Genomic DNA, 111953 nt, shown 5'->3' with positions numbered 1-111953 from the left:
CTGTGATCTGTCCTAACGCACAGACCCGACGCGGATTGGCGCACGGCGCCGTCCCGGGCACCCGGTCTGCGGAAGGGCAACTGACGGAAGGTCAGATCGCAAGCAAACGTTTGTCCGGCCCAGGCCGGAATTCCGAGTCAAGGACTGAAAAACAGGTGGCCTCAGCATGAAACAGACCGATTTTGATCTGCGTTCCCTTGCCGTGCGCGCCGCCCAGGCGGCGGGGTTCACCGAATCGCAGGCGGAGCTGTTCGGCCGCGCCGCAGTGCGTCACGTGACGCAGGGGCGCGACTGTGCAAGCTTGCTGGAGGCGCTTCACAACCCGACGGACAGTCCGATCCTGCGGCTGCCACTGGTTCTGGAGGACACGCTCAGCGCCTGTCGCGTGCTTGGCGGCTCGGCGGAACTGACTCTCAACCCGGCGGATACAGAGCTTGTGCAGAGTTATGTGGAACTGTTGCCCGGGCCGATCTCGAGCTGCAAAGTGACCATCCGCAATGGGTTGCCCCGATTGCAGGTCACCACCAGTGTCACGCAGGACGCAAGCCCGGAGCGGCCTCAGGAGGTCGCCGTGCCGGAGACTCTGCTGGAGCAGTTGAGAACCCTCGCGGCACCGCCCAAGCCCCGGCCGTCCTTTGCCGAACGTGCCGGGCAGGTTGCACAAAAAGCCAATGCCTCGCAGGAGCCTGCGCGCTGAAAGGCTGCGTCACGCAAACGGGTCATCGGGGTATCCGACCGACATCAGGGCAAGCCCCTGCGGCGGCGCCACCGGGCCACAGGCCGCTCGGTCCTGCGCCCGCAGCACGGTGCCGACCCGGTCGGGCGCCCAGGCCCCGGTGCCCACGCGTTCCAGCGTGCCGACAAAGCTGCGCACCTGATTGTGCAGGAAGGACCGCGCGCGCACGCGGAACTGGATCTCGGGGCCTGCATCGGTGTCGACCCTGTCGATATCAAGCGCATCCAGCGTCTTGACCGGTGATTTTGCCTGACAGGTGACCGACCGGAACGTGGTGAAATCGTGCAGGCCGACAAGCTGCTCCGCCCCCGCCCGCATGGCGTCCAGGTCGAGGGCGTACTTGACCTGCCATACGAGACCGGCCTCCATCGTCACCGGCGCGCGACGGCACAGGATGCGGTAGAGATAGCGCCGTTCGCGCGCCGAGAACCGGGCGTGCCAATCCGCGCCGACGCGCTGTGCCGCAACGACGGCCACCGGCGCCGGCTTCAGATGGTAGTTCAGCGCCTCGGAGAGGCGAAACGGATCCCACTCCCGCGTCAGGTCGCAGTGGCAGACCTGACCGCGCGCATGTACCCCGGCATCCGTCCGCCCGGCCGCCGCGATGGTATGCGGACCGGGTTCAAGGTGGGCGAGGGCCGTCTCGACGGCGGCCTGTACGGACGGATGGTCGGCCTGCCGCTGCCAGCCCGAAAACGGACCACCATCATATTCGATTCTAAGCGCATATCTGGGCATATCGCCTCCTATAACGCCGCTCTGGCCCAGACAATCCCCTCCCCGGCACTGGCACCCGGCCGCCCCCGTGTCTATCTTGTGCCCTGAGCAGACATCCGCAGGAGCCGCCACGTGGTCATAGGAACCATCGCCGACACGCTGACTCGCAGCGTCGAGAATGTGACCGACACCGTAACTGGCGCGTTCTTCGATCCGGTCATCCGCATCGGTGTGACCGGGCTTGCGCGTTCGGGCAAGACCGTGTTCCTGACCTCGCTGATCGCCAATCTGCTGGACAGGGGGCGGATGCCCGGGTTGCTGGCCGCTGCGGATGGCCGCATCCAGGCGGCCTACCTGCAACCCCAGCCCGACGACACGATTCCGCGGTTCGAGTACGAAGACCACCTTGCCGCGCTGACGGCACGCGTGCCGCATTGGCCCGACAGCACCCGCAACATCAGCGAGCTGCGCCTGTCGCTCAGGGTCCGGCCCTCGGGGCTGCTGGCGGGCATCCAGGGGCCGCGCACCGTGCATCTGGACATCATCGACTACCCCGGCGAATGGCTGCTCGACCTCGCGCTGATGGACAAGAGCTATTCCGAGTGGTCGCAGGACACCCTGTCACGCCTTGGCAACCGGGCCAGCGCCGCGGACTTTCTGGCGCTCGCCGGGTCCGAGGACAGCATGCAGGTGCTGGACGAAACCCGCGCCCGGCGGCTGGCCCAGAGTTTCACCGCCTATCTCGATGCCGCACGGCAGGACGGGTTCTCTGACCTTACCCCGGGTCGCTTCCTGCTCCCGGGGGAACTCTCGGGCTCTCCGGTGCTGACTTTCGCGCCCTTGCCGGTTCGCGAGGGTGCCCCGCGCAAATCGCTGTGGCGCGAGATGGACCGCCGGTACGAGGCCTATAAATCGCAAGTGGTCCGCCCGTTCTTTCGCACCCATTTTGCCCGGCTGGACCGGCAGATCGTGCTGGTGGATGCCCTTGGCGCCATTCACAAGGGGCCGGCGGCGATCGAGGATCTGCGCCGCACTCTGGCCGACCTGCTGCTGGCGTTCCGGCCCGGGCGCAATGCCTTTCTCAGCCAGCTGCTGCGCGGCAAGCGGGTGGAAAAGATCCTGTTTGCCGCAACCAAGGCTGACCATCTTCACCACTCGCAGCATGGCCGCCTGACCGCCATCATGGAGGCGCTGATCCGGGACGCCCGCGACCGGGCGCGTTTTGCCGGCACCGACACGCAGGCGATGTCGCTCGCTTCGTTGCGCGCCACGGTCGAAGAGACGATGCAGCATCAGGGCCGGACGCTGGACTGCGTGCGCGGGACGTTGCTGGATACCGGGCGCGAGGCCGCGTTTTATCCCGGCGACCTGCCGGAGGATCCGATGCAGTTGCTGGGCCCTGCCCGGGCCGGTGCGGACACATGGCTGGATCAGGATTACCGGATCATGGACTTTGCCCCGGCGCCGCTGTCGCTGAAACCCGGGGTCGGGCCGCCGCACATCCGGCTGGACCGCGCCGCGCAATTCCTGATCGGAGACCGGTTGTGAAATTCTTCCTCCGCCCCGGGCGCGCACTGGATGCCGGTCGGCTTGGCGCAATCCTCACCGCTGGCGGCATCGACAAGCCGTGGAAGCCGTACCTGCACAGCGGCGCCGAGGATATCGCCTTTGTCGGGCGGATGATCGACCGGGGCTGGATCACCGTCGCCACCCGGGCCGACACGGACGAACCGCTGGGCTTTCTGGCGCTCGACGACAGCTATGTACATGCCCTGTTCGTCGCGGGCTCGCATCGCAGCCGGGGGGTGGGCGGCGCGCTTGTCGCAATGGCGAAGACCCGGCGCGACAGCCTGACGCTCTGGACTTTTCAGGCCAATACGGGCGCGCAGCGTTTCTATCTGCGTGAAGGGTTTTCCGAGAGTGGCCGCACCGACGGGCGCGGCAACGACGAACGCCTGCCCGATGTCCAGTTCCGCTGGCAAAAACCCGTGGCGCCCCTCACGGACCTCTCCGCCACCTCCGCAGAAAAGGCTTAGCCATGAGCACTCCCAAAGGCCCGGTCCTGATCCCGCTGGACGACAACGGCGCACCGCGTCCCGGCCCCGCCGACGCGCCGCCGGTGCCCGATGCCGACACCTCGCTGCCCAGTGGTCAGGCGATGGCGACGGCGGCCGCCATCGCCGCGCGCCCCGGTTCGCGGCTGGCCCGGTGGTTCTGGAGCCTGCTCGCCGCTGTCATCGGTACGGTGGTGTCCATCGCGGCCTGGGGGTTCGTCGCGGACCTTGTCGCCCGGGTGCCGCTGCTGGGCCTTGCCGTCGCGGTGCTGTTCGGGCTGTTCCTCGCGGTCGTGGCGATGATCGCGGTCAAGGAACTCGCGGTCTTTTCCCGCCTCAAGCGGATCGACCACCTGCACCGCGCCGCCGCCGCCGCACTGGCGGCCGAGGATCTTGCCGCCGCCCGCCGGGTGATTGACGAGCTGACAGGCCTGTACAAGGGGCGCGAGGATACCCGCTGGGGGCGCGAGCGTCTGGCCGAACGGCAGGGCGACATGTTCGACGCCTCGGCGCTTTTGGCGCTGGCCGAACAGGAGCTGCTGACGCCGCTGGATCTGGCCGCCCGCCGCGAGGTCGAGGCCGCGGCCCGACAGGTCGCCACCGTCACCGCGCTGGTGCCGCTGGCCTTTGCCGATGTCGCCGCCGCGCTGAGCCAGAACCTGCGGATGATCCGCCGCATCGCCGAAATCTACGGCGGACGCTCGGGCACGCTGGGCAGTTGGCGGCTGACCCGGGCCGTGATGTCGCATCTGGTGGCCACCGGCGCGGTGGCGGTGGGGGACGACATGCTCGAACCGATCCTCGGCGGTGGCATTCTGGCCAAACTGTCGCGCCGCTTTGGCGAAGGTCTGGTGAACGGCGCCCTGACCGCGCGTGTCGGCGTCGCCGCGATGGAGGTCTGCCGACCCTTGCCCTTTGGCCGGAAGGCCCGGCCATCGGTGCGCAGCATCATCCGCACCGCGCTGACCGGACTGTTCACCGCGGACAAGAGTTAGCCGCCGCCCTGGCGGCGGGGCCCGGAGGCCATGCCGCGCTGCCCACTGGACGCTGAGCAACAGCAGGCTTATAAGGCCGCCCATGATGCACACCTTCGCAATCATCATTCGAATTATTTGCCCGGCGCCGTAACGTTGCGATGCGCCGGGATCAGGCGTCTGGACTGCCGCGCCGCCCCTCACCCAGAAATTCCGCTGTATTCCGAGGACGCCCGAAATGTGCGCCGACACCCCCGAAACCGCTGACTACAAAGACACTCTGAACCTGCCGAAAACCGATTTCCCGATGCGTGCGGGTCTGCCCAAGCGCGAACCCGAGTGGCTGAGCCGCTGGGAACAGATCGGCGTCTACGAAAAGCTTCGCGCCAAGGCGGCCGACGCTGCGGGCACCGCCAAGAGCCGCAAGCCCTTTACGCTGCACGACGGCCCGCCCTATGCCAACGGCAACCTGCACATCGGCCATGCCCTGAACAAGATTCTCAAGGACATGGTGGTGCGCTCGCAGCAGATGATGGGCCGCGACGCCCGCTACATCCCCGGCTGGGACTGCCACGGTCTGCCCATCGAGTGGAAGATCGAGGAACAGTACCGCGCCAAAGGCATGGACAAGGACAAGGTCGATGTCGTCGACTTCCGGCAGGAATGCCGCAAGTTCGCCGAAGGCTGGATCGACGTGCAGCGCGACGAGTTCAAGCGGCTGGGCATCACCGGCACCTGGGACAACCCCTACCTCACCATGAACTTCCGCGCCGAACGGATCATCGCCGAGGAATTCCAGAAGTTCCTGATGAACGGCACGCTCTACCAGGGTTCCAAACCGGTGATGTGGTCGCCCATCGAGGAAACCGCGCTGGCCGAGGCCGAAGTCGAGTACCACGACAAGGAAAGCTTCACCATCTGGGTGAAGTTCCGCGTGGCGAGCTTTGATCTGCCCGACGTCGAACTCTCGGACGAAGAGGCGACCGATGCCGACCGCGAAGCTGTGGCCGAAGCCGTCGCTACATCGGCTCAGGATTTTGTCGGCGCACATGTGGTGATCTGGACCACAACCCCCTGGACCATCCCCTCGAACAAGGCTGTCGTCTATGGCGCAGGCTTTGCGTATGGTCTCTACGAGGTCACCGGCACCCCCGACGAAAGCTGGGTCTCTGTCGGCGAGCGCTATATCCTGGCTGACAAGCTGGCGGCACAGACCTTCGGCAAGGCGCGGCTGGAAGACGACCAGTGGCGGCGTGTCCGTGACGTGACCCCGGCGCAACTGGCCGGAATGACACTGACCCATCCGCTGCACGGCGCGGACGGCGCGGACGGCGAATGGGACGATCTGCGCGATTTTCGTGCCGCCGACTTTGTCACCGACGAGGAAGGCACCGGGTTCGTGCACTGCGCGCCGAGCCACGGGATGGAGGAATACGAACTTTACCGCGATCTCGGCATGCTCGAGCAGGTCATCACCTACAATGTGATGGACGACGGCTCCTTCCGCCAGGACCTGCCGTTCTTTGGCGGCACCCGCATCCTCAAGCCCAACGGCAAGGAGGGTGACGCCAATACCGCGGTGATCAACAAGCTTGCCGCCGTCGGCGGACTGATGGCGCGCGGCAAGATCAAGCACAGCTATCCGCACAGCTGGCGTTCCAAGGCGCCGGTGATCTTTCGCAACACGCCGCAATGGTTCGCCGCCATCGACCGCGTCGTCGGTGACGGTCAGGACACCTATGGCAGGACGATCCGCGAACGGGCGCTGACCTCGATCGACCAGCTGGTGAAATGGACGCCGCAGACCGGGCGCAACCGGCTGTATTCGATGATCGAGGCGCGCCCCGACTGGGTGCTGTCGCGCCAGCGCGCCTGGGGGGTGCCGCTGACCTGCTTTACCCGCAAGGGCGCCCTTCCGACGGCCGCGAATTTCCTGCTGCGCGATCCGGCAGTCAACGGCCGCATCCTGTCCGCGTTCGAGGCGGAAGGCGCCGATGCCTGGTACAAACCCGGCGCCAAGGAGCGGTTCCTGGGCAATGACTATGACCCCGACGAGTGGGATCAGGTGTTCGACATCCTCGACGTCTGGTTCGACTCCGGCTCGACCCATGCCTTCGTGCTGCGCGACCGCGAAGACGGCTCGGAGGACGGGCTGGCGGATCTGTACCTCGAGGGCACCGACCAGCACCGGGGCTGGTTCCATTCGTCGATGCTGCAAAGCTGCGGCACCCAGGGCCGCGCGCCCTATCGCGGTGTGCTGACCCATGGCTTCACGCTCGACGAAAAGGGCAACAAGATGTCCAAGTCGCTGGGCAACACTGTCGCCCCCGACAAGGTCGTGCAGCAGTACGGCGCCGATATCCTGCGGCTCTGGGTGGCTCAGGCGGACTATACCGCCGACCTGCGCATCGGCCCGGAAATCCTCAAGGGCACGGCGGACGGCTACCGGCGGCTGCGCAACACCATGCGCTTTCTGCTCGGCGCTTTGTCATCCTTCGAGGAAAGCGACCGTGTCGCGCCGTCCGAGATGCCGGAACTGGAACGCTGGGTGCTGCATCGCCTGGCCGAACTGGATCACAAGGTGCGCACCGGCTATGCCGCCTATGACTTCCAGGGCGTGTTCCAGGCGCTGTTCAACTTTGCCACGGTCGAATTGTCGGCCTTCTATTTCGACGTGCGCAAGGATGCGCTGTACTGCGACGGCAACACCGCGCGCCGCCGCGCCGCGCGCACCGTGATGGACATCCTGTTCCACCGTCTGACCACCTGGCTCGCGCCGGTGCTGGTCTTCACGATGGAGGAGGTCTGGCTGGAACGGTATCCCGGCGCCGAGTCGTCGGTGCATCTGGTCGACATTCCCGATACCCCGGCGGACTGGCTGGACGAACCGCTGGGCGCCAAGTGGGCGCAGGTGCGGCGCGCCCGCCGTGCCGTCACCGCGGCACTTGAAGTGCAGCGCACCGACAAGGTGATCGGCGCCTCGCTCGAAGCCGCACCGGTGGTGCATGTCGAGGATGGCAATACCCTCGCCGCGCTGAAATCGGTGGCCTTCGAAGATGTCTGCATCACCTCGGCCATCACCCTGACATCCGATCCCAGCCCGGACGAGGCGTTCCGCCTGCCCGACGTGCCCGGCATCGGCGTGGTGTTCGAGACGGCTGAAGGCGACAAATGCGAGCGCTGCTGGAAGATCCTGCCGGATGTCGGCAGCCACCGCCACCAAGGCACCTGCGCACGCTGCGACGCGGCTCTGGACTGAGCCCACTTTCCCGGTCCCTTCGAATGCCTTACCTTTGGTAAACACCGCATTTGAAAGGACCGGGATGTTTTCATCAAGCTTGCGCATTTCACGGCGCCGATTCTGCCTGACGCTCTGCGCCGCCACTGTGGCGGGGTGCACCGGCGCCCGCGTCGCCTATCCTGTCGGCACCACGCTGTACCTGGTGCGCCACGGCGACCGCACCGGCAGCGACGAGACCCTGAACTCAAGGGGTCAGGCCCGGGCCGCGGCGCTGGTCTCAGCCCTCGACGGGCTGCCGATTGATGCGATCTACAGCCCCGGTCTGCAGCGGAACCTTGACACCGCCGCGCCGCTCGCCGGTGCGCGCGGCCTGCCGGTGACCCGCCTGCCGGCCGACGCCATGATCGGCGCGACGCTCATCCGCAACGCAAGGGGGCGCCACGTGGTCTGGGTCGGCAACAAGGATAACCTGACAAGCATCTGGGAGGCTCTGTCGCTCCCTGGACCGGTCGGGCTGGAGTACGGCGACCTGAGCATCGTGACCCCGGGAGCCCAGGGGGCGGCCCGGGTCGAGCGTCGGCGGTTCGGCCCCTGATCCGCATCCGGCGTTCCGGCATCAGGTCCGCGTCCCGCCTGCCGTAGTGGCAGGCTGGACAGAGCACGCAATTGTTGCGCATCCTCAACCCATGCCCAACTGGACTGTTTCCTCGCCCCTCGGGCCACTGACCCTGACCGAGACCGAAGGCGCGATCACCGCGCTGGTCTGGGGCAGCGGCGGCGGTGATGACACACCGCTGTTGCGCGGAGCGGCACGCCAGCTGGAGGCCTACTTTGACGGCACGCTGGCGGCCTTCGACCTGCCGCTGTACGTGCCCGGCAGCGCATTCCAGCAAGCCGTCTGCGCCGCGATGAGCGCCATTCCCCTGGGTGAGACCCGCACCTACGGTGACATTGCCGCAGATTTGCGCGCGCCCGCTCAGGCGGTGGGACAAGCCTGCGGCAGCAACCCGATCCCGATCCTCATTCCCTGTCACCGGGTTCTTGGCGCCAGCAGTCTCGGCGGTTTTTCCGGCGTCGGCGGTGTCGAAACCAAAGTCTGGCTGCTGCGGCACGAAGGCGCGGCGGGCCTGCTGATCTGACTGTGGTCGGCCGTTGCGGGCACGGTGGGCGCTCAGGCCCCGGGGTTCAACCGCCCCCGCCGCGGGCCGTCACCGACCGGGTGTCTCAGTCACGCCGGGGATCGCGCGGATAGGTGCCCAGAATTTCCAGCATGTCGGTGAAATATCCCAACTCGTCCAGCGCGCGCTTGACGGCCGGATCCTCGGGATGGCCTTCGATGTCGGAATAGAACTGGGTTGCGGTGAACGAGCCACCGACCATGTAGGATTCCAGCTTGGTCATGTTGATGCCATTGGTGGCAAAGCCGCCCATCGCCTTGTACAGCGCCGCGGGGATGTTGCGCACCTGAAAGACAAAACTGGTCATCATGCCGTGGCTGCCGCGCGGCTCCAGGTTCGCTTCGCGTGACATGATCAGAAAGCGGGTGGTGTTGTTGCCCTGGTCTTCGATATGGCGCGCAAGGACTTCGAGACCGTAGATTTCGCCGGCAAGCTCCGATGCCAGCGCGGCAACGCTGGCATCCCCCATTTTGGCCACATCCTTTGCCGAACCGGCAGTGTCGGCGCCGGTGATCCGCGAAATATTGTGTTCGCTCAGGAAATTGCGGCACTGGCCCAGCAGCACCGTATGGCTCATCGCCTGCTTGACCTGTGAAATCTGCGTGCCCGGCAGCGCCAGGAGGTTGATGTGAACCCGCACAAAGGCTTCGTCGAGGATGTGCAGGCCCGACTGCGGCAGCAGCGAATGGATGTCCGCCACCCGTCCGTAGGTTGAATTCTCGACGGGCAGCATCGCCAGTTCGGCCTCGCCCGTGCGCACCGCCTCGATCGCATCCTCGAAGGTGCGGCAGGCCAGGGCATCCATGTCCGGGCGCGCTTCGCGGCAAGCCTGGTGGGAATAGGCGCCAAGTTCTCCCTGAAAGGCGATCCGACCGGTCATTGCTGCCTCGCTTGTGCTCTTCTGCCCTCATGGGCGTTTGGTCGCGGCTTCTACACCTTGCCAGCCATGAGGGGAAGCCGTAGATATCTGCCCGACGGACACCCGACAGACAAAAGACGGACACGCGATCAATGCTTGATACAATGACCTTTACCAAAGTGCTTGGCGGCTTCTGCGGCGCGCTTCTGATCTTTCTTCTGGGCAAATGGGCCGCTGAGGGCCTGTATCACGTTGGCGGTGGCCATGGCGACGAAGCCCAGGCCTATGCGATCGAAGTCGCCGATGCCGGTGACTCGGCCGGTGGTGCCGAAGAGGTCGACTTTGCCACGCTCATGGCTTCGGCAGACCTGGCCAAGGGCGAAAAGGTTTTCGGCAAGTGCCGCGCCTGCCACAAGCTCGAGGACGGCGCGAATGCCACCGGCCCCTTCCTGTACGGCGTTGTGGGCCGTGCGATCGACGCAGTGGATGGCTTTGCCTATTCCGGCGCACTCGAGCAGGTCGGCGATGCCTGGACCCCCGAGAACCTGTCGCATTTCCTTGAAAACCCGCGCGCTGCGGCACCGGGCACCGCGATGAGCTTTGCCGGCCTGTCCAGCGCCGAGGACCGGGCGAACCTGATCGCCTATCTGGACGCGACCGACGACTGATCGTCCCCATCAGACACTGCATTTCAGGCCGCTGCCATTTGGTACGCGGCCTTTTTGCTGCCCGGTCGCGAAAGTGGCGGTCGATTCGGGGCGGATTACACAATCGTAACTTGAATGTGGGCAAGCCGGCCCCTTAGCTTAGTTAGATCGGAAAGATCTCATTATCCGAGCTGAAGGGATGCCCATGAAGACGACACACGCCCGGGTCTTGACGGCCAAGACCCCCGCCCTCCGCCGCCTCACCCTGACCGCGCTGCTGGCGCTTGGCCTTGCCTTTGCGGCCCACAGTTCCCGCGCGCAGGACAACGTGATCAAGGCGCATGGTGTGTCGACCTTCGGCGACCTGAAGTATCCGGCGAATTTCAAGCACTGGGATTACGTCAACCCGGATGCCCCCAAGGGCGGCGAATTCTCGACCTGGGCCTTTGGCACCTTTGACAGTCTCACCCCCTACATCCTCAAGGGCAATGCCGCGTCGCTGTCGACGGTGTTCTACGACAGCCTTCTGACCGGCAATCTGGACGAACCCGACAGCAGCTATGGTCTGGTGGCGGAATCGCTGGAATACCCGGAAAATCGCGAATGGGTGATCTTTCACATGCGCCCCGAGGCAACGTTCCGGGACGGCAGCCCCGTCACCGCACAGGACGTGGTGTTTTCCTACAACGTGCTGGTCGAGAAGGGGCGCCCCAGCTTCAAGGTGTCGCTCAAGGATTTCCAGACGGTCGAGGCGCTGGATGATCACACCGTCAAGTTCACCTTCAACCCCGAGGGTCCGCTGCGCGAGCTTCTGATGACCGCAGGCGGGCTGCCGATTTTTTCGCAGGCGTATTACGAGAACGTCGATTTCACCGAATCGAGCCTCGAGCCGCCGATGGGGTCGGGCCAGTACGAGCTGCTCAGTGTCGATCCCGGCCGGTCGGTTGCCTACAAGCGTCGCGATGACTACTGGGCCAAGGACCTGCCGGTGAATGTCGGTCAGAACAATTTCGACGTGATCAAGGTCGAATATTTTGCCGACTACACCACGGCATTCGAGGCGTTCAAGGCCGGCGCCTACACCTTTCGCGAGGAATTCCAGTCCAAGATCTGGGCGACCGGCTATGACTTTCCCGCTGTGAAGAATGGCACCGTCAAGATCGAAGAGCTGGACGATGGCCGCCCGGCCGGCACCCAGGGGTTCTGGTTCAACCTGCGGCGCGAAAAATTCCAGGACATCCGCGTGCGTGAGGCAATCGGACTGGCCTTCAATTTCGAGTGGTCCAATGAATCGCTGTTCTACGGCGCCTATGAGCGCACCGACAGCTTCTGGGAAAACTCGGACACGCTTCAGGCGACCGGCATGCCCTCGGACGCGGAACTGGCCCTTCTGGAACCGCTGCGCGCCGATCTGCCCGAGTCGGTGTTCACCGAGGAAGCTTACGTGCCCGCCACCTCGAGCCCGAATGATCTTGCCGACCGGCGTGCGTTGCGCACGGCAGGCAAGTTGCTGGAAGAGGCCGGCTGGATCGTCGGCAATGACGGCATCCGCTACAAGGATGGCCAGAAGCTGAGTGTCTCGGTGCTGAACGACAGCCCCAGCTTTGACCGCATCATCAACCCGATGATCGAAAACCTGAAACGTCTGGGGATCGAGGCGGATGCCACACGCGTCGATGCCGCCGAAAGTCAGGAACGCGAAAAGACCTTTGACTATGACATCGTGACCCAGCGGTTCTCCATGTCCTCGACCCCCGGGGACGAGCTGCGACAGATCTTCAGTTCGGATTCTGCCGAGGTGCCCGGTTCCGCCAACATCGCGGGTCTGGCCAACCCGGCCGTGGATGTACTTGTGGACAAGATCGCCACCGCCACCAGTCGTGAGGATCTGGACACCGCTGTACATGCGCTCGACCGGGTGCTGCGGGCGATGCATGTCTGGATTCCGCAGTGGTACAAGGGCGTGCACACCATTGCCTATTTCGATCAGTACGACCGCCCCTATACCGACACGCCGCCGCCGTTTGGCATGGGCGAGGCGTCAATCTGGTGGTACAACGCCGAAAAAGCAAAGGCGCTGCGGGATGCGGGCGCTCTTTAGGCAGGCAGGGCGGCACGGACCATGGGCGCATATATCCTCAGACGGCTGTTGCTGATCATTCCGACGTTGTTCGGAATCATGGTCATCAACTTTGCCCTGGTGCAGTTCGTGCCCGGCGGCCCGATCGAACAGATCCTTGCCCAGATCCAGGGCGAAGGCGATGTGTTCTCCGGTATCGCGGGCGGCGGCGGAGAGGTCGCGGCGGGTGGCGGCGGCAGCGACGACTATGTCGGCGGGCGTGGATTGCCGCCGGAGTTCATTGCCGAACTCGAGCGCGAATTCGGTTTTGACAAACCACCGCTGGAACGCTTCCTCAATATGATGTGGAACTATCTGCACTTCGATTTCGGCACCAGCTACTTCCGTTCGATCTCGGTCATCGACCTCGTACTGGAAAAGATGCCGGTGTCGATCTCTCTGGGGCTTTGGTCCACCGTCATCGCCTATATTGTCAGCATCCCGCTGGGCATCCGCAAGGCGGTCAAGGACGGCTCGGCCTTTGACACCTGGACCTCCGGCGCCATCATCGTCGCCTATGCGATCCCGGGTTTCCTGTTTGCCATCCTGCTGCTGGTGTTGTTTGCCGGCGGATCCTACTGGCAGATCTTTCCGCTGCGCGGCCTGACCTCGGACAACTGGAACAACCTCAGCGTCGGCGGCAAGATCCTGGATTATTTCTGGCACATCGCCCTGCCGGTGCTGGCTTCGACCATCTCGGCCTTTGCCACGCTGACGCTGCTGACCAAGAATTCCTTTCTCGACGAGATCAAGAAGCAGTATGTGATGACCGCCCGCGCCAAGGGGCTGACCGAAAGCCGCGTGCTGTACGGCCATATCTTCCGCAACGCGATGCTGATCGTCATCGCCGGGTTTCCGGCGGTGTTCATTGGCGTGTTCTTCTCCGGCTCTCTCATCATCGAGACGATCTTTTCGCTCGACGGACTTGGCCGCCTCGGGTTCGAGGCAGCGGTGGCACGCGATTATCCGGTGATCTTTGGGACGCTGTTCATATTCGGCATCATCGGGCTGGTGGTGGGCATCCTGTCCGACCTCATGTACGTGCTGGTCGACCCCCGCATCGACTTTGAGAAAAGAGAGGGCTAGGCCATGCCCGCGATCATCCCCGAACCGATGCCCGGCAAACCGGTCGCCCCGCAGCCCCCCAAAGGCCGCTTTGCCCTGTCACCGCTGAACCAGCGTCGCTGGCGGAACTTCAAGAAAAACCGCCGCGCGCTGTGGTCGCTGTGGATCTTCGGGGTGTTGTTTACCCTGTCGCTGTTTGCCGAGTTCATTGCCAACGACAAGCCGATCCTGGTCAATTACCGCGGCGCCTATTACACCCCGATCTTCAACTTCTACGCCGAGACCGACTTTGGCGGCGATTTCCGGACCGAGGCCGCTTATCGCGACCCCGAAGTGCGCTGCCTGATCCGCACCGGCGGGCTCGAGGCCTGCTTTGACACCCCGGACGAGCTGATCAATCAGGTCAACAGCGGCATGGTGCTCGACGGCGACTTTCACCAGGGCTGGATGCTCTGGCCGGTGATCCCCTATTCGTTCCAGACCCCGGTCGACCGTCCCGGCGCCGCCCCGCTGCCACCCTCGGCGCAGAACTGGCTGGGCACCGATGACACCAAACGCGATGTCGTGGCGCGGGTGATCTACGGCTTCCGGCTGTCGATCCTGTTCACCCTGATCGTGACCGTCTGCGCCTCGGCCATCGGCATCGTCGCGGGCGCGCTTCAGGGGTTCTTTGGCGGCTGGCTCGACCTGATCTTTCAACGGGTGATCGAGATCTGGTCCTCGACCCCGTCGCTCTACATCATCATCATCCTGTTCGCGATTCTGGGCCGCAGCTTCTGGCTGCTGGTGTTTCTCACCGTGCTGTTCGGCTGGACCTCGCTGGTCGGTGTCGTGCGCGCGGAATTCCTGCGCGCCCGCAACCTTGAATACGTGCGCGCCGCCCGGGCGCTGGGGGTGTCGAACACCCGCATCATGTTCCGCCACATGCTGCCCAACGCCATGGTGGCGACTGTCACCATGCTGCCCTTCATCGTCACCGGCACGATCAGCACACTGGCAGGTCTCGACTTTCTCGGCTTCGGCCTGCCATCGTCAGCACCCTCGCTGGGCGAACTGACCTTGCAGGCAAAGCAGAACCTTCAGGCGCCCTGGCTCGCCTTTACCGCCTTCACCGTATTCGCGGTGATGCTGTCGCTGCTGGTCTTCATCTTTGAAGGTGTGCGTGACGCGTTTGACCCCAGAAAGACCTTTTCATGAGCGCCACACTTGAGGTCAGCAACCTCACGGTCTCCTTCCGTCAGGACGGTGCCGAAACCCAGGCCGTCCGGGGCGTCAGCTTTCGTGTGAACAAGGGCGAAACCGTCGCGCTTGTCGGGGAATCCGGCTCGGGCAAATCCGTCACGGCGCTGTCCACCGTATCGCTGCTGGGCGATTCCGCGCGGGTCACAGGGTCGGTCCGATACGACGGCCAGGAGATGATCGGCGCCTCGGACGCGCTGCTGCGCAAGGTGCGCGGCAACGACATCAGCTTTATCTTTCAAGAGCCGATGACTTCGCTCAACCCGCTGCACACGCTGGAAAAGCAGCTCAGCGAAAGCCTCGCCCTGCACCAGGGACTGACCGGCAAGGCCGCGCGTGCGCGCATCCTCGAATTGCTGACCCAGGTCGGCATTCGTGACCCTGAATCGCGCCTCGGCGCCTATCCGCACCAGCTGTCCGGCGGACAACGCCAGCGGGTGATGATCGCCATGGCGCTGGCCAACGGGCCGGAGCTGCTGATTGCGGACGAACCGACGACGGCACTGGATGTGACCATTCAGGCGCAGATCCTCGAACTGCTGGCCGACCTCAAGCAGAGCCACGACATGAGCCTGCTGTTCATCACCCATGATCTTGGCATCGTGCGTCGTATCGCCGACCGGGTCTGCGTGATGAAAAACGGCGAAATCGTCGAATCCGGTCCGACGGACGAGATCTTTGCCAACCCGCAGCACCCCTACACCCAGATGCTGCTGAGCGCTGAATCCACCGGCCTGCCGGACCCCGTGCCCGCCGACGCCGAAGTGATCGCCCGCACCGACCATCTCAAGGTCTGGTTCCCGATCCAGAAGGGTCTGATGAAACGGACGGTCGGCCACGTGAAGGCGGTGAACGACGCCACGCTGTCGGTCCGCGCCGGGGAAACCATCGGCATCGTCGGCGAGTCGGGCTCCGGCAAGACCACGCTGGCGCTGGCGCTCATGCGGCTTATCCCTTCCGAAGGCGGCATCAGCTACCGGGGCGAGGATGTGCGCAAATGGTCCACCAAAGAGCTGCGCCGCCTGCGGTCCGAAATTCAGATCGTGTTTCAGGACCCGTTCGGATCCCTCTCGCCCCGGATGACCTGCGAACAGATCATCGCCGAAGGCCTGGGCGTGCATGGCGCCCCGGATGGCCGCCCACACCGAGAGCTGGTGGCCGAAGTCATGGACGAAGTCGGTCTCGACCCGGCGACGATGCACCGCTACCCGCATGAATTTTCCGGCGGACAGCGTCAGCGCATCGCCATAGCGCGGGCCATGGTGCTGCGTCCGCGCCTGGTGGTGCTGGACGAACCGACCTCGGCGCTGGACATGACGGTGCAGGTGCAGATCGTGAACCTGCTGCGCGACCTGCAACGCAAGCACAACCTTGCCTATCTGTTCATCAGCCACGATCTCAAGGTGATCCGCGCCATGTCGCATCAGGTGATCGTGATGAAACAGGGGGATGTGGTGGAACACGGCACCGCCGAGCAGATCTATGATACGCCGGAATCCGGCTACACCCGGACGCTGATCGCCGCCGCGATGACCCCGGCAGGCTAGGTCAGGCCAATTCCGCCCTTGTCCGGAAAGGAAATCGCGCGCCCCGGTCTCCCGCAGCGCGCGTCAGGCTTGATCACACATGTTTTTTTACCGTGCGGCCCAAAGCCGGGGTCTGACGACCCGAGGCTCCGAGGGCATCCAACGGGCCCGGCGCATGGTCCGGTCCGGGCGCAGATCCAGCCGCAGGGCCACTTCGGAGCGATACTGGATCGGGTCAGTCATTGGGGTAGCCGCCATAGCGCTGCCGCATGTCGTCCGCGCTCCAGCGATAGCCGCCCTTCGGGGTGTTCGCGCCGCGCTGATAAGTCGCCCGAAGATAGGTCCGTGCAAGTAGAGCCAACATTTCGCTTCTCCTGATTTGCGTTTCTGATGATCCTATATTGCGCCATGGGCGGATAAATGCGACTCAGGAAATCTGCGGACATGTAAGGGAGAGTTACACAATGAACTGGGCAACCCTGCCGCCACTGTCCGCCCTGCGCGCCTTTGCCGCCTATGCCGAAACCGGGTCGGTCACCCGGGCGGGGCAGTTGCTGAACGTCAGCCATGCCGCCATCAGCCAGCAGATGCGGAGCCTGGAAACCCACCTTGGTGTCGCCCTGCTAGACCGGTCGGCCCGCGCGCTCAGCCTCACCCCCGAGGGCCTGCAACTGGCCGACACTCTGACCGAAGGCTTCGGGCGCATCTCTCAGGTGATCGAGGCGCTGACCGGCGCCGATGCCGACCGCCCCCTGCAGGTCGCCACCACCCCCAGCTTTGCCGCGCACTGGCTGATGCCGCGTCTGGCCAGCTTTCGCGTCGCCCATCCCGGCATCGACATCATGATCAACCCCAGCCCGAAACGCACCAACCCCGCGCCCGGCGGCATAGACGTGGCGCTGCGCTTTGGCATGGGCCACTGGCCCGGGCTTGATGCCGAGCTTCTGGTGCAATCTCCGGTGGTCGTCGTCGCCGCGCCCTCGCTGATCGGCGACCTGACACCAGAGAGCCCCGAGGATCTGCTGGATTTTCCCTGGCTGCAGGAACTTGGCACCTCGGAAAGCACGCTTTGGCTGGCCGGGCGCTCCGTCACCGGTCTGCGCACCAAGGGGGTGATTCATGTGCCCGGCAACCTGGTGCTCGACGGTGCCCGCAACGGCCAGGGCATCGCCATCAGCACCCGCGTTTCCGTCGAAGAGGATCTGCGCGCAGGCCGCTTGCGGCTGCTGTTCGAGGAAACCGAAGAAAACGGCTATCACATCGTCACGGCGCCGGGTGTGATGCGCCCGCCGCTGCGCGATTTCGTGACCTGGCTGCGACGCGAAGCCCGCACTGGCTAAGCCGCGGCAGGCAACTTTTTGGCGGACGTTTGCGGCCCGATAACGGGTGAGCGCAAAAAAAGCACCGGCGAACTACGTCGCCGGTGCCTGTCTGTGTCCTGAAACCTGGATTGCGTGGTCCGGGCCGGCAGGCCGGATCAGCTCGGCCCGATCATGAAGCAGGTCACCTGACGCGCCTGCAACCGGCGGCAGGCCAGGTCGGCCATCTCGCGGCTCAGCCCCATGAAGTTTGCATCAAACCCGCCCTTGCGGTTGACGACTTTGCGCAGGGATCCGTCCAGTGTCGACATCTCGGCCAGGGCCGTCTGCAACAGCACCTTTTCGGCGGCATACTTGCTGGGATAACGCCCGACATTGACGCCCCAGTGACGCCCCCCCGAGGTCGAGATCCGCTCGACCACTTCGGCTTCCACCTTGGGCGCCTGCACGGCTCCGGCGCTGGCGAGAACCAGTTCCGCGGGCCGCCGCACCGGCTTGATCGAAGCGGCGGGCGCAACCGCTGCAACCTGCACCGCTTCGGGCTGCGCCACAGGCACCGTCGGCGCGGTGACCGGCGCGCTCGAGACGTTCTGTACCGCCTCCAGTATCGACTCGATATCGGTACGCACTTCCGCCACCAGCAGCCCCGGGACAGGAGCGTTGGCGGCGCGTGCCACCGGGCGCAGGCTTTGGGTGACGGCGGAGGAGGCGATGCGAATCGATTTTCCCCGGGTCCCGGGCATGGGATCCGAGGTTTGCGCAACCATCACGTCGACATCGCCGCGCCCCTCGTAGGGCGGCTTTCCGGGGGCTCGAAAGGCGACGCGGCTTGGCGCCTTCTTGAAACCGAGGTCCAGCAATTCCGCCACCTGCGCATTGCGGGACGCCGTGGACCGGCCGCCGAATACCGTGGCGATAATCCGTTCGCCGCCGCGTTCGGCCGAGGCGGTAAGATTGAAGCCCGCAGCACTGGTGTAGCCCGTCTTGATGCCGTCCGCCCCGGCATAGCTTTGCAGCAGTCGGCGGTTGGTATGCGAGACGGTCGTGACCCCGGCATCTGCGGTCTGACGCGAGAACAGATTGTAGTATTCCGGGTAGTCATAGATCACGTGACGGCCCAGGATCGACATGTCATGTGCCGTCGAAAGATGGCCCTCTTCGGTCAGGCCATGGGCGTTCTTGAAGGTCGTGCGCATCATGCCCAGTTGCTTAGCCGTGCGGTTCATCCGGCGGGCAAAAGCCGCTTCGGATCCCGAGATCGCCTCGCCTATTGCGGTAGCGGCATCATTCGCGGACTTCACCGCCGCAGCGCGGATCAGGTAGCGCAGCTTGATCTTCTGCCCGGGCCGCAACCCCAGTTTCGAAGGCGGCTCCGACGCGGCGTGGCGCGAGATGGTGACATCGGTGTCCATGCTGATTTCGCCGTGTTCGACCGCCTGGAAGGCAATATACAGCGTCATCATCTTGGTCAGCGACGCCGGATGCAACCGGGCTTCGGCGTTCTCGGAATGCATCACCTCGCCAGTGCGCGCGTCCATGACAAACGCCGCGTATGGCGCGGCCCAAGCGCTGAACGGCACCAAAAGTACCAACCAGAGAAAGGTGATGAAATACAGGCCAATTCGGCCCGGCTGCCTACGCCGTCCCGTCACGATATGTCGCCTTCTGCTGCCTCGAGCTCCCGATGTTTCGGTGAGCTTTTTTATAGTTGATTACAGAAAAGGTAGCACATCAATTGCCGCGGATAAACCCTTCATTCAGTTAATGAATCCAGATTTAGTGCCGGGCGGTCAACCACATCTAGCGCCCGACTCGGCATCTGACGCTAGACCAGCGATTGTGGCAGCATTATGGCGCTGACTCAGCCGATTTCGCACACAAGATTCGCCAGTCCGCCCAGATCGTCCAGAACCCGGAATCGGGCGGATTCGGGGGCATCCGCGTGCTCCAGGCCCCAGGCCAGTTCCTGCGGGACAAAGACCCCCCAGCCGCCTGCCTCGATGGCAGGGACAACATCGGATTTCATGGAATTTCCGACCATCATCGCCCCGGCGGTGCCCCCGGGCGTGGCTCCGAAGATGCGGGCATAGGTCTGCGCCGTCTTGTCGGACACGATTTCGACCGCGTCGAACAGATCGCCAAGCCCTGACTGCGCCAGCTTGCGCTCCTGGTGCAGCAGGTCACCCTTGGTGATCAGAACGATGTGGTGGCTTTCCGCCATGGCCCGCACCGTATCCTCGGCATGCGGCAACAACTCTAGCGGGTGCGCCAGCAACTCTTGCCCGGCGTTCAGCAGCTCGGAGATGACGCTGGCAGGCACCTTTCCCCCGGTCACTTCGATCGCCGTCTCGATCATCGACAGGACAAACCCCTTCACGCCGAATCCGTAGTGGCCGATATTGCGCCGTTCGGAATCGAGCAGCCGCGCGTCCAGTGTCTCGCAGTCGGCGTGGTCGGCCAGAAGCTCCGCAAAGCGCGCCTGCGTAAGCTTGAAAAACCGCTCGTTGTGCCAAAGCGTGTCATCCGCGTCGAAACCGATTGTTTGCAGATTCCGGGTCATAGTTTCCCTGCCTTGCCTCTCGGCCCTTTTCTATGAGCCACGAGAGGTTATATAGGAGAACCTATGCTGACACCGCAAACCAGATCGAGCGTCATGACCCACGGACCGTCCTTTGCAGATTTCTTCATGAGCAAAGACGCGAAGCCCCCGCCGGGTGACGCGCATGATGTGGACGTGGTTGTCGAGGCCAAGCCCAAGACCAAGCGCCCGCCGCTGTACAAGGTGCTGCTGCTGAATGACGATTACACGCCGATGGAATTTGTCGTGCACGTGCTGGAACGGTTCTTTGGCATGACCCACGCCCAGGCCTTTGAAATCATGCTGACGGTGCACAAGAAGGGCGTCGCCGTCGTGGGGGTCTTCAGCCACGAGATCGCCGAAACCAAGGTTGGCCAGGTGATGGATTTTGCCCGCCGCCATCAACATCCGCTGCAATGCACGATGGAAAAGGAATAACGCGCCTGCGCGCGACATAATTGCCATGGCCACATCCCGACTGACCACTTGCCTCGACGACGGCAGCCTTTCCCTGCCGTCCGAAGGCACCATCGCGCTGTTCGGCGCGACTGCCGATCATGACCTGTCGGCCCTGCCGGTCGACCGCTGTCAGGTGATCCAGACCTTTCGCCCCGACCATGATGCGCTCGCCGCGCGCGGGTTCGACTGCGTGACCGAACCCGCCGGTCCCTATGCCATGTCGATCGTCTTCCTGCCGCGCGTCCGCACGCAGGGTCAGGCGATGGTCGCAGCCGCCTGCGCCGCCACGCCGGGCGGCACACTCTATGTCGACGGGCTCAAGACCGACGGGATCGAACCGATGCTCAAGGCCTGCCGCACCCGGGCCGACGTCCGCGGCCAGGTCTCGAAGGCGCATGGCAAGGCGCTCTGGTTCCCCGCCTCGGAGGCCTTTGCAGACTGGACCAGCCCCGGACCCGGACGCATCACGGACGGCTACCTCACCGCGCCCGGCGTGTTCTCGGCTGATGGCATCGACCCGGCCTCGGCCGCGCTCGCCGACGCCCTGCCCGCCAAGCTGGGCCAGAGCGTCGCTGACTTCGGCGCCGGCTGGGGGTATCTTTCGGCGCGGATTCTCCAACGCCCCGAGATCGCCGTGCTGCATGTGGTCGAGGCGGATCACACCGCGCTCAGCTGTGCCCGCGCCAACCTCGAGGACCCGCGCGCGAAATTCTACTGGGCCGATGTGCCGGGCTGGACCTCGCCGGAACGGCTCGACACGGTGGTGATGAACCCGCCGTTCCACACGACGCGCAATGCCGATCCGGCGCTGGGTCAGGCGTTTATCGCCGCTGCGGCCCGGGCGCTCAAACCCGCCGGACATCTGTGGATGGTGGCCAACAGGCACCTGCCCTACGAAACCACGCTGGCGGAACTCTTTGGGGAGGTCAGCGAAGTGGGCGGCGACGGGCGCTTCAAACTGTTCCATGCCCAACGCCCCTCTCGCCCCCGGCGCTGAACTGGGTTAGGTTCCCGCCAGCACAACAGCGCAAGGCCGCCTCTTCAATGTCATTCTCGATCGAAGGCAAGACCGCCATCGTTACCGGCGCCGCGAACGGTGTCGGCCTCGCCATTGCCCGGCATTTTGCCCAGCGCGGTGCCAACGTGATGTTCGCCGACATGGACGAAACCCGCCTGTGCAAAGAGGTCGGCGAGATCCGCGAGGACGGCAACATGCGCTACTTTGCCGGCGACCTGCGCGAGCGACTGACCCTTGCCAACCTCCTGTCGGCCACATTGGATGCCTATGACCGGGTCGACATCCTGGTGAACGGCAGCCGCCAGATGACCGCCACCGACCCGCTGGATGTCGAGGACACCTCGGTCGACGCCCTGCTTGGCCAGAACCTGATGACGGCACTGCGCCTCAGCCAGGTGGTGGCGCGCCGGATGATCAAACAGGCCGGAGATCAGCCCGAAGGCCAGATCGGCGCCATCGTCAACCTCAGCTCGATTGCCGCGCGGCGCACACATCCCGACCTGCTGGCCTATTCCGTCTCCTGTGCAGCACTGGACCAGATGACCCGCTCGCTGGCGGTGTCGCTGGCTCCGCACCGGATCCGGGTCAATGCGCTGGCCTTTGGTTCGGTCATGTCCGCCAGCCTCAAGGCGGCGCTGAAGGACCATGGCGAATACCGCGAAGACATTGAAAGTCACACGCCATTGGGCCGCATCGCCTCGCCGGGTGAGCTGGCCGAGGCGGTGCAGTTCCTCGCCTCCGAGGGTGCCAACTTCATGACCGGGCAGATCATGACGATCGACGGCGGCCGCACCCTTCTTGATCCGGTTGCCGCACCGGCTCACTGACACGACGGACCTCAGCCCGGTGCATGCGGTGCCCGAAGCCGATCGACATCGCTGCAAAACGTCTGCCCGCGGACGGCTGATGCGGCGCACTTGTCCCAGATCAAGGAGTCCCGCGTCCGAGCCGGATATGGACTTCTTCAAATCCATAGCGAAACGCCCTAAACCGGCGTCACCAAGACAGGACAGTGCCATGACCGAAGACTTCGCCTCTCAAAAGATCCGCGCCGCCGACTGGTTCCGGACATTGCGCGACCAGATCGTCGCCGCTTTTGAAGGGCTTGAAACCAGCCACTCTGACGGCCCGCTTTCGGACAGCGCCCCCGGCACGTTTGAAGTCACCGAAACCCGGCGCGGCTCGGACGACGGCTCGGACGCGGGCGGCGGATTGATGAGCGTGATGCGGGGCGGGAGGGTGTTCGAAAAGGTCGGCGTCAATGTTTCGACCGTGTACGGCACGCTTGCTCCGCGCGCGCAGGCCGCAATGGCCGCGCGCAAGGGCATTCCCGGCATGTCGGATGACCCGAGGTTCTGGGCCAGCGGCATCTCGCTGGTGGCCCACATGCAGAACCCGCATGCCCCGGCGGTGCACATGAACACCCGGATGTTCTGGACGCCGCATGCCTGGTGGTTCGGCGGCGGATCCGATCTGAACCCCTGCATCGAATATGCCGAGGACACCGCCCACTTCCATGCCACCCAGCAGGCGCATCTTGATCCGCACGGACCCTCCCATTACCCGAAGCTCAAGGCTTGGGCCGATGAATATTTCTACATCCCGCACCGCAATCGTGCCCGGGGTGTGGGGGGTATCTTCATGGACGATCACTGCACCGGCAACTGGGAAGCGGACTTTGCCCTGACGCAGGACATCGGCCGGGCGTTCCTGCCCGCCTATCTGCCGCTGGTGGAAAGGCGCCGCACCACCCCTTGGGACAGCACGGACAAGGACACGCAACTGGTTCATCGCGGCCTCTATGCCGAATACAACCTTGTCTATGACCGGGGCACCAAGTTCGGTCTCGAAACCGGGCATGACGCCAATGCCGTGTTGATGAGCCTTCCGCCGCTGGCCAAATGGGTCTGACCCACCCCTGACCTTGCCGCCCGGCCAGCACGGCGCCTGCCTCCGGCGGGGATATTTGACCCCGGAGACGCCTGAAACACAGGGATGTCACGCCGGGGTCAGAATCTCCTCGGGGGCGGGGACGGCAGGCCGGACGGGGGCGGACTGCCGCCTATGCAGCCGTCTGCGCGTTATGCAGCCTCAAACGCCTCAGAGCGTCCCGTCAATCCACGTCCCGGGCGGGATCCCGTCCAGAGTCCATGTTCCGACCGACCAGCGCACCAGCCGCAGACAGGGAAGCCCCACATGCGCCGTCATGCGCCGGACCTGCCGGTTGCGGCCCTCTGATATCGTGATCTCCAGCCAGCAATCCGGCACCGATTTGCGAAACCGCACCGGCGGCTGGCGCGGCCACAGATCCGGAGGCGCGATCCGGGCCACCCGCGCAGGCCGGGTCGGCCCGTCTTTCAGCGTGACCCCGCGCCGCAGATCCTCGAGCTGCGGGTCCGAAGCCACGCCTTCGACCTGGACCAGATACGTCTTTTCCAGTTTGAACCTCGGGTTGGCGATCCGTGCCTGCAACGGTCCGTCGTCGGTGAGCACCAACAATCCCTCGCTGTCGCGGTCCAGTCGTCCCGCCGGGTACACCCCCGGCACCGCGACATAATCTGACAGGGTCGCGCGCGCACTGCCCGCGGTCCCCTTGTCGGTGAACTGCGACAGAACCCCAAAGGGCTTGTTGAGCAGGATCACCCGGCCGTTTCGCGGCTGCCCGGTCTTACGCATCGCGGCGGCGCTCGGCGAAAAAATCGCGCAGCAGCGTTTCGGACGCCCCGGCGCCGATGCCGTCGTAGACCTCGGGCACATGATGACACTGCGGATGGCTGAACACCCGCGCGCCCTGCGCCACCCCTCCGGATTTCGGATCCCCCGCGCCATAATACAAACGACGTATCCGCGCGGCCGAGATCGCCGCGGCGCACATCGCGCAGGGCTCCAGCGTCACATAAAGGTCGTGGTCCGCCAGTCTCTCGACCCCCAGCGCCACACAGGCGGCGCGAATCGCCACGATCTCGGCATGTGCCGTCGGGTCGTTGCCCGCGCGCGTCGCGTTGCCACCGCAGGCCACGACCTGACCCGACGGATCGACGATCACCGCCCCCACCGGCACCTCGCCGCGCGCCCCTGCGGCCCGCGCCTCGGTCAGCGCGGCTTCCATATGGCTGGTAAACGTCATAACCCGCTCCTTGCGCCGCAGCGCTCTTTCCCAAGCGCGCAATATAGGCTAGCGCAGGAGAATGAGCAAAGACACAGCCCCCAAAGCCACCCCGCCCGGAGACCGCATCGCCAAGGTGCTGGCCCGAGCCGGTGTGGCCAGCCGCCGCGAAGCCGAGCGGATGATCGAACTGGGCCGCATCGCGGTCAATGGCAGCGTGATAACCCGTGCCGCGCTGAACGTGACCGACAAGGACCGGATCACCGTTGACGGCAAGCCGCTGAACGCCCCCGAGGCGCCGCGCCTGTGGCTGTATCACAAGCCCACAGGCCGCGTGACCACCACCAAGGACGAACAGGGTCGGCTCACCATCTATGACGATCTGCCCGAAGACATGCCGCGTGTGATGTCGGTGGGTCGGCTCGACCTCAATTCCGAAGGTCTCTTGCTGCTGACCAATGACGGCGGCATCAAACGCAAGCTGGAACTGCCCAGCACCGGCTGGTTGCGCAAATACCGCGTGCGGGTCAACGGGCGGCCCAGCGACGAGTCGCTGAAGCCGCTGCGCGACGGGCTGGTGATCGACAGGCAGCGCTATCTGCCGATGATCGTCAGCATCGACCGCCAGCAGGGGGCCAACGCCTGGCTCACCGTGGGCCTGCGCGAGGGCAAGAACCGCGAGATCCGCCGCGCAATGGAAGACATCGGGCTGAGCGTGAACCGGCTGATCCGCACCTCTTACGGACCGTTCCAGCTGGGCCAGCTGAAACCGGGGGCCGTCGAAGAAGTGCGGCGCAAGATCCTGCGTGACCAGCTGGGCCTTGACGCGGCGGAACCGGACGCCCCGGCAAAACCCGCGCCCCAGCGTCGGCGCAGGTCCGGCCCCCGCCCCGGCGGAGACTGAGGCGGCTGTTGGCAGCAACTGGCGGCCAACAATTCACCCGGAATGTGACACCCGCCGCAGGACAGCGCGACCGGGGCTGTACGCGCCCGGTCGGGAGATGACCCGGCAGCGCTTGCCGCCAGGTGCGGTTATCGGCTGCGAACCGGCGGCCGCAATATGTAACGCGTTGATTTAAATTGACAACGCTTCACGGACCACAGTGGACGTACCGTGAAATCATCGCGAATCTGCCCTCTTTCTGCCCGGATTGCCCGTCAGTTCTGAGCGCATGATGATAACGTTTCTCGCTCTCACCGTGATGGTCGGCTCCACCCTGATGGTGCTGTCAAATCTGCGACTTGTGGCCCAGGACACGTTCCAGGTGCTGCGCGATGCTGTCGGCCGCGGATTGCGGTCCGGACACCTTGGGCAAAAGCTTGCCTTCGGCGCGCTCTGGGCGCTCATCTTTGCGCTGGCCTCGCTCTGACGGGAAGGGAAGAACCGTGTACATCCACTCCACAGACGCGCGCCAACCGGACAGCCCCGCACAGGGATTGACGTTGCTGTATCTGGCCGCCTGCCCGCTTTTCCTGTGGTATCTTGATGGTGCCGTGATCTCGATGGTGTCGGCGTCGGTCCTGCTGGGCCTGTTCGCGCTGGCGCTGTGGCTCGTTGCCGAAGGCAGCCGCCTGCATGCCGCCTATGATGCGGCCGAAGTTGCGGTTCACCCGCGACTGCCGCGCAAACTGGCGGGCTCGGCGCTGGTCGGGGTTCTTGTCGCGATCCTGGCCGCCACCCAATTTTCCGAGACATTGCCGGTGCTGGCGTGCGGCGCGATTGCGACCGGGTTGTGCGTTGCCGCCTTCGGCGCCGATCCGATGCAGGACAAGGGCAGCAACGATCCGATGGTGCTGCAGCGGCAGCGGACCCGCGACGTGTCGCTGAGCGCCATGCGCCTGCTCGCCGACCTGGATCAGAAGATCGACAGCCTTGACGACAGCGAGTTGCGACATTGCACCACCGCCGTGCGCCACGTCGTGGAACGGTGCCTGCGGGCCCTGGCCCGGGACCCGCAGGGACTGGGACCGCTGTGCAAACCGCTGATGAAGTTCCTGGACATGGCCCTGCGGGAAGCTGATCGCCTGCAGGTATCATGGTCGGACGAGAGCCGGAGTTTTGCCCGCCAGAGATATATCCTGAAGCTTGCCGCAATGATCGAGATTTTCGAAACCCGCGCCCGTCGGCAACGCGTTGCCGCAGGTCAGGACAGCTTCGAGCTTGAGGCTGACCTGCTGCTGGACAGAATGAAGCGCGCCATCACGGACTGACGATATTTTGGCGGTGCACACGGGACTGTTTGGCCTTTCCCCCTAGCAAGCGTCGGTCGATTCACCTAAGTTCGGACTGAGTTGCAACACCCAGGGGGTGACATGTCCGGCACCGGCCTTCAGAAAGTGACCTATGTCCTTCTGATCGTGCTCCTTTTCGGGGTATCGTCAGGCTTCCTCGGGGGGCTTTGAGGCATGGCGCAACGTTTTGGCGGCAAATACAGCCCGGATAGCACCGGCGCGCCGGAAGAGGGCAGACCGGCCTTTGACGGCGCACGGGTCGATCCGGTCGGCGCACGCAGCAACCTGCTGTTTCTGCCGCCGGTGCTGCTGGCCTTTACATCGCTGACCGCGGGTGCCGCCGGATTGGCGGCCGGCCTCTCGGGGGCGGCGGTGTTGACGCTGGGCGCCTGGTTGCTGCGGGACGGCCTGCGCGCCGAGGCTGAATTCAACACCCGCCGGGTGGCCCGGCGACCGGCGATTCCGCGCAAGATCCTGGCCGCGGCCTGTGCCGGTCTTGGTGCCGCGCTGGCCGCCTTCAAGACCGACCCCGGCCTGGTGGCGCCGTTGATTTACGGTGTCGCCGCCGGGGCGCTGCACGTCGGTGCCTTTGGCATCGACCCGCTGAAGAACAAGGGCATGGAAGGCATCGACACCTTCCAGCAGGACCGCGTTGCGCGGGTGGTGGACGAGGCCGAGAAATACCTGGCCGCGATGACCGATGCCGTGAAGCGCGCCGGCGACCGCCAGATCGAAGCCCGGGTCGAACGCTTTCAGGTCCGGGCAAAGGAATTGCTGCGCACCGTCGAGGAAGACCCGCGCGACCTGACCGCCGCGCGCAAATTTCTGGGCGTTTATCTGATGGGCGCGCGGGACGCGACCATCAAGTTCGCAGATGTCTATGCCCGCACCCGCGACGCCCAGGCACGCACCGACTACATGATGCTGCTCACCGATCTCGAAGAGAGTTTCGGCGCCAAGACAAAGAAACTGCTGCTGGACACGAACAGCGATCTCAACGTCGAGATCGAGGTCCTGCGCGACCGTCTGCAACGCGAAGGGGTGCGCCTTTCCTGAAGGCCCCCGTTCCAGAAATGAGGAAATTCCATGTCTGAGAATGTCCGCGCCAAGGCGCAGGAAACGCTGGCTCTGGTCGACGAAGTCAATGCCGTGGTTCTGCCGGAACCGAAGGACGCAGATGCCATCGTTCCGCTTGCCGAAGCCGACGCCCATGCCAGCGAGGAAATCCGCTCGCGCATGGATGAAATCGACATGACCGACACCCAGTCCATCGTGTCATTCGGCTCGGCGGCGCAGGCGGAACTGCAAGAGATCAGCCAGGCCATGCTGGCGGATGTCCGTAACAAGGACGTTGGTCCGGCCGGCGATTCCCTGCGCTCGATTGTCAGCACGATCCGCGGTTTTTCTGTCTCGGAACTGGACGTGCGCCGGGAACGCAGCTGGTGGGAGAAGCTGCTGGGCCGCGCCGCACCCTTTGCCAAGTTCACGGCGCAGTTCGAAAAGGTGCAGACACAGATCGACCGCGTGACCGAGGACCTGCAGAAACACGAGCACACCCTTCTCAAGGACATCAAGTCTCTGGATCTGCTCTACGAAAAGACCCTCGATTTCTATGACGAACTGGCGCTTTACATCGCCGCGGGCACGGAAAAGCTGCGCGGGCTGGACGAGGTCGACATCCCCGCCAAGGACGCCGCGGTCAAGGCCGCCCCCGAGGCCGATCAGGTCATGGTGGCACAGGAACTGCGCGACCTGCGTGCCGCCCGCGACGATCTGGAGCGCCGGGTGCATGACCTGAAACTCACACGGCAGGTGACGATGCAGTCGCTGCCCTCGATCCGGCTGGTGCAGGAAAACGACAAGAGTCTGGTGACCAAGATCAATTCGACCCTGGTGAACACCGTCCCGCTCTGGGAAACACAGCTGGCTCAGGCGGTCACCATCCAACGCTCGGCCGAAGCCGCCGGTGCGGTGCGCGAGGCCAACGACCTTACCAACGAACTGCTGACCGCGAACGCCAAGAACCTGCGCGATTCCAACAAGGTGATCCGGCAGGAGATGGAGCGCGGCGTGTTCGACATCGAAGCCGTCAAGCAGGCCAATGCCGACCTGATCGGCACGATCAACGAAAGCCTGGCCATTGCCGACGAAGGCAAGGCCCGCCGGGCCAGGGCCGAAGACGAGTTGCAGAAGATGGAAAAGGAGTTGCGTGATACGCTGGCATCGGCCAAGGCGCGGCGCGACGGTGTGGGCGATACCGCCGGCACCTCTGTTCCGAAGGCCTGACATGATCCGTCGCGGCATCACCGCTGCCTTTGCGCTGCTGGCTCTTGTGGCCTGCGAGCCCCTGCCTCCCGCTCCGCCCGAGGTGAAGCCGCAGGCACGCCCAGTTGCCCCGGCACTGCGCCCGATGGTCAAGCCCGTGTCGCGCAAGCTGCCGTCTGCCGCCAGCGCAGCCCTGGCCAGCTATTATGTCCGGGTGGAAACCGACCTGAAAGCACAGGGGTTGCTGCGCACGGACGGCGGCGGACCGGACACGCCCTTTACCGACACCATGCTGGCGCGGAATTTCGAACAGATCGCGCTGGCCGAGGAATATGAACGCGGTCAGGGCTTCCGCCCGTCGTCAGGCCGTCTGGGGCGGATCAAGAAATGGACCCAGCCGGTGCGGGTCACCGCCGAGTTCGGGCCTTCTGTCACCGATGCCGAACGCAGCAAGGACAGCGCCTTTCTGTCGCGCTATGTCAGTCGGCTGGCGCGGGTGACCGGCCATCCGATCACGACGTCCGACAGCAATCCCAACTTTCACGTCCTGTTCATGAGCGAGGATGACAGCGCTCTTGTGGTCCCGCGCATTCTGGAACTGGTGCCGGACATCAACCCGACATCGCTGCGCATCTTTGACAACATGCCGCGCGCCATCCATTGTCTGGTCATCGCCTTTTCCGAAGAGAACGGCGGCTACAGCTATGGCAAGGCGATCGCTCTGGTGCGCGCCGAACACCCCGACCTGCTGATGCGGTCGTGCATCCACGAAGAGGTGGCGCAGGGTCTGGGACTGGCGAATGACAGCCCGCAGGCGCGTCCGTCGATCTTCAACGATGACGACGAATTTGCCCTGCTGACCACACATGACGAGATCCTACTTCGGATGCTCTACGACTCGCGCCTGAAGCCCGGCATGTCCGCCGAAGAAGCGCGCCCCATCATCCAGGAGCTTGCGGCCCTCAACGTTGGCGGGCCCAGCTGACCCCAATCACCGACAGGAGGCCATGACATGGGCATTTTCGACTTTCTCAGCGGACAGTTCATCGACGTCATCCATTGGACCGACGACAGCCGCGACACCATGGTCTGGCGCTTTGAACGCGAAGGGCACGAAATCAAGTATGGTGCCAAGCTGACGGTGCGCGAGGGCCAGGCCGCGGTCTTTGTGCACGAGGGGCAGCTGGCGGATGTGTTCACGCCCGGGCTTTATATGCTCGAAACCAACAACATGCCGATCATGACCTCGCTGCAGCACTGGGACCACGGCTTCAAGAGCCCGTTCAAGTCCGAGGTCTATTTCGTCAACACCACCCGGTTCAACGATCTCAAATGGGGCACGAAAAATCCGATCATCGCCCGTGACCCCGAATTCGGCCCGGTGCGCCTGCGCGCCTTTGGCACCTATTCGATCCGCGTGACCGATGCCGCAAGGTTCCTGATCGAAATCGTCGGCACCGACGGCGAATTCACCATGGACGAGATCAGCTTTCAGATCCGCAACATCATCGTGCAGGAAGTCAGCCGCGTTCTGGCGTCGTCCGGGATTCCGGTGCTGGACATGGCCGCCAACACCGCCGATCTGAGCAAGCTGGTGGCCGGCGAAGTCTCGACCACGATCATGGCCTATGGCCTGACGATGCCCGAGATGTATATCGAAAACATTTCCCTGCCCCCTGCGGTCGAACAGGCGCTGGACAAGCGCACCTCGATGGGGCTCGCCGGGGATCTGGGCAAGTTCACGCAATACTCGGCCGCAGAGGCGATGACCGCTGCCGCAAACAACCCCGCCGGGGGGGGCATGGCCGCGGGCCTTGGTGCCGGCATGGGAATGGCGATGGCACAGCAGATGGCCAGTCAGGGCCCCTGGGGGGCAGCCCCGGCGGCGCAGGCACAGGCCCCGGTCGCACCGCCGCCCCCGCCCGTCGAACATGTCTGGCACATTGCCGAAAACGGCCAGACCAGAGGGCCGTTCTCGCGCGCCGCACTGGGCCGGATGGCGACAAGTGGCGAACTCAGCCGCGACAGCTATGTCTGGACTGCCGGCCAGGACGGCTGGTTGCGGGCCGAGGATGTGACGGAACTGGCGCAACTGTTCACTGTCCTGCCGCCACCGCCGCCGGGCGCCTGAGTCCCGCCTTCATCTGCCGCTAGATTTTCCTGCCGGAAGTTCAAACGTTCATGTCCGACATTCCGCCCCCCGCGCCAGCCCCTGCACAGGAGCACCGCTTTCCCTGCGACAACTGCGGTTCGGAGATGCGATTCGACCCCGGACGGGGCCTGCTGATCTGTGACCATTGCGGCAATACCGAACAGGTCACCGGCACCGCAGGCCCCTGGGACGGCGGCATCAAGGAACTGGATTTCCGGCGCGCGCTCGACAACCTTCTGCCGCTCCAGGAACTTGAAGAGACCCGCGTCACCACCTGCCCCAACTGCGGCGCACAGGTGGAATTCGACCCGGACGTGCACGCCACCGAATGTCCGTTCTGCGCCACGCCTGTGGTGGCCGACACCGGCACGCACCGTCACATCAAACCGCGCGGCGTGCTGCCGTTCGAGCTAGATGAACCCAGGGCGCGGCAGGCGATGACCGACTGGCTTGGCGGTTTGTGGTTCGCCCCCAACGGCCTCACCGATTATGCCCGCAAGGGTCGGCGCATGCAGGGGATCTATGTCCCCTACTGGACCTATGACGCGGACACCAAGTCCAGTTACCGGGGCGAGCGTGGCACGGTCTACTACGAGACCCGAACAGTGATGCGCGACGGCAAGCGGCAGACACAACAGGTGCAAAAGGTCCGCTGGCGCCCGGCATCGGGTCGCGTGGCCCGGTTCTTCGACGACGTGCTGGTGCTGGCGTCGACCTCGCTGCCCAAACGCTTTACCGATGCGCTGCAACCCTGGGATCTGACCCGGATGGAGCCCTACCGCCCCGAATTCCTCGCCGGGTTCCGGGCCGAGGGCTATACCGTCGATCTGGATGTCGGTTTTACCGAAGCACGCGGGCTGATGGACCAGCAGATCGCCCGCGATGTGAAGTTCGACATCGGCGGCGACCGCCAGCGCATCCACAGCGTGGATACCGATGTCAGCGCCATCACCTTCAAACATGTGCTGCTGCCGGTCTGGCTGGCCGCCTACAAGTACCGTGGCAAGAGTTACCGCTTTGTGGTCAACGGCCAGACCGGCCGAGTGCAGGGCGAACGGCCCTGGTCGACCTGGAAGATCGCTCTCGCGGTGATCGTGGGTCTGATTGTAGCTGCCGGTGTCGGCTATGTCGTCGCAATGAACCAATAGGAGCGCGCCGGGATATGCTGATACACTTTGCCGACGGCCCTGGTGCGCCGAGCCGGACCTATAGATGCTTTTTTGCCCCGGGAACCGCCCGCACATGCGCTGCGGGGGCTTGCCCCCGCCACGCCCACAAGGCAAGTTAGCGCAAACATTTTGAGGAGATCGCCATGATCCTGTGCTGCGGAGAAGCCCTGATCGACATGCTGCCGCGCGAAACCAGCGCAGGAGAGCCCGCCTTTGCGCCGTTGTCCGGCGGCGCGGTGTTCAACACCGCCATCGCGCTTGGCCGCCTGGGTGCGCCATCGGGATATTTCGGCGGCCTCTCGTCCGACCTCTTCGGCGCCCAGCTCTGCGCCGCGCTGGATGCCTCCAAGGTCGACTATTCCCTGTCGCCGCGCAGCGACCGCCCCACAACGCTGGCCTTCGTGACCCTTACCAACGGCCACGCGAAATACGCCTTTTATGACGAGATGACGGCCGGGCGGATGCTGGCGCCCACGGATCTGCCGGATCTGCCCGCGACGGTCACCGCCCTGTTCTTTGGCGGCATCAGCCTGGTGTCGGAACCTGCCGCAGACACCTATGCCGCGTTCTGCCAGCGCGAGGCGGGGCGCCGGGTGATCATGATGGATCCGAACATCCGCCCCAATTTCATCACGGACGAGCCGGGCTACCGCAAGCGGCTGGACGCCATGCTGCCCTGCGCCGACATCATCAAGGTTTCGGACGAAGACATGGAGTGGCTCGGCACCACCCCGGAGGAGCTGATCTCCAGAGGCACCGCTCTGGTGCTGGTGACCCGCGGCGCCGAAGGCGTGGATGCCACCAGCGCCGCCGGAACCCTGCGCGTGCCCGCGAACAAGGCCACGGTCGTCGACACCGTCGGCGCCGGTGACACCTTCAACGCCGGACTTCTGGCCGGGCTGTCCCGTGATGGCCTGCTGACGCGCGACAGCCTGCGCAGCGCGTCACTGGACAGCCTCCGGCCCGCGGTCGCATTGGGCGCACAGGCCGCCGCCATCACCGTCAGCCGCGCCGGCGCCAACCCGCCCTGGCTGCACGAACTGTGAGGGCACTGCTGCAACGGGTCAGCCGGGCGTCGGTGGCCGTCGATGGCGCCGTTCTCGGCGACATCGGCCCCGGACTGCTGATCCTCGTCTGCGCGATGCAGGGCGATACCGAGGCCACGGCCGACCGACTGGCCGCAAGGATCGCCAAGCTGCGCATCTTTACCGATGACGCGGGAAAGATGAACAGGTCGGTACTGGACACCGGCGGTGCCGCTCTGGTGATCAGTCAGTTCACTCTGGCTGCGGACACATCGCGCGGCAACCGTCCCGGCTTTTCCACCGCGGCAGCGCCGGACGCGGGCAGGCACCTGTATGAACATTTCGCCGGGCAGATTCAGGCGCAGGGCATCGCCACGGCGACCGGACGCTTTGGTGCCGACATGGCCGTCAGCCTGGTGAATGACGGCCCGGTGACCATCTGGCTGGACACCGCGGACTGACGCCTCGGCGGTTAAAAGAGCGCGCCGATCTGCACCGCTGACCGCACCCCGTCGATGATGCGCAGATTGCTGACCTCGGCGGCCCGGGCCGGCAGGTCGACCATGCCGGCACAGCCCAGCACGATGCTCTGCACACCATCCTCGCGCGCGGCCTCCGCGACCTCGTCCAGAACCCGCAACGCCGAAGCCTCTGGATCCCGCTCAAGATCGAGCACCGCGACCCCGCTGGCCCGCACCCGCCCCAGGTGCCCGGCCAGACCGTAGCGGCGGATGTTGCCCTCGAGCACCGGGACGGAAACCGCCAGCGTCGTGACCACGGAAAACCGCTCTCCGGCGAGCACCGCCATGTGGTAGGCCGCCTGCCCGATGCCGATCACCGGGCAGCCGGCAATGGCACGCGCTTCGTCCAGCCCGGTGTCGTCAAAACAGCCGATGATCACCGCCTGCGGGCCCAGTTCGGCGGCCTTGGCCACCAGCTCCAGCAACGGCGGCACCGATGCCTCGCCATCCTCCGGCCCCTGAATCGCCGACGGCCCGTCGTGCGAGGTCCAGCCGACCACCTTGATCCCGCGCGCCACGTCCCGGGCTGTGCGCACCATGGCATCGGTCATCGACACGGTGCTGTTGGGATTGATGAGAACGATCATACCACCCCGCTGCCCGCATCCGAACCATGGGCGGCGCGACGCCGGGTCGCAATCCAGGTGATGCCCAGGAATACCGCGATCATCGCCAGCGAAAACAGCGTGGTCAGCGTGCCCAGCGCATACAGCACAGGCGAGGTCACGTTGGTGGTCATGCCGTAGATCTCCAGCGGCAGCGTGTTGTAACTGCCCGCCGTCAGCAGGGTGCGGGCGAATTCGTCATAGCTGAGGGTGAAGCCGAACAGCGCAACCCCGATCAGCGATGGAGCGATGATCGGCAGCACCACATGGCGCAGCGTCTGCCAGGGGCTGGCGCCCAGATCGCGCGCCGCCTCCTCATAGCTTTTGTCAAAGCGGTTGAACACGGCGAACATGATCAGCAGACCAAAGGGCAAGGTCCAGGTCAGCTGCGCCCCGAACCCGGATGTCGCCCAGTGCACGGTCAGCCCGGCCTGCGAAAACATCAGCCCGACACCCAGCGAAATCAGGATCGACGGAATCACCAGCGAGGTGATGATGAGATAGAACAGCACCGTCGCGCCGGGGAACTTCTTGCGAAACGCCAGCCCGCCCATCACCGACACCACAACGGTCGTCACCATCACCATCAGCCCCAGGGCGAAACTCCGCCGGAAGCTGCCCCATATGTCGCCCACCGCCTGTTGCTCGAACAGGTCGCGGAACCAGTACAGCGAGGTGCCCCGCATCGGAAATGTCAGCCCGCCGCCCGGTCCCTGAAAGGACAGGATGCCGATGGTGATCGTGGGTCCGTACAGGAACAGCAGGAACAGCGCAAAAAACACGGACAGCACGTAAAAGGATCTGGGCCGCGGCTCCATCCTACAATTCCTTCCGGATATCGACAAAGCGCAGCAGGATCGCGATCACGATCAGCACAGTGGCCAGCAGGACCATGGCCGTTGCCGCCGCAGAGGGATATTGCAACAGCGCGATGTCGTTTGAAATCAGCCGTCCGACGTTGGCCGACTGGCTGCCGGACATGAATCGCACGGTGATGAAATCACCCATCACCAAGGTTATCACAAAAATCGACCCGATCATGATCCCCGGCTTGCAGAGCGGCACGATCACGTTCCACAGGATCTGCAGGCCATTTGCTCCGGCATCCCGCGCCGCCTCGATCAGCGCGCGGTCGATGCGCATCATGGTGTTGAAGATCGGCACCACCATGAACAGCGTGTAGAGGTGCACAAAGGCCAGGATCACGGCAAAGTCGGAAAACAGCAGCCAGTCCAGCGGCGCGTCGATCACGCCCCAGGACATCAGCGCCGAATTGGCAATCCCGTTGCGCCCCAGAAACGGGATCCAGCTGATCATCCGGATGATGTTCGAGGTCCAGAACGGGATCGTGCACAACAGGAACAGGGCAATCTGCCAGGTCAGGCTGCGCACATGGAACGCCAGAAAGTAGGCGACTGCAAAGCCGATCAGAAAGGTGAAGGCCCAGGTGATCAGCGCGTATTTGAAGGTGTTCACAAACACCCGGTACGTCACCGATGAGCCGAACAGAAACTCGTAGTTGTCGAACTCAAAGGCCGGAATGATGGAAAATTCGGTCGCCTGCCAGAAACTGACCACCGCAATCATCACGATCGGCGCCACCAGAAACACCAGCAACACCAGCGCCATCGGCGCCGCCTGAAGCCAGGCCAGTATGCCCGCATGTCGTCGCTGTATCCGCATCCTTCAGATCCCGCATCTTCTCTGGGTCAAATATGCCGGGGGTGTGGGGGCTGGCCCCCGCTCCGGCGACACCGGCCGGGCGCCACCGCCCGGCCCGCAGAACTCACATCACGCCGCGATGAATTCATTCCACTTGCGCACCATGTACTGGTTCTCGTCCATGACCGAGTTCCAGCAGGCCACTGCGCCCATCCGTTCTTCGAAGGATCCGCCGTCCCGCGTCTCGCCTGCCTGTGCCAGCGGATCGCCGAACGGCGAGGTGATGACGTCCGTGGCTTCCTTGCCCTCGAACCAGTAGCCCCATTCGTTCTCGGACATGTAATCCTTCGAGGTCGACGGCACCGCCGAATAGTACCCCTGCCGCATCAGGAATCCGCCGACCCAGCCGTCGAGGTACCAGTTGATGTATTCATAGGCCGCATCACGTTCCAGACCGGTCAGGGCCGCTGACAACCCGATGCCGCCGCCCCAGGACCGGTAGCCCTCTTCCAGCGGCTGGTAGACGCAGGGAATACCCTTGGATTTCACGGCGGTGATGGCGGGTGACCACATCGACTGGATCACCACCTCGCCGCTCGCCATCAGGTTGACCGATTCGTCGAACGACTTCCAGAAGGCGCGGAACTGACCGTTCTTCTTGGCTTCGGTAAAGATGCCAAGGGTCATGTCGATCTCTTCCTTCGTCATGTTGCCCTTGTCGCCGTAGGTGTGTTCACCCATCGATTCGATGACCATCGCCATGTCCATGATCCCGATCGACGAGATGTCGAGAATCGACGCCTTTCCCTTGAACTCGGGGTTCAGCAACTCGGCCCACTTGGAAATCGGCCGCCCGATCAGGTCGGGACGGATGCCCAGTGTGTCGGCGTTGTAGATGGTCGGGATCAGCGTCATCCAGCCCGACTCTTCCTGCACGAAGTCGGTGCCGTCCGGGCCGGAGGTGAACCCGACGGTGTGCGGCGCCGTGCCCTGGGCGATGACGCTTTCGGGGGTGAGCTTGCCATCGCGGAAAATGCCGACGATCTTGTCGTAATTCTTGATCTTGCTGGTATCCATCGCCTGCAGGTTGCCGGCCGGCCAGACCTTCTTGCAGATAAAATACTCGATATCCGCGATGTCAAAGCTGTTGGGCTGGGTTGCGGCGCGCTGGGTCACCGAATCCGTGTCCAGTGCCGTCATTTCCAGCGTGAAGCCCAGGTCTTCCTTCACCTTCTGCGCCACCTCGTTGAGGTTGGACACGCCGGTGCCGAACTGGCGCAGGGTCACATCCTTGATGTTCTGCGCCCAGATCATCGGCGCGCCGAGGGTAGATCCGGCGGCAAAGGCCGCACCGCCCTTGAGCACTCCACGGCGGGAAATCGATTTCAGTGTCATAAGTCTCTCTCCTTGTCAGACTTGCGCCGCGTCACGCGGTCAGTTTGTGCAGATTGCGCGCATCCCAGACCAGGCCGACCGGGTCCCCGGGGCTGCGCGGGCTGGAAAAGAATTCGGTATCGGGCACCAGGGCCGTGACCTCCTGATCACCTGCGATCCGGGCCAGCACGGAAACGTGCGTGCCCTGATATTCGATGCCGGTGACACTGGCGGCGATGCCGCTGCCCGGCGCGCCGACGCCGACGGCATCGGTGCGAATGGCAAAATGTCCCTCTGGCAGGGCGACAACGTTGTGCCCGCCCATGAACTGCGCCACGAACCGGGTCCTTGGGGCGTTGAACACGTCCCGCGCCGGACCGGCCTGTTCGATCACCGCGTTGTTCATCACCACGATCTCGTCCGCCAGGGCCAGCGCCTCGTCTTGGCCGTGGGTCACATGAATGAAACTGATGCCCAATTCGCGCTGCAGCTTGCGCAGCTCGCCCCGCATGCGGATTCGCAGAAACGGGTCCAGCGCCGACAGCGGCTCGTCCAGCAACAGCACCTGCGGCCGGGTGATCAGCGCGCGGGCCAGCGCCACCCGCTGTTGCTGCCCGCCTGAAAGCTGATCCGGCAGTCGCTGGGCCATCGCGGACAGGTCGACCAGTTCCAGCATCTCATGCGCCTTGTTCCGCCGCTCTCCGACGTCCACACCCTTCATCTTGAGCGAAAAGGCGACATTGTCGGTCACACTCAGGTGTGGGAACAGGGCATAGCTCTGGAACATCATCGCGGTGCCGCGTCTGGCCGGCGGCAGGTGCGAGATGTCCCGCCCGGCCAGATTGATTGCGCCGTCGCTGACCGACTCGTGACCGGCAATCATCCGCAGGGTCGAGGATTTTCCGCAGCCCGAGGGCCCCAACAGGCAGGTGTAGCTGGCGGGTCGGAAATGATGGTTGATGGCATCGACCGCAATCGTGTTGCCATAACGTTTGGTGACGGAGACCAATTCAAGGTCCTGGATCGGCTGGTTCATGTTACCCCCGTGGCTTGACGACGATCTAGCCTGCGGGGGCGCGATGCTTGCAAACAGTCACGGCCGCTGCCGGGCAGCGATGCAGCGGATTGCTCAAAACTCAGTCAGGTTGCCGAGGCTCTGCCCGCTTTTCGGACACAATATTGTATACAATAGTTCCACGCGAGGTCGCGCGCCGTCCCCTGCTTGCTGTGGGCGAAGCGCTCTGGCATTCCTGAACCCAGAGATTTGACCATGAACAGCCCTGACACCACACCCCTGCGCAGTCTTGCCCGCCTTGCCGCCAGCGACAGGGTGGCCGAGGCGCTGTCGCTGGCAATCCACGAACACCGGCTGACACCGGGCACCAAGCTGGGCGAGGACGACATCGGCGAGGTCTATGGCGTCTCGCGCACCATCGTGCGGGCGGCCTTGCAGCGTCTGGCGCATATCCAGCTGGTCGAGATCCACCGCAACCGCGGTGCCTATGTCGCCCAACCCAGCCAGCAGGAGGCACGCGAGGTGTTCGAGGCCCGCGAACTGCTGGAGCCCCGCACCGCCCACATGGCCGCCACCCGGGCGACGGCCGCGGATATCGCCACGCTGCGCCGACATATTTCCGAGGAACATGCCGCCATGGCCGGCGGCGACAGGGGGCGTGCGCTGCATCTGTCGGGCCTGTTTCACAAAGAGATTGCCCGCATCGCCGGTCAAGAGACGATCGGCGGCTTCATTGCCACGCTGATCGCCCGCTCGTCCCTGATCATCGCGCTGTACTGGCGGCGCGAATCCGCCCTGTGCGAAAGCCACGCCCATCACGCCCTGATCGAAGCGATTGCAGCAAGCGACGGCACCAGCGCCGAGGCCCTGATGCGCAGCCACCTGGTGGACCTGCACACCGCACTGGACCTGCGTCAGACCACGGCGCCGGCCCGGACCCTGAAACAGGCGCTGATCAACCCGGGAACCTGAGCCTGACGCGCAGTCCGGGGTTTGCATCCTCCAGTGTCAGCGCCGCATCGTGCACCTGCGCGATGCCCGCAACAAGGCTCAGACCCAGCCCGTTGCCCGGCGTCGAACGGCTGCGGTCCAGCCGATAGAGGCGGCGCAGCACCTGCTCGCGCTCGGATTCAGGGATTCCGGGGCCGGTATCGCGGACCGACAGCTCGACATCGGTCTCGGTCTGGGACAGGGCGACCGTGATGCTGCTGCCCGGCGGGGTGTGCCTCAGGGCGTTTTCAATCAGGTTGGCCAGCACCTGACCCAGCAGGTTGCGGTCACCGTGCACCGGACGCACCGGATGCTCGGGCAGAACACAGGTCAGGGTCTGGCCGCACTCGGCCGCCGAGGGTTCGTAGACGTCGCACAGCGTCCGGCACACGGCGGCCAGGTCGACCGGGGCGAACCGCGCCCGGGGTGATCCGCTTTCGATCTGCGCCAGTTGCAGAAGCGAATGAAACACCGACACGATGCCATCGAGTTCGGCAAGCGCCTTGTCCACCAGCACACGGTCGGCGGCGGGCAGATCCGCGCTTTGCGACAACTCGTCCAGATGCACCGCGACCCGCTGGATCGGAGTCTTGAGGTCATGGGCGATGTCTGCCGACACCTGCCGCAGGCTGGCCACCGTGTCTTCCTGGCTGCGGGCCATCTGATCGACCTTTGCGCCGATGCGCGCCAGGTCGTCGGACCAGCCGCGGGCGTCACCCACCCGCGCGCCAAGATCCCCCGAGGTCAGCCGGTCCAGGGTGCCGCCGACCACCGCCACATGCCGCGCCCCGCGCCGGGCCAGGATCAATCCCCCCGACAGCGCGATGAGGATGGTCGGCAGCAGGCTCAGGCCGAGGATGTTCAGAAAGACCCCCCGCAGGGCGTCGATCTGCGCGCGGCTTCGCGCCACGGTCAGCTGTCCGCCCCGCAGCGACGACGTCAGGGCCAGATAGCGCCCGGTGATCTCGGGCTGCCCCGGCAGATCCGACACGATGCGGTAGCCGTCCGCGTCGCGCGCCACCACCGCATTGCCGTAATGCCGCCCGTTGGGGGCAAAATAGCTCAGCACCACCCGCTCGGGGTCGGTGCTGCGCGCCTCGGCCTCGACCAGCACGGCAAGCGCAGCCGCAGAGGGGGCGGCGCGGAACCCGGCCATGTCCTGGGTGAGATCGGCGCGCATGGTCATTTCGAACGACCGCTGGGTATAGACATAACTCGCGGCCAGACTGACCAGCGAGATCACCGAAAAAAGCAGCACCAGCCCGCCGGCCAGCCGCAGCGGCATCGAGCGCAGCATCGACGTGCGGGACAGGGTCACGCCTCGATCCGGTAGCCGGCGCCGCGCACCGTCTTGATCAGCTCGGTGTCGAACGGCTTGTCGACCTTGGCGCGCAACCGGCTGATGTGGGTTTCCACCACATTCGTCATCGGGTCAAACGAGATGTCCCAGACCGATTCCAGCAGCATGGTGCGGGTCTGCACCCTGCCCTTGCGGCGCATCAGGTGTTCCAGAATGGCAAATTCGCGCGGCAGCAGGTCGATGTCGCGCCCTTCGCGCGTGACCTTGCGCGCGATCAGATCCATTTCCAGCGGACCGGCGCGCAGCACCGTTTCCTGTTCCAGCGTCTGCGGCCGCCGCGCCAGTGCGGCGACCCGGGCCGACAGCTCGCCAAAGGCGAAAGGCTTGACGAGATAGTCGTCGCCGCCCGCGTTCAGGCCGCTGATCCGGTCCTCGACACTGCCCAGCGATGTCAGGAACAGGACCGGGGTGCTGTTGCCCGCGCCGCGCAGGGTCTTGACCAGCGTCATGCCATCAATCCCGGGCAGCATCCGGTCCACGATCAACACGTCATAGCTGCCGCCCGTCGCCTGGATCAGTGCCTCCTTGCCGCTGGTCACCAGATCGACGCTCTGGCCCTCTTCGCGCAGCCCCCGGGCGATATAGGCCCCGGTGGTGGCGTCATCCTCGACGACAAGCAGTTTCATCACGTCCTCATCCGGTTTCCGGCCATGCGCGCCGTGGCCTTAAAGTCATCGCTTGGGCGGCACAGGGCAAGGGCTGCGGCGATGTTAAACTATTTGTATAGCCGGTCGCACCCGGCTGTGAGGTGCGCGCGTCATATTGGGCTCATCGCATTCAACAGCAACGGAGCGTTCAACGATGACATCCACTCCCCTTCACCGCCGCCTTGCAGGCTCCGCCGCCCTGGTTGCCGCCCTCGCCGCCTCGGGCGTCTCCATGACGGTCGCAACTCCGGCGCTGGCCGTTCCGGCCGGCGGTTACGGAGATCTGGTCGAAGCCGTCTCGCCTGCAGTGGTCTTTATCGAAGTCACGGCCAAGGCAGGCCCCGCGGATGCCCGGCCCCAGTTTCCCGAAGGCATGCCGGAAGAGCTGCGCCGCCAGTTCGAAAAGATGATGCCCCAGGGCAGCGAACAGATGCCGCGTCAGGGTCTGGGATCCGGCTTTATCATTTCCGAAGACGGCAAGATCGTCACCAACAACCATGTGGTTGACGGCGCCGATACGGTGAAAGTGACCCTCGCCGATGGCCGCACCCTGATGGCCAAGGTCCTGGGCAGCGACCCCTTGACCGATGTGGCACTGATCCAGGTGACGTCGGACGAGAAACTGCCGTTCATCACCTTCGGCGATTCAAGCTCGATGCGCCCGGGCGACGAAGTTGTCGCCGTCGGCAACCCCTTCGGTCTCGGCGGCACCGTGACCGCGGGCATCGTCTCGGCAACTTCGCGCGACATCAACTCGGGTCCGTATGACGATTTCATCCAGACCGATGCTGCGATCAACCGGGGCAACTCGGGCGGGCCGCTGTTCAACAACGAAGGTGCCGTGATCGGCATGAACACGGCGATCTTTTCACCTGACGGCGGGTCTGTCGGCATCGGCTTTGCCGTGCCATCGGATCTGATCCAGACCATCGTCGCGGATCTGTCGGACGACGGCAGCATCACCCGGGGCTGGCTGGGTGTGCAGATCAAACCGATGCCCGAGGAAATCGCGCAGGTGCTGGGTTATGATCGTCCGAAAGGTGCCGTGATCGAAATGGTGAGTCCGGACAGCCCGGCCGCCAGGGCCGGTCTGGTCAAGGGTGACATCATCCTGAGCTTCAACGGTGCCGAGATCACCGAAGTGCGCGACCTGACCCGCGCCGTGGCCGCGACAGACCCCGAAGCCACCGCGCCGGTCACGATCCTGCACAAGGGTGCGGAAAAGACGCTGGACGTCACCGTCGGCACGCTGGCCAAGCAGGACGCCTGAGGCAAATTCCGTCGGCACAGCCCCCCTGTGCCGACGGACCCCGCCCGAGAACGGGTTGGTATGATCCGGCGGCCGCGACACGTCGGGGCGTGTTCAGGACACAGGCCGCCTCACCCGGTAGACCGCCAGGTACAGTGCGGGCACAAACACCAGCGTCACCACCGTGCCGGCAATGATCCCGCCCATCATCGCATACGCCATCGGCCCCCAGAAGATCTGTCGCGAGATCGGAATCAGCGCAAGGCTTGCCGCGGCCGCCGTCAGCAGGATCGGCCGGGCCCGGCTGTCCGAGGCGGTGAACACCGCGTCCCAGGCCGACAGGCCGTGAACCGAGATCTGCACTTCGATTTCGTGGACCAGAATGATCGAATTGCGGATCAGGATGCCGATCAGCGCCAGCACCCCCAGAATGGCCACAAACCCCAGCGGCGCGCCCGAGGGCAACAGCGCCGCCACCACTCCGATCAGCCCCAGCGGCGCCGCTGCAAACACCACCAGCGCCCGGCGGAAGCTCTGCATCTGCGCCATCACCAGAAACGCCATGATCAGCATCATCAGCGGCACCACGGCGGCAATCGGCGCCTGGGAATCCGCACTGGATTCGACCGTTCCGCCGACCTCGACGCTGTAGCCGAGGGGCAATTGGGCGTTGAATTCGGCCACCTGGGCCGCCAGCGCATTGACGATGGTGGCAGGCTGGTCGGCGGTGGTTATCGCCGCCTTGATGGTGATTGTCGGGCGGCGGTTTTCCTGGCGGATCACCGGCTGTTCGGTGTCGTAGCCAAACACCGCGATCGACGAGAGCGGCACCGGCACGCCACCGGGTCCGCCCAGTTGCAGGTTGGTCAGCCCTTCGATCGAGGACCGCATGTCCCGAGAACCGCGCGCGATCAGGTCTATCAGATAGGTGCCGTCGCGCAGTTCCGTCACCGAGGTCCCGTCATAAATGCCGTTCAGCGCCGACGCGATGTCACGCGAGGTCAGCCCCAGCAACCGCACCCGATCCTGCACGATGTCGACCCGTACAACCCGCGACGGTTCGTTCCAGTCCAGCACGATGTTGTCGGTTCGGGCGTCGGTTGCCACCAGTGCGGCCATGTTCCGGGCGGTATCGCGCAACACGTCCAGATCCGGCCCGGTGACGCGGTATTGCACCGGCCGGCCCACGGGCGGTCCGATTTCCAGCAGCTTGACGAAGATATCTACACCCGGAAACGATTCTGCGGCAAAGGTCGTCAACTTTTGCCGCAGCCGGTTGCGGCCTTCGATTCCGGTTGTCTGGATCACGATCTGGCCGGTGTTCGGTCCCGGCGTCGGCACATCGAACGACAGCAGGAACCGCGGCGCCCCCCGACCGACGTAGGAGGTCCAGAACTTCACATCCTCATCATCCGTCAGCGCCTGTTCGAAACGGTCCATCGTGGCGCGGGTTTCCGCGATCGACACATTCTGCTGCAGGGTCAGATCCACCACGATTTCCGGGCGGTCCGACGACGGGAAAAACTGGTTCTCGACAAACTGCATCGCCCAGACCGACGCGCCGAACACCACCAGCGTTGCCGCGATGGTCAGCCAGCGGAACCGCATCGCGCCCCGCAGCACGGCGTGGAACATCCGCCGGATGCGCCCCGGCTCGGCATGGGCATGGGCGATGTTTTCCTTGAGCAGCGTCACCCCGATCAAGGGGGCGAACAGCACCGCCACCACCCAGGACACGATCAGCGCAACGGCAATCACCACAAACAGCGAAAAGGTGAATTCGCCCGCAGCCGAGTTGTTCAGCCCGATGGGAATGAAGCCGGCCACGGTGACCAAAGTGCCCGACAACATCGGAAACGCGATGGAGGTCCAGGCAAACGAGGCCGCCTTGGGCAGCGATTCCCCCATCTCCAGACGCGAGATCATCGTCTCGATGGCGATCATTGCGTCGTCGACCAGAAGACCCAGGGCGATGATCAGCGCGCCGAGCGAAATCCGTTGCAGGGTGAAGCCTGCATAGTTCATCACCACAAAGGTGATCGCCAGCACCAGCGGAATGGTCAGGGTCACGACCAGCCCGGCGCGCACGCCAAGACTGACAAAGCTCACGGCCAGAACGATCAGCACCGCTTCGATCAGCGCCTGGACAAAGTGGCCGACGGCCTCGTCCACCACTTCGGGCTGATCCGCGACATGATGCACGCCGATCCCCAGCGGCAAGGCCTGTTCGACCTGCTGCATGACCCCCGACAGATGTTCGCCGAACGTCACGATGTTGGCTCCAGAACGCATCCCGATGGACAGACCGACCGCCTCGCGCCCGTTATAGCGGAACAGTTCGGCCGGCGGATCCTCGTAGCCCAGGGTCACGGTGGCGACGTCGGTGAGGCGGAAGAATTCGTCGCCGACCCGCAGGTTCACATCTGACAGGCTTTGCACTGTGTCAAAGCCACCGCCGATGCGCACCAGCACCCTTTCCGGCCCGGCGTCGATCTCGCCCGACGGCAGGATGGCGTTCTGTGCAGCAAGGGTCGCGCTCACATCGGCCTGGCTGACGCCCAGCGCCGCCAGCCGGTCGGTCGAGTATTCAAGGTAGACCACCTGATCGCGGGTGCCGAAAATCTCGACCTTGCCGGCATCGTCCAGCCCCTGCACGGCGCGGCGCGCCTGTTCGACATAATCGCGCACCTCGCGCGGAGAGTAGCCGTCGGAAGTGAAGGCATAGATGTTGCCGTAGACATCTCCGAAATTGTCGTTGAACTGGAAGCCGGCAAATTCCGCGGGAAAATCGCCGCGGATGTCGGCCATCATGTTGCGGATCAGTTGCCACAGACGCGGCAGATCCCCGGCCTTGGTGGTATCCAGCAGATCGACATAGACAATCGAGACGCCGGGGCGGGTGATCGACCGGGTCTTGTTCAGTTCGTCCAGATCCTCGAGCTTCTTCTCGATCCGGTCGGTGACCTGGTGCAGCGTCTCTTCGACCGACGCACCGGGCAGGCTGGCCGAAATGATCATCGTCTTGATCGCAAAGTTCGGGTCTTCCTCGCGGCCGATGCTGACATAGGACAGCGCCCCGGCCAGCAGGCTGACGATCATCAGGAACCAGACGAACGACCGGTGCTTGAGCGCCCAGTCGGACAGGTTGAATCGGTTCATTGGTTGGCCCCCGGCAGCTGCCGCGCGGCGATGCGCGGTCCGACGGTCTGGCCGTCCTCAATGGAATTCACGCCGCGAATGACAATTTCGTCGCCGTCCGCGACCCCCTGCAGAATCACCACACGCCCGCCGGCCCGCGGCCCGGTCACGACTGTCACGCGGCTGACCTGACGGCTGTCGCCGTCGACCCGCCAGACGGCAGGCGGTTCGGCCCCGTCGATCAGCGCGGTGACCGGCAGAGTGGTGAGCGCGCCGCGCCCTGATTGCAGCGTCACATTGACCAGCGCGCCCAGCCGGAACCCCGCGTTGGCGTCGCTCGCCAGCGTCAGATGCGCCGCCCGGGTCCGGGTCGCGCGGGCCGACAGCGGGTCGATGCGGGTCAGGGTCGCCTGCGTCGTGACCTCGGGATTGGACAGCAGTCGCACGTCGAACACCGCCTCGGCCACCATCCCCGCCGCGTCCTCTTCGCTGAGGGCAATGATCACTTCCAGCTTGTCGGTTGACGACAGGCGCATCACCGCTTCGCCCGCCGACAGGATGGCACCGGGTTCGGCGCTGACAGACGTGATCACCCCCGCCATCGGCGCGCTGAGATCGGCATGGTCGCGGGCGTCGCGGGCGCGGGCCTCGGCGGCGCGGGCCTGCTCCATCGCCGCTTCTGCCGCAGCCAGGTCGTTGCGGGCGGACTGCATGGCCATCTCACTGCCAACGCCACGGCTGGCCAGTTGCTCGGCGCGTTCAAAGGCATCCTGTGCCGTCTGAAGACCGGCTTTGGCAATGGTGACGCCCGCTTCGGCCGATCGCAATTCGGCCTCGAGGTCGGATGCATCCAGCCGCGCCAGCACGTCGCCTTTCCTGACAATGTCACCGGTGTCCACGGTCCGTTCCGCCAGCGTCCCCAGCCGCAGGAACCCCAGATCAAGGTCGGAGGAGGCGGCAACGCTGCCCACCCAGCTCGAGGCCAGCCCGGACTGCGGCGCGACGCGCTCTGACACCACCGGGCGGGGCCGCTGGCCTGCCGCGACCGTGTCGCCGGGTTCATCGGCAAAGGCCGGAGTCAGTGCGGCCAGCACCAGCGTCATCGCAATCGCCACAGGGTTCATTTCGTTTCCTCCACGATGCGGACAACCCGCCCGGGATACAGCAGCTGCGTGCCCTGCCGCACCACGGTCTCGCCCGAGGCCACCCCGTCATTCAGCAGGATTTCACCGCTGGTGTAACGCCGGATCGAGATCTGACGCAGGCTGACAGTGCTGGTATCGGGATCGACCACCCAGACGGCCGGTCCATCCTTGGTCGCCGAAATCGCCGACCACGGCAGCGAGATATGTTCGCCTTCGCCGAGACCGGTGCGGCCCCGCACTGCGTCGCCATAGCTCAGCCCGGGCAGATCCGCGTCCAGCGCCACCTTGACCGCAACCGTGCCGCTGGCCGGATCCACTATCGGCGAGATTTCCGAGACCTGCCCGGTCACCGTGATTTCGGGGCGATCCACGGGAGAAAGCGTGATCACCGGATTCGGGGCGGCCTCGTCGGTGAGCACGGATTCCGGCACGTCGAACACAGCCTCATAACCCTGCCCCTGCGCCAGTTCGAAGACCGGCTGCGCCGCGCCAACCACCTGCCCCGGTTCGGCCAGCCGCCGGATCACGGTGGCATTCTGCGGCGCCAGCAGGACAGTGTCGGCCAGCGCGTCGCGCGCCTGTTCCAGCGCGGCCTCGGCCTGGGCCCGCCGCGCCACGGCAGCGGCAAGGCGGTCGGCGGCGGCATCCCGCGCCGCGCGCGTGGTCGCGCCGCGCTGGAACAGTTCGGCCTGCCGGGTGTCGTCGTCACGGGCGGTGGCAAACTCGGCGCTGGTGGCCGCGAGCTGCGCCTCGGCGCTGCGCAGCGCCTGTTCCTGCTGAACCCGGTCGATCCGGGCCAGCGTGTCACCCGCAGCCACCCGGTCACCGTCATCCACCATCATTTCGGCAATGCGGCCACCGGTCGGAAAGGACGCGCTGAGCGTTTCCGGCGCCATCAACTCTCCGGTCAGGGACAGCACCCGGACTGTGCCTGCGCTTTCCGCCCGGATCACCGTCACGGCCAGCGGCGCTTCGCCCCATGCCGGGGTCTGCGCCGCGCCCAGAAGGATGGCAAGACAGAGACTGCGGCCTGCGGTTGAGGTCTTTCGCATGGCAGCACTCCCTTTTGAGGTGACGCAGGAGGCCGCAGCCAACTGAACCGAACGGTTCACCTGCTAGCGGAATCCCGCCGGGGGATCAAGAGAAGTGTCGCAGGACATACCGGAATGACACGACGTCACGGGTCGGAGCCGCCCACCCTGCCCGGCCGATACCGAGGACGACCGGCGGAACACCAGCCGCCGGGACCCGTGCAGCCGATTGCATACGTCGGAAGCACGGTCCCGACGCCTTCGCGCGCAAGTTTCAACTGGTGCGGTTGTTCTGGCGGGAAAAGATCGGTCCGCGGAAGGATCACCTCCCGCGGACCGTGCGATCGTTATTTGTTAGCGTCCATCGCGTCGAGACGGGCCTTCAGGGCCATGTTCTCTTCGCGTGCCTTCTGCGCCATTGCGCGGACGGCGTCGAATTCCTCGCGGGTGACAAAATCACGGTCTGCCAACCACCGGTCCAGCATCGATTTCATCGCTGTCTGCGCCTCTTCCCGCGCGCCCTGCGCCACGCCCATGGCGTTGGTCATCAGTTGCGAGATATCGTCAAAAACCTTGTTGCGTGTCTGCATGGGACTCTCCGCCGTTACATCTGTTGTCTATATGGGCCTGTGTCACACTGGTCACAAGTCCGCCAGCTGGTTGACTTCCCAGCACCGCCAGAGGCAATTAGCTGCAAATGAGCACCGGTATCCCCTTCCCGCCCCTATCGCCCGAACTGTTTTCGATCTCGCTGTTCGGGATGGACTTTGCCCTGCGCTGGTATGCGCTGGCCTATATTGCAGGTATTCTGATTGCCTGGCGGCTGGCGGTTGTCGCTGTCAGGCGCAGCACGCTCTGGCCTGAGTCCACGCCACCAATGGCTCCGGCACGGGTCGAGGATTTTCTGACCTGGATCATCCTCGGGGTGATTCTGGGCGGCCGCCTCGGATTCGCGCTGTTCTACGAGCCCGGCTATTACCTCAGCAATCCGTTGCAGATCCTGAAAATCTGGCAGGGCGGCATGTCGTTCCACGGCGGCATGATCGGGGTCACTCTGGCAGCACTGGTCTATTGCCTGCGCAACGCTCTGCCGCTGCTGTCCACGGCCGACCTGATGGCGCTGGCGACGCCACCGGGGCTGTTGCTGGGTCGGATGGCGAATTTTGTGAATGCCGAACTCTGGGGCCGACCGACCACGCTGCCCTGGGGCGTGATCTTTCCCGGCGATGCCGCACAGGCCTGCGGCCAGGCCGTCGGGCAACTCTGTGCCCGCCACCCCTCGCAGTTGTACGAGGCGGCGCTGGAAGGGCTGTTGCTGGGCGCGGTGTTGCTGTGGCTGGCGTTCCGCAGCGAGGCGTTGCGACGCCCGGGCCTGCTCACCGGCGTTTTCGGGCTGGGCTATGGCCTTGCACGATTCAGCGTCGAATTTGTGCGCCAGCCGGATGCGCAGTTCGTGACCCCCGGCAATCCGCTGGGACTGGCATGGCAACTGGGCGGCCAAGGCCTGACGATGGGGCAGATCCTGTCGCTGCCGATGATCCTGCTGGGTGTGGTGCTGATCATACGGGCGCGGCGCGCCCGGTGACAGCCCTGCGCGACATCCTTGTGGCGCAGATCGCCGCGCAGGGGCCGCTGACCATCGCTCAGTACATGACCGCCTGCCTGCTGCACCCGGAGCACGGCTATTACACCACCCGCGAGCCGCTTGGCGCGGCCGGGGATTTTACCACCGCCCCGGAAATCAGCCAGATGTTCGGCGAGATGATCGGCCTGGCGCTGGCGCAGTCCTGGCTGGATCAGGGCGCGCCCGGCCTGATCACACTGGCGGAACTGGGTCCGGGTCGTGGCACGCTGATGGCCGATATCCTGCGCGCCACCGCAGGGGTTCCCGGATTTCACAGCGCCGCGCGGCTGCATCTGGTCGAGGTGTCCCCCGTCCTGCGCGCCCGGCAGGCCGCGGCTCTGGGCGCGTTTGATCCCGTCTGGCACGACAGTGTCGAAGCTCTGCCGGAAGACGCACCGCTATTTCTGGTTGCCAACGAGTTTTTCGATGCCCTGCCGGTGCGCCAGTTTCTGCGCGACGGTCGGGGCTGGCGCGAACGGGTCGTCGGCCTGCGGGACGGCGCACTGGCCTTTGGCCAGACCGACGCCCTGCCGGATTCAGCGCTCGCGCATCGACTGGCCGACACCCGGGATGGCGATCTGGTCGAAACCTGCGCCCCGGCCGCAACGATTGCGGCGGCCCTCGGCGCCCGCATCGCGTCACACGGCGGACTGGCGCTTGTTGCGGATTACGGCGATTGGCGCAGTCTCGGGGACACGTTTCAGGCGGTGCAGGGGCACGCCACCGCCGACCCACTTGCGGCCCCCGGTCTCGCCGACCTGACCGCCCACGTGGATTTCGAGGCACTGGCCCGTGCCGCCCCCTGCGCGCACACCCGGATGGCGCCTCAGGGCGAACTGCTGGAACGGCTGGGAATCACGGCGCGGGCGCAGGCTCTGGCCACAAAGTTGGGTGGAGAGGCGCTCAACAGCCATGTCGCGGCACATCGCCGGTTGACCCACCCCGATGAAATGGGGACGTTGTTCAAGATGCTTGGCCTCTTCCCCCACAGTGCACCGACACCCCCCGGATTTTTGAATGACACTTGAAATCATCACCGCAGACAGTCTGGCCCCGCTGCGCCACGGCTTTTTCACCCGCAGAGGCGGCGCGTCGTCCGGCGTCTTTGCCGGGCTGAACTGCGGCACCGGGTCGTCAGACCAGACCGAAATCGTGGCCATCAACCGCACCCGCGTCGCCGAAGCGATGGATGTGGCGACCAGCCATCTGGTCGGCGTGCACCAGGTCCATTCGGCGGATGTTGTCGAGATCAGCCAACCGAGCGAGGACAGACCCCGGGCCGACGCCATGGTGACCAGAACCACCGGCATCGCGCTGGGGGTGCTGACCGCCGACTGCCAGCCCGTGCTGTTCGCGGATGCGCATAACGGCGTCATCGGTGCTGCTCATGCGGGCTGGCGCGGGGCGCTGGACGGGGTGCTCGAGAGGACCATCGACGCGATGGAGTCTCTGGGCGCCGAGCGTGACCGGATCGCGGCGGTGATCGGCCCGTCCATCAGCCAGCGCGCCTATGAAGTCGGGCCCGAATTCTTCGACACATTCCTGTCCGAAGATCCGCAGAACGCCCGGTTCTTTGCCAATGGCACCGGAGACCGGCTGCATTTCGATCTGCCCGGTTTCGGGTTGCACCGGCTGCGCCTTGCCGGGGTCGCGGCGGAATGGACGCGGCATTGCACCTATTCCGACCCGGACCGGTTCTACTCTTACCGCCGCACCACGCATGACCAGCAAGCCGACTACGGCCGCCTGATCTCTGTCATCCGGCTCTGAACGCCGGTTGTCGGCCGCAGGTCCGCGCGACAATCCCGCCGTCCGGGGCGGAGTGTTGCGCATGACGTGTTGGTCACAGAAGATGGCGGGCGTGCCACGGGTCTTGCCCCGATTGTTCTCGGTCCATGTGAAATCCGAGGAATAACCCGGAATTGTCCCAAACCTGCCCCATTCCTGCGTGATCCTGACCTCAAGGCGGCCCCGCACTCCGGACGCGCTGCCAGAGTCAGAGCACGAGAATGAGGAACACCGCCATGCCGTTGAAACGCCGCTTTATCGCATCCGTCATCCGGACCAGCACCACACTCGGCAACACCGCTTTACCGTGGGAACGCGGCGCGCCGCGCGCCGCCATGTGTGCCCGTCGCCGGGCCGCCCCCCGACCCCAGTTGCGGCGCAATCGCGCCTGACCCCCTCCGGCCACCGGACCGCCCTGGTTATTGGATCACCGTGATTCGGCCAATTGTGGCAGTCCGGTCGCCGAAGCGACAACAATCTCACGCCGCTGAACGGATTGGTGACCAGACGGTCTCCAGTCCGTTTCGAATTTTGACAGACCCGTCTCATTGCGTCCAAAACGTGTCCAACGAAGACGCAACAGTCCTTCTGTCGTTGTTGGTGGGGGCCAACACGGATGTGACCAACCCTAAGGTGGATCACATGGCCAGCCTCCAGCACGACGCCCTGAGCGTACGCGAATCCGTTTCTCTTCCGGTCCAGAAGGACCGGTTTGCTCGCACTGACGTGCGGCCTCGGCGCAATCTTTCTCTCATGCGCAAATACGAGGCCGCCGCGTTGCTGCCCGATCTCACCGTCACCATGGCGACCCACGTCGCGCCAGCCATTCCGCTGTTCGAGGATGCCACCTGCGCGTTTGCCCGCGGCACCCTGATCCAGACCGTGCGCGGCCCGGTCGCGATCGAGGATCTGCTGCCCGGAGACTACGTCGAGACCCCGCTGGGACCGCAGCCGGTGATGTGGATCGGGTCCACAACCTATGTCCCCGGTACCGTTGACGATGCGACCAGCCTGACCAGCCTGACCCGCGTCACCGGCGACGCCTTTGGCATGGCCTGCCCGCAAAGCGATCTGCTGGTGGGTCCGGCCGCGCGCATGGTTGTGCGGCGCGAAAAGTTCAAGACGCTGATCGGGCTCGAGGCGGTACTGGCCCCGGTGCGCGACTACGCCGACGGCGACCGGATCTTTGATGTGAGCCCCGGAGGCGCGGTGCAGATGTACCATCTCATGCTGCCCCGCCACAGCACGATGCGCGTCGGCAGCGTCGAAATGGAGAGCTATCACCCCGGCAAAGGCATCGGCGCGAAAATGGGCTTCAACACGCGGCAGCTGTTCCAGTCGCTGTTCCCGAACATCGAAACTGTCGAGGATTTTGGCGATCTGGCAATGCCACGCACCACCCGCGACGTGATCGACAGCCTGACTCTGCGCTAGGGCCACCGGTGGCAGGGAATCCGTCGCAATGATTCGGGCAGTCGATCCCCCGGACCGTCGGGTTCCGGTTCGCCCGGGACCGCCCTGCCCGGCAACTTGACGCTGCTTGACGCGACGCTCAGGCGGTCACGCGGTCCGGCTCAGCCGTTCCTCCAGAACGTCGAACGGCACTCCGGGCTCATCCTTGGCGCCGCGGATCACCAGAGACGTCTTGACGCTGCCGACATTCGGCGCGGTCAGCAGCTGGCCGGTCAGAAATGACTGGAATGTGCTCAGATCCGGGGCGACACACTTCAGGATGAAATCCACCTCGCCGTTCAGCATGTGGCATTCGCGCACCAGCGGCCAGGCCCGGCACCGGTTCTCGAACGCGGAAAGATCGCTTTCGGCCTGACTTTGCAGGCCCACCATCGCAAAAACCTGCACTTCGAACCCCAGCTCGCGGGGGTCGACATCGGCATGATAGCCACGGATGAATCCCTGCTCTTCGAGGGTCCGCACCCGGCGCAGACAGGGCGGCGCGGATATGCCCACTCTCTTGGCGAGCTCCACGTTGGTCATGCGGCCGTCGGCCTGCAGTTCGGACAGAATCTTGCGGTCAATCGGATCAAGCCTGTGTGCCGGCATGCCCATACCCCTTGCCTTTTTTCGTTTGTTATCACACAACCCCGGGCCCGCGCAATTATATTTCACAATTGCGCAAGGTTCTTAACCGCCGAAAGCATCCGGTCCCGGATACTCACGGGGTCGTGTCCCGGGTTTGCGCCCACTCCGCCCTGCGCGTATATGCAAAGACTGAACAGGATACGCAACCATTCGCGAAGGGGCCAATTGATGTCCGATACACGCCATACCAAGGTTCTGATCATCGGATCGGGCCCGGCCGGCTATACTGCAGGTGTCTATGCCAGCCGTGCCATGCTCTCGCCCATTCTGGTGCAGGGGATCGAGCCGGGCGGACAGCTGACCACCACCACCGAAGTCGAGAACTGGCCGGGCGACACCGAAGTGCAGGGCCCGGACCTGATGATTCGGATGGAGTCCCACGCCCGCGCCATGGGGACCGAAATCATCGGTGACATCATCACCTCGCTCGACATGGACAGCCGCCCCTTTGTGGCGCAATCCGACAGCGGCACGGTCTACACCGCGGACGCGGTGATCCTTGCCACCGGCGCCCGGGCGAAATGGCTGGGCCTGCCGTCGGAAGAAAAGTTCAAGGGCTTTGGCGTCTCGGCCTGCGCGACCTGTGACGGCTTTTTCTACCGCGGTCAGGAAATCGTGGTGATCGGCGGCGGCAACACCGCGGTGGAAGAGGCATTGTTCCTCACCAACTTTGCGTCCAAAGTCACGCTGATCCACCGCCGGGACGAACTGCGCGCCGAAAAGATCCTGCAGAACCGGCTGTTGAAGAATCCCAAGATCGAAACCCTGTGGTTCCACGAATTGGCCGAGGTGGTCGGCACGGAATCGCCCCTGGGCGTGGAAGGCGTGCGCGCCCGCAACGTGAAGACCGGCGAGATCACCGAGATTGCCGCCAAGGGGGTGTTTGTCGCCATTGGCCACGCACCGGCAAACGAACTGGTCAAGGACAGGCTCGAAACCCACATGGGTGGCTATGTCGTGACCAAACCGGACAGCACCGCGACGTCGGTTCCGGGCATCTTTGCCGCCGGTGACCTCACCGACCACAAATACCGCCAGGCCGTGACTTCGGCTGGCATGGGGTGCATGGCCGCACTGGAAGCCGAACGCTGGCTGGCCGAGCAGGATCTGGACGCGGGCAAGGATGAAACCCTGCCACTGGGGTACGGCGCACCGGTCGACGCGCTGAACTGACCGGCACGCAGAGCGTCCGGGCGGCAGGCCGACGCAGGGTCGGCACCAAGGTCACCGGGGCCGGTTTCCAAGCCGATAACACCGTTGGCAACGGCCCCGCATCAGGGCCGTTGCCAGGGCAGCTGTCTGGCCGTCGCTACTGCATCCCGGGCAGTTTGGCATCGGTGGTGAACAGGTAATCCGGCCCCGCCCCCTGATGGCAGGCAATACAGCCCGCATCCGCGCCCTTGCCGACCAGTCCGGCCAGCGCCATGTCGTTGGGGCTGCGGTCCAGAGTCCCGTCCGGCAGATACTTTGCATAAAACCAGTTGCCGGTATCATCGTCATAGCCCGGTTCGCGCTGGAACATCACCGTGACCGCGCCCAGGTGCCCCGCCGGATCGCCAAGGACCTCGTCCACCGTGACTCCTGCCGGACCGTAGTTGCGCTTGACCACAAGCGCCCCCAGATGATCCTCGATTTCAGCGGTCAGGTAGAATGTCTCGAGCATCATGCCGTGCGGGTCGGTGCCCGCATAGGGAAAGGCCATGATCGCCCCGTCCCCGACCAGCCCCCTGTCCTGCATCGCGTTCCAGAGCAGGGCCGCATAAGCCACGTCCGGCTCCGAACCAAAGACCGCGTCCTGCGCCAGCCCCGGACCCGCCGCCAGCATTGCGGCCGCAAGTGTCGCACAGATACCTTTCTTCATGATAAATCTCCCCGTTGATGACCAAGGAGTCATGCCTTGATCGCCCGCGGCAGAATAACACGGGACCGGCCGATCACCGGTCACACCGGATCACGACCCTGTGGCCGGACCACGGCGCCGCTCTGCGGCATGCAAAAGGCCCCCGGCGGAACCGGGGGCCCTGGAATCCGTAATCAAAGCCGGCGTCAGTGCACGGTGACGGGGGCCAGATCATTCTGGATCGCCAGCGAAAACGCCAGGCCACGATTGGCCACCAGCGCCAGCCGCTCACCGTCGGCGCGATGCACGGCATAGAGGATTTCAAGCGCATCGTCCTCGACCTGCTCCTGCACCTCTGCGGGCAGGTCAGAGATCAGTACGGGCCGCACATAGACCAGACGCTCTTCGTTCAGGCCGTCGAAATTATAACTCGTATTCATCGCCTTACCCCTTTCTGATCTGTATCGTCTGCACCACCGTCTCGGGACGAGATAGGGTGAGATCGACATGCAGCAAGCCATTCTCGATAACCGCCTCTCCGACCTCGACGCCGTCAGCAAGCACGAACGAGCGCTGGAACTGTCGCGCCGCGATGCCGCGATGCAGAAACACACGTTCGGCGATTTCGTCGCGGCTGCGTCCGCGGATCACCAACTGCCGGTCCTCGACCGTGATCGACAGGTCAGCCTCGGAAAAGCCGGCGACAGCGAGTGTGATGCGGTAGGCATCGGTTGCCGTCTGTTCGATGTTGAAAGGCGGATAGCCTTCGTTGCCGGTCTTGGCCGTGCGTTCAAGAAGACGCTCCAGCTGCTCGAACCCCAGCATATGGGGATGTGACCCCAGTGTCAGTTTGCTCATCGACACGTCCTCTTGCACAAGCGACAGTCTGCGAAGGTCCCGTTATGGCAACCCTGCCCGTCAAATATGGGAACTGGGCCGCGGCAACGCAAGGGCTTTGCGTGTGCAGCACGAATCGCTATTCTGGGCCTCTGACAGTCAAGGGATACAGATCTGCCATGAACGCACCCGGCGAAATCTCGATGAAAACCGACGATGTCCTCCGGGTCGAGCTTGAGGTGTTCCGCCGCGAGCACCAGGACCTGGACGATGCCATCCGCGCCCTGCAGGACCGGGGCACGGCAGATCAGCTGACATTGCAGCGTCTGAAAAAGAAAAAACTGTATCTCAAGGACAAGATCGCCCTGATCGAAGACCGGCTGTTGCCGGACATCATTGCCTGAGACCGCTGCGCGCCGACCCGGCGCCGGTCCGGACGGCCACCGTCTGAATTCGAGTATTTGAAAAGAGAAGAAACAGCATGGCCCGCGCCAGCGCGGAGCGGCGCGCGACCGGAGGCTGCGGGTCTGGCGCAAAGGTTCGGCGAACCGCAGGGTTCGACGGGTGTCGCGATCCGGGTGCCACCCTGCATTGCCCTTGCCCTCCATATGCATATAGTGCGCACGCGCGGTCCCGGAGGATGTGAATGACGCAGGAACAGGTCGAGGTGGGAATCATCATGGGCAGCCAGTCCGACTGGCCCACGATGAAAGAAGCTGTTGATATGCTGGAGGCTCTGGACATCGCGCACGAGGTCCGGATCGTTTCGGCCCATCGCACACCGGACCGGCTGTGGGACTATGGCAGGACCGCGGTGGACCGCGGCCTGCAGGTGATCATCGCCGGGGCCGGCGGGGCGGCACACCTGCCCGGCATGATGGCGTCGAAGACCCGCATTCCGGTGATCGGTGTACCGGTGCAGACCCGGGCGCTGTCCGGGGTCGACAGTCTGTATTCGATCCTTCAGATGCCGCGCGGATTTCCAGTTGCAACCATGGCCATCGGCGCCGCCGGGGCGGCGAATGCGGGCCTGATGGCGGCGGGCATCCTTGCGCTTCGGGATCCCGCTCTCGCCGGTCGGCTGGAGCAGTGGCGCGCGGAACTCTCGGCCTCGATACCCGACGCACCTGACCGCACGCTTTCGGCCGAGAGCCGCTGATTTTCCCCGTACCGGCAGTCCACGTACCGCCAGCCCCCGAACTGCTAGCCGATGAGATCTTGCTGACATGACCAAACCCCTTCCCTCCGGTTCTACCATCGGCATCATCGGCGGCGGCCAGTTGGGCCGCATGTTGTCGGTCGCGGCCGCCCGTCTGGGCTATCGCTGCCATGTCTTTGACCCCGGCGCCCTGCCCCCGGCGGGCGACACCGCCCATGCCGTCACCACCGCCGCCTATGACGATCAGACCGCGTTGCGCAGATTTGCCGAATCCGTCGACGTCATCACCTATGAATTCGAGAACATCCCGACCGAGGCGCTGGATCTGTTGCAGGATCTGCGCCCGATCCATCCGGGGCGCGAGGCGCTGCGGATCAGCCAGGACCGACTGACGGAAAAGGCGTTTCTTCGGGGATTGTCGCTGAAGGTGGCGCCCTATGCCGACATCCCGGATGCCACGGCGCTGGACGCGGCGCTGGCGGAGATCGGCACCCCGGCGATCCTGAAGACCCGCCGCTTTGGCTATGACGGCAAGGGCCAGGCCCGCATCCAGAGCCCGGCCGATTCGGCTGCGGCCTGGGCCGATCTGCACGGCACCGCGCTGATCCTCGAAGGGTTCATCGACTTCAGCCACGAAGTGTCGGTCATCGCCGCGCGCGGTCTTGACGGATCGGTCGCCTGCTTTGATCCGGGTGAGAACGTCCACCGCGACGGCATTCTGCGCACCACAACCGTGCCCGCGCGGCTGAGCCCGGCGCAGCGCAGCGACGCCATCCTGATCGCCGCGCAGATCCTGAACGCGCTCGACTATGTCGGTGTGCTCGGGGTCGAGCTGTTTGTGACCCCGCAAGGTCTCGTGGTCAACGAGATCGCGCCGCGGGTGCATAACTCCGGGCATTGGACACAGAATGGCTGTGCCGTCGACCAGTTCGAGCAGCACATCCGCGCCATCACCGGCTGGCCGCTGGGGGATGGTGCGCGTCATTCCGATGTGCGGATGGAAAACCTGATCGGGGATGACCTCGATCGCCTGCCCGAGCTTGCAGGCGCCCGGCATGCCGCCCTGCATCTCTATGGCAAGACCGAAGTGAAACCCGGGCGCAAGATGGGCCATGTGAACCACGTCCTTCCGGGCTGAGGTCCGGCCGGGCGCGGCTGGTCAGCCCAGAAACCGTGCCGCCACGGCGCCGGACAAATAGGCCATCTGCCCCGCCACAAGGGTGGCGACCACCCGGCGGGTCGCGGCGTCCAGGACCACCAGATCCGCCCGCAGGCCGGTTTCCAGCCGCCCACGGTCTGTCAGTCCCAGCACCCGGGCGGGCCCCTGCGACACCAGAGCCCAGGCCGTCGCGGCATCGCAGATCCCAAGCTCTTCGAGCCGCCAGGCGGCACGGGCGGGTGAGGGATAGTGGTAATCCGATGCCAGCGCATCGACGCAGCCCGCCGCAACCAGCTCAAGTGCCGAGGCATTGCCTTTGTGACTGGCACCGCGCACCACATTGGGCGCCCCGAGAACCACCGGCTCGCCGGCCCCGGCAGCCTCTTGCGCCGCCGACAGCGATTCCGGGAATTCCGACACAAGCACGCCGCGCGCCCGCCAGAGCCTGCGCATCTCCGCGTCATGGTCGTCGTGCGATCCCAGCCGCACGCCGCGCGCGGCCAGGCGCGCCGCCAGACCACTCGCCGCCGCCGGCACCTCGCCGCTGCGCGCCTCGAGATCAAGCAGCATGCGGAAATGGTCTTCGGGATTGCGCCCGCCCTTCAGTGCCTGTCCGGTGAGACGCGGCGGGCGGCGACCTTGAGACAAGCGATCGTGTGGCAGGTGGTCGTTGAACACCAGATAGGGAATTGCGAAGCGCGCAACCGCGGCCTCGGCGCGGGCATAGTCATCCAGCAAATGGGTTTCAAGCCGCAGTTGCAGGCGCAGATCCACCGGCACCGACGGCGCCACGGCACTGACGCAGGCAAACACGTGCTCGGCGAAATCCGGGCTGCGCATGCCGCCTTCCCAGCTGAAGAACTGCGCCATGACGGCGGTGGTGATGCCGTTGGACGCCAGTTCCGCGGCACAGGCAATCACTCCGGCCTCGGCTTCGCGCAGCGCGCCACGGCGCGGCGCCATGTGCCGCTCGAACCCGTCGCCGTGGGCATCCACGATTCCCGGCAGCACCAGATATCCCGACAGATCCACCGCCCGTCCCGCCGGTCCGTCGACAATGATGCCGCCCGAAAGCGCCAGCGCGCCGCTGTCCCAGCCGCCGGGGCGCAACACCTGGGCGCCGGTCAGCGTCAGCTCAGTTGTCATCGTCACAAATTCCGATCACGCAGACCATGTCCTGAGCTGAAAACACCGAGGTCCAGTCGAGCTCGGGATCGAAACGACCGGATTCAAGAAACACCAGCACCTGCGCGATCACGCTGGGCGCCTGCATGATGAAGGTGTGGGTGACCGGCATGATGATCTGTGCCGACATGCCGGTGACCTCGGTCGAGGCGACCGACACCTTGCCGTCATCGGCCCCCGGGATCAGTCCGGAAAAAAGTGGGTTGAGCGAGCGCGTGCCCGACACCACCCCCAGTTCGAAATCCACCGGCGGCAGGCGGGCGGGCAGATCCTCGGGTCCGGTGCCCAACTGCTGGCCCGCCGGTCCGTTGAGCCAGGCAAACAGGTCGAGCCCGCCCAGGGCATCCACCAGTTCGCTGCCATGGTTCGGCGGGGCGAGCATCACGACGCGCCCCATGCGCGCGGGACGGTCTTCGCCGAGCCAGGCCCGCAGCAGGATGCCGCCCATCGAGTGCGTGACAAAGTGCACCTGCCGGTCGCCGCACCGCGCCACGGCCTGCGGCAGGGTTTCACGCACCAGGGTCTGAATCGGCGCCGACGTGGAATCATAGCCCGGCACCACCGTGGTGTAGCCGCGCACCGTCAGCACCCGCGCCATCAGCGCAAAGGAATATTCACTGCGTGCCAGGCCGTGAAGCAGGACAACGCAATCCCCCGGCGCCGCCCGGGCAGGGCTGGCCAAAGCGGCACTGAGCAGGGCAATCAGGACAAGAACACGGCGCATCACCGTCAGATACGCCGCTTTTGCGGCCTGAGAAAGAGCAGAACCGGCCCCGGCCGCAAGGTTATCGCCGCCGCTGCGGCACCACAGACAGCGCAACCCCGCCCAGCACAACCACCGCCGCCAGCACGAATGTCAGAGTCGGCACCTCGCCCAGAAACACCAGCCCGCCCATCAGCGCGATCACCGGCACCGTCAACTGCGCCACAGCCGCGACCGAGCGTTCCAGTCGTGGTAGGACGCCGTACCACAACAGATAGCCAAGTGCCGAAGTCACCGCCCCCGATGTGACAGCCAACCCGAGCCCCAGCGGCGCGGCCGCGGTCAGCCCGGAGGCCCCCGCCGTCACCAGCGTCAGCCCCAGCCCGAAGGGGGCGGCCAGGATGAAGTTTGCCGCCGTCGCCGCCAGCGGATCGACCGCGCCGCGCCCGGCCAGTGAATAGATCCCCCAGGCCGCCCCTGCCGCCGCCATCAGCGCGCCGTGCAGCGGGCTGACGCTGACCGCGCCACCGGGCCAGAGCAACCAGACCAGCCCGGCAAAGGCCAGCACCGCGCCGAATGAGCGTTGCGGCAAGGGTTGCTCGCCTCCCAGCAGCGCGCCGGCAAACATGGTAATCTGCACCGCGCCGAACAGGATCAGTGCCCCGATCCCGGCGTCGAGCACCGTATAAGCACTTGAAAAACCGTAGATATACACCAGCAACGACACCACGCCGACGATGTGTCCACGCCCGCCCAACCGCAGCCCGCGCCGCAGCACCAGCGCCAGCAGGGCCAACATCATCGCCCCCGACAGCAGACGCACCGTGCCAAAGGTCAGGGCATCGATTCCTCCCTCCACCAGCGCAAGCCGGTTGAGCAGGGAATTCGCGGCAAAAGCCAGCATGGTCAAGGCGGTGACAAGGATCAGGCGCATGGCGCAACCGATACGCGGCTTTTTCGGCTGCGGAAAGGGCCGTTCTTTTCCTGCAGGTTCAGGGCGCCCGTGCACGGGGCGGGCGCGTCAGCGGTCTGCACCCGACGATTGCACAGCGCATCCAGCCGCCCCCTTACCGCAGGTGCCGGAAAGTGGCAGCGCGTGCAAGACCCGCCACTGCCCGACAAAAAAAGGGGCCGCCCGAAGGCGACCCCTGTCTCTTGATGATGTGGCTGTGATCCTGCCTGCACGCAGACGCGACCTCCGCCACCCACCGCTGTCCTTCCGGACGGCGGCGTTATTACATCATGCCGCCCATGCCGCCCATGTCGGGCATGCCGCCACCGGCGCCTGCGCCGTCCTTCTGCGGACGGTCAGCAACCATCGCTTCGGTGGTGATCAGCAGACCGGCGATCGAGGACGCATCCTCGAGCGCGGTGCGCACAACCTTGGCCGGGTCGATGACACCAAACTTGAACATGTCGCCATATTCGTCGGTCTGGGCGTTGTAGCCGAACTTCAGGTCGTCGCTTTCGCGGATCTTGCCTGCGACGACGGAACCGTCGACACCAGCGTTCTCGGCGATCTGACGCAGCGGCGCTTCGAGCGCCTTGCGCACGATGGCGATACCGGCGTTCTGGTCGCTGTTCGCACCTTCGAGGCCGTTCAGAACCTTTGCGGCCTGGATCAGGGCAACACCGCCACCAACGACGATACCTTCCTGAACCGCAGCGCGAGTTGCGTTCAGGGCGTCATCGACGCGGTCCTTGCGCTCTTTCACTTCGGTTTCGGTCATGCCGCCAACGCGGATGACAGCAACGCCGCCGGCGAGTTTCGCAACACGCTCCTGCAGCTTCTCACGGTCGTAGTCCGACGTGGTCTCTTCGATCTGGTTGCGGATCTGGGCAACGCGTGCCTCGATCTCGGCCTTCTCGCCCGCGCCGTCAATGACGGTGGTCTCGTCCTTGCTGATCGTGACCTTCTTGGCCGAGCCGAGCATGTCCATGGTGACATTCTCGAGCTTCATGCCGAGGTCTTCCGAGATCACCTGGCCGCCGGTCAGGATCGCGATGTCCTGCAGCATGGCCTTGCGACGGTCGCCAAAGCCCGGTGCCTTGACGGCAGCGATCTTGAGGCCGCCACGCAGCTTGTTGACCACGAGGGTCGCCAGCGCTTCGCCTTCGACGTCTTCGGCGATGATCAGCAGCGGCTTCTGCGACTGGATCACCGACTCGAGCAGCGGCACCATCGGCTGCAGCGACGAGAGCTTCTTCTCGTGCAGCAGGATCATGCAGTCTTCAAGCTCTGCAAGCATCTTGTCAGCATTGGTGACAAAGTAGGGGCTCAGGTAGCCACGGTCGAACTGCATGCCTTCGACAACATCGGTCTCGGTCTCGAGGCCTTTGTTCTCTTCGACGGTGATGACACCCTCGTTGCCGACCTTCTGCATCGCATCCGCGATCTGACGGCCGATTTCCGATTCGCCGTTGGCAGAGATCGTGCCGACCTGGGCCACTTCGGCAGAGTCGCTCACCGGGCGGGCAGCCGCCTTGATCGCCTCGACCACTTTGGACGTCGCGAGGTCGATACCGCGCTTGAGGTCCATCGGGTTCATGCCGGCAGCAACCGACTTCATGCCTTCCTTGACGATGGCCTGGGCCAGAACGGTCGCGGTGGTGGTACCGTCGCCCGCTTCGTCATTGGTGCGGGAAGCGACTTCCTTCACCATCTGTGCGCCCATGTTCTCGAACTTGTCTTCCAGTTCGATCTCTTTGGCGACAGACACACCGTCCTTGGTGATGCGCGGCGAGCCGAACGACTTGTCCAGAACCACGTTGCGGCCCTTGGGACCGAGAGTAACCTTCACCGCGTCGGCAAGGATGTTCACACCCTTGAGCATACGCGAACGGGCGTCGGTCGAAAACTTTACGTCTTTTGCAGACATGTGGATTTCTCCTGTAAATCGGTGGTGGGAATCAGCGGACGGAACGGATCAGGCTGCCTTGGCAGCCGCGTCGTCCAGGATGATCCCGAGAATGTCGGATTCTTTCATGATCAGCAGCTCTTCGCCGTTGACCGTGACCTCGGTGCCCGACCACTTGCCGAACAGGATCTTGTCGCCAGCCGAAACAGCCATCTCGATCAGCTCGCCGCTGTCCTTGCGGGCGCCTTCGCCACAAGCAACAACGATACCCTCTGCGGGCTTTTCCTTGGCGCTGTCGGGGATGATGAGACCACCCTTGGTCTTGTCTTCACCTTCGATACGGCGAACCAGCACGCGGTCGTGGAGCGGTTTAAATGCCATCTTCGAGTCTCCTTGGCTCAAAGTTTCTCTTGGCCCCCCGTCGTCGGGCAGGCCGTTAGCACTCACGTCAGTCGAGTGCTAACGGCGCATAGGTATGGAGCGGGACGGAACCTGTCAACACGGGAATTTGCAAAAATTTGCCGTGTCCCGGCTTGTATTCCGGAGGGTGCGACACGTCCCCCGGCCACAGAAGGGGCGGGCAGGGTCACGCCTCGGTCCCAGTCGCGGTATCTGCGCCGACCCGCCTGATCCAACTGCCGTATCCTCGTTCGCCGTGGCAAGATCGCGGGACTCACTCTTCCCAGGATTCGGCCCAATGCACCAATCCGGCCCGCCCGGCCTGCGTCAGCGCATAGATGCCCTTGTCCACCCTCTCGAACCAGCCATAGTGATTCTCTGCCATGATCCGCGTTGCGGGCTTTACCCCCACGGCCTTGGCCACCACGGACCCCTTGCCCGCCCCGTGTTCGGCAAGATACGCCGCACAGCGCAGCGCATCCTGGCGATAGCCGGTGACAATCCCGTAGCGCGTCGCACCGCCGTCATTGGGATCGCCGCGCAGCCGGTCAAAGTCGCGCAGCAGGCGGGCCCGCGCCTTTGGATTGCGCCGTGGCAACGCGCTGCCCGGATCACACAGCACCTCTGTCACGCCGTCCTCCCGCACGGTTATGAATCCCAGACCCAGGCGCCGGCACAGGGCAAGGTTGTCCTTCAACGCCCGCCTGGCCTGCGGCCCTGCGGGACGGGGCACGGCAATGTAGACCAGATCGCTCAGAGCCAGCCGCGCCACCGCCTGGTGAAACAGGGTCAGAGAAATCTTCAGTTTCAATTCGACAATGACCGGCGCCTCGTCGCCGCGACGCGCCACAAGGTCCGCCTTGCCGACCTCGCCCTTCACCTCGTAGCCCTGCCGTTGCAGCAGCGCCTTGACCGGGCCGTACAGTTCACTTTCCCGCTTCATCGGCCCATCCTTGCCCGCCCGCTTGCCGCTGACAAGCGCAGCGCCTAGATAATAGGGTCTGAGCCCGGAGATCCCTCATGCGCCTGCTTGTTCCCCTGTTTCTCTGCCTTGGCCTCGCGACGACGGCAACGGCGCAATGCGCGGGCCAGGACCTTCGAGAGACCCTGACCGACGCCGAGCGCGGCGAACTGCACGCGATTGTCGCCGAAACCGCGTTTCCCGTGGGCAACCGCTGGCGGGCCATGCGCGGCAGCCAGCAGATCGACCTTATCGGCACGGTACATCTGGATGACCCGCGGCTGGATGCGCCCGCCGCCCGGATCGCCCCCGAGATCGGCGCGGCCTCGGCCGTGCTGCTGGAAATGTCCGCAGCGCAGCAGGCCGAACTGACCGCGGCCCTGACCTCGCGTCCTGAAATGCTCCTGCTCACCGACACCACCCTGCCCGAATTGATGGACGAGGCGGCCTGGCAGACGCTGGCCGAGGCAGCGCGGGCCCGCGGTGTCCCGGCAGTCATGGCCGCCAAGTTCCAGCCCTGGTACCTGTCGATGCTGCTGTCGATCCCACCCTGTGCCACCGCCGCGCTGCAACAGGCGCAGGGCCTGGACGGACGGATTTTGGACATCGCGCTGGCGGCGGACGTTCCGACCCAATCGCTTGAATCCTTTGACACCGTGTTCAACCTCTTCAAGGCCGCGCCACTGGAAGAGCAGATCGCGATGATGCAAGCCGCGCTGGTCGCGCCTCAGACCAGCGAAGATCTGTTCGCCACCCTTCTGGCCAGCTATTTCGAAGAGGCCCTGACCGAAAGCTGGCAGGTGTCACGTCTGCTCTCGCGGCGCCTGTCGCCGCTGGACCCCGCCCAAAGCGATGCGATGTTCGCGCAGATGCAGACCGATATGCTCGACAACCGCAACCGCGCCTGGATTCCGGTGATCCTGAAAGCGGTCGAAGAGGGTCCGATCGTCGTCGCCGTCGGCGCGGCCCACCTGCAAGGCGACACCGGACTGTTGAACTTGCTGGAAGCCCGGGGTTTCACCCTTACCCGTCAGCGGTTCTGAGACAGCACCGCACGGCACCCCGGTGCCATGCAGTGCCTGTCCCGCAACGTCAGGCCGCCAGACCGCGCCCGCGCAGCAGGGCCTCGACCCCCGGCATCCGGCCCCGGAACTTTTTGTACAACACCTCGGCATCCTCCGAGCCGCCCGCCGACAGGATGAATTCCTCCAGCTTGCCGGCCATCTCCGGATCAAAGGCCGAGCCCGCCTCCTCGAAGGCGGCAAAGGCGTCGGCGTCCATGACCTCGGACCACATGTAGCTGTAGTAGCCGCTGGAATAGCCGTCGCCGGAAAACACATGCGCAAAATGCGGCGTGGCGTGGCGCATGGTGATCGCTGCGGGCAGGCCGATCCGCGCCAGCACGTCGGCCTGCATCTGCATCGGGTCCGCAGGCGGCGCGCCATCGTGAAACTCCAGGTCCACAAGGGCCGAGGCGACGTATTCCACGGTCGCGAATCCCATGTCGAAATTCGCTGCCTTCAGCACCTTCTCCAACATCGCCTGCGGCATGGCTTCGCCGGTCTCGGCGTGGGTGGCAAATTCCTCAAGCACTTCGGGCACTTCCAGCCAGTGCTCATACAGCTGGCTCGGCAGTTCGACAAAGTCCCGGGCAACCGATGTCCCGGCCACCGACCCAAAGGCCACGTCCGAGAGCATCTGGTGCAGCGCATGACCGAACTCGTGAAACAGGGTGCGCGCATCGTCATAAGACAGCAGCGCAGGCTGGCCTTTCGACGGTCTGGCGAAATTGCACACGTTGATGACGACCGGAGTCTTCACGACGGGGCGCTTCGCCTGGCTGCGCATGGCCGAACACCAGGCACCCGAACGTTTCGACGGCCGTGCAAAGTAGTCGCCGATGAACACCGCCAGATGTTCGCCGTTGCGCCGCACCTCCCAGGCGCGGCAGTCTGGATGATACAGTGCAACGTCCAGGGGCCGGAACTCCAACCCGAACAGACGGGTCGCGCAGGTGAACGCCGCCTCGATCATCTTCTCCAACTGCAGGTAGGGCTTGAGCTCCGCCTCATCGAGGTCGTGTTCCGCCTTGCGGCGCTTTTCCGCATAATACCGCCAGTCCCAGGCCTGGAGCGGACCATTCACGCCGTCCGCCTGCATCATGGCTTCCATGACCCCGGCGTCGGCCAGTGCCTGTGCCCGCGCCGGCGCCCAGACCTGCATCAGCAGGTCGCGCACCCGGTCCGGGCTGCCCGCCATCTCGGTTTCGAGCTTGTACTGCGCGAACGAGCGATACCCCAGCAACGCGGCCCGCTCGGCACGCAGCGCCAGAACCTCGGCGGCAATGCCGGTGTTGTCGGTCTCGCCCCCGTTTTCGCCCCGCGCCACCCAGGCGCGCCACGCGATCTCGCGCAGATCGCGCCGCGCCGAGAATTGCAGAAACGGCACGATCAGCGACCGGCTCAGCGTGATGACCGGTCCCTCCGCGCCCAGATCTTCGCCGGCGGCCCGCGCCGACGCGCGCACAAACTCCGGCAAACCGTCCAGATCGCTTTCGGTCAGCGCCATGTGCCAGCCTGCCTCGTCCGCCAGCAGGTTCTGGGTGAACTGCGTGCCCAGCACCGCCAGCCGCGACTTGACCTCGGCCATCCGCTCCGCCTCTGCACCGGTCAACGCCGCCCCGGCCCGCACGAACCCCCGATGCGTCAGCATCAGGACCCGCGCCTCTTCCGCTGTCAGGTCCAGCGTGTCGCGCCGGTCCCACAGATCCCGGACCCGGGCGAACAGCACGGCATTGCCATAGATCGCCGTGGAATGCGCCGCGAGCTTTGGCGAAAACTGCCGCTGAAGCTCCTGCCGCGCCGGATTGCTGTCCGCCCCGGCCACGGAAAAGAACACCGCCAGCACCTTGTCCAGCGCCGCCCCTGCCCCTTCCATCCTCTCGATGGTGTTGGCAAAGGTCGCAGGCTCCGGGTTGTCGGCAATCGCGCTGATTTCGTCCAGATGCGCGGCCAGAGCCACGTCAAAGGCGGGCGCGAAGTCCTCATCGGAAATGGCATCGAACGGCGCCAGCCCGAACGGCGTGTCCCAGTCGGCAAGCAACGGATTTGTCATGAAAGCTCTCCTTTGGCCCATAGCTAGGCCGCCGGACCCCGCCTTACAATCGCCGGGTGCCACCCCTGGCGTCTTCGGGGCAGAAATATCCCCGCCGGAGGCGTTGGCACAGCCCCGACCTGCGCGGCCTCAGGGCTTCCGGCGCAGATGCGCCTCAAGCCGACGCAACACCAGCGACAAGGTGATCGTCATGGTCAGATAGATCAGCGCCACAACGTTGTAGGTCTCGAAATAGCGGAAATTCCCGGCCGCCGTGACCTTGCCCAACTGCGTCACGTCCAGAACCCCGAGCACCGAGACCAGCGAAGAATCCTTGATCATCGCGCTGAAATCATTGCCCAGCGGCGGCAGGATCGTCTTGATCGCCTGCGGAAAGACCACCAGCCGGAACCGCTGCCAGGGGCTCAGACCCAGCGCATTGGCCGCCTCGATCTGCCCGGGATCAACCGACAACAATCCGGCGCGGAAAACCTCGCCGATAAACGCCGAATATCCGATGGTCAGTGCGATGGTCGCCCGCCACAGCAACGAGAAGTCCCGCGTCCGGATCGGGTCCACACCGACAAGGCCCAGCACCCAGTTGCGCAGCTCGACCATGCCCGGAGCCAGCACGAAGGCGACGTAGAGCAACAGCACCAGCATCGGCACGCCGCGCACCACCTCGGTGTAGAACCGCGCCACCTGCCGCAGCACCAGACTGCGCGACAGCGCCATCAGTGCCACCCCCAGCCCCACCGCTGCCGCCAGCGCAAAGGCAACCAGCGTCACGAACAGGGTGATCTGCACCCCGCGCAGCAGGGTGGACAGGATCTGCGCATGCAGCGCGTCCGCGAGGGTGCGGTAGAACAGCAGGATACCGAGGACACTGACCGCCACCAGCCACCACGGGAAATCCCCTGTGCCGCGGCGCTCAGGCCCCATGAAGGCCCCGCATCATGTCAGCCACCCAATTTGGTGTCCAGGAACCACTTCCGGTTCAGGGCCTCGATCGTGCCATCCGCCTTCATGTCGGCAATCGCGGCATTGACCGGTGCCACGAGATCCGATCCCCTGGGGAAGATGAAGCCGAAATCCTCGGCTCCCAGCGTCTCGCCGACAATCTTGAGCGCGCCGTCGGACGCCTCGACATAGCCGACCCCGGCCGTACCGTCGGTCAGCACCAGATCCACATCACCGGTGCGCAGCGCCTGCACGCCGGCCCCGAAGGTCTCGAACAGCCTGACACGCGGGTTGGCCTCGTCGCCGTCCAGCAGCTCGTAGACGCCGACATAAAACGGCGTCGTGCCCGGCTGCGCCGCCAGCAGCAGGTCCGGATCGGCGGCAAAGCCCGCAGCGTCCGCGAACCGAGCTTCGTCGCCGCGCACCAGCATGACCATTTCCGAGCGCATGTAGGGCTCGGAGAAATCCACCATCTCGGCCCGGTCCTCGCGGATGGTGATTCCGGTCATGCCAATGTCGAACTGCGCCTCGGCCACCGCCGGGATCATCGCGTCCCAGCTGATGTTTTCATAGACCAGGGTGAAATTCAGCCGCCGGGAAATCTCGGCCATCGCCTCGTATTCCCACCCCATGGCCATGCCGGTGGCGGCGTCGATATACTGCAGCGGCGGATAGGCATTCTCGACCGCCACGACCACCTCGCGCCCGTCCAGATCGGGCAGAGGCGCCTCTGCGAAAACCGTGCCCGCGATAGCGGCTGCGGCCAGTGCCAATGCCGCTGTCCAGCCCTTGGTGCCTGTCATCTGTCTCTCCCGGTTGCGTATTTCCCCCGGAATATGCCCGCTGCTGCACCGGGCGCAAGCCTCAGCCGCCGCAGACCGGGCAGTCAGTCCGAGATTTCAGCGCGATTTTCCGGGTCTCGCCCCAGAGCGCGTCATAGATCAGCATCTCGCCGCGCAGGGCCTGACCCGCGCCGGTCAGAAGCTTCACCGCCTCGACGGCCATCATCGCCCCGACCACTCCGGGCAGCGGTCCCAGCACGCCGGCCTCGGCGCAGGACGGTGCCAGGCCCGCCGCCGGAGCCTCGGGAAAGATGCACTGGTAGCAGGGCGCCCCGCGGGCGGGATCAAAGACTGAAAGCTGCCCCTCCCACTGGGAGAGCGCGCCGGAAACCAGCGGCTTGCCCCGCGCCGCCGCCGCCCGGTTGGCAAGGTAACGGGTGCTGAAATTATCGGTGCCGTCCAGGATGACGTCATAGTCGTCAAAGAGCTCTGCGGCCGATGCGTCGTCCAGCCTGCGGTGATATGGCAGGACCGTCACATGCGGGTTCTGCGCCAGCATCGCGGCCTGTGCCGAAAACACCTTGGGCAGACCGATGTCCCGGTCACGATGGATCACCTGACGCTGCAGGTTGGCATTTTCGACCGTATCGTCGTCGATCACCCCGATGGTGCCGACGCCGGCCGCCGCAAGGTACTGCAACGCCGGCGCGCCCAGCCCGCCGGCGCCGATCACCAGCACCCTGCCATTGCGCAGCGCCTTCTGGCCTGCGCCCCCGATCTCGCGCAGCACGATGTGGCGGGCATACCGCTCGAGCTCGGCATCGGAAAACCGGTCGCTGCGCGCCTCAGGAGCCACGGTCGCAGCGCGGGTGCGCAGCCGCCCGAGCCCGGCGCGATACGCCAGTATCAGTCCGGCAAACCCCGCAAGGATCAGCCAGAACGCCACAGATTCCCCGGTTGCCATCCGCACCGGGTGCCCGTCGGGCAGCAATAGGTGCAGCGCGATCACCGCGACGAACAGCACCGCGATCAGTGTAACCCGTGCCCGTTTTGGCGCTCCCATCACATGCCCGATGCCCCAAAGCCCTGCGGCCAGCCCCAGTACCAGCAGCATCAGCGCGCCCCGCCGCAGCCAATGCCGCCCTGGCTGCGGGTGGACGCGGCCATTGCGCGGTCGGCCTTGATATGACCCCGCGCCAAAAGCGGGGCAGAGCGCCTGTGATCAATTGCAGAACGCGCCGCCCGTCGCAGCCCCCTCATGGCAACTGCCAGAGATCGCCTGTTCGCCGCAGCGGAACAACGCTTTCCGGATTGACCAGCCGCCAGATCCATCCGAGCCACAATTTCATAGCGTTTCATGAGAGACCCTCAACATTGAAGCGACCGCAGGTGATGACGACCGGTGTGATCGCCTGAACGCGCAGGCGTAGCGTAAACCCTAAAACGGGACCGCGTTCAAATGCATCGGGTGATTTCCACGACAGACCAAGGTGCATACAGAGAGATCAAGCAGCGGGTGGCAGCCGCAGGGCGTCCATTATGCCGGGCGGTTGGCCAACCCGTGGCTGGCCGGCCTCACAGTCAGCATTCAGAGAGCGATCCGGCCGACGGCACAGGTCAGATCTGCCTGCGATGCCACGATCCTCACTTCACGCCGGTCGAGCCAAAGCCCCCGGCGCCGCGGACTGTCCCTGCTAGGCTTTGGGCTTCTACTATTTCAGGCCGCCGTACATCGGCGATCACAGCCTGGGCGATGCGGTCGCCGTGCGCGACGGCAAAGGCTTCGTGCCCGGCGTTCATCAACGCCACCTGGATCTCGCCCCTGTAATCCTCGTCCACTGTGCCGGGGCTGTTGGGGTTCAGGATGCCGGACCGGATCGCCAAGCCCGATCGCGGACGGATCTGCATTTCGGTTGCCGGCGGCAGTTCCACCGCAAATCCCGTTGGGATGAGCGCAATCGCGCCCGGTTCAATGACGATGTCGCCGTCGGCAAGGCAGGCGCGCAGATCCATGCCCGCCGCGCCTGGCGTTGCATAGGCGGGCAACGGCAGGTCAGCGTTGTGTGCGAGGCGCAGAAATTTGATCGTGTTCATCATTGGCTCCGTGACAGCTTCGGGGCACCGGTGCTGCCGCACCGGATGCACATGATTTGCTTGCCTGAGTATGCGATTTTCGTCGGCGACGCCGTCCCGTCAACATACCCTGGCGCGGCGTCACCGCACGTTCTGCCTCGACCCGCTGGAACAAACCGCCCGAAGTGGCGCATCGTTGCGGGTGCGCGGCACCGCCCGCCCGGACTCAGGTCGGGGCGGCGAACACCCGGATCGGGTGCAGTTCCCCGCCCTTGTAGATGCCGACCGCCACCGCGCGCCCGTTCAGCGCCGCCCAGCATTCGTCGCCGTATTCCACCTCTGAACTGATCACCATGCCGGGATTGCCGTTGCGCAGACGCGCCGCCGCCTCGGGGGCGCAGGGCACCTGCGGCAGATCCGCCAATCCTACCTCCAGCGGCTGCACGAAAGCGTCCAGTTCCGGTGTGCGGGCCAGCCGCTCGACCTCGTCCAGCGTGATACCGTCCTGCGCTTCGAACGGACCCGACCAGGTCCGGCGCAATTCGCGCACATGGCCATAGCAGCCAAGCCGTTCACCCAGATCCCGGGCGATGGAACGGACGTAGCCCCCCTTGCCGCAAACCATTTCCAGCGTCACATGATCAGCGTCGGGCCGTCCCGTCAGTATCAGGGACTCGACAAACAGATCCCGCGCCGCGATCTCCATGGCCTCGCCGTCCCGGGCGCGCTTGTAGGCCCGCTCGCCGTCGATCTTGACCGCTGAAAATTGCGGCGGCACCTGCTGGATGTCGCCGACAAAGCCGTGCAGGGCCTCCTTGATCTCGGCGTCCGAGGGGCGCAGATCTGATGTCTGCAACACTTCGCCCTCGGCGTCATCGGTGTTGGTGGCCACACCCAGCCGCACGGTAAAGACATAGGCCTTCAGGGCGTCGGTGATATAGGGCACCGTTTTGGTTGCCTCGCCCAGCGCCACGGCCAATACGCCGGTCGCATCCGGATCCAGCGTGCCCGCGTGACCGGCCTTTTTGGCATCCAGTGCCCAGCGCACCTTGTTCACCACGGCGGTCGATGTCAGGCCCGCCGGCTTGTCCACCACCAGCCAACCGGAAATATCGCGCCCCTTGCGGCCTCGTGCCATGCTTCATGTCCTTTGCAGATAAGGGCGGTCGCGTAGCAGCGCGCCGACATGCTGTCAACGCGGCTGTCCCTCTGGCGGGGCGCGCCCCGGTGCCCCAAGGCCGGCGCCCGACCCCGGGGCGGCGCCTCAGTCCAGCCGCCGCGCCTCGTCCAGAAGCATCACGGGAATGCCATCGCGGATCGGATAGGCGAGCCGGGCCCGGCGACTGATCAATTCCTGCGCTTCGGCGTCGTATTCCAGCGTCGCATGGGTCTGCGGGCAGATCAGCGCCTCGAGCATTCGGCGGTCGGACACCGGTTCGGTCATTGCATCAATCCTTCATCGGAGCCGCCGCGCAGGGCATATTCTATCAGTGTCACCAGGGTTTCCCGCCGGGTGCTGAGCGAAGGCGCCTCCAGCAGCGCCTGCTTGTCCTCGGGATCAAAATCCAGCAGCATCGACAGCGAATTGACCAGCAATTCGTCCTCGGCGTCCTTCAGCGTGTCCCAATCGGCCGACAGGTCGCGGGCGTCAAAGTACCGTTCGAGCAATGTCAGGAACTTGGGGCGGTTGAAGGCCCGGTCCTCGTCGGCATCGTCGCAGAGATCCTGCTCGAAACCCTCCCAGCTCACCTCGCACCGCCGGTAAGGGGTGAACCCCTCGACTTCTTTCTGCACCCGGAACCGCGAGATTCCCGCCAGGGTGATCATGTAGCGACCATCCTCGGTTTCGGAGAACTGGCTGATCCGCCCGGCACACCCGATTCGCTGCAGCCCGGCCTTGTCGCGACCGGGCACGGCATTGGGCTGCACCATCCCGATCAACCGCGCATCGGTCTTGAGCGCGTCATCGAACATCTGCAGATAGCGCGGCTCGAACAGATGCAGCGGCAAGCGCGAGCGCGGCAGCAACAGCGCGCCCGGCAGGGGAAAGACCGGAATCAGATCCGGCAGATCGGTGATGTGTTTCATGACATCCTAGCTAGCCCGCAGACCAGGTCAGGCAAACAGCATCGAGCTCAATTTCCGCCGCCCCCTGAGCGCCACCGGATCATTCGGCTTCAGCGCATCGAAAACGGTGAACAGTTGCGCTTTTGCGGCGCCGTCATTCCACTCGCGGTCGCGCCGGAAGGATTCGAGCAGCTGGTCCACTGCCGCCTCGACCTCACCATTGGCATAGAGCGCCTGCGCCAGATCCAGCCGCGCCTGATGATCGTCCGGATTTGCGTCGACCGCCGCCGTCAACTCGCCGACAGGGCCGGCGTTCTCGGCCTGACGCGCCAGCATCAGCTGCGCGTGCGCGGCCTCAAGCTCGGGCGCCTTGGAAATCTCGACCGGGGCGCCGTTCAGGATCGCCTCGGCCTGATCCAGCTCCTTCATCGCGATATGCGCCCGCACCATGCCGCCATAGGCGCCGGCGTGGTTCGGTTCCTCGCCCAGAATCGCGCCGAAGATCTGCACCGCATCGGTGGCGGCACCCTGCTCGAGCATTTCCTCGGCTGTGGCAACCGCCTCGTCCAGCCCGCCGCTGGCATCACCACCCGCCTGCTTGACCACACGCTCGACAAAGGCCTTGACCTCGGACGGCGGCAGCGCGCCCTGGAAGCCGTCGATCGGCTGGCCGCGGAAAAAGGCATAGACCGTGGGAATTGACTGGATCTGAAGCTGCGCCGCGATCTGCTGGGCTTCGTCGATGTTGACCTTGGCCATGGTCACGGCGCCCTTGGCCGCGTTCACCGCCGCTTCGAGCTGCGGACCCAGCGTCTTGCAGGGACCACACCACGGCGCCCAGAAATCAACGATGACCGGCGCCTCCTTCGAAGCCTCGATCACCTCTTTCATGAAGTCCCGCTCGGCCACGTCCTTGACATGGCTCTGCTGCGGTTGTGCGGCGCCCGTTCCCAATTCGATCATCGCGAAATCCTCTTTTGCCTCAAGATTGGCCCGGAATGGCTGTTGCAGGGTTAGATGGCCCAAGCCCCCTGCGGTTGCAAGGGGGCAGACGGAACAGCGTGCGGCCGCAGCGCCTCCACAGCTCCGCGCTACAGATCGAAGCTGGCCAGAACCGGCGCATGGTCACTCGGCTGCTCCCAGCCGCGCACCGGGCGCAGGATCCGGCTCGAGTGGCCGGCCGCGGCAATGTCGGGCGTCGCCCAGACGTGGTCCAGCCGACGGCCCTTGTCGGCGAGATCCCAGTCCGGCGACCGGTAGGACCACCAGGAATACAGGTTGCCCGACGGGATATCCTGCCGGGTGATGTCCACCCAGCCGCCGGCCTCCTGCGCCGCCCCCAGATGGTCGACCTCGATGGGCGTGTGGCTCACGATCTTCAGCAGTTTCTTGTGGTCCCAGACATCATCCTCGCGCGGGGCGATGTTGAGATCGCCCACCAGGATCGCCTTCTCGGGCCGCTCGGCGCGGAACCAGTCGCGCATTTCGCTCAGATAGTCGAGTTTCTGGCCGAACTTCACATTCACAGCCCGGTCCGGCTTGTCCCCGCCCGCCGGCACGTAGAAATTATGGACCGTCACGCCATTGTCCAGTTGGGCGGCCACATGCCGCGCATGGCCCAGCGCGGCGAAATCCTTGTCGCCGACGTCCCGGATCGGCAGCTTGGACAGGATCGCCACCCCGTTGTAGCCCTTCTGTCCACGTGCCACCACATGGGTATATCCAAGCGCCGCAAACCCGTCCAAAGGCAGCTTGTCCACCGGGCTCTTGCACTCCTGCAGGCACAGGACATCCGGCATCTCGTCGCGCATCAGACGTTCGACCAGCCCGGCGCGCAGGCGCACGGAATTGATGTTCCAGGTGGCGAGGGTAAAGGCCATGACGGTCTCCTTTGATATGCGCGCGGACCATGCCCCCTTTGCGACGCGGGGTGCAAGCCGCGATTGCCGGCGCAGAGGCCGGGGACAGCCGGTGCCGACAACCGGGGTGGCTTGCAGAACCGGCCCCGGTTTCTTCTCTTTCCAAATACTCCCGCCGGAGGCGTCCGGAACCTGTCCGGCGGTGGCTCAGATGATCTCGTCTTCGTCGAACAGCGCCGCCGCTTCCAGATGCTCTCCCATGCCCTGCGCCGCCGCCTCGGCATGCACCGCCCGCTTCGGGATCGCGATGTGGAACACCGCATCACCTTCATTGACCACCGGCAGGTTCGTGCGGCCGACGACAATGCCGGTATCCTGGGCCAGAACCTCGGCCTCGACCTCGCCGAAGGGATCGGAGATGATCCCCAGAACGTCGCCTGCCTCGATATAGTCGCCACTTGCCTTCAGCGTGCGCAGCAGCCCGCCGGTCGGCGCCCGTGACCAGGTCGAGCGTTCGCAGAACACCGGGGCGCCGCGCGCCCGGGGCACGCCCTTGCCCGCAATCATGCCCAGTTGCTCCATCACCCGCAAAATACCGGCCACACCGGCCCGGGCGGCGAATTCGTCGAACCGGAGCCCCTCGCCGGCCTCGTAGAGCAGCAGATCGACACCGCGCGCCTCGGCCTCGCCCCGCAAGCTGCCCTCGCGCACCTTGGACAGCATCGTGACCGGCGCGGCAAAGGCTTCGCCCAGGGCGCGCAGGCGGTCGTTGCCCGGGGTCAGACGGATCTGTGGCAGGTTGGTACGCCCGACCGCCGCCGAATGCAGGTCAATGCCGATGTCGCAGCGCATCACGATCTCCTTCATGAAGAGATGCGCCAGTCGCGCGGCCAGCGAGCCTTCGGAGTGACCGGGAAAACACCGGTTCAGGTCGCGGCGGTCGGGCAGATACCGCGAGTGGTTCAGAAACCCGTAGGCATTCACGATCGGCACCGCGATCAGCGTGCCTGCCAGCCGCTGCACCGGGGCGGCGCGCAGCAGGCGGCGGACAATTTCGGCGCCGATCACCTCGTCGCCATGGATCGCGGCCGACACGAACATCACCGGCCCCGGGCGACGCCCGTTGACCACATGGGCCGACAGCGTGACCGGCGTGTGGTCGGACATGACCGAAACCGGCAGGTCCACCGTGCGCCGGTCACCCGGCAGGATGCGTTCGGTTCCGATCTCAAAGGCTGTGTTCATGCGGGCTCCGGTCTGGTTCGGGTTCCGATAGGATGTCAAGCGCCCGACCTTGGCAAGAGTCGCATCGCTGACAGAGGCCGGGCAAGCGATTTTACCGCGGCGCAGGACGATTCCGCGGCGCTCTGAACAGCCGTCCGCCTTCTGCGACAGCCACGAGGCTGAGCGACAGCGCCCCCAGCAGGGTGAACCCGGTCAGCATTGGCACCAGAGTGCCGTTGTAGAAGTACCCGACGAAAGCGCCCAGTATGCCGCCGCCCAGGGTCTGAACCGTGCCCAGCACAGCCGAGGCCGTGCCCGCCACATGACCCAGTGGATCCATGGCCAGAGAATTGAAGTTGGTCGGGATAAACCCGAACAGGCAGAACTGCGGGATCAGCAGCGCCAGAAACAGCCAGAAGGGCGCGGCGCCGCCAAAGCTGATCGCCACCCCCAGATGCAGTGCCCCCATCAGGGTGAATCCTGTCAGCGCGGCGTGGCTGAGCCGTCGTGTGCCGAACCGCGCCACCAGCCGCGAATTTGCAAAGCTGGACGCCGACATGAAGCAGGCGACGAGCGAGAAATACAACGTGAAGGCCGGGCCGATGCCGTAGATCTGGGTATAGATCTGCTCGGCCTGAGCGATGAAGGCGAACAGCACGCCAAAGAACGCCCCGGTCGCCAGGGTATATCCAAAGGCTTGCCGGTTGGTGAAAATGATGCGGAACGCTTCGAACACCCGCTTGGCGCTAAGCTCGCGCCGGTCTTGCGGTTGCAGGGTCTCCGGCAGCCGGAACCAGGCCCAGGCAAAGGCGCCGACACCAAACAGGCACATCACCGCAGACAGTTCACGCCATGTACCAAACAGCAGGATCGCCGACCCCAGGTTGGGGGCAAACACCGGCATCACCATGAAAACCATCATGACCAGCGACATCACCGAGGCCATGCCCGGTCCCTGAAACCGGTCGCGCACAACCGACATCGCCACCACCCGTGTGGCAGCGGCGCCGATGCCCTGCACCACGCGCAGTCCGACCAGCATGGCAAACGTCGGCGCAAAGATCGCCGCAAGCGCTGCGGCCACATAAATTCCCAGTCCCGCAAACAACACCCGTCGGCGCCCGAACCTGTCCGACAACGGGCCATAGATCACCTGCGCACCGCCGAAACCCAGCACATAAGCGGTGATGACCCACTGTCGCTGATTGTCGGACGTCACGCCCAGCGCCGCGCCCACATCTGACAAGGCCGGGATATAGACATCAATCGCCGCCGCGTTCAGCGCCATCAGCAGCGCGATGATCGCCACGAATTCCCAGTACGGCAGGCTCTCGCCACCGCGGGGACGCAAGTCGGTTTCTGTCGCTGCGGTCATGGCCATGCGAAATCTTTCTGTCGGTGAGGCAAGGGATGGTTTGAAATGTACCGGTGGCCCACACGCCTGGCACCGCCATGTCCCAAGTGCCTGAGCCCGGGTCCGGTCCCGGCCTGCTACACCAATCAGTTCACTTTTGCAGCCACATTGTCCCGCCGGTTAGCGGCCTTGCGCGCCATGCATGGCTGAAATCCGTTTGCGCACAAACATTTTGGCGCGGACAGAGCGACCCTGTCCGCCGACCCGAAGAGGAGCCCGGCAATCGGTGCAACATGCAGACCACCCCCGATCCCGCACCGGCTGAACCGTCAGGAACGGGGTCTCGGCATCTGTCGCAGTGGCCCCGGCGAACCGGGGCCGGGCCAATTCAGGCGTCGCTCGCCATCGCGCCCGCAATCTTTTGCGATACGAAACCGAAAATGTTTCCCAGCACCAGGGAAATCAGGACAATCAAGGCCGCCTTTCCGATCGCGGCGATGTCACCGATCGCAACCCCGGTCAGCAGGGCAAACGCTGCGGTGGACGCGTATCCGTAGACGCCGGCCGGAATCGTCGACAGTGCCGCCGAATGGGCGCCCAGCACCAGAACGGCAACGGACAATCCGACAATGATCGACGTCACCACGACCGAGCCGCCAACAGTCCCGACGATGAACAAGGTAACAGTGGCGATCACCACGCCCCAAAGGTGGTTGATGGCGGATTTGGTCAATCCCTCGGTGCCGCCCCCGGTGTGGTAAAAGCTGCCCCAGCCGATAAACAACGCCCAGACCTGTAGCCCCAGCGCGGTTCCAAGGCACAGGTAAGTGGCGACGGCGGCGAGCGCGCCAATCGAAATCGCAAGTGCGTTGATCATGTTCATGTGAGTCCCTCCCAAAGTTGACAAACGGCTGCCGTTTTTCAGCATTCCGCTACGTCACCCTAGCGCCGAACCCTTGAGCGCCTAGCACGACAAAGGTGTATAGGACCTTGGTCTGCGGCGCCCCACTGGCACACGCAACTTGGGGCGGCGCGGCCCGTGACGGCCAGCGCCGCAGGCAAAAGCCTTCCCGATGGCAAAGCTTTTGTCCGTTTTCTGCAGGGCGCGTGTCAGCCCGGCAATTTCGCCATGCGCAGATAGGGCAGCACGGTCTTGAAAGAGCCGAACTTTGCCGTGGCGTCTTCGGTGCTGACCGTGGCGGGGATCACGACGTCCTGACCAACCTCCCAGTTGGCCGGTGTCGCAACCGTATGCTTTGCCGCCGTCTGCAGGCCATCCAGCGCCCGCAGCACTTCGGCAAAGTTGCGCCCGACGTTCATCGGATAGGTCATCGACAGCTTCAGCGTCTTGTCCGGTCCGATGATGAACACCGACCGCACGGTCGCGCTGTCATTCGGAGTGCGTCCCTCGGGCAGGTAGGCCTCGGCGGGCAGCATGTCGAAAGCCTTGGACACTTCCAGCCCTGCATCCGCGATGATCGGGAAACCGGGTTTGACGCCGCCGGCCTTTTCGATGTCGAGCTTCCACTTCTTGTGATCCTCGACGCCGTCGACCGACACGCCGATCACCTTGGTGCCGCGTTTGGCCCATTCATCCGCCAATTGTGCCACAGCACCGAACTCGGTCGTGCAGACCGGTGTAAAGTCCTTGGGATGGCTGAACAGGATGGCCCAGTCGTCCCCGATCCATTGATGCAGGTTCAGCGTGCCCTGGTCGGTTTCAACCGTCATATCCGGAATCGTGTCGTTAATGCGCAGGCCCATGACCAGTCCTCCATGTTTGGTTGCGGTTGCCATCAACATACGCCCTCGGTGCGGGCTTTGCATCCCCCTTGCGGGCCATGGGGTGCGGTGCCAATATATGATCAAATTCCCGCGCCACCGGCCGGGGACAGGTCCAGATACGGGAGAATCAGGATGATCGAGAAACGTCAGTTCTATATCAACGGGTCCTGGGTCGATGCGCGCGAGGGCACCGATTGCCAGGTGATCAATCCGTCGACCGAGGAACCCTGCGCCGTGATCGCCCTCGGCGGCCAGGCGGATACCGACGCCGCCGTCGCCGCCGCCAAGGCCGCCCTGCCCGGCTGGATGGCCACCCCTCCGGCACAGCGGATCGCCTGCGTCGAACGGCTGCTCGCAGTCTACGAGGCGCGCGCCGAAGAGATGGCGCAGGCGATCAGCCTGGAAATGGGCGCGCCGATCGACCTCGCCCGCTCGGGGCAAACCGGCGCCGGCTCCTGGCACCTGAAGAACTTCATCGACGCCGCCAGAGCCTTCGACTTCGAGGCGCCGCTGAACGACCATGCGCCCGAAGACCGAATCATCCACGAGGCCGTCGGCGTCGCGGCGCTGATCACCCCGTGGAACTGGCCGATGAACCAGGTCACGCTCAAGGTCGGCGCCGCCGCGGTGGCAGGCTGTACAATGGTGCTGAAACCCAGCGAGGAATCGCCGCTCAGCGCCCTGCTCTTTGCCGAGATGGTAGACGCCGCCGACTTCCCGCCGGGCGTCTTCAACCTGGTGAACGGTGACGGCGCCGGCGTCGGCTCCCAGCTCTCCGCCCACCCCGATGTCGACATGGTCAGCTTTACCGGCTCGACCCGCGCGGGCAAACTGATCTCGAAAGCCGCCGCCGACACGCTGAAACGCGTGCATCTGGAACTGGGCGGCAAGGGCGCGAATCTGATCTTCGCCGATGCCGACGCAAAGGCGGTGAAACGCGGGGTGATCCACATGATGGAAAACACCGGCCAATCCTGCAACGCCCCCTCGCGGATGATGGTCGAGGCATCGGTCTACGACCGCGCGGTGCAAGAGGCGACCGAGTTCGCCGAGGCCACCAGGGTCGCCCCCGCCGACGAGGAAGGCCGCCACATCGGCCCGGTGGTCAACGCGGTGCAATGGGGCAAGATCCAGGATCTGATCCAGAAAGGCATCGACGAAGGCGCCCGCCTCGTGGCTGGCGGCCCGGGGCGCCCAGAAGGCCTCAACCGCGGCTTTTTCGTCCGCCCGACGGTGTTTGCCGACGTGACCCCCGACATGACCATTGCCCGCGAGGAAATCTTTGGTCCGGTGCTGTCGATCATGAAGTTCGACACCGAGGAAGACGCCGTCCGGATCGCCAATGACACCCCCTACGGGCTGACCAACTACGTCCAGACCCAGGATGGCGCACGACGCAACAGGCTGGCGCGCCAACTGCGTTCGGGAATGGTGCAGATGAACGGCAAATCCCGCTCCGCAGGTTCGCCGTTTGGCGGCATGAAACAGTCCGGCAACGGCCGCGAAGGCGGCCACTGGGGCATCGCCGACTTCCTCGAGGTCAAGGCGGTCTCGGGCTGGGCCGCCGAATAACCGCAGCGCACCGAATGCACCGGCTAGAGGGGGTACAAAGTGTCACCCCTCTAGCCCCGGCCCCGCGCATCGGCGATGCCGCAGCCCCTGCAATTCTGCTCTTTTCAAATACTCAAAAGTAACCGCCGGTCGCGCCAGCCTTCCGGTTCAGAACGGCGCGGGCAGGCGAAACTTGACCCCCGCCCCGCCTTCGGGGTGGCGCAGCCGCAACTCCTGGGCGTGCAGCATCAGGCGGGGATATTCGGCCGCACGTTCCGGCATGTACAACGGATCGCCCAGGATCGGATGGCCCAGCGCCAGCATATGCACCCGCAGTTGGTGACTGCGGCCAGTATGCGGCATCAGCTGAACCCGGCTTTCCTCCTCGGAGGCCTGCATCACCCGCCATTCGGTCAGCGCCGCTCGTCCGTCTTCGTGATCGACCTTTTGCAGCGGCCTGTTCGGCCAGTCGACGCGCAGCGGCAGGTCCACCTGCCCGGTCTTCGGCTGCAGACGCCCTTGAACCCGGGCCAGATAGGTCTTTTTCACCATGCGCTTTTCGAACTGCAGGCCAAGGTGCCGTTGCGCATGCGGCGTCAGGGCAAACACCATCACACCGGAGGTGTCCCGGTCCAGACGGTGCACCAGAAGCACCTGCGGAAAGGCCAGTTCCAACCGGGCGATCAGGCAGTCGCTCAACCCGTCGCCCTTGCCCGGCACCGACAACAGACCGGCGGGCTTGTTCACCACAAGCAGGGCCTGATCCTCGTGCAGGATCTCGATCGGGTCTGTGGGCGGGGCATATTCTGTCATCATCCGCCCCCCATGACAAAAGCAGCGCCAACCCGCAAGCACCCGACGCCCGGCATCACACTTTGACCCGCGCCCCGTCGGGGTCGTACATCGGCCGCGCCGACACGTCGGCCGCGACCCTGACCCCCGCCACGTCGATCTCGTAACGGCTGTCCAGAACCGCAGCGGGATCCTCGCCCGCGCAGGGCACATAGCCCAGGCCGACCGCCCCGCCCAGGCTGTGGCCGTAGGCGCCGGAGCTCACGTGGCCGACGATCCTGCCGTCGCGCAGGATCGGCTCGTTGTGGTAGAGCAGCGGTTCCGGATCCGACAGCCGGAACTGCAGCAGCCGCCGCGACAGCCCCGCCTCGCGCTTGCGCAGCACCGCCTCGCGGCCGATGAAATCACACCCCTTGCCGGTCTTCACCGCAAAGCCCAGACCGGCTTCGAGCACGTGATCCTCGCAGGTGATGTCATGGCCAAAATGCCGGAACGCCTTTTCCGTCCGGGCGCAGTCCATCGCATGCAGCCCGCAAAGGGTCAGCCCCTGTGCCTGCCCGGCCGCCATCAACGTCTCGAACACATGGGCCGCCATGTCGGTGCCGACATAGATCTCCCAGCCCAGTTCGCCGACGTAGGACACCCGGTGCGCCCGGGCCAGCCCCATGCCGATCTCGATCTCCTGGGCGGTGCCGAACGGATTCACCGCGTTCGAGAACTCTGCCGGAGAGGCAGCCTGCAACACCGCACGCGCCGATGGCCCCATCAGGGCCAGCACGGCTTCGCCCGCGGTCACATCGGTGATCACCACGCGGGCATCGCCGAGATGGCGGCGCAGCCAGGTTTCGTCAGCCAGCCGGGTGGCCGCCGGCGTCACCACCAGAAACACCGTCTCGGACAGCCGGGTGACGGTCACGTCCGCCTCGATTCCGCCTGCGGCGTTCAGGAACTGGGTGTAGACGATCCGCCCCACCGGCACCGCCATGTCGTTGCCGCAGATCCGGTTGAGAAAACCCTCGGCGTCCGGCCCCTCGACCCGCAGCTTGCCGAAAGAGGACATGTCATACATGCCGACCCCGGTGCGCAGGGCCCGGTGTTCGGCGGCCACGTTGGCAAAAAAGCTCTGCCGCTTCCAGCTGTAGGCATATTCCGCCGCCTGCCCCGGTGCCGCGAACCAGTTGGCCCGCTCCCAGCCTGCCAGTTCACCAAAGACCGCACCGCGATCGGCAAGCTGGGTATGAAAGGGCGAGCGGCGGATGCCGCGGGCCGTCGCCTTCTGGCGGAACGGGAAATGGTCGGCGTAAAGCAGGCCCAGCGTCTCGGTTGCCCGCGCGGCGAGGTACCGGCGGTTGCCCTGAAACGGCTGCATGCGCGCGATGTCGACATCACCGAGGTCAAACGGTCGTTCCCCGGCTTCCATCCACTGCGCTAGCGCCATGCCCGCGCCCCCCGCCGACTGGATGCCGATCGAGTTGAAGCCGGCCGCGACCCAGACATTTTCCATCTCGGGGGCGCGGCCCAGATGGTAGGCATCGTCGGGGGTAAAGCTTTCGGGACCGTTGAAGAAGGTGTGAATGCCGGCCTCGGCCAGAATCGGCATCCGGGCCACCGCCTGTTCCAGGATCGGTTCGAAATGGTCGAAATCTTCCGGCAGCTGATCGAATTCGAAATCCTGCGGGATGCCTGCCATTGCCCAGGGTTTGGCAAACGGTTCGAAGGCCCCGAGCATCAGCTTGCCCGCGTCCTCCTTGTAATAGGCGCATTCATCCGGCACCCGCAGGACCGGCAGCGCCGAGAGCCCGGGGATCGGTTCCGAGACGATGTAAAAGTGCTCGCACGCCTGCAACGGGACGTTCACCCCCAGCATCCGGCCCACCTCGTGCCCCCACATGCCGGCACAATTGACGACATGTTCGCAACTGATCTGGCCAGTGTCTCCGGTCTCGGTCCGGTACCTGACAGCATTCAGCCTGCGCCCCGCGCGGGTGACGCCGATGGCCTTGGTACGCTCGGCGATCACCGCCCCGCGCATCCGCGCGCCTTTGGCCAGCGCCAGGGCGATGTTGCCCGGGTCGCCCTGGCCGTCCTTGGGCAGGTAGACGCCCCCCTGAACGCCTTCGGTGTTGAGATGCGGATATTTGGCGGCGATCTCCGCGGTGCCGATCTCGTCGATCTCGACACCGAAGGCGCGCGCCATCGCTGCCGAGCGCCGCAACTCCTCGTGCCGGTCCGCCGTCAGCGCGACGGTGATCGACCCGACCCGCCTGAATCCAGTGGCGACGCCGGTTTCGGTTTCGAGCGCGCCGTAGAGTTCCTGGGAATACCTGGCCAGCCGGGTCATGTTCGCCGTGGCGCGCAGCTGCGCGATCAGACCCGCGGCGTGCCAGGTGGTGCCCGAAGTGAGCTGTTTGCGTTCCAGCAGGACGACATCGCTCCAGCCCAGCTTGGTCAGGTGATAGGCGACGGAGCAGCCGATGATGCCACCGCCGATGATTACGACGCGGGCCTGGGTCGGGAGGGTCATGGCGAGCCTTTCATCGCAGGGTTTGCAGGATTTCGGTTTCGGGCGCCGACGCGCCCGACCGGTTCGGGGGCGGGATATTCAGGCCCCGGAGAATCAGTGGGCATGGGGTGGTCATGTCAGGGTGTGACCTGCGGCTGTCAGGGCACGGGACGTGGCCGCAATATGCGCCGGGCCGACTTCGCAGCAGCCACCGATCAGGGTGGCGCCAAGATCGGCCCAGTGCAGTGCATGTCTGGCATAGGCCTCGGGGGTAAGATCGTGGCGGGCGGAGAGGCTGTCGACGGTGGGCTTGTCCTTGAGAAAATCCGGCGTGATGGCGGTGAACCCATTGGCATAGGCGCCAAAGGGCAGGCCGTCGGCCGAAAGGATACCAAGCGCTGCCGGGACCGCCTCGGGTGCGGAACAGTTCACCAGAAGCGCCTCGACGCCGTCTGCCGCAATGTCCAGCGCCGCGACGAGCGGCTCGCCGGATCGCAGGCGGGTGCCGTCACTGTCCATCACCGTGAACGAGAGCCAGACCGGCAGGCCCGCGGCTCGTGCGCCGCCGAGCACGCTGCGGGCGTGGTCGAGCGAGGCGACGGTTTCACAGGCCATGAGGTCGCAGCCCGGGGCAAGCAGGCGGGCCACTTCGGCATAGAGCGGAACCGCCTCCTGCGCCGGCGGGTGCAGGTCGGGGCGGTAGCTGGCGCGCAGCGGGCCGAGGCATCCGGCGACGCGACCGCCGCCGGCGCGGTCGCGGGCGGCCGTCGCCTGTGTCACCGAGGTGCGCAGCAGATCTTCGAAGCGGTCCTCAAGCCCGGTGCCGACCAGCCGGTCGCGGTGTACGGCATAGCTGTTGGCCTTGGCCATGCGCGCCCCGGCGGCAAAGAAATCGTCGTGCACGCTGCCGACCAGATCCGGGGTATCCGCCATCACTTGTGTCGCCCAGAGCGGCGTCGGCTCCCGCCCCGAGCGGTGGATCAGTTCCTGTCCCATGCCGCCGTCCATCAAGGTGATCGTGCTCATGACTTTGTCCCTGCGCTGTGAGGTTGCGGTGTGGCGGTCCTGGCCGCTGCGGTGGTGCAGGTCGGCGTGCTGCCGGTCCGCGGTGTGTCGAACAGGTCCGGCATCAGGCGCGCAGCCTGGAATTTTCCGGATCCCAGAGCGGGCCGTCCGGCTGCACGATGGCCCGGCGCAACCGTCCATAGATTTCGACCGCGACTTCGGTGCCCGGGGTGGCGAGATCGGCGCGCAACATCCCGAGTGCAACCGAAGCGTTCACCCGGTAGCCCCAGGCGCCGCTGGTGGTTTCCCCCACCACCCTGCCGTCATGCCAGATAGAGGACATGTAGGGCGCGTCGCAGTCTTCGGCGTCAACAATGAGGGTGACAAAACGTTTTGTCGGGCGAGCAGCCTGTTCCGCCTGCAATGCGGCCTTTCCGGGAAAGTCCTGCGGTTTGTCGAGCTTGACGAAGCGGTCAAGCCCGGCCTCCAGCAGGGTGTAGTCGGTCGACAGATCCGCCTTCCAGGCGCGGTATGCCTTTTCGATGCGCAGGGAATTCAGGGCGAACATGCCGAAGGGTTTCAGCCCGTGCGGCGCACCGGCCTGCATCAGCATGTCATGGATCGCTGCGCTGTCGGCCGTTTTCGCGTGGATTTCCCAACCGAGTTCACCGGCAAAGCTGACCCGCACCAGTTGCACCCAGATGCCGTTCAGCTGCGCCGACTGGTGGCTGAGCCAGGGCAGGCTGAGGTCGGCATCGGTCACACTGGCCAGGATCTCGCGTGATCTTGGTCCCGTGAGGATCTGACAGGAAAAGTCCCGGGTCACGTCAGTCAGGGCAAAGGCGGCATTCTCGGGCCGGTGGCGCTGCAACCATTCGAGATCGTGCCACTGCGCGACGGCAGCAGTGATGAGAAAGAAGAAATCCTCGTCCAGACGCATGGCCGACATTTCGGTCACGATGCGCCCGCGTTCGTCGGCAAAATACAGCAGCCCGATGCGGCCGACCGCGGGCAGGCTGCCGCTGCAGAGGCCGCGCAGGAATTCCGCCGCGCCGTCACCCTGAAGACGGTAGCGGGAAAATCCCGGCAGATCGAGCAGGCCGGCCGTATCGCGCACGGCCGCGCATTCCTCGCGAATGCGCTGCTGCCAGGGGCCGGCCCGGTGCCAGGTCCGGGTCGAATCCTCCGAGGTGTCATCGCCTGGCCGGGCAAACCAGTTGGCACGTTCCCAACCGTTGTAGGCCCCCATCACGCCGCCCAGTTCGATCACCCGCTCATGCGCCGGCGACAGCTTCTTGTCCCGCCCTGCGGGCCAGCTGTGCCAGGGAAAGTGCATCGCATACTCGTGCCCGTAGGTTTCGACCGCCTTCCTGTCGCAGTAATCCTGGTCCGTGTAATCCGAGTAGCGGCGCGGATCGACCGCCCACATGTCCCATTCGGTCTGGCCTTCGGTCACCCATTCGGCGAGCACCTTGCCGGCCCCGCCTGACTGGGTGATGCCAAAGGTGAACACGCAGGCCTCATAGGCATTCGGCACCCCCGGCATCGGCCCGAGCAACGGCAGCCCGTCGGGGGCATAGGGAATCGGACCGTTGATGACGCGCCCCACGCCCGCCGTTCCCAGGATCGGCACCCGTGCCATCGCATCCTCGATGTACCACTCCAGGCGGTCCAGATCGTCGGGATAGAGCTGGAAGGAAAAGTCGTCGGGCATCGGGTCGTCCGGTGTGGTCCAGTGTGCCCGGCAGTTGCGCTCATACGGTCCGAGGTTCAGACCGTGCTTGTCCTGCCGCAGGTAATACGAACTGTCGACGTCCCGCAGCAGCGGCACCTTGCGACCATGCGCCTTTGTCCAGGCTTCGAGTTCGGGAATCTCTTCGGTCAGGAAGTACTGGTGCGACATCACCGTCATCGGAACGGTGCGCCCGCCGAACGGCCGAAACCACTCGCCGACCCGCTGCGCATAATATCCGGCGGCGTTGACCACCTTTTCGCAGCGGATGTCTCCCTTGTGGGTGTGCACGATCCATTCGCCGCCCTGGCGGCTGACCCCGGTGGCCGGGCAGAAACGTTCGATCCGGGCCCCGGCCAGCCGCGCGCCCTTGGCCAGCGCCTGCGTCAGCTGCGCCGGGTCGATGTCGCCATCGTCCGGATCCCACAGCCCCCCCGCGAGATCGTGGGTTTCCAGAAACGGATAGGCGTTCTTCATGTCCGCCACCGACATCATCTCGATCGCCAGCCCCTGATGCTGCCCCATGGCTCTTGCGCGCTCGAATTCCATCATGCGGTTCTTGTCATGCGCCAGACGGATCGACCCGGTGACGTGATAGTTCATCGGGTAGTCGACCTGCTCTGCCAGCCCGGCAAACAGGCCCAGCGAATAGCGCTGCATGTTCATCACGGCCCAGGAAGTGCTGAAGGACGGACAGTTTCCCGCCGCGTGCCAGGTGCTGCCCGCCGTCAGCTCATTCTTTTCCAGCAGGACCACATCCCAGCCGGTTCTGGCGATGTGATAGGCGCAGGATGCCCCGACCGCACCGCCACCGATGATGACCACCCGGGCCTGTGTCGGAAAATCGTTCATGTCTCTCTCCCTCATTCCAGAACCAGACGCACGGCGAGCCCGCCGAAAACCACGGCGCTCAGGCGGTTCATCAGCCTTGCCCGGGTGCGCAGCGCGGCGCCAAAAAACCCCGCCAGCGCCCCGTAGGCGCCGGTGATCACCAGTCCCGTGGTCACGAAGATCGCGCCAAGGGTCATCATCTGCGGAGCCACCGGCCCCAGGGCGGGATCGGTGAACTGCGGCAGAAAGGCGAGGATGAACAATCCCACCTTCGGATTGAGCACGTTGGTCAGCATTCCGCGCGCAAAGGCCCGTCGCAGACTGTGCACGCCGGTGACGCGGCGCTCTCCGGCGGTGGCAGTCCAGGCGCTCAGGGCGAGCCAGAGAAGATAGGCCGCGCCGCCCCAGCGCAGGATTGTCAGGGCCTGCGGCATGGCTTGCAGCGCCGCCGCCACACCCAGCACCGTCAGGGCGATGTGAAAAACCGACCCCATGGCGATGCCCGCCGCAGCCGCAATGCCTGCCCGGCTCCCCCCCTGCGCACCGCAGGCCATTGCGAACATCACATCCACCCCGGGTGTCAGGTTGAGCAGGATCCCCGCGCCGGCAAAGGCCAGCAGGCTGAAGGGGTCCATGGCCAGTAAGGTCTCGATCATGCGGTCAGTCCTTTTGCGGCAGCCCGTCGCTCAGGGCATGATAATCCCCTTTGCCGACGGTAAAGTTGTGCTTTTCCGATCGCAGGCCGGTCGGCGTGGCAGGGGTCGAGAATGTGATCGCGCCACAGGCGCAGCTGCCCCGGATCATGTCATCGCCCGGTGCTCAGCGCGCTGCCGCCCAGCAGCAGGCCGTAGAACAGAAAGCACCCCGCCATGACCCGGCGCACGACGGTGTTGCCGACGGCGCCCAGTGCCGCACGGCCAAGGCCTGCCCCAAGGCCGGTATAGGTGCAATAACTGGCGGCGGTGATGGTCAGCGCGGTGGGCACGATCAGACCCATCTGCGCTGCGACGGGCACGTCGGGCTGAACGAACTGCGAAAAGGCGGCAAGGTAGCCCGCGACAGATTTCGGGTTGATGGTCGCGATCAGGAAGGCGCGTGTGTAGATATGGCCGGAGGGAGGTGTCGTCAGGTGTACCGGGGTCGCGGCGGCGCGCCAGTTGCGGATCCCGGTCCAGATCAGAAAGCCGGAACCGACCAGTTTGGCAATGAAAAAGCCGGTGGGCGAGGCGGTGAGCAGCGCGGTGATCCCTGCGGCGGACAGCACCAGAAACAGCAGCGCCTGCGTCAGAATTCCCAGCACCCCCCAGAGAGCGCGGAGAAAGCCGAAGGTCATGCCGTTCTGGATGCAATTCACCGCATTAGGGCCGGGAGAGGTCACAAAAACCACCCAGAACAGGGCAAAGACGCTCCAGGCATGAAACGACACGGCCGTCTCCTCAGTAGACTGGCGGCGCGATCACCCAGATCGCCACGGCCGGTGCATCATAGGGATTTATCCAGCGGAACGGTTCACCGCGAATGCGAAAACTGTCGCCGGGAGACAGGGCAAAGCGTCGTCCGGCGATATCGAGGTCAAGCTTTCCCGAGACGATGTAGCCGAGCTCCTGTGTCGGGCGTGTCACCGTCTCGCCGATCTCGGAGCGGGGCGCGAAGGTGGAATGCACCACCTCGAAATCATCCGTCAGGTCCGGCGACAGCAATTCCTCGACCAGTCCCGCCGCGCCGGGACCGATGGACCGCCGCGCGCCCTTGCGGACAATGTACCCCGTTTCCTCGGCGGGTGACCGGGCCTGGCCGAACAGCATCGACACCGGCACTTCCAGTGTCGCGGCGATCTGGCGCAGATCTGTTACCGAGGGCTCTGAAAGATCGCGCTCCACCTGGCTGAGCCAACCGACCGAACGTCCCAGTTGTGCCGCCAGGTCGATCAGCGTCAGACGCCGGGCTTTGCGCAGGGCGCGCAGATCGGCCCCGAGCGTGCGAAGATGATCGGGCACGACGTGTTGCATCAGCGACTCGGATTTCCGTGAAATTATGTCACTCGATTTCACGGTGTCACAGGATCATGAAAATACCAAGACTTTTTTCACATGCGCAGCGGTTCGTGCGGGGCGGCCCGAGGAACCGGCCAGTGGCCGGTGACGAGACATCCGGCGCGCGCCCCGCAGGGCGCGCTCCGCTGGATCACGGCTGGCCGACACCGCGAAAGGTTGCATCCAGGATGGCAGACAGGGCGTCGGCATCGCCCTGGGTGAAGGCGTCCGGCAAGTCGCTGTCGATGTCGAAAACCCCCAGCAATTGCCCGGCGTCGTTCAGCACGGGCAGAACCAGTTCCGAACGAGTCGAACTGGCACAGGCGATGTGACCGGGAAACGCCTCGACATCGGCGACGATCTGCGCTGTCCGCGTGCGCGCCGCAGCGCCGCAGACGCCGCGCGCAAACGGGATCACCAGACAGCCGTGCCCGCCCTGGTACGGGCCGATCTTGAGCAGTTCGGGCGCCACCACCCGATAAAATCCGGTCCAGTCAAAGCGCTCGTCCGCATGATGAATTTCGCAGGCCACGGTCGCCATCAGCGCCACGACATCGGTCTCGCCTTCGGTCAAGGCAGCGATGGTCCGGGTCACGGTCGGGTAGTCGATATGCATGATTTTCCTTTTGGTCGGCTGTGCGGGTCAGAACCGCTCGATCGCGATTGCAGTGGCTTCGCCGCCACCGATGCAGATTGCGGCCACGCCGCGCTGCAGCCCGCGTCTTTCCAGAGCGTTCAGCAGTGTCACCATGATCCGTGCGCCGCTGGCGCCGATGGGATGGCCCAGTGCACAGGCACCGCCATGCACGTTGACGATGTCGCGGTCCAGACCCATTTCCCGCATGAAGGCCATCGGCACGACCGCAAAGGCTTCGTTCACCTCCCAGAGGTCGACGTCCGCCACCTGCCAGCCGATCCGCGCCAGCAGCTTGCGTGCGGCGGGCACCGGCGCGGTGGTGAACAGGCCCGGAGCCTGGGCATGGCTGGCATGGCCCTGAATGCGCGCGCGCGGTGTCGCGCCGACCGCCTCTGCCCCGGCCAGACTGCTCAGCACCAGTGCCGCCGCGCCATCCGAGATGGAGGAGCTGTTCGCCGGGGTCACGGTGCCATCGCGGCGGAAGGCAGGTTTCAGATGCGGGATCTTTTCCGGCCTGGCCTGTCCGGGCTGTTCATCCTCGGACACGCTCAGGTCGCCCTTGCGGGTCGTGACCGTCACCGGAGTGATCTCGCGACTGAAGGCTCCCCCCTGTTGCGCCGCCAGAGCGTTCGACAGGGATCGCAGCGCATATTCATCCTGCGCCTCCCGGGAGAACTGGTACATCTCGGCGCAGTCTTCCGCAAAGGTGCCCATCAGGCGGCCGGGATCATAGGCATCCTCAAGACCATCGAGGAACATGTGGTCCACCACCTGACCATGGCCCAAACGGGCGCCACCACGCATCTTCGGCAGCAGGTAGGGTGCGTTGGTCATGCTCTCCATGCCGCCCGCCACCATCACATCCGCATGGCCAAGCGCGATCCGGTCAAATGCCAGCATCGCCGCCTTCATTCCCGATCCGCACATCTTGTTCAGGGTGGTCGCGGGCACCTCATCCCCCAGACCGGCGGCGAATCCGGCCTGTCGCGCCGGGGCCTGGCCCTGACCGGCCGGCAGCACGCAGCCCATCAGAACTTCGTCCACCGCAGGGTTCCCGGCCTGTTGCAGAGCGGCCCGGATCGCGCTGCCGCCCAGAACCGCGGCGCTGGTGTCCGAGAACACCCCCTGAAAACCGCCCATGGCGGTGCGCGCCGCCCCGGTGATGACAACTTGCATGGTCTTGCACTCCCTGACCCGATCACGGCCCCTGATGACGGAATGGTAAGCTTTGGCGCCTAGGGTGCAAGCAGGTTACAAGCGGAAAGCAATTCATGACTCTCAACTGCCGAACCGTCGGGGATGTCCAGGTGATCCTGGTCGAAGACGCCCGAATCGACGCCTCGGTCGCCATCCGGTTCAAGGATCAGATGCGCGAACTCACCGCCACCGCGCCGTCGCGGGTGGTGCTCGACCTGCACAGGGTGGATTTTGTCGATTCCAGTGGGCTGGGGGCAATTGTCGCAGCCATGAAGCAGCTGAAAAGCGATCAGAGGCTCGATCTCGCAGGGCTGACCCCCGGTGTCGACAAAGTGTTCCGACTGACCCGCATGGATTCGATTTTTGCGATTCACAGCGATCTCGATGCCGCGCTCGCTCCCGCCGCTCGCTGACCCCTCTGCCGCCCTTCGCGCTGCGCAGTTGTATGCCGGCGAATTGCACTCCGTCCCCGAATCGGTGCGCGGCACTCTGAGACAGGTCACCCGCGTCCTGAAGTCCTGCGGCATCCCGCGGGCCCCGAGAGGGCTGGTCGAACTGGTGCTGGCTGAATCGCTGAACAACATTGTCGAGCACGCCTACCGCGGCCGGACCGATGGCATGATAACCGTCACCGTCACCCTGAAAGACCGCCTGCTGAGGCTGGCCATATGTGATCAGGGACATCCGCTGCCCGGTGGTGACCTGCCTTCGGGGCGGGCGGCGCAGCTCGATGTGCCGCGCGGCGACCTGCCCGAAGGCGGCTTCGGCTGGCACCTGATCCGAAGCCTCGCACGTCAGCTTGACTACAAGCGGACCGGCACCGTCAACCAGTTGGTGATCACACTGGATCTGGACACACTGAACTAGCGGCAGACCCGAGCCGGTGGGACCGCCAAACCATGCCCACCCAAATCGACACATGCCGCCGAATGGCCATGATTCCGGCCAAATGCGGCCCGACTCCAAAGTCATAAGGACAGTGTAGCTTCCAACAGCTTCCCTCGGCGCCGCGCCTTAACAGCCCCCACCCAGTGTGCGGCGCCGGGGTTCTTTTTCCAGTAGCCTGGAAAGACAGCACCGCTCCCCTGATAAATCGGTCCCGGCCCAGCAGATTTGGCTTCCGTTCGTCGCGACCGGTGGCTGAACACGTCCGCGATCCGAGAATGCGACCTGCATGGATTGCGCACATTCCGCGCCCCCCCTATCGTGCCGGAAAACGGGAACGGAGGCACCGACAGATGCGCGATTTTCAAACCCCAGGCCGCTCGCCGGTCCTCGCCACGAACGGTCTGTGCGCCACGTCGCACCCGCTGGCGGCACAGGCCGCGATCACCCTTTTGCAGGCTGGCGGCAATGCGGTTGATGCGGCCATCGCCGGCGCCGCGATTCTGGGCCTTGCCGAACCCGCGATGACCGGAATCGGCGGCGACTGCTTTGCGCTGATCTCGCCAGCCGGGGGCGATGACATCATCGCCGTCAACGGGTCCGGTCGCGCTCCTGCCGCCGCCAGCGCTTTGGCGCTGCGCGAGGCGGGCCGCGCAACCATACCTCTGAACACGGCCGATGCCGTCACCATTCCCGGCGCCATCGACGCGTTTTGCACGATGTCCGAAAAATGGGGGAAACTCGGGATCGCCGACAGCCTTGCGCCCGCGATCCGCTACATGGACAGCGGCATTCCCGTCGCGCCGCGCGTCGCCTTCGATTGGGCGGCGGCCGAAGGCACCCTGCAGGGCCATGCGCGCAGGCACTACCTGAACAACGGCGCACCGCTGAAAAAAGGCGAGGTGTTTGCCCTGCCCGGGAATGCCGAAGTGCTGCGCCGCGTTGCCGCGCAGGGCCGGAGCGCGTTTTACGAAGGTGAAGTGGCGGATGACATCCGCGCCACACTGAACGCAATTGGTGGCCTGCACAGCGCCGAGGATTTCGCCGCGACCGCGAACACTGTGGGCGATCCGATCAGCGGATCGTACAAGGGCCGCGAACTGTGCGAACATCCGCCGAACGGACAGGGCGCAACGGCGATCCTGCTGCTCAACATCCTGGCGCAGTTCGACATTGCCGCGATGGATCCTTTCGGCACACAGCGGGCCCATATCGAGGCCGAGGCCACGAAGCTGGCTTACGACACCCGAAACCGCTTCATGTCCGACCCCGCGAACATGACCCGGCTCGATCACATGCTGTCGATGGACACGGCTGCGCGGCTGGCGGCGCTGATTGATCCCAGGCGCGCGATGCCCTCGGCCACCCGCATTTCCGAAGCGGTGCACAAGGACACGATCTATATCACCGTGGTTGACCGCGACCATATGGCAGTGTCCCTGATCTATTCGATCTTCCACAGTTTCGGGTCGGGCATCGCGTCGGAAAAATTCGGCATCCTGTTGCAGAACCGGGGCGCCGGGTTCTCGCTGGTCGAGGGGCACCCGAATGAACTGGGCGGCGGCAAGCGCCCGATGCACACGATCATTCCGGCAATGATCCGTGACGGCGGCCGCGTCAGCATGCCGTTCGGGGTCATGGGTGGACAGTACCAGTCATGCGGCCATGCGCGGATGGTCAGCAACTGGACCGACTTCGGGCTGGATCCGCAGACCGCCCTGGATTCACCGCGCAGTTTTGCCGAGGGCGCGACCCTGCAGGTCGAACGCGGCTATTCCGACACGGTGCGCGCCGAGCTAGCGGCGCTGGGGCATGACGTGGTCATTCCCGACGGGCCGATCGGGGGAGCGCAGGCGATCCTGATTCACGAAAACGGCGTGCTCGAGGGCGCATCAGACCCACGCAAGGACGGTTGCGCGATCGGCTACTGATCGTTTGAGGTCACGGCTGGAACAGCACCGGGCCGGCGGCACTCATTCTGAATGTGCCGGGCCGGAACCCGCAAAGGGGTCAGTAACTGTATTCCTTGTAGATCCGGCTGAGATCGCCGTTCCAGTCGCCGTGATACTGCTCCAGCAACTCGTCTGCCGGGGTCTTGCCGGTGTCGACGCTTTCGCGCAGGGCGCTCAGGAAATGGGTCTCGTCCGGCACAAGCCCACCGGCGCCGGTGCGGGCGCGGGACTTCAGACCGGCTTCCGAGAGGTCCAGCACCTCGCGCGCCAGTTCGAGCATGTCGATCTTGCCGACTTTCGCCTGAAGCGCGTCGACCGATGCCGCGACCCGCAGGGCTTCGCGCGTTTCGGCGTCCCAGCCCTTGACCAGATCCCAGGCCGCATCCAGCGCGCCCTGATCGTACATCAGACCGACCCAGAAGGCCGGCAGCGCGCAGAGACGCCGCCAGGGTCCGCCATCTGCGCCGCGCATCTCGATGTATTTCTTCACCCGCGCCTCGGGGAAGGCCGTCGTCAGATGATCGGCCCAGTCGCTCAGCGTCGGACGTTCCCCCGGCAGGGCGGGCAGTTCGCCGCGCAGGAAATCGCGGAACGACATCCCCAGCGCGTCGATGTACTTGCCGTCGCGGTAGACAAAGTACATCGGCACATCGAGCGCATACTGCACCCAGCGCTCAAAGCCGAATCCTTCCTCGAACACGAACGGCACCATGCCGGTACGCGCCGCATCAAGATCACGCCACACGCGCGAGCGCCAGGATTTGTGTCCGTTCACCTTTCCCTCGAAGAACGGCGAATTGGCGAACAGGGCGACGGCGACCGGCTGCAACGCGATGGCGACGCGCATTTTCTGCACCATGTCCGCCTCGGAGCCGAAATCGAGATTGACCTGAACGGTGCAGGTCCGCCGCATCATCACCCGGCCCATCGTGCCGACGCGGCCCATGTAGGCATCCATCAGCTTGTAACGGCCCTTGGGCATCAGATCCATTTGCTCGTGCAGCCAGACCGGCGCCGCGCCCAGGCCGATGAAGCCGGCGCCGATGCGGTCGGCAACCTCTTTGACTTCGCGTAGGTGCTGGTTCACCTCGTCACAGGTCTCGTGGATCGTCTCGAGCGGGGCACCCGAGAGTTCGAGCGCGCCACCCGGTTCAAGACTGATATTGGCCAGACCCTTGGTCAGCCCGGTCAGCTTGCCGCCCTCGACCACCGGATCCCAGCCGTGACTGTCGCGCAGCCCTTCGAGCATGGCGCGGATCGAGCGGTCGCCCTCGTACGGCAGTGGCAGCAGCGTGTCCTTGCAATAGCCGAACTTCTCGTGCTCGGTGCCGATGCGCCAATCTTCGCGGGGTTTGCAGCCAGAGGCCATGTATTCAGCCAGCTGGTCGTGATGTTCGATCAAACCGCCGCCGGATTGAGGAATGGACATGGGTCAGGCTCCGCTTTGACGCATCTTGTGTCGGACAGGGATGGGCGCAAACGCACAGGCTGTCAATGCAGCCGCCTGACCGTGTTGACACGTTCAGCGCTGCGCCAGATCACGACGACGTCAGCCCCGGGCTCATGCATCCGGCGCAACATCTGCTCGGTTCGGATCCCCGGCAGGGTGGCGAAGGCATCAAACAGCGCGTCGGCTCCGGTGGCGGTCAGGGGGATATGCAGCGGGGGTTGGCCCTTCTGCACCAGAACCCAGTGCGGCGGCGTGTCGTTTGAATCCAGACTGAGAGCGTCCAGATCCTCAAGATCGACGACGCCGCCCGACAACGGGCCAAAGTATGCGATGCGGCGTTCGTTGATCTCGACCACACCGGGGCCGCCTTCGCCCTGGCGGAACCGCGCGCGCTGGATGCCCGCCACCAGCAGGGCGAGTCCGCCCAGAGCCACGACATAGCCGATCCAGTGCAGCAGGCCGCCGCCGGTCAGGAAACCCCAGTACAGGCCCAGCCCCAGAACAGCGGCGCCGACAATGGCATCGCGCCAGCGCCGCAAGGTCTTGCGCGCGTCGGCGCGGATCACCGCCAGTCCCCATAGCGCATCTGCCACAGCGTCAGCGCCGCGACCGCCGCCGTGTCAGCCCGCAAGATGCGCGGCCCCAGCCGGATGGCCTCGGACTGCGGCAGCGCACGCAGGGCAGCGCGCTCCGGCTCGGAAAACCCACCTTCAGGACCGATGAGAATGGCCCAGGGGTCTGGTGGTCCGTCGGCAGGCGACGAATCGGATGCATCCGCGGGGGCCCCGCCCCCGCTCTCCTGATCTGCCAGATCTTCGTCACAGAACATCAGGCGCCGGTCGTCCGGCCAGTCAGCCAGCAGCCTGTCGAGCCGCTGAATCTCGGCCACCTCGGGCACGAAGGTGCCGCCGCACTGTTCTGCAGCTTCGACCGCATGGGCCTGCAAACGGTCCTGCCGGATCCGCTCGGAATTGGTAAAGGCGGTGCGCACAGGCACAATCCGGCGTGCGCCCATTTCGACCGCCTTTTCGACAATGAAATCCGTGCGCGCCTTCTTGATCGGGGCAAAGATCAGCCACAGGTCCGGCGGCGTCAGAACCGGGCGCGTCCGGACCTCGCAGATCAGAATCCCGCCGCGCTTGTTGGCCTGTCCCACCCGGGCGATCCATTCGCCGTCTCGCCCGTTGAACAGCGCAATCCGCGCATCGTCCCCCAGGCGCATCACCGCAAAAAGATAGTTCGCCTGATCCCGCGACAGGGGAACCGGTTGTGCCTCCCCCAGCGGGTGCTCTACAAAAAGTCTGACTTTCGCACTCATGAGGCGCACCATATGACCGACACCCCGACAACGCCAGAGGGCCCGGACAGGCCCCCGCAAGGTCAGGTCGCGGATGCGGTCACGGGCAATTGGGTCGACCGCCATGCCCCGTCGGCGATGCGCCCCTACCTTCGGCTGTCACGGCTGGACCGTCCGATCGGCACCTGGCTGCTGCTCTTGCCATGCTGGTGGGGGCTGACGCTGGCCATGCTGCATGACGGCGCCGCGCGCTGGGAGGATCTGTGGATATTTGCAGGCTGCGGGATTGGCGCGGTTCTGATGCGCGGCGCGGGCTGTACCTGGAACGACATCACCGACCGCGGCATCGACGGGTCGGTGGCGCGCACCGCTTCGCGGCCGATTCCTTCGGGACAGGTCAGCGTGAAACAGGCGCTGGCCTGGGCCATTGCGCAATCGCTGACCGCGTTCGTGATCCTGATCACCTTCAACGTGCCCGCCACCCTGCTGGGCGTGCTCGCCCTGCTGCCGGTTGCGGTCTATCCCTTCGCCAAACGCTTTACCTGGTGGCCGCAGGTGTTTCTGGGCATTGCCTTCAACTGGGGCGCCCTGCTGGCCTGGACTGCGCATGCCGGGCAACTGAACCTGCCGGCCGTGCTGCTTTATCTTGCCGGCATGGCATGGACCCTGTTTTACGACACGATCTATGCGCACCAGGATAAGGAGGACGATGCCCTGATCGGCGTGAAGTCCACCGCCCGCCTGTTCGGTGACGCCGCGACGCCGCGCTGGCTGGCCTGGTTCCTTGTCGCCACCGTGACGTTGATGGGTTTCGCCATCATTGGCGCCGTGCCACGCGGTGAAATTCTGGCGCTGGTTCTGGCGCTCGGCGGACCCTGGGCCATGGGCTGGCATCTCATGTGGCAGCTGCGGCGACTGAAGCTTGACGACACCGACAGGCTGCTTGGCCTGTTCCGGTCCAACCGCGATGCCGGGCTGATCCCCGTGCTGTTTTTCGCCCTCGCCCTTTTCGCCTGATTGCACGCCCGGGCCGGGCGGCGTATCAGGTATCAACGCTGACAGAAACCGGAGCGCCGATGCGCCTCTCTTCCATCGCTATCACATTGGGAACATTCGCCGTCGCAGCCGGTCTATGCCTGGTTGCTGCGTTCTTCTCTGTCCGCCTGATCGAGGACAGTTCCGTCATCGGAGTCCGGGCAGAGCTGGACCGCGAGGGGCTCACCTGGGCCAGTGTCGACGCCAACGGACTTCAGCTCTTTGTGATCGGCACCGCGCCGAACGAAGCCGGCCGTTTCAAGGCGCTCAGCGCAGCGGGCCGCGTCGTCGACACCACCCGCATCATCGACGAAATCCTTGTCAACGACACCTCGAACGCCCCGCCGCCGCGATTTTCGGTCGAGATCCTTCGCAATGACAACGGTGTACAGATCATCGGCCTGATCCCGTCGGCAACCGACCGCGTGCGTCTGATCGCCGATATCACCAAGCTGGCCGGCGCTGATGCCCAGGTTTCGGATCTGCTCGAAATCGCGGATTACGACAATCCCGAAGGCTGGGAGGCGGCGCTGCGGTTCTCGATTGCGGCGCTGCGTTCGTTGCCGCGCTCGAAGATCTCGGTCGAGGCCGACCGGGTGTCGGTCAAGGCAATGACAGACAGCGCCGATGCCCGACGGAGGATCGAGGCCGACCTGTCGCGACGGGTCCCCGAGGGGCTGAAACTGGCGCTGGACCTCTCTGCCCCGCGTCCGGTCATCTCTCCCTTCACCACGCGATTCGTGATCACCGGGAATGGTGCGCGTTTCGATGCCTGCTCGGCGGACACCGAAGAGACACGCCGCCAGATCCTGCAGGCCGCGAACGCCGCCGGATTGCAGGCCAAGGCGACCTGCACCATTGGCCTTGGGGTTCCGACGCGCCGTTGGGGTGCGGCAGTGGAAATGGGCATCAAGGCACTGGCCGAACTTGGCGGCGAGTCGATCACCTTTTCCAATGCCGATGTCACGCTGATTGCCAGGATGGGGACGGCCCAGGCCGACTTTGACCGCGTCGTCGGCGAATTGGACAATGCCCTGCCGGATGTGTTCGACCTGCATGCGGTGCTGCCGAAACCGCCTGTCGAAACGCCCGAGGGACCGCCGGAATTCACCGCCACCCTTGGCCCGCAGGGTGCAATCCAGTTGCGCGGGCGGCTGTCGTCCGACATTTCACGGACCACCATCGAAAGCTATGCCCGCGCCCGCTTTGGCTCGGAAGCGGTCTACACCGGTGCCCGGATCGACGAAACGCTCCCCGGTTCCTGGCCGGTGCGCGTGCTTGCCGCGCTTGAGGCGCTGTCAAAACTGTCGAACGGTTCGGTGACCGTGACGCCGGAAACGGTCTCGATCACGGGCAACACCGGAAATCAGAATGCAGGGTCTGAAATTGCCAGCCTGCTGGCGGAAAAGCTGGGCGAGGCCGAGGATTTCAACATCGCCGTCGTCTATCAGGAAAAGCTCGACGCCTCGCTCGGCATCCCGACGCCCGAGGAATGCGAGACGCAGATCGTGGACATCGTCGGTGATCGCAAGATCACCTTTGAGCCCGGATCGGCGACGCTGGACGCTTCGGCCAAGGACATTCTGGACGACCTCTCGGAACTGCTTCAGCTTTGCGGCGACATCCCGCTCGAAGTTCAGGGCCACACCGACAGTCAGGGCCGCGAGACGATGAACCAGCAGCTCAGCCAGGACCGCGCGCAGTCGGTGCTGGACGCACTGCGCACCCGCCGCGTGCTCACCGCTTCGTATCGTGCGCGCGGCTATGGCGAAGAAACCCCCATCGCCGACAACGGCACCGAGGCGGGACGCGAAGCCAACCGGCGCATCGAGTTCCACCTCATCCGCGAAGAAACCGCGCCCGAGCCGGACGGCGCGGGCGACACCGAAACCGAGATTGACGAGGGCGAAGAACCGCCCCGCGACACCGTTGACGAGGCGCCCGACGCCAACGCAGAAGGAACCCCCGATGAACAGAACTGAGTTTATCGTCGCCACCGCGATCATCCTGTTCGTTGCCTTTTGCCTCGGCTGGTTCGCCAACTGGCTGATCCACCGCTTTACCCGGGTGAGCCAGGCCGATGTCGACCAGTTGGAGCGGATGAGCCAGGAACTGCACGAGGCCGAAGAAACCCGCGACCAGGCGATCACCTACCTGCAGCAACGCGAGGCCGAACTGACAAACCAGTTGACCCAGACCGAGGCCGAGCTGTCAGCGGCGATGGAGGGTCTGCGCGACGCCCGGCACGAGGCCGAGGAAATGCGCGCCTATGTCGAGCGGATGAACGCGAATTAGCGCCTGCGGCCCGCCAGCAGATCGGATCCGTGATGCCGCTGTTTCCCTTTCGTCAGACTGCGGTACCGTCAGGTCGGCGCACGGCATTTCCGGTTGCGGTGCACGCCCGGCCAAAGCCCTAGGATGATCTGTGACACGCTCATCATCGGCGGTGGTCCGTCCGGGCTGATGGCGGCCGAAACGCTGCTGGCGGCTGGGCGTTCGGTCCTGCTGACAGAGGCAAAACCATCGCTGGCGCGCAAATTCCTGATGGCCGGGAAGTCGGGGTTGAACCTGACAAAATCCGAAGCCCCCGACGCCTTCGGTGCGGCCTATGGCGACTCGGCTCCACACCTTGCGCCGATGCTCGCCGGCTTCGGTCCGCAGGACGTGCAGCACTGGGCCAGCGGGTTGGGGCAGACCCTGTTCACCGGCTCCACCGGCCGGGTGTTTCCCGACGCCATGAAGGCGTCGCCGCTGCTGCGGGCCTGGCTTGAGCGGCTGACCGCGCAGGGCCTGTCGGTGCGGACACGCTGGCACTGGAGCGGGACGACGCCTGGCGCGTTCGACTTCGATACACCGGATGGAGCGGTGAGCGTGTCGCCCAAGGTCACCGTTCTGGCGCTGGGGGGGGCCAGTTGGGCGAGGCTCGGCTCGGACGGGGTCTGGGCCCGGCATCTGCTCGCGGCAGGAATCCCACTGGCGCCGTTCCAACCTGCCAACGCCGGGCTGACCGTCACATGGTCGGCGCACATGGCCCGGCACTTTGGCGCCCCGCTCAAGAACGTCGCCTTTCACGCAGCGGACATTGCGTCACGCGGCGAAGCGGTGGTTTCAGCCCGCGGGCTCGAAGGTGGCGGCCTGTATCCACTGACGCCGGCCTTGCGGCAGGGCGCGCCGCTGTCACTCGACCTTGCCCCGGATCTGACCCAGGCGCAGGTCGCGGACCGCCTGTTGCGCGCCGGTGCCCGACAAAGCCTGGCCAACACCCTGCGCAAGGCGCTGTCGCTGGCACCGGTGGCCCAGGCCCTGCTGCAGGAATGCGCCCGACCGCTGCCGCGTGACGCCGCGGCGCTGGCGGCGGTGATCAAGGCGCTGCCGGTTCCCTATGACGGGGTACGCCCGCTGAACGAAGCGATCTCGACCGCCGGTGGCGTGCCTTTTGCCGCCCTGGACGACGGCCTGATGTTGCGCGACTGGCCCGGTGTGTTCTGCGCTGGAGAGATGCTGGACTGGGAAGCGCCGACCGGGGGCTATCTTCTGACCGCCTGTCTGGCCACCGGACGATGGGCCGGCAAACACGCCGCGCTTTACGGCTGAGGTACCGGTTTCAACCCAGTGCTGCGGTCCGCACATAGGCCGGCCGCGCCCGCAGCGCGTCAGCATAGGTCACAAATCTGTCCGGCGCTGGGGGGAATTTCGCCGAAACCGCCCAGTTTCCGCAGTGACACAGCAGAATGTCCGGGACGGTCATCACCTCGCCCATCAGGTAGGGGCCGTCGATCTCGGCGGTCAGCCGTTCGAGGTTGGCGGCGAATTCGCGACGCAGGCTGTCCTTGACCGCCGGAACACGCTGATCTTCGGGCAGGACAAAGGAATGCCGCGCCGCAGTCCACAACAGCGCGTCCAACTCGTCGAGAATGCGCTGGGTCCAGCCATCCTGCCGCGCGCGTTCGATCGTGCCCGCCGGATAGGTCAGCTGACCATGATGATCCGCAAGATAGGTCAGGATCGCAGTGGAATCGCGCAGCGCGGTGCCGTCGACGACCAGCACCGGAAGCTTTCCAAGGGCACTGACCGCCAGCAGCGCATCCGAGCGCGGGGCACAGGGCACGTGGCGGTACGGCAACGCCAGCTCTTCCAGCATCCAGAGCACGCGAAAGGCGCGGCTTCGGACCGTGCCATAGACTGTATGATCCATGCAGGTTCCTCCCTGTCACCCGTGACAATGACCAACCTGCGGAACGGACGCAAGAGCGGGCATCGGCGGCGCGCCCGAAGGTGTCAGCCCCGCGACGAGAGCATTGCCAGCCGGATGAAGCTGCGCTCGACCAGTGCCAGCGCCGGTGCGTGTTGCCCTGCCGAGCGCAGCTGCAGATCGGTGTCGGTCAGAATGCCCAGCGCCTGCTCGAGCCGGAACGGTCCCCAGCCCTGCGCCTGGCGCAGCATCCGGTCGCGACGCGGACCAAAGATCGGCGGCCGTGCCCGGGCGGCCCCCTGCGCCGGACCGCCCGGATCCGAGGCCACGGAATAAAGCGCGCGGAAATGCCGGGTGGCCATGATGATCAGCGTGACCGGGTTCATGCCCTGCGCCGCGAGCCGGGCCATCATCGGGCCTATCTCGGCACTGCGCCCCTCTGCCACCACATGCAGCATCTCGTCCAGCTCGGCCTCGGTCGAACTCGGCGCGCAAAGCGCCACTTCCTCGGGGCTGAGCGGGCTGGTATCGCCAAGCTTGTACAGGGCAACCTTTTCCACCGTCTGGCGGAAATCGCCGGGGTCCAGTTCGCGGGCCAGCGCGCTCAGCGCCTCCATCGCCGAGCGGTCGACCTCTTTCAGACCGGAACGTGCCAGGTCGGCCTCGATCTCGGCGCGGCTGGGCGGGTCGTTGTAGATGCCCACGGCCAGCGCCGACTTGTGCGCCTCGAACAGCTTGCGCAGAGCCGAGGTCGCCTTGAGCGCGCCCGCAGTGACAATCACCTGCGCATCGCCGGGCTGCCAGTCGGACAGCGTCGCGGCGACGGATTTGGCAAGCGTGTCTGTCGCATCTTCCAGAAAGGCGACGCGCGGACCGGGGAAAAAGCTCTGTGCCTTGACCGCGTCCAGCAACATCGCCGGGTCCTTGCGCAACTCGGATCCGGGGATCCGGGTCAGACGCATTTCGGTCTCGCCCTCGGGGCCGATCAGCGCGGCGATCACCTGCTGGCGCTTCAGCGCCACCCGCATCGCATCCTCGCCGTAGATCAGCAGCCCGGTGCTGTCCGGGTCGGGGCGGGCGAAATAGCCCGTCGCATCGCGCGGGCCCAGTTTCATTGCGCGGCCGCCGCCCGGCCGGAGGACCAGAGAACCAGTTGATCGACCATCTGGTCGCCCAGGATAACCATCAACCGCCGTGTTGCGTCGCGTTCCGCCGCCAGCGTGGCGACGTTGGATCCGGTCGCCGAGTAGCCCGAAAAGGCCGAGGTGTCGCGGCTGTTCAGCGTCGCGCCGGTGGCGGCATCTTTCAGGCTGTAGGCCACCTTGCCCAGCAGTTGATACCGCGTGGTCGAACCGTCCGAGGTGGTGCCCAGACCCTCGGTTTCGACGGAAATGGCATAGCTCAGCGCATAAGCGCCACCCAGACCGCGCCCCAGCCGCTCTTCCAGCCGCTGGGTCAGAAGGTAACCCTCGCGGGTGTCCGGCGCATCCAGCGCAATCTGGCCCAGCAGGGCCTCTGCCCCGCCGCCGGGTCCGTAGACCGGCGTGAAACCACAGGACGCCAGCAACGCCGCAGCGCCGAGCAGGAGGCTGCGGCGCTTACAGGACAACGTTCACGATCCTGCCGGGCACGACGATGACCTTTTTCGGCGTCGCCCCGTCCAGCGCCTTGACCACGTTGTGATGCGCCAGCGCCTGTGCCTCGACCTCGTCCTTGGGCATGTCCTTGGGCACCGTGACCTCGCCCCGGCGTTTGCCGTTGACCTGGATCGGCAACGTCACGCTGTCCTCGACCATCATTGCGGCGTCAGCCACCGGCCAGGGCGCGGTGGCAATCAGTCCGGTGCCGCCGAGCAGATGCCAGATCTCTTCGGACAGGTGCGGTGTCATCGGCGCCATCAACTGGGCCAGCACCCGGGTCGCCTGACGTTTGGCATCCGCGCCGGCATCGGATTTCGCCAGGGTGTTGGTAAAGGCGTAAAGCCGCGCGATCGAGGCGTTGAAGCCGAAGGATTCCACGCCCAGCGTCACGTCGTGGATGGTCTTGTGCATCTCGCGCAGCAGCGTCTCGTCGCTGTCCTGCGGGCCGGTGTCAGAGACGCTCACCTCCTGGGCGATGCGATGGACGCGGGCAAGATGCTTGGCCGTGGCCTCGGCCCCGGCGGCGGTCCATTCCACATCCCGCTCGGGCGGGGAATCGGACAGCACGAACCAGCGCGCGGTGTCGGCGCCGAACTGCGAGATGATCTCGACCGGGTCCACCACGTTGCGTTTCGATTTGGACATCTTGGCCGAAGGGATCACTTCCACCGCGCGGCCATCGGCCAGCTTGCCGTCATGCACCTCTTCGGGGAAATGATAGACCGGGCGGCCATCGACATCGCGGGTCTGATAGATCGCATGGGTCACCATGCCTTGGGTGAACAGCGCGTTGAACGGCTCGCGCGCGGCGTCCGGCAGATGACCGGTCACATTCATCGCGCGGGCAAAGAAGCGGGCGTAAAGCAGGTGCAGGATCGCGTGCTCGATGCCGCCGATGTACTGATCGACATTCATCCAGTAGGCGGCCTCGGCCGGGTCGGTGGGCGTGTGGGCATGGGGCGCTGTGAAGCGGGCGAAATACCAAGAAGAATCGACGAACGTGTCCATGGTGTCGGTTTCACGCTGCGCCGGGGCGCCGCAGGCCGGGCAGGTGCAGTTGCGCCAGGTCGGGTGCCAGCCCAGCGGATTGCCGGGTTTGTCAAAACTCACATCATCCGGCAGGCGCACCGGCAGGTTCTCTTTCTTCTCGGGCACCACGCCGCAGGTGTCGCAGTGGATCACCGGAATCGGCGCGCCCCAGAACCGCTGGCGGCTCAGACCCCAGTCGCGCAGGCGGAACTTGGTGACGCCTTGCCCGACGCCGTTCTGTTCGCAGAACGACACGGCGCTGTCGATGCCTTCGGTGCCGGTCTGCAATTCACCCCCGGCAAAGCCGTTGATGTAGCGCACGGTTTCAGGCTTGGGCGGCACGTAGGCCGGGCCGCCATTCTCGGGCAACTCAAACGCATCGTCGCCGGTGGCGGGCACATAGACCGATTTCACCGCCAGATCGTATTTGCGGGCAAATTCGAGATCGCGGGCGTCATGCGCCGGACAGCCGAAGATCGCGCCGGTGCCGTAATCCATCAGGATGAAGTTGGCGACATAGACCGGCAGTTCCCAAGAGGTATCAAAGGGGTGCCGCACCCGAAGCCCGGTGTCAAAACCCTTCTTTTCAGCCTTCTCGAGCTCTTCTTCCGACGTGCCCATGCGGCGGCATTCGGCGTTGAAGGCCGCCAGCTCGGCGTTGTCCTTTTCCAGCTGCTTCGCCAGCGGATGGTCGGGTGAAATGCCCAGAAAGGACGCCCCCATCAGCGTGTCGGGGCGGGTTGTGTACACTTCGATCCGGTCGAACCCGTCCGGTGCGTCGATGGTGGAAAAGGCAAACTGAAGCCCGCGCGACTTGCCGATCCAGTTGGCCTGCATCAGCTTGACCTTGGCGGGCCAGTCGTCCAGCCCGTCGAGCGCCTGCAGCAGGTCGTCGGCCATGTCCGAGATCTTGAAGAACCACTGCGTGAGTTCGCGCCGCTCGACCACCGCGCCTGACCGCCAGCCGCGGCCATTCTCGACCTGTTCGTTCGCCAGAACGGTCATGTCGACCGGATCCCAGTTCACCACCGCGTTCTTGCGGTAGACCAGCCCCTGTTCCAGCATGTCGAGGAACAGCGCCTGCTGCTGTCCATAGTATTCGGGATCACAGGTGGCGAATTCGCGGCTCCAGTCGATCGACAGGCCCAGAGGCTTCATCTGCGCGCGCATGTCGGCGATGTTCTGGTAGGTCCAGTCCTTGGGGTGCCCCCCACTGGCCATCGCGGCGTTTTCGGCCGGCAGGCCAAAGGCGTCCCAGCCCATAGGGTGCAGCACCGCATGGCCGGTGGCCAGCTTGTAGCGCGCGATCACGTCGCCCATGGTGTAGTTGCGCACATGGCCGATGTGGATGCGCCCCGACGGATAGGGAAACATCTCGAGCACATAGTATTTGGGCTTGTCATCGGACCTTGTGGCCTTGAAGGTCAGGGCCTCGTCCCAGGCCTGTTGCCATTTCGGTTCGATTGCGGCGGGGTCATAACGCGACATCTGGAATCCTCTTCAGCACGGGGCCTTGCGGCGCCGGCATCTCTTTGGGTGAGGGTGATAGGGCCATGGGGCGGGATCGTCCAGTGGCATGGGAAACAGCACGGCGGTTTGCGCGCCGTTCCTCCCTTCTGCCTCGCAGGGTGCATGGCACCGGGGTTCACGCCGGACATCGGCCCCGAGGCCCGGCGCCCGGCGACATTTCCGCAACCGGTTCCCCCGCCCGGCACTTCCACCATTGGCGCAGCGGATCGCCCGTGGCACAACATCCCGGACGCAAAGGAAACAGGCCCGTACCGCATGAAGATCCTGCTGATCCACCAAAATTTCCCCGGCCAGTACAAGCATCTCGCCCCGGCGCTGGTGCAATTGGGCCATCACGTGGTCGCCCTGACCCCCAAGGTCGACAAGCCGGCAAAATGGAACGGCGTCTCGGTTGTGCCCTACCGGATCACCGGGCGCAGCACTCAGGGCATCCACCCGTGGCTGCAGGACTTTGAAACCAAGCTGCTGCGCGGATCGAGCTGCTATGACGGCGCCATGGCCCTGCGCGCTCAGGGTTTTGACCCCGACGTGATCCTTGCCCACCACGGCTGGGGCGAAAGCCTGTTCCTGAAGGATGTCTGGCCCAATGCCCGGCTCGGGCTGTATTGCGAGCTCTACCACCTCTCGACGCCGACATTTACCAACTTTGATCCTGAATTCGCCTCGACGACGGTTGAAAAGGATGCCCTGCGGCTGCGGCTGAAGAACCTGAACAACCGGCTGCACGAAGAGGTGATGGATGCCGGAATCAGCCCGACCCAGTTCCAGGCGCGCAGCTTCCCGGCGAAATATCAGGACCGGATCACCGTTGCCCATGATGGCGTCGACACCGATCTGGTCAAGCCCAACCCCGATGCACGGCTCGAGGTCACCGGCGGCAAGGTCGTGACCCGCGACGACGAGGTGGTGACCTTCATCAACCGAAACCTCGAACCCTATCGCGGCTACCATATCTTCATGCGCGCCCTGCCCGGAATTCTGAAACGTCGCCCCAATGCGCAGATCGTGCTGCTGGGCGGGGACGAGGTCAGCTATGGCGCCAAGGCCCCCAAGGGTCAGACATGGAAACAGATCTATATCGACGAGGTGCGCGGCCAGATTTCAGATGCCGACTGGGCGCGGGTGCACTTTCTGGGCCGCGTGCCCTACGACCGTTTCCTGGCGATGATGCAGGTCAGCCGCGTGCATGTGTACCTCACCTACCCGTTCGTGCTGTCCTGGTCGCTGCTCGAGGCCATGAGCGCGGAATGCGCGATCCTTGCCAGCGACACCGACCCGGTCAAAGAGGTTCTAAAAGACGGCGAGACGGGCTGGATGGTGGATTTCTTTGACCACGCGGCGCTGACCGATCGCCTCTGCGCCCTTCTGGAGGATGCCCCCGCAAGGGCCCGCATGGGCAAGGCGGCACGCGAACTCGTGCGTGCGCAGTATGATCTGAGAACGGTGTGTCTGCCTCAGCACCTGGCCTGGGTTGCGGCATTGTCCCGCCGCACGCCCCGGGCGCCCGTCGACTGACCGACGGACAATAGGGCCGATCAGAAGCGCGAGTCCTGCTGGCGCAGCTGGCGCGCCCGGGTCAGGATCGCATCCTCGACCGCGCGCAGGGTGCCTGCCTCGACAGGGCCGGACCGAGTCGCCAAAGCGAGGTTCAGGGACCGGGCATCCAGCGCAGGATCAGAAACCAAGACCGTGGCGCGGTATTCGCGTCCGCCGCCCGGTGGGGTGCCGAAACCGGTGGTGATTACCCCGGTGAACGGATCGACGGACTGCACCGGCAGGAAGTTCAGCACTTCGAGCGAGGCATTCCAAAGGTACTTGTTCACAGATCCGACCGTGCTTGTGTCGCCCCGCTGGCGGAAGATATCCCAGATCGTCGAGGTCGGCACGTCGCGCGCCTTGTAGAGTTCCTGGTCCTGAATTTCCGCGGCAGACCGGGTTTCGACCACCGGCGCATTGGGATCGCGGCTGCCACATGCCGACAGGGAAACCAGCATCACGGCCAGGGCGGAAATTGTTCCGTGGCGCGTTCCGTTCCGCATTTCGTCCATGTTATCCCGCTCCTGCCGGTCTTTTTGGTCTGTGCAAATCCATACCCGTCAGAGGTCGGCACGACAAGCCGAAGTTCAGCGCTTGCCAGAGTGCCGGCAAACCGTCTTTCGGGCAGGACTTCCGGGGGGCATCACAGTCTTGTGGCAAATGCGCACCACTGAAAAGCTTGTTGCCGCAGTGGATTCCGGATGGGTTGCACCGATGGGGTCTTGGGGAGCATAGAGCATTCATCAAGTCCGGGCATTCGGATTGGTACGTGCCTTACGAACACATGAGGGAAACAATGAAAAAGATTCTTTTTGCAACCACAGCGCTGGTCGCATCCGCTGGTATCGCATCTGCTCAGGACCTGGGTGTTGCACTGACCGGTAATGCTGAAATGGGTATCTTCGGCGGCAGCAACTTCGACGACCCGATCACTGGCTTTGACGAAGGCAGCGCACAGTTCTTCACCGACCTGGACGTAACTTTCACCATGTCCGGTGTTGCTGACAACGGCCTGACCTTCGGCGCGAACATCGACCTCGACGAAGGCGGCGACGGCGCGCGCTTCGAGAGCCCGGAAGACCAGGGCGGCGAAGTCATTTTCGTATCCTTCGGCGGCGCAACCCTGACCATGGGTGACACCGACGGCGCATACGACGCACGCATCGCCGAAATGGCGCTTGCTGGCGGCTCGCTGAACGACGACGAAACCGAGCATGCCGGTTTTGACAGCCAGGGCGGCTTCCCCGAGAGCCTCGACGGCGCCGGTGGCGACGGTCAGATCGCTCGTTTTGACTACACCTTCAACACCTTCACCTTCTCGGTGTCGATGGAGCAGGAAACTGCTGCGCTCGGTACAGTTGCAGGCAACGACGCAGTCTTCGGCGTTGGCGTTTCCTACGACGCAGAGCTTGCTGGTCTCGCTCTCGGTGTTGGCCTCGGCTACCAGAAGCAGGAAAATGTCGGCAACGCGCTCGGCCTGTCCCTGACTTCCGAGTTCTCGAACGGTGTGTCGGCTGGCCTGACCTTCTCGCGCTTTGATTTCGACGCAGCTGGCGCCGAAAACCAGACCCACGCGGGCATCGGCCTCGGCTACAGCATGGGCAACATTGCTGTTGGCATCAACTACGGCAAGTTCCAGAACCGCGCCGGCATCAAAGACTTCGACCAGGACGGCGTTGGCCTCGCAGCCACCTACGATCTCGGCGGCGGTCTGTCGGCTCGCTTTGGCTACGGCAAGAGCAACTTCGACTTCGGTGGCGCCAAGGCAGACAACGACCGTTACTCGGCCGGTCTGCGCATGAACTTCTAAGTTCGTCAGAACTTGGACTTCGGGAAAGAGCGGGCCTTGGCCCGCTCTTTTCTTTTGCGCAACGCCATATTAGGCACAGGGAAACCACGGGACGATCCGATGCTGCCGCTGTCCGCCGATCAAATCAAAAGCCGCTACAGCGCCGCGCTGAACCTGCTCAACAGCGGCCGCGCGGATCAGGCACGACGTGCCTTTGAACAACTGAACGCTGCCCGCCCCGGATTGGCCGAGGTGTTGTTCCAGTTGTCCCGCATCGCCCATCTTGGCGGCGATCAAGCCCGGCGGGCGGCCTATCTTGACCAGGCCCTGCACAGCAAACCCGGCGAAGCGACCCTGATCCAGGCCGCCATTTCCGCGCGCACGGCCCTGTCTGACAGCGACGCGGTTCTGGCGCTGTACGACCGGCTGATCGCGCTCGACCCCGGTGCCATCGCGCCGCAGGCCGACAAGGGCAGCTACCTGCAACGCATCGGCCGCTTTGACGAGGCCGAGAACCTGTTCCGCAGGCTGATCAAAAAGCACCCGGAACAGGGGTCGCTGTATCGCGTGTTTCTGGGCGGCACAAAGATCGGGGCCAGGGACCCGGTGATGCGCTCGATGACGAAGATGCTGCCTGACCGCCGCCTGACGGACCGCAACCGGATGCACCTGAGCTACGCGCTTGCAAAGGCGGCCGAGGATCAGGGCGCCACCGACAAGGTCTTTGGGCACCTCGATCGCGCCAACGCCATCCAGCGCCGCCTTGCCCCGTTTGACCGCGCCGCGCGCCGTGCCGAAACCGATGCGTTCCTGGCGGCGCAGGAGGCAGCCTCGCTGGCCCCCATCGAGGCCGCAATGCCGCTGCGCCCGGTATTCGTCACCGGCATGCCGCGCTCGGGCACCACGCTGGTCGAACAGATCATCGCCGCCCACAGCGGCGTGACAGGCGGTGGAGAGCTGGCGCATGCGCTCAACCTGGTGGTACAGGCCTTTGGGTCGGCATCCGGGATCACCCCACTGCGCGACATCCCCGATGCGCGACTGGGCCAGTTTGCACAGGACTATGCCGTCCTGGCCCGGCGCGATACCGGCGCCGCAGACGGCGTGGTGAC

The 111953-nt window shown here is 65.0% G+C and carries 111 protein-coding genes (1 of these 111 cut by a window edge); 49 read left to right on the top strand and 62 right to left on the bottom strand.

Annotated elements, in window-relative coordinates; translation table 11 throughout:
* Positions 1–166: 166 nt before the first annotated feature.
* Positions 167–697: a hypothetical protein gene (locus tag FOY53_RS02140; protein ID WP_146585198.1), complete on the top strand. Its 531-nt coding sequence runs from the start codon at positions 167–169 to the stop codon at positions 695–697.
* A gap of 9 nt (positions 698–706) precedes the next feature.
* Here FOY53_RS02140 and truA read toward each other — a convergent pair whose 3' ends face one another.
* Positions 707–1474, bottom strand: coding sequence for a tRNA pseudouridine(38-40) synthase TruA (gene truA, locus FOY53_RS02135; protein WP_146585195.1), 768 nt, complete (start codon positions 1472–1474; stop codon positions 707–709).
* Positions 1475–1585: 111 nt separating this feature from the next.
* Here truA and FOY53_RS02130 point away from each other — a divergent pair, with 111 nt between their 5' ends.
* The 6 genes from FOY53_RS02130 (at position 1586) to FOY53_RS02105 (ending at position 8861) form a co-directional block, all read left to right on the top strand.
* On the top strand, positions 1586–3001 hold the full coding sequence (locus tag FOY53_RS02130; RefSeq protein WP_146585194.1) for a YcjX family GTP-binding protein: 1416 nt from the start codon (positions 1586–1588) through the stop codon (positions 2999–3001).
* Complete coding sequence (locus tag FOY53_RS02125) at positions 2998–3489, top strand: GNAT family N-acetyltransferase (protein WP_146585191.1); 492 nt, start codon at positions 2998–3000, stop codon at positions 3487–3489. The genes FOY53_RS02130 and FOY53_RS02125 overlap by 4 nt, the downstream gene beginning before the upstream one ends.
* 2 nt (positions 3490–3491) lie before the next feature.
* A complete protein-coding gene (locus FOY53_RS02120; protein WP_146585189.1) occupies positions 3492–4502 on the top strand; it encodes a YcjF family protein in 1011 nt (336 codons plus the stop codon).
* Positions 4503–4719: 217 nt separating this feature from the next.
* Positions 4720–7740: an isoleucine--tRNA ligase gene (ileS, locus tag FOY53_RS02115; protein WP_146585187.1), complete on the top strand. Its 3021-nt coding sequence runs from the start codon at positions 4720–4722 to the stop codon at positions 7738–7740.
* A gap of 79 nt (positions 7741–7819) precedes the next feature.
* Positions 7820–8317 carry a histidine phosphatase family protein gene (locus FOY53_RS02110; RefSeq protein WP_246107245.1) on the top strand — a complete coding sequence of 166 codons (498 nt, stop codon included), beginning with the start codon at positions 7820–7822 and terminating at the stop codon, positions 8315–8317.
* A 91-nt stretch (positions 8318–8408) separates the two neighbouring features.
* Positions 8409–8861, top strand: a complete 453-nt coding sequence (locus tag FOY53_RS02105; protein WP_146585183.1) for a methylated-DNA--[protein]-cysteine S-methyltransferase — start codon at positions 8409–8411, stop codon at positions 8859–8861.
* Between the two features lie 85 nt (positions 8862–8946).
* On the opposite strand, the gene FOY53_RS02100 is transcribed toward FOY53_RS02105, so the two are convergent.
* Positions 8947–9780: a prephenate dehydratase gene (locus tag FOY53_RS02100; protein WP_146585181.1), complete on the bottom strand. Its 834-nt coding sequence runs from the start codon at positions 9778–9780 to the stop codon at positions 8947–8949.
* Between the two features lie 131 nt (positions 9781–9911).
* Here FOY53_RS02100 and FOY53_RS02095 point away from each other — a divergent pair, with 131 nt between their 5' ends.
* The 5 genes from FOY53_RS02095 (at position 9912) to FOY53_RS02075 (ending at position 16376) form a co-directional block, all read left to right on the top strand.
* A complete protein-coding gene (locus tag FOY53_RS02095) occupies positions 9912–10427 on the top strand; it encodes a c-type cytochrome (protein ID WP_146585179.1) in 516 nt (171 codons plus the stop codon).
* Between the two features lie 184 nt (positions 10428–10611).
* Positions 10612–12507, top strand: a complete 1896-nt coding sequence (locus FOY53_RS02090; protein ID WP_146585177.1) for an extracellular solute-binding protein — start codon at positions 10612–10614, stop codon at positions 12505–12507.
* Between the two features lie 21 nt (positions 12508–12528).
* Positions 12529–13611 (top strand): microcin C ABC transporter permease YejB, encoded by a 1083-nt coding sequence (locus FOY53_RS02085; protein ID WP_146585175.1) that lies wholly within the window; start codon positions 12529–12531, stop codon positions 13609–13611.
* Positions 13612–13638: 27 nt separating this feature from the next.
* Positions 13639–14787 (top strand): ABC transporter permease, encoded by a 1149-nt coding sequence (locus tag FOY53_RS02080; protein WP_246107258.1) that lies wholly within the window; start codon positions 13639–13641, stop codon positions 14785–14787.
* Positions 14784–16376, top strand: a complete 1593-nt coding sequence (locus tag FOY53_RS02075; RefSeq protein ID WP_146585171.1) for an ABC transporter ATP-binding protein — start codon at positions 14784–14786, stop codon at positions 16374–16376. The genes FOY53_RS02080 and FOY53_RS02075 overlap by 4 nt, the downstream gene beginning before the upstream one ends.
* 87 nt (positions 16377–16463) lie before the next feature.
* Here FOY53_RS02075 and FOY53_RS23930 read toward each other — a convergent pair whose 3' ends face one another.
* Both FOY53_RS23930 and FOY53_RS23925 read right to left on the bottom strand, forming a co-directional pair.
* On the bottom strand, positions 16464–16598 hold the full coding sequence (locus FOY53_RS23930) for a hypothetical protein (RefSeq protein ID WP_281289541.1): 135 nt from the start codon (positions 16596–16598) through the stop codon (positions 16464–16466).
* Positions 16591–16719 carry a hypothetical protein gene (locus FOY53_RS23925; RefSeq protein WP_281289540.1) on the bottom strand — a complete coding sequence of 43 codons (129 nt, stop codon included), beginning with the start codon at positions 16717–16719 and terminating at the stop codon, positions 16591–16593. The genes FOY53_RS23930 and FOY53_RS23925 overlap by 8 nt, the downstream gene beginning before the upstream one ends.
* Positions 16720–16819: 100 nt before the next feature.
* On the opposite strand from FOY53_RS23925, the gene FOY53_RS02070 reads away from it, so the two are divergent.
* Positions 16820–17695, top strand: a complete 876-nt coding sequence (locus tag FOY53_RS02070) for a LysR family transcriptional regulator (protein WP_146585169.1) — start codon at positions 16820–16822, stop codon at positions 17693–17695.
* Between the two features lie 137 nt (positions 17696–17832).
* On the opposite strand, the gene FOY53_RS02065 is transcribed toward FOY53_RS02070, so the two are convergent.
* Both FOY53_RS02065 and FOY53_RS02060 read right to left on the bottom strand, forming a co-directional pair.
* A complete protein-coding gene (locus FOY53_RS02065) occupies positions 17833–19212 on the bottom strand; it encodes a D-alanyl-D-alanine carboxypeptidase family protein (protein ID WP_146585167.1) in 1380 nt (459 codons plus the stop codon).
* Positions 19213–19535: 323 nt separating this feature from the next.
* Complete coding sequence (locus FOY53_RS02060; protein WP_146585165.1) at positions 19536–20234, bottom strand: HAD family hydrolase; 699 nt, start codon at positions 20232–20234, stop codon at positions 19536–19538.
* A gap of 126 nt (positions 20235–20360) precedes the next feature.
* On the opposite strand from FOY53_RS02060, the gene clpS reads away from it, so the two are divergent.
* From clpS to hemF, 4 genes are all read left to right on the top strand, one after another.
* Positions 20361–20690, top strand: coding sequence for an ATP-dependent Clp protease adapter ClpS (clpS, locus tag FOY53_RS02055; protein WP_146585163.1), 330 nt, complete (start codon positions 20361–20363; stop codon positions 20688–20690).
* A 25-nt stretch (positions 20691–20715) separates the two neighbouring features.
* Positions 20716–21708 carry a class I SAM-dependent methyltransferase gene (locus FOY53_RS02050; protein ID WP_146585161.1) on the top strand — a complete coding sequence of 331 codons (993 nt, stop codon included), beginning with the start codon at positions 20716–20718 and terminating at the stop codon, positions 21706–21708.
* Positions 21709–21755: 47 nt separating this feature from the next.
* Positions 21756–22556: an SDR family NAD(P)-dependent oxidoreductase gene (locus FOY53_RS02045; RefSeq protein WP_146585159.1), complete on the top strand. Its 801-nt coding sequence runs from the start codon at positions 21756–21758 to the stop codon at positions 22554–22556.
* A 190-nt stretch (positions 22557–22746) separates the two neighbouring features.
* Complete coding sequence (gene hemF, locus FOY53_RS02040; RefSeq protein WP_146585157.1) at positions 22747–23640, top strand: oxygen-dependent coproporphyrinogen oxidase; 894 nt, start codon at positions 22747–22749, stop codon at positions 23638–23640.
* Between the two features lie 189 nt (positions 23641–23829).
* Here hemF and FOY53_RS02035 read toward each other — a convergent pair whose 3' ends face one another.
* Both FOY53_RS02035 and FOY53_RS02030 read right to left on the bottom strand, forming a co-directional pair.
* On the bottom strand, positions 23830–24405 hold the full coding sequence (locus FOY53_RS02035; protein WP_146585155.1) for a pseudouridine synthase: 576 nt from the start codon (positions 24403–24405) through the stop codon (positions 23830–23832).
* Positions 24398–24856 (bottom strand): nucleoside deaminase, encoded by a 459-nt coding sequence (locus FOY53_RS02030; protein ID WP_146585153.1) that lies wholly within the window; start codon positions 24854–24856, stop codon positions 24398–24400. The genes FOY53_RS02035 and FOY53_RS02030 overlap by 8 nt, the downstream gene beginning before the upstream one ends.
* Positions 24857–24917: 61 nt before the next feature.
* On the opposite strand from FOY53_RS02030, the gene FOY53_RS02025 reads away from it, so the two are divergent.
* The 10 genes from FOY53_RS02025 (at position 24918) to dtd (ending at position 34139) form a co-directional block, all read left to right on the top strand.
* Entirely contained in the window at positions 24918–25739 is an 822-nt protein-coding gene (locus FOY53_RS02025) for a pseudouridine synthase (protein ID WP_146585151.1), read from the top strand.
* A gap of 271 nt (positions 25740–26010) precedes the next feature.
* Entirely contained in the window at positions 26011–26205 is a 195-nt protein-coding gene (locus FOY53_RS02020; RefSeq protein WP_246107244.1) for a hypothetical protein, read from the top strand.
* A gap of 16 nt (positions 26206–26221) precedes the next feature.
* The gene (locus tag FOY53_RS02015; RefSeq protein WP_146585147.1) at positions 26222–27046 is read left to right on the top strand and encodes a hypothetical protein; all 825 of its coding nucleotides are present in this window, start codon (positions 26222–26224) and stop codon (positions 27044–27046) included.
* Positions 27047–27241: 195 nt separating this feature from the next.
* The gene (locus tag FOY53_RS02010; RefSeq protein WP_146585145.1) at positions 27242–28123 is read left to right on the top strand and encodes a 5-bromo-4-chloroindolyl phosphate hydrolysis family protein; all 882 of its coding nucleotides are present in this window, start codon (positions 27242–27244) and stop codon (positions 28121–28123) included.
* 30 nt (positions 28124–28153) lie between these two features.
* Entirely contained in the window at positions 28154–29353 is a 1200-nt protein-coding gene (locus tag FOY53_RS02005; protein WP_146585144.1) for a toxic anion resistance protein, read from the top strand.
* 1 nt (position 29354) lies between these two features.
* Positions 29355–30317 carry a DUF2927 domain-containing protein gene (locus FOY53_RS02000; RefSeq protein WP_146585142.1) on the top strand — a complete coding sequence of 321 codons (963 nt, stop codon included), beginning with the start codon at positions 29355–29357 and terminating at the stop codon, positions 30315–30317.
* Positions 30318–30344: 27 nt separating this feature from the next.
* Entirely contained in the window at positions 30345–31463 is a 1119-nt protein-coding gene (locus FOY53_RS01995) for an SPFH domain-containing protein (protein WP_146585140.1), read from the top strand.
* A gap of 50 nt (positions 31464–31513) precedes the next feature.
* The gene (locus FOY53_RS01990; RefSeq protein WP_146585138.1) at positions 31514–32632 is read left to right on the top strand and encodes a TFIIB-type zinc finger domain-containing protein; all 1119 of its coding nucleotides are present in this window, start codon (positions 31514–31516) and stop codon (positions 32630–32632) included.
* A 164-nt stretch (positions 32633–32796) separates the two neighbouring features.
* On the top strand, positions 32797–33699 hold the full coding sequence (locus FOY53_RS01985) for a carbohydrate kinase family protein (protein WP_146585136.1): 903 nt from the start codon (positions 32797–32799) through the stop codon (positions 33697–33699).
* The gene (gene dtd, locus FOY53_RS01980) at positions 33696–34139 is read left to right on the top strand and encodes a D-aminoacyl-tRNA deacylase (protein WP_146585134.1); all 444 of its coding nucleotides are present in this window, start codon (positions 33696–33698) and stop codon (positions 34137–34139) included. The genes FOY53_RS01985 and dtd overlap by 4 nt, the downstream gene beginning before the upstream one ends.
* An 11-nt stretch (positions 34140–34150) precedes the next feature.
* Here dtd and FOY53_RS01975 read toward each other — a convergent pair whose 3' ends face one another.
* From FOY53_RS01975 to FOY53_RS01955, 5 genes are all read right to left on the bottom strand, one after another.
* A complete protein-coding gene (locus FOY53_RS01975) occupies positions 34151–34786 on the bottom strand; it encodes an aspartate/glutamate racemase family protein (RefSeq protein WP_146585132.1) in 636 nt (211 codons plus the stop codon).
* Complete coding sequence (locus FOY53_RS01970; RefSeq protein ID WP_146585130.1) at positions 34783–35622, bottom strand: ABC transporter permease; 840 nt, start codon at positions 35620–35622, stop codon at positions 34783–34785. Before FOY53_RS01970 ends, FOY53_RS01975 begins: the two co-directional genes overlap by 4 nt.
* A 1-nt stretch (position 35623) precedes the next feature.
* Positions 35624–36487, bottom strand: coding sequence for an ABC transporter permease (locus tag FOY53_RS01965; RefSeq protein ID WP_146585128.1), 864 nt, complete (start codon positions 36485–36487; stop codon positions 35624–35626).
* A 108-nt stretch (positions 36488–36595) separates the two neighbouring features.
* Positions 36596–37861: an ABC transporter substrate-binding protein gene (locus tag FOY53_RS01960; protein ID WP_146585126.1), complete on the bottom strand. Its 1266-nt coding sequence runs from the start codon at positions 37859–37861 to the stop codon at positions 36596–36598.
* Positions 37862–37892: 31 nt separating this feature from the next.
* Complete coding sequence (locus tag FOY53_RS01955) at positions 37893–38876, bottom strand: ABC transporter ATP-binding protein (RefSeq protein ID WP_146585124.1); 984 nt, start codon at positions 38874–38876, stop codon at positions 37893–37895.
* A 234-nt stretch (positions 38877–39110) separates the two neighbouring features.
* On the opposite strand from FOY53_RS01955, the gene FOY53_RS01950 reads away from it, so the two are divergent.
* The gene (locus tag FOY53_RS01950) at positions 39111–39827 is read left to right on the top strand and encodes a GntR family transcriptional regulator (RefSeq protein ID WP_146585122.1); all 717 of its coding nucleotides are present in this window, start codon (positions 39111–39113) and stop codon (positions 39825–39827) included.
* Here FOY53_RS01950 and FOY53_RS01945 read toward each other — a convergent pair.
* Positions 39811–41163, bottom strand: a complete 1353-nt coding sequence (locus tag FOY53_RS01945) for a sensor histidine kinase (protein ID WP_246107243.1) — start codon at positions 41161–41163, stop codon at positions 39811–39813. The genes FOY53_RS01950 and FOY53_RS01945 overlap by 17 nt on opposite strands.
* A complete protein-coding gene (locus FOY53_RS01940) occupies positions 41160–41831 on the bottom strand; it encodes a winged helix-turn-helix domain-containing protein (protein ID WP_146585120.1) in 672 nt (223 codons plus the stop codon). The genes FOY53_RS01945 and FOY53_RS01940 overlap by 4 nt, the downstream gene beginning before the upstream one ends.
* A gap of 175 nt (positions 41832–42006) precedes the next feature.
* Between FOY53_RS01940 and FOY53_RS01935 the strand changes: the two genes are divergently transcribed.
* Positions 42007–43122: a Do family serine endopeptidase gene (locus tag FOY53_RS01935; protein ID WP_146585118.1), complete on the top strand. Its 1116-nt coding sequence runs from the start codon at positions 42007–42009 to the stop codon at positions 43120–43122.
* Positions 43123–43215: 93 nt separating this feature from the next.
* Here the strand turns inward: FOY53_RS01935 and FOY53_RS01930 are convergent, their stop codons facing one another.
* The 4 genes from FOY53_RS01930 to FOY53_RS01915 all read right to left on the bottom strand — a co-directional run bounded on the left by FOY53_RS01930 (position 43216) and on the right by FOY53_RS01915 (position 49005).
* On the bottom strand, positions 43216–46260 hold the full coding sequence (locus FOY53_RS01930; RefSeq protein WP_146585116.1) for an efflux RND transporter permease subunit: 3045 nt from the start codon (positions 46258–46260) through the stop codon (positions 43216–43218).
* The gene (locus tag FOY53_RS01925; protein ID WP_146585114.1) at positions 46257–47363 is read right to left on the bottom strand and encodes an efflux RND transporter periplasmic adaptor subunit; all 1107 of its coding nucleotides are present in this window, start codon (positions 47361–47363) and stop codon (positions 46257–46259) included. Before FOY53_RS01925 ends, FOY53_RS01930 begins: the two co-directional genes overlap by 4 nt.
* Positions 47360–48436 (bottom strand): efflux RND transporter periplasmic adaptor subunit, encoded by a 1077-nt coding sequence (locus tag FOY53_RS01920; protein ID WP_146585112.1) that lies wholly within the window; start codon positions 48434–48436, stop codon positions 47360–47362. Before FOY53_RS01920 ends, FOY53_RS01925 begins: the two co-directional genes overlap by 4 nt.
* 326 nt (positions 48437–48762) lie before the next feature.
* Complete coding sequence (locus FOY53_RS01915) at positions 48763–49005, bottom strand: accessory factor UbiK family protein (protein WP_146585110.1); 243 nt, start codon at positions 49003–49005, stop codon at positions 48763–48765.
* A gap of 107 nt (positions 49006–49112) precedes the next feature.
* Here FOY53_RS01915 and lgt point away from each other — a divergent pair, with 107 nt between their 5' ends.
* From lgt to pgeF, 3 genes are read left to right on the top strand one after another with little or no spacing between them, the layout of a single operon-like run.
* Positions 49113–50000: a prolipoprotein diacylglyceryl transferase gene (lgt, locus tag FOY53_RS01910; RefSeq protein WP_146585108.1), complete on the top strand. Its 888-nt coding sequence runs from the start codon at positions 49113–49115 to the stop codon at positions 49998–50000.
* Entirely contained in the window at positions 49997–51067 is a 1071-nt protein-coding gene (locus FOY53_RS01905; RefSeq protein WP_186766481.1) for a class I SAM-dependent methyltransferase, read from the top strand. Before lgt ends, FOY53_RS01905 begins: the two co-directional genes overlap by 4 nt.
* Positions 51057–51809 (top strand): peptidoglycan editing factor PgeF, encoded by a 753-nt coding sequence (gene pgeF, locus FOY53_RS01900; protein WP_146585103.1) that lies wholly within the window; start codon positions 51057–51059, stop codon positions 51807–51809. Before FOY53_RS01905 ends, pgeF begins: the two co-directional genes overlap by 11 nt.
* A gap of 226 nt (positions 51810–52035) precedes the next feature.
* On the opposite strand, the gene FOY53_RS23920 is transcribed toward pgeF, so the two are convergent.
* A complete protein-coding gene (locus tag FOY53_RS23920) occupies positions 52036–52164 on the bottom strand; it encodes a hypothetical protein (RefSeq protein ID WP_281289539.1) in 129 nt (42 codons plus the stop codon).
* Positions 52165–52388: 224 nt separating this feature from the next.
* On the opposite strand from FOY53_RS23920, the gene FOY53_RS01895 reads away from it, so the two are divergent.
* A complete protein-coding gene (locus tag FOY53_RS01895; RefSeq protein ID WP_246107242.1) occupies positions 52389–53261 on the top strand; it encodes a Hint domain-containing protein in 873 nt (290 codons plus the stop codon).
* 126 nt (positions 53262–53387) lie between these two features.
* Here the strand turns inward: FOY53_RS01895 and FOY53_RS01890 are convergent, their stop codons facing one another.
* Positions 53388–53888 carry an Lrp/AsnC family transcriptional regulator gene (locus FOY53_RS01890; RefSeq protein ID WP_146585101.1) on the bottom strand — a complete coding sequence of 167 codons (501 nt, stop codon included), beginning with the start codon at positions 53886–53888 and terminating at the stop codon, positions 53388–53390.
* 207 nt (positions 53889–54095) lie between these two features.
* Between FOY53_RS01890 and trxB the strand changes: the two genes are divergently transcribed.
* Positions 54096–55100 (top strand): thioredoxin-disulfide reductase, encoded by a 1005-nt coding sequence (gene trxB / locus FOY53_RS01885; protein WP_146585099.1) that lies wholly within the window; start codon positions 54096–54098, stop codon positions 55098–55100.
* Positions 55101–55236: 136 nt separating this feature from the next.
* Here trxB and FOY53_RS01880 read toward each other — a convergent pair whose 3' ends face one another.
* The 3 genes from FOY53_RS01880 to FOY53_RS01870 all read right to left on the bottom strand — a co-directional run bounded on the left by FOY53_RS01880 (position 55237) and on the right by FOY53_RS01870 (position 56625).
* Positions 55237–55788, bottom strand: a complete 552-nt coding sequence (locus tag FOY53_RS01880) for a hypothetical protein (protein WP_146585097.1) — start codon at positions 55786–55788, stop codon at positions 55237–55239.
* A gap of 185 nt (positions 55789–55973) precedes the next feature.
* Positions 55974–56207 (bottom strand): DUF1150 family protein, encoded by a 234-nt coding sequence (locus FOY53_RS01875; protein ID WP_146585095.1) that lies wholly within the window; start codon positions 56205–56207, stop codon positions 55974–55976.
* A 4-nt stretch (positions 56208–56211) separates the two neighbouring features.
* Positions 56212–56625 (bottom strand): Hsp20 family protein, encoded by a 414-nt coding sequence (locus FOY53_RS01870; protein ID WP_146585093.1) that lies wholly within the window; start codon positions 56623–56625, stop codon positions 56212–56214.
* Positions 56626–56783: 158 nt separating this feature from the next.
* Between FOY53_RS01870 and FOY53_RS01865 the strand changes: the two genes are divergently transcribed.
* The 3 genes from FOY53_RS01865 (at position 56784) to FOY53_RS01855 (ending at position 58901) form a co-directional block, all read left to right on the top strand.
* On the top strand, positions 56784–57008 hold the full coding sequence (locus FOY53_RS01865; protein ID WP_146585091.1) for a YdcH family protein: 225 nt from the start codon (positions 56784–56786) through the stop codon (positions 57006–57008).
* 242 nt (positions 57009–57250) lie between these two features.
* Positions 57251–57763, top strand: coding sequence for a 5-(carboxyamino)imidazole ribonucleotide mutase (purE, locus tag FOY53_RS01860; protein WP_146585089.1), 513 nt, complete (start codon positions 57251–57253; stop codon positions 57761–57763).
* Between the two features lie 67 nt (positions 57764–57830).
* Positions 57831–58901 (top strand): 5-(carboxyamino)imidazole ribonucleotide synthase, encoded by a 1071-nt coding sequence (locus tag FOY53_RS01855; RefSeq protein ID WP_146585087.1) that lies wholly within the window; start codon positions 57831–57833, stop codon positions 58899–58901.
* Between the two features lie 21 nt (positions 58902–58922).
* Here FOY53_RS01855 and FOY53_RS01850 read toward each other — a convergent pair whose 3' ends face one another.
* From FOY53_RS01850 to FOY53_RS01825, 6 genes are all read right to left on the bottom strand, one after another.
* The gene (locus tag FOY53_RS01850) at positions 58923–60068 is read right to left on the bottom strand and encodes an alpha-D-ribose 1-methylphosphonate 5-triphosphate diphosphatase (protein ID WP_146585431.1); all 1146 of its coding nucleotides are present in this window, start codon (positions 60066–60068) and stop codon (positions 58923–58925) included.
* The gene (locus tag FOY53_RS01845) at positions 60058–60831 is read right to left on the bottom strand and encodes an esterase/lipase family protein (RefSeq protein ID WP_146585085.1); all 774 of its coding nucleotides are present in this window, start codon (positions 60829–60831) and stop codon (positions 60058–60060) included. Before FOY53_RS01845 ends, FOY53_RS01850 begins: the two co-directional genes overlap by 11 nt.
* A 61-nt stretch (positions 60832–60892) precedes the next feature.
* A complete protein-coding gene (locus tag FOY53_RS01840) occupies positions 60893–61744 on the bottom strand; it encodes a DMT family transporter (protein WP_146585083.1) in 852 nt (283 codons plus the stop codon).
* A 301-nt stretch (positions 61745–62045) separates the two neighbouring features.
* Positions 62046–63689 (bottom strand): chaperonin GroEL, encoded by a 1644-nt coding sequence (groL, locus tag FOY53_RS01835; protein WP_146585081.1) that lies wholly within the window; start codon positions 63687–63689, stop codon positions 62046–62048.
* Positions 63690–63737: 48 nt separating this feature from the next.
* On the bottom strand, positions 63738–64049 hold the full coding sequence (locus FOY53_RS01830; protein ID WP_146585079.1) for a co-chaperone GroES: 312 nt from the start codon (positions 64047–64049) through the stop codon (positions 63738–63740).
* A 292-nt stretch (positions 64050–64341) separates the two neighbouring features.
* On the bottom strand, positions 64342–65010 hold the full coding sequence (locus FOY53_RS01825) for a DUF2161 domain-containing phosphodiesterase (protein ID WP_146585077.1): 669 nt from the start codon (positions 65008–65010) through the stop codon (positions 64342–64344).
* A 77-nt stretch (positions 65011–65087) separates the two neighbouring features.
* On the opposite strand from FOY53_RS01825, the gene FOY53_RS01820 reads away from it, so the two are divergent.
* The gene (locus FOY53_RS01820) at positions 65088–66071 is read left to right on the top strand and encodes a TraB/GumN family protein (protein ID WP_146585075.1); all 984 of its coding nucleotides are present in this window, start codon (positions 65088–65090) and stop codon (positions 66069–66071) included.
* A gap of 49 nt (positions 66072–66120) precedes the next feature.
* Here FOY53_RS01820 and FOY53_RS01815 read toward each other — a convergent pair whose 3' ends face one another.
* The 14 genes from FOY53_RS01815 to FOY53_RS01750 all read right to left on the bottom strand — a co-directional run bounded on the left by FOY53_RS01815 (position 66121) and on the right by FOY53_RS01750 (position 80204).
* Complete coding sequence (locus FOY53_RS01815) at positions 66121–68142, bottom strand: M3 family metallopeptidase (protein WP_146585073.1); 2022 nt, start codon at positions 68140–68142, stop codon at positions 66121–66123.
* A gap of 129 nt (positions 68143–68271) precedes the next feature.
* Positions 68272–69063 (bottom strand): amino acid ABC transporter permease, encoded by a 792-nt coding sequence (locus FOY53_RS01810; RefSeq protein ID WP_146585071.1) that lies wholly within the window; start codon positions 69061–69063, stop codon positions 68272–68274.
* Between the two features lie 17 nt (positions 69064–69080).
* A complete protein-coding gene (locus tag FOY53_RS01805; protein WP_146585068.1) occupies positions 69081–69884 on the bottom strand; it encodes a transporter substrate-binding domain-containing protein in 804 nt (267 codons plus the stop codon).
* 61 nt (positions 69885–69945) lie between these two features.
* Positions 69946–70977: a HesA/MoeB/ThiF family protein gene (locus tag FOY53_RS01800; protein WP_146585066.1), complete on the bottom strand. Its 1032-nt coding sequence runs from the start codon at positions 70975–70977 to the stop codon at positions 69946–69948.
* A gap of 530 nt (positions 70978–71507) precedes the next feature.
* Complete coding sequence (gene dut, locus FOY53_RS01795) at positions 71508–71960, bottom strand: dUTP diphosphatase (RefSeq protein WP_146585064.1); 453 nt, start codon at positions 71958–71960, stop codon at positions 71508–71510.
* 202 nt (positions 71961–72162) lie between these two features.
* Entirely contained in the window at positions 72163–73074 is a 912-nt protein-coding gene (gene truB / locus FOY53_RS01790) for a tRNA pseudouridine(55) synthase TruB (RefSeq protein ID WP_146585061.1), read from the bottom strand.
* 126 nt (positions 73075–73200) lie between these two features.
* Positions 73201–73380 carry a Trm112 family protein gene (locus FOY53_RS01785; RefSeq protein ID WP_146585059.1) on the bottom strand — a complete coding sequence of 60 codons (180 nt, stop codon included), beginning with the start codon at positions 73378–73380 and terminating at the stop codon, positions 73201–73203.
* The gene (locus tag FOY53_RS01780) at positions 73377–74024 is read right to left on the bottom strand and encodes an LON peptidase substrate-binding domain-containing protein (RefSeq protein ID WP_146585057.1); all 648 of its coding nucleotides are present in this window, start codon (positions 74022–74024) and stop codon (positions 73377–73379) included. The genes FOY53_RS01785 and FOY53_RS01780 overlap by 4 nt, the downstream gene beginning before the upstream one ends.
* Before the next feature lie 27 nt (positions 74025–74051).
* A complete protein-coding gene (locus tag FOY53_RS01775) occupies positions 74052–74966 on the bottom strand; it encodes a thioredoxin family protein (protein ID WP_146585429.1) in 915 nt (304 codons plus the stop codon).
* 128 nt (positions 74967–75094) lie between these two features.
* Entirely contained in the window at positions 75095–75883 is a 789-nt protein-coding gene (locus FOY53_RS01770) for an exodeoxyribonuclease III (RefSeq protein WP_146585055.1), read from the bottom strand.
* A 186-nt stretch (positions 75884–76069) separates the two neighbouring features.
* A complete protein-coding gene (locus tag FOY53_RS01765) occupies positions 76070–77107 on the bottom strand; it encodes a succinylglutamate desuccinylase/aspartoacylase family protein (protein WP_146585053.1) in 1038 nt (345 codons plus the stop codon).
* Positions 77108–77198: 91 nt separating this feature from the next.
* Positions 77199–78461 (bottom strand): multidrug effflux MFS transporter, encoded by a 1263-nt coding sequence (locus FOY53_RS01760; RefSeq protein WP_146585051.1) that lies wholly within the window; start codon positions 78459–78461, stop codon positions 77199–77201.
* Positions 78462–78828: 367 nt separating this feature from the next.
* Positions 78829–79323: a DUF1097 domain-containing protein gene (locus FOY53_RS01755; protein ID WP_186766480.1), complete on the bottom strand. Its 495-nt coding sequence runs from the start codon at positions 79321–79323 to the stop codon at positions 78829–78831.
* A 227-nt stretch (positions 79324–79550) separates the two neighbouring features.
* The gene (locus FOY53_RS01750; protein ID WP_146585047.1) at positions 79551–80204 is read right to left on the bottom strand and encodes a peroxiredoxin; all 654 of its coding nucleotides are present in this window, start codon (positions 80202–80204) and stop codon (positions 79551–79553) included.
* 153 nt (positions 80205–80357) lie between these two features.
* Here FOY53_RS01750 and FOY53_RS01745 point away from each other — a divergent pair, with 153 nt between their 5' ends.
* The gene (locus FOY53_RS01745; RefSeq protein WP_146585045.1) at positions 80358–81797 is read left to right on the top strand and encodes an aldehyde dehydrogenase family protein; all 1440 of its coding nucleotides are present in this window, start codon (positions 80358–80360) and stop codon (positions 81795–81797) included.
* A 147-nt stretch (positions 81798–81944) separates the two neighbouring features.
* Here the strand turns inward: FOY53_RS01745 and FOY53_RS01740 are convergent, their stop codons facing one another.
* From FOY53_RS01740 to FOY53_RS01700, 10 genes are all read right to left on the bottom strand, one after another.
* Positions 81945–82592 (bottom strand): RluA family pseudouridine synthase, encoded by a 648-nt coding sequence (locus FOY53_RS01740; protein WP_186766479.1) that lies wholly within the window; start codon positions 82590–82592, stop codon positions 81945–81947.
* 52 nt (positions 82593–82644) lie between these two features.
* Positions 82645–85092 carry a GcvT family protein gene (locus FOY53_RS01735; RefSeq protein ID WP_146585040.1) on the bottom strand — a complete coding sequence of 816 codons (2448 nt, stop codon included), beginning with the start codon at positions 85090–85092 and terminating at the stop codon, positions 82645–82647.
* Between the two features lie 111 nt (positions 85093–85203).
* The gene (locus FOY53_RS01730; protein ID WP_146585038.1) at positions 85204–86097 is read right to left on the bottom strand and encodes a homocysteine S-methyltransferase family protein; all 894 of its coding nucleotides are present in this window, start codon (positions 86095–86097) and stop codon (positions 85204–85206) included.
* Between the two features lie 103 nt (positions 86098–86200).
* Positions 86201–88660, bottom strand: a complete 2460-nt coding sequence (locus FOY53_RS01725) for a GcvT family protein (protein WP_146585036.1) — start codon at positions 88658–88660, stop codon at positions 86201–86203.
* A gap of 11 nt (positions 88661–88671) precedes the next feature.
* Positions 88672–89295 carry a LysE family translocator gene (locus FOY53_RS01720; protein WP_146585033.1) on the bottom strand — a complete coding sequence of 208 codons (624 nt, stop codon included), beginning with the start codon at positions 89293–89295 and terminating at the stop codon, positions 88672–88674.
* A gap of 4 nt (positions 89296–89299) precedes the next feature.
* The gene (locus FOY53_RS22920) at positions 89300–89443 is read right to left on the bottom strand and encodes a hypothetical protein (RefSeq protein ID WP_186766478.1); all 144 of its coding nucleotides are present in this window, start codon (positions 89441–89443) and stop codon (positions 89300–89302) included.
* 1 nt (position 89444) lies between these two features.
* Complete coding sequence (locus tag FOY53_RS01715; RefSeq protein ID WP_146585031.1) at positions 89445–90065, bottom strand: LysE family translocator; 621 nt, start codon at positions 90063–90065, stop codon at positions 89445–89447.
* Between the two features lie 10 nt (positions 90066–90075).
* Positions 90076–90648 carry a helix-turn-helix domain-containing protein gene (locus FOY53_RS01710; protein ID WP_146585030.1) on the bottom strand — a complete coding sequence of 191 codons (573 nt, stop codon included), beginning with the start codon at positions 90646–90648 and terminating at the stop codon, positions 90076–90078.
* A gap of 175 nt (positions 90649–90823) precedes the next feature.
* Positions 90824–91288 (bottom strand): free L-methionine (R)-S-oxide reductase MsrC, encoded by a 465-nt coding sequence (locus tag FOY53_RS01705; protein ID WP_146585027.1) that lies wholly within the window; start codon positions 91286–91288, stop codon positions 90824–90826.
* Between the two features lie 27 nt (positions 91289–91315).
* Positions 91316–92485 carry a thiolase family protein gene (locus FOY53_RS01700; RefSeq protein ID WP_146585025.1) on the bottom strand — a complete coding sequence of 390 codons (1170 nt, stop codon included), beginning with the start codon at positions 92483–92485 and terminating at the stop codon, positions 91316–91318.
* 95 nt (positions 92486–92580) lie between these two features.
* Here FOY53_RS01700 and FOY53_RS01695 point away from each other — a divergent pair, with 95 nt between their 5' ends.
* The 3 genes from FOY53_RS01695 (at position 92581) to FOY53_RS01685 (ending at position 95322) form a co-directional block, all read left to right on the top strand.
* A complete protein-coding gene (locus FOY53_RS01695) occupies positions 92581–92919 on the top strand; it encodes an STAS domain-containing protein (protein WP_146585023.1) in 339 nt (112 codons plus the stop codon).
* Positions 92891–93373, top strand: coding sequence for an ATP-binding protein (locus FOY53_RS01690; protein WP_146585021.1), 483 nt, complete (start codon positions 92891–92893; stop codon positions 93371–93373). Before FOY53_RS01695 ends, FOY53_RS01690 begins: the two co-directional genes overlap by 29 nt.
* Positions 93374–93744: 371 nt before the next feature.
* Positions 93745–95322: a gamma-glutamyltransferase family protein gene (locus FOY53_RS01685; RefSeq protein ID WP_146585020.1), complete on the top strand. Its 1578-nt coding sequence runs from the start codon at positions 93745–93747 to the stop codon at positions 95320–95322.
* A gap of 79 nt (positions 95323–95401) precedes the next feature.
* On the opposite strand, the gene FOY53_RS01680 is transcribed toward FOY53_RS01685, so the two are convergent.
* From FOY53_RS01680 to FOY53_RS01670, 3 genes are all read right to left on the bottom strand, one after another.
* Positions 95402–96772 (bottom strand): glutamate--cysteine ligase, encoded by a 1371-nt coding sequence (locus FOY53_RS01680; RefSeq protein WP_146585018.1) that lies wholly within the window; start codon positions 96770–96772, stop codon positions 95402–95404.
* Between the two features lie 62 nt (positions 96773–96834).
* Positions 96835–97386 (bottom strand): hypothetical protein, encoded by a 552-nt coding sequence (locus FOY53_RS01675; RefSeq protein ID WP_246107241.1) that lies wholly within the window; start codon positions 97384–97386, stop codon positions 96835–96837.
* Complete coding sequence (locus FOY53_RS01670; RefSeq protein WP_146585016.1) at positions 97356–98111, bottom strand: 16S rRNA (uracil(1498)-N(3))-methyltransferase; 756 nt, start codon at positions 98109–98111, stop codon at positions 97356–97358. Before FOY53_RS01670 ends, FOY53_RS01675 begins: the two co-directional genes overlap by 31 nt.
* A gap of 12 nt (positions 98112–98123) precedes the next feature.
* Between FOY53_RS01670 and ubiA the strand changes: the two genes are divergently transcribed.
* The 4 genes from ubiA to FOY53_RS01650 all read left to right on the top strand — a co-directional run bounded on the left by ubiA (position 98124) and on the right by FOY53_RS01650 (position 102719).
* On the top strand, positions 98124–99107 hold the full coding sequence (gene ubiA, locus FOY53_RS01665; protein WP_146585014.1) for a 4-hydroxybenzoate octaprenyltransferase: 984 nt from the start codon (positions 98124–98126) through the stop codon (positions 99105–99107).
* Between the two features lie 59 nt (positions 99108–99166).
* Positions 99167–101107, top strand: coding sequence for an OmpA family protein (locus FOY53_RS01660; RefSeq protein ID WP_146585011.1), 1941 nt, complete (start codon positions 99167–99169; stop codon positions 101105–101107).
* Positions 101094–101420, top strand: coding sequence for a hypothetical protein (locus FOY53_RS01655; RefSeq protein WP_146585009.1), 327 nt, complete (start codon positions 101094–101096; stop codon positions 101418–101420). Before FOY53_RS01660 ends, FOY53_RS01655 begins: the two co-directional genes overlap by 14 nt.
* Before the next feature lie 123 nt (positions 101421–101543).
* On the top strand, positions 101544–102719 hold the full coding sequence (locus FOY53_RS01650; RefSeq protein WP_146585007.1) for a TIGR03862 family flavoprotein: 1176 nt from the start codon (positions 101544–101546) through the stop codon (positions 102717–102719).
* Positions 102720–102729: 10 nt separating this feature from the next.
* Here the strand turns inward: FOY53_RS01650 and FOY53_RS01645 are convergent, their stop codons facing one another.
* The 4 genes from FOY53_RS01645 to leuS all read right to left on the bottom strand — a co-directional run bounded on the left by FOY53_RS01645 (position 102730) and on the right by leuS (position 107474).
* Positions 102730–103320 carry a glutathione S-transferase family protein gene (locus tag FOY53_RS01645; RefSeq protein WP_146585005.1) on the bottom strand — a complete coding sequence of 197 codons (591 nt, stop codon included), beginning with the start codon at positions 103318–103320 and terminating at the stop codon, positions 102730–102732.
* A gap of 83 nt (positions 103321–103403) precedes the next feature.
* Positions 103404–104432: a DNA polymerase III subunit delta gene (holA, locus tag FOY53_RS01640; protein ID WP_146585003.1), complete on the bottom strand. Its 1029-nt coding sequence runs from the start codon at positions 104430–104432 to the stop codon at positions 103404–103406.
* Complete coding sequence (gene lptE, locus FOY53_RS01635) at positions 104429–104926, bottom strand: LPS assembly lipoprotein LptE (protein WP_146585001.1); 498 nt, start codon at positions 104924–104926, stop codon at positions 104429–104431. The genes holA and lptE overlap by 4 nt, the downstream gene beginning before the upstream one ends.
* A complete protein-coding gene (leuS, locus tag FOY53_RS01630) occupies positions 104916–107474 on the bottom strand; it encodes a leucine--tRNA ligase (RefSeq protein ID WP_146584999.1) in 2559 nt (852 codons plus the stop codon). Before leuS ends, lptE begins: the two co-directional genes overlap by 11 nt.
* Positions 107475–107771: 297 nt before the next feature.
* Between leuS and FOY53_RS01625 the strand changes: the two genes are divergently transcribed.
* Complete coding sequence (locus tag FOY53_RS01625; RefSeq protein WP_146585423.1) at positions 107772–109031, top strand: glycosyltransferase; 1260 nt, start codon at positions 107772–107774, stop codon at positions 109029–109031.
* Positions 109032–109051: 20 nt separating this feature from the next.
* Here FOY53_RS01625 and FOY53_RS01620 read toward each other — a convergent pair whose 3' ends face one another.
* Positions 109052–109564, bottom strand: a complete 513-nt coding sequence (locus tag FOY53_RS01620; RefSeq protein ID WP_246107240.1) for a DUF3576 domain-containing protein — start codon at positions 109562–109564, stop codon at positions 109052–109054.
* Between the two features lie 284 nt (positions 109565–109848).
* Between FOY53_RS01620 and FOY53_RS01615 the strand changes: the two genes are divergently transcribed.
* Both FOY53_RS01615 and FOY53_RS01610 read left to right on the top strand, forming a co-directional pair.
* Positions 109849–110862: a porin gene (locus FOY53_RS01615; protein WP_146584997.1), complete on the top strand. Its 1014-nt coding sequence runs from the start codon at positions 109849–109851 to the stop codon at positions 110860–110862.
* 99 nt (positions 110863–110961) lie between these two features.
* On the top strand, positions 110962–111953 hold the 5' portion of the coding sequence (locus FOY53_RS01610; protein WP_146584995.1) for a tetratricopeptide repeat-containing sulfotransferase family protein. 478 nt of this gene lie beyond the right edge of the window; the window shows 992 of its 1470 coding nt (coding positions 1–992); the start codon lies at positions 110962–110964; its stop codon lies off the right edge, out of view.

It is taken from the genome of Puniceibacterium confluentis (assembly GCF_007923445.1).
Taxonomy (GTDB): Bacteria; Pseudomonadota; Alphaproteobacteria; order Rhodobacterales; family Rhodobacteraceae; genus Puniceibacterium; species Puniceibacterium confluentis.
The sequence above is the reverse complement of the archived record's forward strand: the minus strand, read 5'-3'. Positions and strand labels throughout refer to the sequence as shown.

Bases quoted from the DNA above. Each gene is read 5' to 3' on its own strand.
- FOY53_RS01655 (WP_146585009.1), top strand. From the start codon at position 101,094: ATGAACAGAACTGAGTTTATCGTCGCCACCGCGATCATCCTGTTCGTT.
- FOY53_RS01705 (WP_146585027.1), bottom strand. From the start codon at position 91,288: ATGCATATCGACTACCCGACCGTGACCCGGACCATCGCTGCCTTGACC.
- FOY53_RS02020 (WP_246107244.1), top strand. From the start codon at position 26,011: ATGATAACGTTTCTCGCTCTCACCGTGATGGTCGGCTCCACCCTGATG.
- FOY53_RS02050 (WP_146585161.1), top strand. From the start codon at position 20,716: ATGGCCACATCCCGACTGACCACTTGCCTCGACGACGGCAGCCTTTCC.
- ileS (WP_146585187.1), top strand. From the start codon at position 4,720: ATGTGCGCCGACACCCCCGAAACCGCTGACTACAAAGACACTCTGAAC.
- FOY53_RS01995 (WP_146585140.1), top strand. From the start codon at position 30,345: ATGGGCATTTTCGACTTTCTCAGCGGACAGTTCATCGACGTCATCCAT.
- FOY53_RS01645 (WP_146585005.1), bottom strand. From the start codon at position 103,320: ATGGATCATACAGTCTATGGCACGGTCCGAAGCCGCGCCTTTCGCGTG.
- FOY53_RS01930 (WP_146585116.1), bottom strand. From the start codon at position 46,260: ATGAACCGATTCAACCTGTCCGACTGGGCGCTCAAGCACCGGTCGTTC.
- FOY53_RS01920 (WP_146585112.1), bottom strand. From the start codon at position 48,436: ATGCGAAAGACCTCAACCGCAGGCCGCAGTCTCTGTCTTGCCATCCTT.
- FOY53_RS02030 (WP_146585153.1), bottom strand. From the start codon at position 24,856: ATGACGTTTACCAGCCATATGGAAGCCGCGCTGACCGAGGCGCGGGCC.
- FOY53_RS01935 (WP_146585118.1), top strand. From the start codon at position 42,007: ATGACATCCACTCCCCTTCACCGCCGCCTTGCAGGCTCCGCCGCCCTG.
- FOY53_RS02010 (WP_146585145.1), top strand. From the start codon at position 27,242: ATGGCGCAACGTTTTGGCGGCAAATACAGCCCGGATAGCACCGGCGCG.
- FOY53_RS01695 (WP_146585023.1), top strand. From the start codon at position 92,581: ATGACTCTCAACTGCCGAACCGTCGGGGATGTCCAGGTGATCCTGGTC.
- pgeF (WP_146585103.1), top strand. From the start codon at position 51,057: ATGACACTTGAAATCATCACCGCAGACAGTCTGGCCCCGCTGCGCCAC.
- FOY53_RS01730 (WP_146585038.1), bottom strand. From the start codon at position 86,097: ATGAGCACGATCACCTTGATGGACGGCGGCATGGGACAGGAACTGATC.
- purE (WP_146585089.1), top strand. From the start codon at position 57,251: ATGACGCAGGAACAGGTCGAGGTGGGAATCATCATGGGCAGCCAGTCC.
- FOY53_RS01965 (WP_146585128.1), bottom strand. From the start codon at position 36,487: ATGCGGATACAGCGACGACATGCGGGCATACTGGCCTGGCTTCAGGCG.
- FOY53_RS23920 (WP_281289539.1), bottom strand. From the start codon at position 52,164: ATGGCGGCGCGCGGCGCGCCGCGTTCCCACGGTAAAGCGGTGTTGCCG.
- FOY53_RS02095 (WP_146585179.1), top strand. From the start codon at position 9,912: ATGCTTGATACAATGACCTTTACCAAAGTGCTTGGCGGCTTCTGCGGC.
- FOY53_RS01735 (WP_146585040.1), bottom strand. From the start codon at position 85,092: ATGACCCTCCCGACCCAGGCCCGCGTCGTAATCATCGGCGGTGGCATC.
- FOY53_RS01765 (WP_146585053.1), bottom strand. From the start codon at position 77,107: ATGAACACAGCCTTTGAGATCGGAACCGAACGCATCCTGCCGGGTGAC.
- leuS (WP_146584999.1), bottom strand. From the start codon at position 107,474: ATGTCGCGTTATGACCCCGCCGCAATCGAACCGAAATGGCAACAGGCC.
- FOY53_RS01955 (WP_146585124.1), bottom strand. From the start codon at position 38,876: ATGAACCAGCCGATCCAGGACCTTGAATTGGTCTCCGTCACCAAACGT.
- FOY53_RS01890 (WP_146585101.1), bottom strand. From the start codon at position 53,888: ATGCCGGCACACAGGCTTGATCCGATTGACCGCAAGATTCTGTCCGAA.
- FOY53_RS01990 (WP_146585138.1), top strand. From the start codon at position 31,514: ATGTCCGACATTCCGCCCCCCGCGCCAGCCCCTGCACAGGAGCACCGC.
- FOY53_RS01960 (WP_146585126.1), bottom strand. From the start codon at position 37,861: ATGACACTGAAATCGATTTCCCGCCGTGGAGTGCTCAAGGGCGGTGCG.
- FOY53_RS01985 (WP_146585136.1), top strand. From the start codon at position 32,797: ATGATCCTGTGCTGCGGAGAAGCCCTGATCGACATGCTGCCGCGCGAA.
- FOY53_RS02045 (WP_146585159.1), top strand. From the start codon at position 21,756: ATGTCATTCTCGATCGAAGGCAAGACCGCCATCGTTACCGGCGCCGCG.
- FOY53_RS01810 (WP_146585071.1), bottom strand. From the start codon at position 69,063: ATGGGGCCTGAGCGCCGCGGCACAGGGGATTTCCCGTGGTGGCTGGTG.
- FOY53_RS02000 (WP_146585142.1), top strand. From the start codon at position 29,355: ATGATCCGTCGCGGCATCACCGCTGCCTTTGCGCTGCTGGCTCTTGTG.
- FOY53_RS01870 (WP_146585093.1), bottom strand. From the start codon at position 56,625: ATGAGCAAACTGACACTGGGGTCACATCCCCATATGCTGGGGTTCGAG.
- FOY53_RS23925 (WP_281289540.1), bottom strand. From the start codon at position 16,719: ATGTTGGCTCTACTTGCACGGACCTATCTTCGGGCGACTTATCAGCGC.
- FOY53_RS01940 (WP_146585120.1), bottom strand. From the start codon at position 41,831: ATGAAACTGCTTGTCGTCGAGGATGACGCCACCACCGGGGCCTATATC.
- FOY53_RS01780 (WP_146585057.1), bottom strand. From the start codon at position 74,024: ATGAAACACATCACCGATCTGCCGGATCTGATTCCGGTCTTTCCCCTG.
- FOY53_RS02070 (WP_146585169.1), top strand. From the start codon at position 16,820: ATGAACTGGGCAACCCTGCCGCCACTGTCCGCCCTGCGCGCCTTTGCC.
- FOY53_RS02060 (WP_146585165.1), bottom strand. From the start codon at position 20,234: ATGACCCGGAATCTGCAAACAATCGGTTTCGACGCGGATGACACGCTT.
- FOY53_RS01880 (WP_146585097.1), bottom strand. From the start codon at position 55,788: ATGAAGAAAGGTATCTGTGCGACACTTGCGGCCGCAATGCTGGCGGCG.
- truA (WP_146585195.1), bottom strand. From the start codon at position 1,474: ATGCCCAGATATGCGCTTAGAATCGAATATGATGGTGGTCCGTTTTCG.
- FOY53_RS01690 (WP_146585021.1), top strand. From the start codon at position 92,891: ATGCCGCGCTCGCTCCCGCCGCTCGCTGACCCCTCTGCCGCCCTTCGC.
- FOY53_RS01670 (WP_146585016.1), bottom strand. From the start codon at position 98,111: ATGAGTGCGAAAGTCAGACTTTTTGTAGAGCACCCGCTGGGGGAGGCA.
- trxB (WP_146585099.1), top strand. From the start codon at position 54,096: ATGTCCGATACACGCCATACCAAGGTTCTGATCATCGGATCGGGCCCG.
- FOY53_RS01840 (WP_146585083.1), bottom strand. From the start codon at position 61,744: ATGCGCCTGATCCTTGTCACCGCCTTGACCATGCTGGCTTTTGCCGCG.
- FOY53_RS01865 (WP_146585091.1), top strand. From the start codon at position 56,784: ATGAACGCACCCGGCGAAATCTCGATGAAAACCGACGATGTCCTCCGG.
- FOY53_RS23930 (WP_281289541.1), bottom strand. From the start codon at position 16,598: ATGACTGACCCGATCCAGTATCGCTCCGAAGTGGCCCTGCGGCTGGAT.
- FOY53_RS01700 (WP_146585025.1), bottom strand. From the start codon at position 92,485: ATGCAAGTTGTCATCACCGGGGCGGCGCGCACCGCCATGGGCGGTTTT.
- FOY53_RS02035 (WP_146585155.1), bottom strand. From the start codon at position 24,405: ATGCGTAAGACCGGGCAGCCGCGAAACGGCCGGGTGATCCTGCTCAAC.
- FOY53_RS01785 (WP_146585059.1), bottom strand. From the start codon at position 73,380: ATGACCGAACCGGTGTCCGACCGCCGAATGCTCGAGGCGCTGATCTGC.
- FOY53_RS01680 (WP_146585018.1), bottom strand. From the start codon at position 96,772: ATGTCCATTCCTCAATCCGGCGGCGGTTTGATCGAACATCACGACCAG.
- FOY53_RS01775 (WP_146585429.1), bottom strand. From the start codon at position 74,966: ATGATCGAATTGGGAACGGGCGCCGCACAACCGCAGCAGAGCCATGTC.
- lgt (WP_146585108.1), top strand. From the start codon at position 49,113: ATGAGCACCGGTATCCCCTTCCCGCCCCTATCGCCCGAACTGTTTTCG.
- FOY53_RS01660 (WP_146585011.1), top strand. From the start codon at position 99,167: ATGCGCCTCTCTTCCATCGCTATCACATTGGGAACATTCGCCGTCGCA.
- holA (WP_146585003.1), bottom strand. From the start codon at position 104,432: ATGAAACTGGGCCCGCGCGATGCGACGGGCTATTTCGCCCGCCCCGAC.
- FOY53_RS01970 (WP_146585130.1), bottom strand. From the start codon at position 35,622: ATGGAGCCGCGGCCCAGATCCTTTTACGTGCTGTCCGTGTTTTTTGCG.
- FOY53_RS01800 (WP_146585066.1), bottom strand. From the start codon at position 70,977: ATGCTGCTGGTACTGGGGCTGGCCGCAGGGCTTTGGGGCATCGGGCAT.
- FOY53_RS01710 (WP_146585030.1), bottom strand. From the start codon at position 90,648: ATGCAACACGTCGTGCCCGATCATCTTCGCACGCTCGGGGCCGATCTG.
- FOY53_RS01725 (WP_146585036.1), bottom strand. From the start codon at position 88,660: ATGAACGATTTTCCGACACAGGCCCGGGTGGTCATCATCGGTGGCGGT.
- FOY53_RS02105 (WP_146585183.1), top strand. From the start codon at position 8,409: ATGCCCAACTGGACTGTTTCCTCGCCCCTCGGGCCACTGACCCTGACC.
- FOY53_RS01925 (WP_146585114.1), bottom strand. From the start codon at position 47,363: ATGAACCCTGTGGCGATTGCGATGACGCTGGTGCTGGCCGCACTGACT.
- FOY53_RS02005 (WP_146585144.1), top strand. From the start codon at position 28,154: ATGTCTGAGAATGTCCGCGCCAAGGCGCAGGAAACGCTGGCTCTGGTC.
- FOY53_RS01625 (WP_146585423.1), top strand. From the start codon at position 107,772: ATGAAGATCCTGCTGATCCACCAAAATTTCCCCGGCCAGTACAAGCAT.
- FOY53_RS01825 (WP_146585077.1), bottom strand. From the start codon at position 65,010: ATGAAGCGGGAAAGTGAACTGTACGGCCCGGTCAAGGCGCTGCTGCAA.
- FOY53_RS01830 (WP_146585079.1), bottom strand. From the start codon at position 64,049: ATGGCATTTAAACCGCTCCACGACCGCGTGCTGGTTCGCCGTATCGAA.
- FOY53_RS01770 (WP_146585055.1), bottom strand. From the start codon at position 75,883: ATGGCCTTTACCCTCGCCACCTGGAACATCAATTCCGTGCGCCTGCGC.
- FOY53_RS01820 (WP_146585075.1), top strand. From the start codon at position 65,088: ATGCGCCTGCTTGTTCCCCTGTTTCTCTGCCTTGGCCTCGCGACGACG.
- FOY53_RS01745 (WP_146585045.1), top strand. From the start codon at position 80,358: ATGATCGAGAAACGTCAGTTCTATATCAACGGGTCCTGGGTCGATGCG.
- FOY53_RS02085 (WP_146585175.1), top strand. From the start codon at position 12,529: ATGGGCGCATATATCCTCAGACGGCTGTTGCTGATCATTCCGACGTTG.
- FOY53_RS01650 (WP_146585007.1), top strand. From the start codon at position 101,544: ATGATCTGTGACACGCTCATCATCGGCGGTGGTCCGTCCGGGCTGATG.
- FOY53_RS01805 (WP_146585068.1), bottom strand. From the start codon at position 69,884: ATGACAGGCACCAAGGGCTGGACAGCGGCATTGGCACTGGCCGCAGCC.
- FOY53_RS02065 (WP_146585167.1), bottom strand. From the start codon at position 19,212: ATGGACGCGCGCACTGGCGAGGTGATGCATTCCGAGAACGCCGAAGCC.
- FOY53_RS01740 (WP_186766479.1), bottom strand. From the start codon at position 82,592: ATGATGACAGAATATGCCCCGCCCACAGACCCGATCGAGATCCTGCAC.
- groL (WP_146585081.1), bottom strand. From the start codon at position 63,689: ATGTCTGCAAAAGACGTAAAGTTTTCGACCGACGCCCGTTCGCGTATG.
- FOY53_RS01915 (WP_146585110.1), bottom strand. From the start codon at position 49,005: ATGCAGACACGCAACAAGGTTTTTGACGATATCTCGCAACTGATGACC.
- FOY53_RS02120 (WP_146585189.1), top strand. From the start codon at position 3,492: ATGAGCACTCCCAAAGGCCCGGTCCTGATCCCGCTGGACGACAACGGC.
- FOY53_RS01760 (WP_146585051.1), bottom strand. From the start codon at position 78,461: ATGACCGCAGCGACAGAAACCGACTTGCGTCCCCGCGGTGGCGAGAGC.
- FOY53_RS01875 (WP_146585095.1), bottom strand. From the start codon at position 56,207: ATGAATACGAGTTATAATTTCGACGGCCTGAACGAAGAGCGTCTGGTC.
- FOY53_RS02080 (WP_246107258.1), top strand. From the start codon at position 13,639: ATGCCCGGCAAACCGGTCGCCCCGCAGCCCCCCAAAGGCCGCTTTGCC.
- FOY53_RS02100 (WP_146585181.1), bottom strand. From the start codon at position 9,780: ATGACCGGTCGGATCGCCTTTCAGGGAGAACTTGGCGCCTATTCCCAC.
- FOY53_RS02075 (WP_146585171.1), top strand. From the start codon at position 14,784: ATGAGCGCCACACTTGAGGTCAGCAACCTCACGGTCTCCTTCCGTCAG.
- hemF (WP_146585157.1), top strand. From the start codon at position 22,747: ATGACCGAAGACTTCGCCTCTCAAAAGATCCGCGCCGCCGACTGGTTC.
- FOY53_RS01850 (WP_146585431.1), bottom strand. From the start codon at position 60,068: ATGACAACTGAGCTGACGCTGACCGGCGCCCAGGTGTTGCGCCCCGGC.
- truB (WP_146585061.1), bottom strand. From the start codon at position 73,074: ATGGCACGAGGCCGCAAGGGGCGCGATATTTCCGGTTGGCTGGTGGTG.
- FOY53_RS01950 (WP_146585122.1), top strand. From the start codon at position 39,111: ATGAACAGCCCTGACACCACACCCCTGCGCAGTCTTGCCCGCCTTGCC.
- FOY53_RS01750 (WP_146585047.1), bottom strand. From the start codon at position 80,204: ATGGGCCTGCGCATTAACGACACGATTCCGGATATGACGGTTGAAACC.
- FOY53_RS01620 (WP_246107240.1), bottom strand. From the start codon at position 109,564: ATGGACGAAATGCGGAACGGAACGCGCCACGGAACAATTTCCGCCCTG.
- FOY53_RS01845 (WP_146585085.1), bottom strand. From the start codon at position 60,831: ATGCGCCGTGTTCTTGTCCTGATTGCCCTGCTCAGTGCCGCTTTGGCC.
- FOY53_RS01975 (WP_146585132.1), bottom strand. From the start codon at position 34,786: ATGATCGTTCTCATCAATCCCAACAGCACCGTGTCGATGACCGATGCC.
- FOY53_RS01815 (WP_146585073.1), bottom strand. From the start codon at position 68,142: ATGACAAATCCGTTGCTTGCCGACTGGGACACGCCGTTCGGGCTGGCG.
- ubiA (WP_146585014.1), top strand. From the start codon at position 98,124: ATGACCGACACCCCGACAACGCCAGAGGGCCCGGACAGGCCCCCGCAA.
- FOY53_RS01755 (WP_186766480.1), bottom strand. From the start codon at position 79,323: ATGAACATGATCAACGCACTTGCGATTTCGATTGGCGCGCTCGCCGCC.
- dut (WP_146585064.1), bottom strand. From the start codon at position 71,960: ATGATGAACACGATCAAATTTCTGCGCCTCGCACACAACGCTGACCTG.
- FOY53_RS01720 (WP_146585033.1), bottom strand. From the start codon at position 89,295: ATGATCGAGACCTTACTGGCCATGGACCCCTTCAGCCTGCTGGCCTTT.
- FOY53_RS22920 (WP_186766478.1), bottom strand. From the start codon at position 89,443: ATGATCCGGGGCAGCTGCGCCTGTGGCGCGATCACATTCTCGACCCCT.
- FOY53_RS01855 (WP_146585087.1), top strand. From the start codon at position 57,831: ATGACCAAACCCCTTCCCTCCGGTTCTACCATCGGCATCATCGGCGGC.
- FOY53_RS02140 (WP_146585198.1), top strand. From the start codon at position 167: ATGAAACAGACCGATTTTGATCTGCGTTCCCTTGCCGTGCGCGCCGCC.
- FOY53_RS01685 (WP_146585020.1), top strand. From the start codon at position 93,745: ATGCGCGATTTTCAAACCCCAGGCCGCTCGCCGGTCCTCGCCACGAAC.
- FOY53_RS02090 (WP_146585177.1), top strand. From the start codon at position 10,612: ATGAAGACGACACACGCCCGGGTCTTGACGGCCAAGACCCCCGCCCTC.
- FOY53_RS02025 (WP_146585151.1), top strand. From the start codon at position 24,918: ATGAGCAAAGACACAGCCCCCAAAGCCACCCCGCCCGGAGACCGCATC.
- clpS (WP_146585163.1), top strand. From the start codon at position 20,361: ATGAGCAAAGACGCGAAGCCCCCGCCGGGTGACGCGCATGATGTGGAC.
- FOY53_RS01615 (WP_146584997.1), top strand. From the start codon at position 109,849: ATGAAAAAGATTCTTTTTGCAACCACAGCGCTGGTCGCATCCGCTGGT.